The 115,343-nt window shown below is 57.8% G+C and carries 100 protein-coding genes, 1 tRNA gene and 1 pseudogene (2 of these 102 only partly in view); 56 read left to right on the top strand and 46 right to left on the bottom strand.

Annotation, left to right across the window (positions count from 1 at the left end):
- The 4 genes from fdhE to AC1RL4_RS11450 form a co-directional block, all read left to right on the top strand.
- Positions 1-552 carry the 3' portion of a formate dehydrogenase accessory protein FdhE gene (gene fdhE, locus AC1RL4_RS11435; RefSeq protein ID WP_028940575.1) on the top strand. The gene continues 375 nt to the left of window position 1, outside the view, so only the last 552 of its 927 coding nucleotides appear in the window; its start codon lies beyond the left edge, outside the window; the stop codon is at positions 550-552.
- Between the two features lie 60 nt (positions 553-612).
- Entirely contained in the window at positions 613-2,061 is a 1,449-nt protein-coding gene (gene selA, locus AC1RL4_RS11440; RefSeq protein WP_096480207.1) for an L-seryl-tRNA(Sec) selenium transferase, read from the top strand.
- Positions 2,058-3,977: a selenocysteine-specific translation elongation factor gene (gene selB, locus AC1RL4_RS11445; protein WP_230172680.1), complete on the top strand. Its 1,920-nt coding sequence runs from the start codon at positions 2,058-2,060 to the stop codon at positions 3,975-3,977. Before selA ends, selB begins: the two co-directional genes overlap by 4 nt.
- A gap of 6 nt (positions 3,978-3,983) precedes the next feature.
- Positions 3,984-4,079 (top strand) — tRNA-Sec (locus AC1RL4_RS11450).
- Positions 4,080-4,097: 18 nt separating this feature from the next.
- Here AC1RL4_RS11450 and AC1RL4_RS11455 read toward each other — a convergent pair.
- Both AC1RL4_RS11455 and AC1RL4_RS11460 read right to left on the bottom strand, forming a co-directional pair.
- Positions 4,098-5,450, bottom strand: coding sequence for an OprD family porin (locus AC1RL4_RS11455; RefSeq protein WP_026331657.1), 1,353 nt, complete (start codon positions 5,448-5,450; stop codon positions 4,098-4,100).
- 49 nt (positions 5,451-5,499) lie between these two features.
- Complete coding sequence (locus tag AC1RL4_RS11460; RefSeq protein ID WP_028940578.1) at positions 5,500-6,153, bottom strand: hydrolase; 654 nt, start codon at positions 6,151-6,153, stop codon at positions 5,500-5,502.
- Between the two features lie 223 nt (positions 6,154-6,376).
- On the opposite strand from AC1RL4_RS11460, the gene AC1RL4_RS11465 reads away from it, so the two are divergent.
- The 4 genes from AC1RL4_RS11465 to AC1RL4_RS11480 all read left to right on the top strand — a co-directional run bounded on the left by AC1RL4_RS11465 (position 6,377) and on the right by AC1RL4_RS11480 (position 9,997).
- Positions 6,377-7,342, top strand: coding sequence for a tripartite tricarboxylate transporter substrate binding protein (locus AC1RL4_RS11465; RefSeq protein WP_028940579.1), 966 nt, complete (start codon positions 6,377-6,379; stop codon positions 7,340-7,342).
- Position 7,343: 1 nt separating this feature from the next.
- The gene (locus tag AC1RL4_RS11470; protein ID WP_493119599.1) at positions 7,344-7,835 is read left to right on the top strand and encodes a tripartite tricarboxylate transporter TctB family protein; all 492 of its coding nucleotides are present in this window, start codon (positions 7,344-7,346) and stop codon (positions 7,833-7,835) included.
- A 24-nt stretch (positions 7,836-7,859) separates the two neighbouring features.
- Entirely contained in the window at positions 7,860-9,368 is a 1,509-nt protein-coding gene (locus AC1RL4_RS11475; RefSeq protein WP_018925959.1) for a tripartite tricarboxylate transporter permease, read from the top strand.
- Between the two features lie 326 nt (positions 9,369-9,694).
- Positions 9,695-9,997 (top strand): hypothetical protein, encoded by a 303-nt coding sequence (locus tag AC1RL4_RS11480; RefSeq protein ID WP_018925958.1) that lies wholly within the window; start codon positions 9,695-9,697, stop codon positions 9,995-9,997.
- A 153-nt stretch (positions 9,998-10,150) separates the two neighbouring features.
- Here the strand turns inward: AC1RL4_RS11480 and AC1RL4_RS11485 are convergent, their stop codons facing one another.
- The 3 genes from AC1RL4_RS11485 to AC1RL4_RS11495 form a co-directional block, all read right to left on the bottom strand.
- A complete protein-coding gene (locus tag AC1RL4_RS11485; protein ID WP_019578968.1) occupies positions 10,151-10,582 on the bottom strand; it encodes a nuclear transport factor 2 family protein in 432 nt (143 codons plus the stop codon).
- 116 nt (positions 10,583-10,698) lie between these two features.
- A complete protein-coding gene (locus AC1RL4_RS11490) occupies positions 10,699-11,538 on the bottom strand; it encodes a pirin family protein (RefSeq protein ID WP_230172684.1) in 840 nt (279 codons plus the stop codon).
- Between the two features lie 40 nt (positions 11,539-11,578).
- The gene (locus tag AC1RL4_RS11495; protein ID WP_019578966.1) at positions 11,579-11,962 is read right to left on the bottom strand and encodes a DoxX family protein; all 384 of its coding nucleotides are present in this window, start codon (positions 11,960-11,962) and stop codon (positions 11,579-11,581) included.
- A 141-nt stretch (positions 11,963-12,103) separates the two neighbouring features.
- Here AC1RL4_RS11495 and AC1RL4_RS11500 point away from each other — a divergent pair, with 141 nt between their 5' ends.
- The 4 genes from AC1RL4_RS11500 to AC1RL4_RS11515 all read left to right on the top strand — a co-directional run bounded on the left by AC1RL4_RS11500 (position 12,104) and on the right by AC1RL4_RS11515 (position 15,820).
- A complete protein-coding gene (locus tag AC1RL4_RS11500) occupies positions 12,104-13,015 on the top strand; it encodes a LysR family transcriptional regulator (RefSeq protein WP_019578965.1) in 912 nt (303 codons plus the stop codon).
- A gap of 88 nt (positions 13,016-13,103) precedes the next feature.
- Positions 13,104-14,606 carry a sensor domain-containing diguanylate cyclase gene (locus AC1RL4_RS11505; protein ID WP_230172687.1) on the top strand — a complete coding sequence of 501 codons (1,503 nt, stop codon included), beginning with the start codon at positions 13,104-13,106 and terminating at the stop codon, positions 14,604-14,606.
- 153 nt (positions 14,607-14,759) lie between these two features.
- Complete coding sequence (locus tag AC1RL4_RS11510; protein ID WP_019578963.1) at positions 14,760-15,404, top strand: hypothetical protein; 645 nt, start codon at positions 14,760-14,762, stop codon at positions 15,402-15,404.
- A gap of 74 nt (positions 15,405-15,478) precedes the next feature.
- Complete coding sequence (locus tag AC1RL4_RS11515; RefSeq protein ID WP_230172689.1) at positions 15,479-15,820, top strand: YajG family lipoprotein; 342 nt, start codon at positions 15,479-15,481, stop codon at positions 15,818-15,820.
- Positions 15,821-15,961: 141 nt separating this feature from the next.
- Here AC1RL4_RS11515 and AC1RL4_RS11520 read toward each other — a convergent pair whose 3' ends face one another.
- Both AC1RL4_RS11520 and AC1RL4_RS11525 read right to left on the bottom strand, forming a co-directional pair.
- Entirely contained in the window at positions 15,962-16,612 is a 651-nt protein-coding gene (locus AC1RL4_RS11520) for an MliC family protein (RefSeq protein ID WP_230172692.1), read from the bottom strand.
- A 400-nt stretch (positions 16,613-17,012) separates the two neighbouring features.
- Positions 17,013-21,827 (bottom strand): M10 family metallopeptidase C-terminal domain-containing protein, encoded by a 4,815-nt coding sequence (locus AC1RL4_RS11525; protein ID WP_230172700.1) that lies wholly within the window; start codon positions 21,825-21,827, stop codon positions 17,013-17,015.
- Positions 21,828-22,640: 813 nt separating this feature from the next.
- Here AC1RL4_RS11525 and AC1RL4_RS11530 point away from each other — a divergent pair.
- On the top strand, positions 22,641-23,324 hold the full coding sequence (locus AC1RL4_RS11530) for an ImmA/IrrE family metallo-endopeptidase (RefSeq protein WP_230172702.1): 684 nt from the start codon (positions 22,641-22,643) through the stop codon (positions 23,322-23,324).
- Between the two features lie 778 nt (positions 23,325-24,102).
- On the opposite strand, the gene wrbA is transcribed toward AC1RL4_RS11530, so the two are convergent.
- The gene (gene wrbA / locus AC1RL4_RS11535; RefSeq protein WP_007938311.1) at positions 24,103-24,705 is read right to left on the bottom strand and encodes an NAD(P)H:quinone oxidoreductase; all 603 of its coding nucleotides are present in this window, start codon (positions 24,703-24,705) and stop codon (positions 24,103-24,105) included.
- A 316-nt stretch (positions 24,706-25,021) separates the two neighbouring features.
- On the opposite strand from wrbA, the gene AC1RL4_RS11540 reads away from it, so the two are divergent.
- The 12 genes from AC1RL4_RS11540 (at position 25,022) to AC1RL4_RS11595 (ending at position 37,978) form a co-directional block, all read left to right on the top strand.
- Entirely contained in the window at positions 25,022-26,290 is a 1,269-nt protein-coding gene (locus tag AC1RL4_RS11540; RefSeq protein WP_033051333.1) for a cystathionine gamma-synthase family protein, read from the top strand.
- A gap of 136 nt (positions 26,291-26,426) precedes the next feature.
- Entirely contained in the window at positions 26,427-27,863 is a 1,437-nt protein-coding gene (locus tag AC1RL4_RS11545) for an amino acid permease (RefSeq protein ID WP_019578958.1), read from the top strand.
- A gap of 51 nt (positions 27,864-27,914) precedes the next feature.
- A complete protein-coding gene (locus AC1RL4_RS11550) occupies positions 27,915-28,805 on the top strand; it encodes a LysR substrate-binding domain-containing protein (RefSeq protein WP_096480217.1) in 891 nt (296 codons plus the stop codon).
- Between the two features lie 18 nt (positions 28,806-28,823).
- A complete protein-coding gene (gene thrC / locus AC1RL4_RS11555) occupies positions 28,824-30,212 on the top strand; it encodes a threonine synthase (protein ID WP_230173741.1) in 1,389 nt (462 codons plus the stop codon).
- Positions 30,209-30,646, top strand: a complete 438-nt coding sequence (locus tag AC1RL4_RS11560) for an Lrp/AsnC family transcriptional regulator (RefSeq protein ID WP_018925939.1) — start codon at positions 30,209-30,211, stop codon at positions 30,644-30,646. Before thrC ends, AC1RL4_RS11560 begins: the two co-directional genes overlap by 4 nt.
- Before the next feature lie 115 nt (positions 30,647-30,761).
- On the top strand, positions 30,762-31,802 hold the full coding sequence (locus tag AC1RL4_RS11565) for a homoserine dehydrogenase (RefSeq protein ID WP_230173739.1): 1,041 nt from the start codon (positions 30,762-30,764) through the stop codon (positions 31,800-31,802).
- A gap of 12 nt (positions 31,803-31,814) precedes the next feature.
- The gene (locus tag AC1RL4_RS11570; protein ID WP_230173737.1) at positions 31,815-33,233 is read left to right on the top strand and encodes an aldehyde dehydrogenase family protein; all 1,419 of its coding nucleotides are present in this window, start codon (positions 31,815-31,817) and stop codon (positions 33,231-33,233) included.
- 519 nt (positions 33,234-33,752) lie between these two features.
- Positions 33,753-34,712 carry a 3-oxoacyl-[acyl-carrier-protein] synthase III C-terminal domain-containing protein gene (locus tag AC1RL4_RS11575; protein ID WP_028940586.1) on the top strand — a complete coding sequence of 320 codons (960 nt, stop codon included), beginning with the start codon at positions 33,753-33,755 and terminating at the stop codon, positions 34,710-34,712.
- Positions 34,687-34,947, top strand: a complete 261-nt coding sequence (locus tag AC1RL4_RS11580) for an acyl carrier protein (RefSeq protein WP_026331654.1) — start codon at positions 34,687-34,689, stop codon at positions 34,945-34,947. Before AC1RL4_RS11575 ends, AC1RL4_RS11580 begins: the two co-directional genes overlap by 26 nt.
- Positions 34,940-35,584 (top strand): hypothetical protein, encoded by a 645-nt coding sequence (locus AC1RL4_RS11585; protein ID WP_028940587.1) that lies wholly within the window; start codon positions 34,940-34,942, stop codon positions 35,582-35,584. Before AC1RL4_RS11580 ends, AC1RL4_RS11585 begins: the two co-directional genes overlap by 8 nt.
- A complete protein-coding gene (locus tag AC1RL4_RS11590; protein WP_028940588.1) occupies positions 35,581-36,933 on the top strand; it encodes an MATE family efflux transporter in 1,353 nt (450 codons plus the stop codon). The genes AC1RL4_RS11585 and AC1RL4_RS11590 overlap by 4 nt, the downstream gene beginning before the upstream one ends.
- Entirely contained in the window at positions 36,923-37,978 is a 1,056-nt protein-coding gene (locus AC1RL4_RS11595) for an alpha/beta fold hydrolase (RefSeq protein WP_204123520.1), read from the top strand. Before AC1RL4_RS11590 ends, AC1RL4_RS11595 begins: the two co-directional genes overlap by 11 nt.
- A 243-nt stretch (positions 37,979-38,221) precedes the next feature.
- Here AC1RL4_RS11595 and AC1RL4_RS11600 read toward each other — a convergent pair whose 3' ends face one another.
- A complete protein-coding gene (locus AC1RL4_RS11600; protein ID WP_019578948.1) occupies positions 38,222-38,767 on the bottom strand; it encodes a helix-turn-helix transcriptional regulator in 546 nt (181 codons plus the stop codon).
- A 429-nt stretch (positions 38,768-39,196) separates the two neighbouring features.
- On the opposite strand from AC1RL4_RS11600, the gene AC1RL4_RS11605 reads away from it, so the two are divergent.
- The 4 genes from AC1RL4_RS11605 to AC1RL4_RS11620 are packed head-to-tail and all read left to right on the top strand — an operon-like array spanning position 39,197 to position 45,102.
- Positions 39,197-40,447 (top strand): efflux RND transporter periplasmic adaptor subunit, encoded by a 1,251-nt coding sequence (locus AC1RL4_RS11605; RefSeq protein WP_230173728.1) that lies wholly within the window; start codon positions 39,197-39,199, stop codon positions 40,445-40,447.
- Entirely contained in the window at positions 40,431-41,210 is a 780-nt protein-coding gene (locus tag AC1RL4_RS11610) for an ABC transporter ATP-binding protein (RefSeq protein ID WP_230173726.1), read from the top strand. Before AC1RL4_RS11605 ends, AC1RL4_RS11610 begins: the two co-directional genes overlap by 17 nt.
- A gap of 1 nt (position 41,211) precedes the next feature.
- The gene (locus AC1RL4_RS11615) at positions 41,212-43,641 is read left to right on the top strand and encodes an ABC transporter permease (protein WP_096480220.1); all 2,430 of its coding nucleotides are present in this window, start codon (positions 41,212-41,214) and stop codon (positions 43,639-43,641) included.
- Between the two features lie 48 nt (positions 43,642-43,689).
- Positions 43,690-45,102 carry a sigma-54-dependent transcriptional regulator gene (locus tag AC1RL4_RS11620; RefSeq protein WP_028940592.1) on the top strand — a complete coding sequence of 471 codons (1,413 nt, stop codon included), beginning with the start codon at positions 43,690-43,692 and terminating at the stop codon, positions 45,100-45,102.
- A gap of 58 nt (positions 45,103-45,160) precedes the next feature.
- Here the strand turns inward: AC1RL4_RS11620 and AC1RL4_RS11625 are convergent, their stop codons facing one another.
- Entirely contained in the window at positions 45,161-45,463 is a 303-nt protein-coding gene (locus AC1RL4_RS11625) for a hypothetical protein (RefSeq protein ID WP_230173724.1), read from the bottom strand.
- Between AC1RL4_RS11625 and AC1RL4_RS11630 the strand changes: the two genes are divergently transcribed.
- Together AC1RL4_RS11630 and AC1RL4_RS11635 are read left to right on the top strand one after the other, a co-directional pair.
- On the top strand, positions 45,446-46,420 hold the full coding sequence (locus AC1RL4_RS11630; RefSeq protein ID WP_230173722.1) for a sensor histidine kinase: 975 nt from the start codon (positions 45,446-45,448) through the stop codon (positions 46,418-46,420). The two genes, AC1RL4_RS11625 and AC1RL4_RS11630, sit on opposite strands and share 18 nt — an antisense overlap.
- On the top strand, positions 46,365-47,141 hold the full coding sequence (locus AC1RL4_RS11635; protein WP_096480221.1) for a 4'-phosphopantetheinyl transferase family protein: 777 nt from the start codon (positions 46,365-46,367) through the stop codon (positions 47,139-47,141). The genes AC1RL4_RS11630 and AC1RL4_RS11635 overlap by 56 nt, the downstream gene beginning before the upstream one ends.
- On the opposite strand, the gene AC1RL4_RS11640 is transcribed toward AC1RL4_RS11635, so the two are convergent.
- The 30 genes and pseudogenes from AC1RL4_RS11640 to AC1RL4_RS11785 all read right to left on the bottom strand — a co-directional run bounded on the left by AC1RL4_RS11640 (position 47,078) and on the right by AC1RL4_RS11785 (position 77,596).
- Positions 47,078-47,743, bottom strand: coding sequence for a GIN domain-containing protein (locus AC1RL4_RS11640; protein ID WP_096480222.1), 666 nt, complete (start codon positions 47,741-47,743; stop codon positions 47,078-47,080). The two genes, AC1RL4_RS11635 and AC1RL4_RS11640, sit on opposite strands and share 64 nt — an antisense overlap.
- Positions 47,744-47,758: 15 nt before the next feature.
- Complete coding sequence (locus AC1RL4_RS11645) at positions 47,759-48,829, bottom strand: MupA/Atu3671 family FMN-dependent luciferase-like monooxygenase (RefSeq protein WP_028940596.1); 1,071 nt, start codon at positions 48,827-48,829, stop codon at positions 47,759-47,761.
- Positions 48,813-50,120 (bottom strand): cytochrome P450, encoded by a 1,308-nt coding sequence (locus tag AC1RL4_RS11650; protein WP_019578939.1) that lies wholly within the window; start codon positions 50,118-50,120, stop codon positions 48,813-48,815. The genes AC1RL4_RS11645 and AC1RL4_RS11650 overlap by 17 nt, the downstream gene beginning before the upstream one ends.
- Positions 50,110-51,057 (bottom strand): beta-ketoacyl-[acyl-carrier-protein] synthase family protein, encoded by a 948-nt coding sequence (locus tag AC1RL4_RS11655; RefSeq protein WP_019578938.1) that lies wholly within the window; start codon positions 51,055-51,057, stop codon positions 50,110-50,112. Before AC1RL4_RS11655 ends, AC1RL4_RS11650 begins: the two co-directional genes overlap by 11 nt.
- On the bottom strand, positions 51,054-51,908 hold the full coding sequence (locus tag AC1RL4_RS11660; protein WP_019578937.1) for a hypothetical protein: 855 nt from the start codon (positions 51,906-51,908) through the stop codon (positions 51,054-51,056). Before AC1RL4_RS11660 ends, AC1RL4_RS11655 begins: the two co-directional genes overlap by 4 nt.
- Positions 51,905-53,023 (bottom strand): acyl-CoA dehydrogenase family protein, encoded by a 1,119-nt coding sequence (locus AC1RL4_RS11665; protein ID WP_028940598.1) that lies wholly within the window; start codon positions 53,021-53,023, stop codon positions 51,905-51,907. The genes AC1RL4_RS11660 and AC1RL4_RS11665 overlap by 4 nt, the downstream gene beginning before the upstream one ends.
- A gap of 40 nt (positions 53,024-53,063) precedes the next feature.
- Positions 53,064-54,050: a 3-oxoacyl-[acyl-carrier-protein] synthase III C-terminal domain-containing protein gene (locus AC1RL4_RS11670; RefSeq protein WP_028940599.1), complete on the bottom strand. Its 987-nt coding sequence runs from the start codon at positions 54,048-54,050 to the stop codon at positions 53,064-53,066.
- Positions 54,034-54,855, bottom strand: coding sequence for an alpha/beta fold hydrolase (locus tag AC1RL4_RS11675; protein ID WP_493119600.1), 822 nt, complete (start codon positions 54,853-54,855; stop codon positions 54,034-54,036). Before AC1RL4_RS11675 ends, AC1RL4_RS11670 begins: the two co-directional genes overlap by 17 nt.
- A gap of 9 nt (positions 54,856-54,864) precedes the next feature.
- Entirely contained in the window at positions 54,865-55,344 is a 480-nt protein-coding gene (locus AC1RL4_RS11680; protein WP_019578933.1) for a hypothetical protein, read from the bottom strand.
- On the bottom strand, positions 55,341-56,468 hold the full coding sequence (locus AC1RL4_RS11685) for an acyl-CoA dehydrogenase family protein (protein ID WP_019578932.1): 1,128 nt from the start codon (positions 56,466-56,468) through the stop codon (positions 55,341-55,343). Before AC1RL4_RS11685 ends, AC1RL4_RS11680 begins: the two co-directional genes overlap by 4 nt.
- Positions 56,465-56,869: a VOC family protein gene (locus AC1RL4_RS11690; RefSeq protein WP_028940602.1), complete on the bottom strand. Its 405-nt coding sequence runs from the start codon at positions 56,867-56,869 to the stop codon at positions 56,465-56,467. Before AC1RL4_RS11690 ends, AC1RL4_RS11685 begins: the two co-directional genes overlap by 4 nt.
- Positions 56,870-56,992: 123 nt before the next feature.
- Positions 56,993-58,510 carry an AMP-binding protein gene (locus AC1RL4_RS11695; RefSeq protein ID WP_019578930.1) on the bottom strand — a complete coding sequence of 506 codons (1,518 nt, stop codon included), beginning with the start codon at positions 58,508-58,510 and terminating at the stop codon, positions 56,993-56,995.
- Positions 58,479-60,032 (bottom strand): AMP-binding protein, encoded by a 1,554-nt coding sequence (locus AC1RL4_RS11700; RefSeq protein ID WP_019578929.1) that lies wholly within the window; start codon positions 60,030-60,032, stop codon positions 58,479-58,481. The genes AC1RL4_RS11695 and AC1RL4_RS11700 overlap by 32 nt, the downstream gene beginning before the upstream one ends.
- Positions 60,033-60,287 (bottom strand): phosphopantetheine-binding protein, encoded by a 255-nt coding sequence (locus AC1RL4_RS11705; RefSeq protein WP_008010488.1) that lies wholly within the window; start codon positions 60,285-60,287, stop codon positions 60,033-60,035. It lies immediately after the preceding gene.
- Entirely contained in the window at positions 60,265-61,860 is a 1,596-nt protein-coding gene (locus AC1RL4_RS11710) for a class I adenylate-forming enzyme family protein (protein ID WP_493119601.1), read from the bottom strand. Before AC1RL4_RS11710 ends, AC1RL4_RS11705 begins: the two co-directional genes overlap by 23 nt.
- A gap of 11 nt (positions 61,861-61,871) precedes the next feature.
- A complete protein-coding gene (locus AC1RL4_RS11715; RefSeq protein WP_096480223.1) occupies positions 61,872-62,849 on the bottom strand; it encodes a beta-ketoacyl-[acyl-carrier-protein] synthase family protein in 978 nt (325 codons plus the stop codon).
- A gap of 1 nt (position 62,850) precedes the next feature.
- Positions 62,851-63,759 (bottom strand): hypothetical protein, encoded by a 909-nt coding sequence (locus tag AC1RL4_RS11720; RefSeq protein ID WP_019578926.1) that lies wholly within the window; start codon positions 63,757-63,759, stop codon positions 62,851-62,853.
- Between the two features lie 10 nt (positions 63,760-63,769).
- Entirely contained in the window at positions 63,770-65,077 is a 1,308-nt protein-coding gene (locus AC1RL4_RS11725; RefSeq protein WP_026331650.1) for a type III PLP-dependent enzyme domain-containing protein, read from the bottom strand.
- A complete protein-coding gene (locus AC1RL4_RS11730) occupies positions 65,058-65,363 on the bottom strand; it encodes a hypothetical protein (RefSeq protein WP_019578924.1) in 306 nt (101 codons plus the stop codon). The genes AC1RL4_RS11725 and AC1RL4_RS11730 overlap by 20 nt, the downstream gene beginning before the upstream one ends.
- 518 nt (positions 65,364-65,881) lie before the next feature.
- A pseudogene (locus AC1RL4_RS11735) lies at positions 65,882-66,121 on the bottom strand (fumarylacetoacetate hydrolase family protein); the annotation flags it as partial.
- A gap of 36 nt (positions 66,122-66,157) precedes the next feature.
- A complete protein-coding gene (locus tag AC1RL4_RS11740; protein ID WP_026331643.1) occupies positions 66,158-66,901 on the bottom strand; it encodes a proteasome-type protease in 744 nt (247 codons plus the stop codon).
- Between the two features lie 80 nt (positions 66,902-66,981).
- The gene (locus AC1RL4_RS11745; RefSeq protein ID WP_019578893.1) at positions 66,982-67,779 is read right to left on the bottom strand and encodes a transglutaminase family protein; all 798 of its coding nucleotides are present in this window, start codon (positions 67,777-67,779) and stop codon (positions 66,982-66,984) included.
- Positions 67,776-68,726: an alpha-E domain-containing protein gene (locus AC1RL4_RS11750; protein WP_019578892.1), complete on the bottom strand. Its 951-nt coding sequence runs from the start codon at positions 68,724-68,726 to the stop codon at positions 67,776-67,778. The genes AC1RL4_RS11745 and AC1RL4_RS11750 overlap by 4 nt, the downstream gene beginning before the upstream one ends.
- A 3-nt stretch (positions 68,727-68,729) precedes the next feature.
- Complete coding sequence (locus AC1RL4_RS11755) at positions 68,730-70,139, bottom strand: circularly permuted type 2 ATP-grasp protein (RefSeq protein ID WP_007938225.1); 1,410 nt, start codon at positions 70,137-70,139, stop codon at positions 68,730-68,732.
- A 938-nt stretch (positions 70,140-71,077) separates the two neighbouring features.
- Positions 71,078-71,968, bottom strand: a complete 891-nt coding sequence (aepX, locus tag AC1RL4_RS11760; protein WP_493119602.1) for a phosphoenolpyruvate mutase — start codon at positions 71,966-71,968, stop codon at positions 71,078-71,080.
- An 88-nt stretch (positions 71,969-72,056) separates the two neighbouring features.
- Positions 72,057-72,902: a hypothetical protein gene (locus AC1RL4_RS11765; RefSeq protein WP_230173707.1), complete on the bottom strand. Its 846-nt coding sequence runs from the start codon at positions 72,900-72,902 to the stop codon at positions 72,057-72,059.
- 87 nt (positions 72,903-72,989) lie between these two features.
- Positions 72,990-74,219, bottom strand: a complete 1,230-nt coding sequence (locus tag AC1RL4_RS11770) for a pyridoxal phosphate-dependent aminotransferase (protein WP_356687705.1) — start codon at positions 74,217-74,219, stop codon at positions 72,990-72,992.
- A gap of 69 nt (positions 74,220-74,288) precedes the next feature.
- The gene (locus AC1RL4_RS11775) at positions 74,289-75,515 is read right to left on the bottom strand and encodes an MFS transporter (RefSeq protein ID WP_230173696.1); all 1,227 of its coding nucleotides are present in this window, start codon (positions 75,513-75,515) and stop codon (positions 74,289-74,291) included.
- A 10-nt stretch (positions 75,516-75,525) separates the two neighbouring features.
- Positions 75,526-76,350 carry a hypothetical protein gene (locus AC1RL4_RS11780; RefSeq protein ID WP_230173694.1) on the bottom strand — a complete coding sequence of 275 codons (825 nt, stop codon included), beginning with the start codon at positions 76,348-76,350 and terminating at the stop codon, positions 75,526-75,528.
- Positions 76,351-76,384: 34 nt separating this feature from the next.
- Complete coding sequence (locus AC1RL4_RS11785; RefSeq protein WP_230173692.1) at positions 76,385-77,596, bottom strand: MFS transporter; 1,212 nt, start codon at positions 77,594-77,596, stop codon at positions 76,385-76,387.
- Positions 77,597-77,691: 95 nt separating this feature from the next.
- On the opposite strand from AC1RL4_RS11785, the gene AC1RL4_RS11790 reads away from it, so the two are divergent.
- Positions 77,692-78,591: a LysR family transcriptional regulator gene (locus AC1RL4_RS11790; RefSeq protein WP_019578886.1), complete on the top strand. Its 900-nt coding sequence runs from the start codon at positions 77,692-77,694 to the stop codon at positions 78,589-78,591.
- Positions 78,592-78,720: 129 nt separating this feature from the next.
- Here AC1RL4_RS11790 and AC1RL4_RS11795 read toward each other — a convergent pair whose 3' ends face one another.
- On the bottom strand, positions 78,721-78,918 hold the full coding sequence (locus AC1RL4_RS11795; RefSeq protein ID WP_007938220.1) for a YbdD/YjiX family protein: 198 nt from the start codon (positions 78,916-78,918) through the stop codon (positions 78,721-78,723).
- Positions 78,919-78,932: 14 nt separating this feature from the next.
- On the bottom strand, positions 78,933-80,990 hold the full coding sequence (locus AC1RL4_RS11800) for a carbon starvation CstA family protein (protein ID WP_230173690.1): 2,058 nt from the start codon (positions 80,988-80,990) through the stop codon (positions 78,933-78,935).
- Between the two features lie 242 nt (positions 80,991-81,232).
- On the opposite strand from AC1RL4_RS11800, the gene AC1RL4_RS11805 reads away from it, so the two are divergent.
- Positions 81,233-82,594, top strand: coding sequence for a cache domain-containing protein (locus AC1RL4_RS11805; protein ID WP_018925860.1), 1,362 nt, complete (start codon positions 81,233-81,235; stop codon positions 82,592-82,594).
- Positions 82,595-82,627: 33 nt separating this feature from the next.
- Positions 82,628-83,260: a response regulator gene (locus AC1RL4_RS11810; protein ID WP_018925859.1), complete on the top strand. Its 633-nt coding sequence runs from the start codon at positions 82,628-82,630 to the stop codon at positions 83,258-83,260.
- A gap of 6 nt (positions 83,261-83,266) precedes the next feature.
- Here AC1RL4_RS11810 and AC1RL4_RS11815 read toward each other — a convergent pair whose 3' ends face one another.
- The gene (locus tag AC1RL4_RS11815) at positions 83,267-83,788 is read right to left on the bottom strand and encodes a transporter suffix domain-containing protein (RefSeq protein WP_230173688.1); all 522 of its coding nucleotides are present in this window, start codon (positions 83,786-83,788) and stop codon (positions 83,267-83,269) included.
- A gap of 206 nt (positions 83,789-83,994) precedes the next feature.
- On the opposite strand from AC1RL4_RS11815, the gene AC1RL4_RS11820 reads away from it, so the two are divergent.
- The 3 genes from AC1RL4_RS11820 to AC1RL4_RS11830 are packed head-to-tail and all read left to right on the top strand — an operon-like array spanning position 83,995 to position 87,686.
- On the top strand, positions 83,995-85,533 hold the full coding sequence (locus AC1RL4_RS11820) for an efflux transporter outer membrane subunit (protein ID WP_096480228.1): 1,539 nt from the start codon (positions 83,995-83,997) through the stop codon (positions 85,531-85,533).
- A complete protein-coding gene (locus AC1RL4_RS11825; RefSeq protein ID WP_019578882.1) occupies positions 85,526-86,665 on the top strand; it encodes an HlyD family secretion protein in 1,140 nt (379 codons plus the stop codon). Before AC1RL4_RS11820 ends, AC1RL4_RS11825 begins: the two co-directional genes overlap by 8 nt.
- The gene (locus AC1RL4_RS11830) at positions 86,655-87,686 is read left to right on the top strand and encodes a DUF2955 domain-containing protein (RefSeq protein WP_028940610.1); all 1,032 of its coding nucleotides are present in this window, start codon (positions 86,655-86,657) and stop codon (positions 87,684-87,686) included. Before AC1RL4_RS11825 ends, AC1RL4_RS11830 begins: the two co-directional genes overlap by 11 nt.
- Here the strand turns inward: AC1RL4_RS11830 and AC1RL4_RS11835 are convergent.
- On the bottom strand, positions 87,671-88,123 hold the full coding sequence (locus AC1RL4_RS11835) for a YMGG-like glycine zipper-containing protein (protein ID WP_026331641.1): 453 nt from the start codon (positions 88,121-88,123) through the stop codon (positions 87,671-87,673). The genes AC1RL4_RS11830 and AC1RL4_RS11835 overlap by 16 nt on opposite strands.
- Positions 88,120-89,046 (bottom strand): helix-turn-helix domain-containing protein, encoded by a 927-nt coding sequence (locus AC1RL4_RS11840; protein ID WP_019578879.1) that lies wholly within the window; start codon positions 89,044-89,046, stop codon positions 88,120-88,122. Before AC1RL4_RS11840 ends, AC1RL4_RS11835 begins: the two co-directional genes overlap by 4 nt.
- 162 nt (positions 89,047-89,208) lie before the next feature.
- Here AC1RL4_RS11840 and AC1RL4_RS11845 point away from each other — a divergent pair, with 162 nt between their 5' ends.
- The 10 genes from AC1RL4_RS11845 to AC1RL4_RS11890 all read left to right on the top strand — a co-directional run bounded on the left by AC1RL4_RS11845 (position 89,209) and on the right by AC1RL4_RS11890 (position 101,315).
- Positions 89,209-90,567 carry a glutamine synthetase family protein gene (locus AC1RL4_RS11845; RefSeq protein WP_230173678.1) on the top strand — a complete coding sequence of 453 codons (1,359 nt, stop codon included), beginning with the start codon at positions 89,209-89,211 and terminating at the stop codon, positions 90,565-90,567.
- Between the two features lie 225 nt (positions 90,568-90,792).
- The gene (locus AC1RL4_RS11850) at positions 90,793-91,881 is read left to right on the top strand and encodes a polyamine ABC transporter substrate-binding protein (RefSeq protein ID WP_230173676.1); all 1,089 of its coding nucleotides are present in this window, start codon (positions 90,793-90,795) and stop codon (positions 91,879-91,881) included.
- Positions 91,878-93,179, top strand: coding sequence for an NAD(P)/FAD-dependent oxidoreductase (locus AC1RL4_RS11855; protein WP_230173674.1), 1,302 nt, complete (start codon positions 91,878-91,880; stop codon positions 93,177-93,179). Before AC1RL4_RS11850 ends, AC1RL4_RS11855 begins: the two co-directional genes overlap by 4 nt.
- A gap of 233 nt (positions 93,180-93,412) precedes the next feature.
- A complete protein-coding gene (locus tag AC1RL4_RS11860; RefSeq protein WP_019578875.1) occupies positions 93,413-94,009 on the top strand; it encodes a paraquat-inducible protein A in 597 nt (198 codons plus the stop codon).
- A complete protein-coding gene (locus AC1RL4_RS11865) occupies positions 94,006-94,674 on the top strand; it encodes a paraquat-inducible protein A (RefSeq protein ID WP_026331640.1) in 669 nt (222 codons plus the stop codon). The genes AC1RL4_RS11860 and AC1RL4_RS11865 overlap by 4 nt, the downstream gene beginning before the upstream one ends.
- Positions 94,655-96,310: a PqiB family protein gene (locus tag AC1RL4_RS11870; RefSeq protein WP_019578873.1), complete on the top strand. Its 1,656-nt coding sequence runs from the start codon at positions 94,655-94,657 to the stop codon at positions 96,308-96,310. Before AC1RL4_RS11865 ends, AC1RL4_RS11870 begins: the two co-directional genes overlap by 20 nt.
- Before the next feature lie 16 nt (positions 96,311-96,326).
- Positions 96,327-96,881 carry a PqiC family protein gene (locus AC1RL4_RS11875; RefSeq protein WP_019578872.1) on the top strand — a complete coding sequence of 185 codons (555 nt, stop codon included), beginning with the start codon at positions 96,327-96,329 and terminating at the stop codon, positions 96,879-96,881.
- A 287-nt stretch (positions 96,882-97,168) separates the two neighbouring features.
- The gene (gene pmrG / locus AC1RL4_RS11880) at positions 97,169-97,849 is read left to right on the top strand and encodes a lipopolysaccharide core heptose(II)-phosphate phosphatase PmrG (RefSeq protein ID WP_028940612.1); all 681 of its coding nucleotides are present in this window, start codon (positions 97,169-97,171) and stop codon (positions 97,847-97,849) included.
- Positions 97,850-98,036: 187 nt separating this feature from the next.
- Positions 98,037-99,758 carry a lipid IV(A) 4-amino-4-deoxy-L-arabinosyltransferase gene (gene arnT, locus AC1RL4_RS11885; RefSeq protein ID WP_028940613.1) on the top strand — a complete coding sequence of 574 codons (1,722 nt, stop codon included), beginning with the start codon at positions 98,037-98,039 and terminating at the stop codon, positions 99,756-99,758.
- A gap of 27 nt (positions 99,759-99,785) precedes the next feature.
- Complete coding sequence (locus AC1RL4_RS11890; RefSeq protein ID WP_230173672.1) at positions 99,786-101,315, top strand: ArnT family glycosyltransferase; 1,530 nt, start codon at positions 99,786-99,788, stop codon at positions 101,313-101,315.
- 3 nt (positions 101,316-101,318) lie between these two features.
- Here AC1RL4_RS11890 and secF read toward each other — a convergent pair whose 3' ends face one another.
- Complete coding sequence (secF, locus tag AC1RL4_RS11895) at positions 101,319-103,892, bottom strand: protein translocase subunit SecF (RefSeq protein ID WP_230173669.1); 2,574 nt, start codon at positions 103,890-103,892, stop codon at positions 101,319-101,321.
- Between the two features lie 188 nt (positions 103,893-104,080).
- On the opposite strand from secF, the gene AC1RL4_RS11900 reads away from it, so the two are divergent.
- From AC1RL4_RS11900 to arnD, 9 genes are all read left to right on the top strand, one after another.
- Positions 104,081-104,746 (top strand): response regulator transcription factor, encoded by a 666-nt coding sequence (locus AC1RL4_RS11900; protein WP_064617807.1) that lies wholly within the window; start codon positions 104,081-104,083, stop codon positions 104,744-104,746.
- Positions 104,736-106,151 (top strand): sensor histidine kinase, encoded by a 1,416-nt coding sequence (locus tag AC1RL4_RS11905; protein WP_230173659.1) that lies wholly within the window; start codon positions 104,736-104,738, stop codon positions 106,149-106,151. Before AC1RL4_RS11900 ends, AC1RL4_RS11905 begins: the two co-directional genes overlap by 11 nt.
- 265 nt (positions 106,152-106,416) lie before the next feature.
- The gene (locus tag AC1RL4_RS11910) at positions 106,417-107,433 is read left to right on the top strand and encodes an iron ABC transporter substrate-binding protein (RefSeq protein ID WP_230173657.1); all 1,017 of its coding nucleotides are present in this window, start codon (positions 106,417-106,419) and stop codon (positions 107,431-107,433) included.
- Entirely contained in the window at positions 107,434-109,035 is a 1,602-nt protein-coding gene (locus tag AC1RL4_RS11915) for an ABC transporter permease (protein ID WP_026331639.1), read from the top strand.
- The gene (locus AC1RL4_RS11920; RefSeq protein WP_019578866.1) at positions 109,032-110,102 is read left to right on the top strand and encodes an ABC transporter ATP-binding protein; all 1,071 of its coding nucleotides are present in this window, start codon (positions 109,032-109,034) and stop codon (positions 110,100-110,102) included. The genes AC1RL4_RS11915 and AC1RL4_RS11920 overlap by 4 nt, the downstream gene beginning before the upstream one ends.
- Positions 110,103-110,515: 413 nt before the next feature.
- Entirely contained in the window at positions 110,516-111,664 is a 1,149-nt protein-coding gene (arnB, locus tag AC1RL4_RS11925) for a UDP-4-amino-4-deoxy-L-arabinose aminotransferase (protein ID WP_018925835.1), read from the top strand.
- Positions 111,661-112,680 (top strand): undecaprenyl-phosphate 4-deoxy-4-formamido-L-arabinose transferase, encoded by a 1,020-nt coding sequence (gene arnC / locus AC1RL4_RS11930; RefSeq protein ID WP_028940616.1) that lies wholly within the window; start codon positions 111,661-111,663, stop codon positions 112,678-112,680. Before arnB ends, arnC begins: the two co-directional genes overlap by 4 nt.
- A complete protein-coding gene (gene arnA / locus AC1RL4_RS11935) occupies positions 112,677-114,671 on the top strand; it encodes a bifunctional UDP-4-amino-4-deoxy-L-arabinose formyltransferase/UDP-glucuronic acid oxidase ArnA (RefSeq protein WP_028940617.1) in 1,995 nt (664 codons plus the stop codon). Before arnC ends, arnA begins: the two co-directional genes overlap by 4 nt.
- Positions 114,671-115,343: the 5' portion of a 4-deoxy-4-formamido-L-arabinose-phosphoundecaprenol deformylase gene (arnD, locus tag AC1RL4_RS11940; protein WP_019578863.1), read on the top strand. It continues 212 nt past the right edge of the window; the window shows 673 of its 885 coding nt (coding positions 1-673); the start codon lies at positions 114,671-114,673; its stop codon lies off the right edge, out of view. The genes arnA and arnD overlap by 1 nt, the downstream gene beginning before the upstream one ends.

Consider the following 115,343-nt stretch of genomic DNA (forward strand, 5'->3'; position numbering starts at 1 on the left):
AGCGCGAACCCTGGGTTGCTCAAGGCGTGGGCGATTGCCCTGGTCAGCGGCCAGTACTCGATGCTGCCGGCAGCGCTGGTGCCGTTTCTCGGCGCCGCGCTGCAAGTGGCCTGGAGTTATTGGCTGCTGAGCACGCCCAACCTTGAACTGACGCGCGGCGACAGCCTCAGCCAATGCCCATCCTGCGGTTCACCGGCGATGGCCGGGGTGATTCGTCATCGCGGCAAATACAACGGTTTGCGTTATCTGGTGTGCTCGCTGTGCGCCTGCGAATGGCATGTGGTGCGGGTCAAATGCGTGTATTGCGAACAGAGCAAGGGGCTTGAATACGTCAGCTTCGAGGATGATCGCCACGCCGCCAATCAGGCACCGCTGCGGGCGGAGGTCTGTCCCGGCTGCAACAGCTACCTGAAACTGATCTACCTGGAAAACGACGCCGAAGCCGAAGCCCTGTCGGCGGACCTGTCCAGCCTGATGCTGGACATGCGTCTGGAGCAGGAAGGTTACCAGCGGCCAGCGCCCAACTTGATGCTCGCACCCGGAGGCGACTGAGCTTATCGATCCCAGAGGCTACACTCAGACGCGACGGTCACTCGCTTCCGGGAGCCTCTGATGCCCGCAACCCTCGCCGGTCAAACCTTGCGGCTGCCTTCCATCGACAGCCTGCTACGCCATCCTGCCTGCCAACCGCTGGCCGAGCGTTACGGACACGACGCACTGCTGGCCGGCCTGCGGCAATTGCTCGATGACTTGCGCGAGCCGGTGCACAACGGTGAACTCGCCGCCATTGAAATCGCCCCCGACGTATTAGCGGGGAGGGCAGGTGAGCGTCTGGCGATTCAGCATCGCAGCCAGATCCGCCGGGTGTTCAACCTCACCGGTACGGTGCTGCATACCAACCTCGGGCGGGCATTGTTGCCGGAGGAGGCCATTGAAGCAGTGCAACTGGCCGCCCGTTATCCGCTCAATCTGGAATTCGACCTGCACAACGGCAAGCGCGGCGACCGGGACGATTTGATCGAAGGCTTGATCCGCGAACTGACCGGCGCCGAAGCAGTCACCGTGGTCAACAACAATGCCGCCGCTGTGTTGCTGACGCTCAACAGCCTGGGCGCACGCAAGGAAGGGATCATTTCCCGAGGTGAGCTGATCGAAATCGGCGGCGCGTTTCGCATTCCCGACATCATGGCCCGCGCCGGGGTGCGGTTGCATGAAGTGGGCACCACCAACCGCACCCATGCTCGCGATTACGAGGCCGCCATCGGCCCGCGCAGTGGTCTGCTGATGCGCGTACACGCGAGCAATTACAGCATCGAAGGCTTCACCGCGAGAGTGCCGACGGCGGAATTGGCGCAGCTGGCTCACCGCCACGGACTGCCCTTGCTCGAAGACCTCGGCAGCGGCAGCCTGCTGGACCTGACTCGCTGGGGTTTACCCGCCGAACCGACGGTGCGCCAGGCGTTGCTCGACGGCGCGGACATCGTCACCTTCAGCGGCGACAAACTGCTCGGCGGGCCTCAGGCCGGATTGATCGTCGGCCGCAAAGACCTGATCGCCAGGATCAAGAAAAATCCGCTCAAGCGTGCCCTGCGGGTCGACAAATTGACCCTGGCGGCCCTCGAAGCCGTCTTGGCGCTGTACCGCGATCCCGATCGTCTGGCCGAACGACTGCCGAGTCTGCGTCTATTGACCCGGCCCCAAGCCGACATCCTCGCCCAGGCCGAACGCCTGCAACCGTCATTGGCGCAGGTGCTGGGCGATGGCTGGAGCGTCAGCGCGATTCCGGCGTTAGGCATGATCGGCAGCGGCAGCCAACCCGTGGCCCGGTTGCCCAGCGCGGCGTTATGCCTGCGGCCAAACGTTTCGAAACGCCTGCGTGGGCGACGGTTGCTAGGGCTGGAGGCAGCATTGCGGCAACTGCCCATTCCGGTGCTCGGCCGCATTGACGATGACGCCTTGTGGCTCGACGTGCGTCAACTCGATGACGAAGCGGCATGGCTGGCGCAGCTCAATCAGCTGGCGCAATTCGATCAACTGCAGGAGGAGGGCCGGGACGGGTGATTGTCGGCACGGCGGGGCATATCGATCACGGCAAGACTTCCTTGCTGCAGGCACTGACCGGGCAGGCCGGTGATCGTCGCCGCGAAGAACGCGAACGCGGCATGACCATCGACCTGGGCTATGTCTATGCGGCGCTGGAGCCGGGCGCCGCCCTGACCGGTTTTATCGACGTGCCCGGCCATGAGCGCTTCACCCACAACATGTTGGCCGGCGCTCAAGGGATTGATCTGGTGTTGCTGGTGGTAGCGGCCGATGACGGCGTCATGCCGCAAACCCGTGAACACTTGGCGATTGTCGAGTTGCTGGGCATCCCTCGGGCTCTGATTGCAATCAGCAAGTGCGACCGGGTTGACTCGGCTCGGGTGCAGGCTGTTCGTGAGCAGATCGAAGCATTACTGGCGCCCGGACCGTATGCAGGCGCGCCGCAAATCGCGCTGTCGAGTGTGACCGGCGAGGGCATCGAGACTCTGCGTCAGGCTTTGCTGGAGGCACAGCATGAGGTTGTTCAACGCAGCGCCAGCGGCGGTTTTCGTCTGGCGATTGATCGGGCCTTCAGCGTGGCCGGCGCCGGCATCGTGGTGACCGGTACGGCGTTGTCCGGCCAGGTGGCGGTGGGCGATACGCTGATGTTGAGCCCGCAGGGCAAACTGGTGCGAGTACGTGGCCTGCATGCGCAAAACCAGGCCGCTGACAACGCAATGGCCGGGCAGCGCGTCGCGCTGAACCTGAGTGCCGAGCGTCTGGCCCTGGAGCAGATCCACCGTGGCCACTGGCTGGTGGCCGAATGGCTGCATGCGCCGACCCAGCGTCTGGATGTCCAGATGAGCGTGTTGGCCAGCGAAGCGCGAAGCTTCGAACACTTTCAACCGGTGCATGTGCATCTCGGCACTCAGGACGTGACGGGGCGGGTGGCCTTGCTGGAAGGTTCCAGCCTGGCACCGGGCGGGCAGATGTTCGCGCAACTGCTGGTCAATGCGCCGGTGTTGGCAGTGAAGGGCGACCGCTTGATCCTGCGCGACCAAAGCGCCCAACGCACCCTTGGCGGCGGACAGGTGCTGGACCCGTTCGCCCCGGCCCGACATCGTCGCAGCCCTGAGCGATTGGCGCAGCTACAAGCGCTGTCCGCCACCAATAGTCTGGAAGCGGCACTGCCGGCACTGCTGGCCAACAGCGACACCGGGCTCGATCCGCTGCGCCTGGAGCGTCAGTTCAACCGTTCGCGCGAGACTTGGGAATTGCCCGATGACGTGCGTCTCATCGATACGCGGCAGGGGCCATTGTTGTTCAGCGCGGTGCGTTGGGAAGCCCAGAAAACGCCGCTGCTGGAACACCTCGCACGCTTTCATCAACTCGAACCGGACCAGATGGGACCGGACCGGGATCGCCTGCGTCGCTTCGCCGGCAGCGTGCTGGAACGGTCGACCTTTATCAGCCTGCTCGACGAATTACTGGCCAGTGGTGCAATGGCGGCCAGCGGTCCGTGGCTGCATTTACCCGATCACCAGGTGCGCTTGAGCGAGGACGACGAAACCCTCTGGCAACAATTGCAGCCGTTGTTCGAACAGGCGGGTTTCGATCCGCCGTGGGTGCGTGATCTGGCCAAAGCCACTGGCCATGACGAGGCTGCCGTGCGCCTGCTGCTGCGCAAGATGGCCCGGTTGGGACTGCTGCATCAAATCGTCCGTGACCTGTTTTACACCGAAACACTGGTGCGCCGATTGGCGGCTATGCTGGTGCAACTGGCCAGCGATAACCCGGTGATTCAGGTCGCCGCATTTCGCGATGCCGTGGGCCTGGGGCGCAAGCGCAGTATTCAGATTCTTGAATACTTCGACCGGCTCGGCCTGACCCGCCGCTTTGGCGATCGACGCCATATCCGGCTCGACAATGCACTGGCCCAACAAACCGCAGTCTGACTTCAAGGAAGGCAATCGCGCCCGGTGGCGCGGCCGGGCTTCAAACCCGGTTGGGGACGGCATCCGTTCCCGGGCAGGTTCGACTCCGGCTGCCTTCCGCCATTTCCACGGTGACGTCGATCACAGGTGCCCGAAGGTCAGCGGGTACTGGATGACGACGTAAACCCTGTCGATGTCATCGCCCGCCTGAGCGGTGTTGGCCCGATGAGACACGTGGGACAGTTGCAGTGACAACCCTTTCGCGGAACCTGACTGCACGATGTAGCGCAGGTCGATGTCGCGCTCCCAATGCCGCCCGCCATCGCCCTGTTGAGGCACGTACTCGCCGATGGTCGGGTCGAACGGGTTGTAGGCCCCACCCTTGGGCGCACGGGTGCCGTCGATGTCGCTGCCCCGGACATAACGCGTCATGAAGCTCAGGCCGGGGATGCCATAAGCGCCGAGGTCGAGGTCGTAGCGTGCCTGCCAGGAGCGTTCATGGGCGCCGTTGAAGTCGGCGTACTTGATCGAGTTGGCCAGGTAAATCGAGTCGCCACCGACGAAGTCGAACGGTGTGTCGCCATTGATGCGTTGCCAGGCCAGGGTAAAGGCATGGGCATCAAGGGTGTATTTGCCCGAGAGGCTGTAGGCGGTGTTGTCGATGGCACCGGCCAGTGCCTTGCCGGTGTCCTGCGTGCGGTACAGGTTGGCGTCGAGGAACACGGCGGACTGTTTCAGGTGCAGGTTGGCGTAATACTGGCGCCAGGTGTCGCTCAGCTCGGAGGCGTACAACGCGCCGCCGACAGGACTGTTTGTGAACAGGTCGGTGCCCAGAAACGTGATGCCACCGGCTTCGGTGTTGGCACCGTAGCCATAAAAGTTGCCCTTGCTTGTTGTGTTGTCCTGATTCTTGAACGCCGTGAAATGACCAGCCACCAGTTTCATGTTGTCGATTTCGTTGCTGTTCAACAGAAAGCCCGTGGCGTATTCCGGTTGCAGGCGTTTGTCGGAGGTGTCGAACACCGGGGTTTCCACGGTCATTTCACCGAAGGCCAGGGTGGTTCGGGAGGCCCTGATTTTCAGCGCGCCACCGGCACTGGAGTAGTTGTCTTCGCTGCGACCGTCACTGTCCAGCGGCAGTAACCCGGTTCCCGAATGCCCTTTGCCGCCGTCGAGCTTCAGCCCCATAAAAGCGTGGCTGTCGACGCCGAAACCTAGCGTGCCGGGAGTGAATCCGGATTCAAATGAGCCGATAAAGCCTTGAGCCCACTCTTGTTTGTAGTTCTTGCCCGAAGGCTGGGGTGAGCGGTAGTCGCTGTTGAGGAAGAAATTTCGACTGAGCACCTCAAGCTTCCCGCCCTCGAGAAATCCTTGCGCGGAATCCGGTGCCTCATCCGCCAGGGCTGTTCCGGCAAAAAACACGCAGAGCCAGAAGGACGCCCTGGGTACGTCCTTCCGCCCGGAAATGCGCGGGAGGGTTTGTAAAGAAAACATGATTGATCTCCCGCTTGAAACAGCGACTCCGAAGAGTCGCTATTTATTCTCAATGGCCTTCAGAGGCATGGAACATGGTCTTGGCGTAGATCAGGCCCAGACCATAGGCACCACCGTTGGCGATGGAGGTTTTCACCGTCTCGTCGTAAGTCTCGGTGCGTGCCCAGTCGCGCTGCAGTTCAAGCAGGTATTGCAGCGAAGTCATTGGGCGGGCACCGAGCTGGATCATGCGTTGCACGGCCATTTCATGGGCTTCGATGGAGACATCGCCACAGGCATCGGCGATGAAGTACACCTCGAAGCCTTGGTCGAGGGCCGACAGTGCCGGGCCAACGATGCACACGGAGGTCCACAGGCCGGCCAGGACGATTTTTTGTTTGCCGATGGCGTTGACTTCAACGGCAATGCGCTCGTCTTCCCAGGTGTTCATGCTGGTACGGTCGATCACTTTGTGTTCCGGGAACACCGATTTGATTTCGTCGAAAATCGGGCCGGAGAAGCTTTTCTCGGCAACGGTGGTGAGGATGGTCGACACCTTGAAGCCCCGGGCTGCCTTGGCCACCAGTGCGGCGTTATTGCGCAGGGTGACGGCATCGATCGACTTGGTCGCAAAGGACATTTGCGACTGGTGATCGATCATGATCAGGGTGTGGTCGGTTGGGTTCAGCAGGGTTTTGCCAGGTGCTGCTTTTGCGATGGCCATGATGATGTCCTTGCAAGTGGATTGTGGGTGGTTCACAGGGCCTATGGTTGCGTAGATTTCGATGCGGATATTGAGTCGATGTGCTGTCTTTGATTAACGGCGCATCAGCACAAAGGCCGTCAACAAACACATCTATGACCTACGCTTGTTTCCAGACGCATGCTCACCGAACAGGGGCTCTCCCTGATCGAAAACAACAAGAACGGCTATCCGGAGACGTCTCATGTTTGCACTGGCCCGTCGATTCAGCAGCAACCTCGCCGCTTTCATTACCGCCGCCGCACTCGCATCACCCGTTTTTGCCCTGGACACCGTCAAGTTCATGGCCCCAGGTTCCGTGGGTGGCGGTTATGACCAGACCGCGCGAGTCCTGGGCAAAGCCATGGTCGAGGCCCAAACGGCCAAAGCCGCCACCTTCGAGAACAAGGGTGGCGCCGGCGGGACCCTGGGGTTGGCGCAATTTGCCAACGCCACCAAGGGCGACCCCGATGCGCTGATCGTGGTCGGCGCGATCATGGTCGCGTCCATCGAGCAGAACAAACCGCAAATCACCTTGAAGGACGTAACCCCGATCGCCCGGCTGTTTACCGAATACAACGTGATCGCCGTACGCGACGACTCGCCGTACAAAAACCTGGAGGACTTGCTCAAGGACTTCAAAGCCAACCCGTCCAGCATCAAATGGGGCGGTGGCTCCAAGGGGTCGATCGACCACATAGGCATCGCCGAACTGGCGAGCAAAATGGACATCCCCGTCAACAAGGTCAATTACGTTGCCTTCGCCGGTGGCGGCGAAGTCGTCGCCGCGGTGTTGGGAGGCCACATCACGGTGATCACCGGCGGCTACGCCGAACTGGCCAAATACGTGCAGTCCAAGCAGTTCCGCTTACTGGCCGTCGGCGCGCCCAACCGCGTTGAAGGCATCGACGCACCGACCCTCAAAGAGTCTGGCTACGACGTGACGATCGGCAACTGGCGGGGTGTTTACGGCGCGGCGGGCCTGACGCCTGAACAGCGCAAGGCACTGACGGAAGCCGTCCTGACCGCCACCAAAAGCGCCGTCTGGCAGGAAAACGTAAAAGCCAATGCGTGGTCGCCGAGCATTCTGACCGGGGATGATTTCGGCAAATTCGTCGATGAGGAGCACGGACGCCTGCGCGCGATGCTGGTCAAGGTCGGGCTGCTTTGAGATGGCCGGGCGCTGGAGCGTAAGGCCGGCTCAACTGGCGATTGGCGTCGGCATTGTCGTGATCAGTGCGGTATTGGCGGTCGGCGCCTCGCGGTTTCCCCCTGAGATGGGCTTCGTCATCATGCCGGCCTATGTCTACCCCTATGCCGTCGCGGCATTTCTGGGCGCCGTTGGTCTGTTGATGTGCTATCAGGCGCTCACCGGTGGTTTTCGCAACCTCGCCGATGATCATGAAGTTTCCGGGGCCGAGCCCGGCGGCAAGTCCGGGGCGACCTGGGTTACGGCAGGGCTGGTGGGCGTGGCGTTGCTCATTTCCTACATCGGCTTCGTATTGTCTGCTGCATTGCTGTTTGCCTGTTCGGCGCGGGGCTTTGGCAGTCGCAGCCCGGTGCGAGACCTGGCCATCGGCATTGCCCTGACGCTGCCGATCTACTGGCTTTTCACCGCCGGGCTAGGGGTTTCCCTTCCGCCCTTGATCAACGCCTGGATCTGATTCAGGCCGTAGGAGGTCGACAAGGTGGATATTCTCTCGAATCTGGCCGTCGGCTTCGCTGGCGCGCTGACGCCGATCAATCTGATGTGGGGTTTTATCGGTTGTCTGCTGGGCACTGCAATTGGCGTATTGCCGGGGATCGGCCCGGCGCTGACCGTCGCCTTGCTGCTGCCGATTACCGCCAAGGTCGATCCGACCGGGGCACTGATCATGTTCGCCGGCATCTATTACGGCGCTCAGTTTGGCGGCTCCACCACCTCGATCCTGCTCAACACGCCAGGGGAGTCATCCTCGATGGTCACGGCCCTGGAAGGCAACCTCATGGCCCGCAACGGACGGGCAGGCCCGGCGCTGGCAACGGCCGCCATCGGTTCATTCGTGGCTGGTACCATCGCAACGATCTTGCTGACGTTGTTCGCGCCCCTCGTAGCCACGCTGGCGCTGAAATTCGGGCCGGCGGAGTATTTCGCGATTCTGGTGCTGGCCTTCACCACCGTGTCGGCAGTGCTCGGCGCGTCGATGCTGCGCGGCTTTGCTTCATTGGGCATCGGGCTGACCATCGGTTTGATCGGCCTCGACTCGACGTCAGGCATTGCCCGCTACACCTTGGGAGTTCCCGAACTGGTCGATGGCATCGAAGTGGTGCTGGTCGCGGTGGGGTTGTTTGCCGTCGGTGAGGCCTTGTACGGCGTGCTTTACCAAAAGGAAGAAACGGCCGGCCGACACCGCTTGACCTCGTTATGGATGACTCGCGCCGACTGGAAACGCTCGGTCCCGGCGTGGTTACGGGGCACCTTGATCGGTTTTCCCTTCGGGTCGATTCCGGCCGGTGGCGCGGAAATCCCGACGTTCCTGTCCTATTCCACTGAACGCAAACTCAGCAAGTACCCGAAAGAATTCGCCGCCAGCAAGGGCGTAGGCGCCATCGAAGGCGTCGCAGGTCCCGAGGCGGCGAACAACGCGAGCGCCACCGGCTCACTGGTGCCGCTGCTGACCCTGGGCATACCGACCTCCGCCACGGCGGCGATTCTGTTGGCGGCGTTCCAGAACTACAACCTGCAACCGGGGCCGCTGCTGTTCCAGACCTCGGGCGAGTTGGTCTGGACCCTGGTGGCCTCTTTGTACATCGGCAACGTCATCCTGCTGGTGCTGAACCTGCCGCTGGTGGGGCTGTGGGTCAAACTCTTGCAAATCCCTCGGCCGTACCTGAACGCCGGGATCCTGGTATTCGCCACCATTGGCGTGTACGGCATGCGCCACTCATCCTTCGACTTGTTCCTGATGCTGGGTATCGGCTGGGCCGGGGTATTGATGCGCCGCTTCGACTTCCCCGTCGCCCCGGTGATCGTCGGCATGCTGCTGGGGCCGATGGCGGAAAAACAGCTGCGTAATGCTTTATCCATCAGCCAGGGCGACTGGATGATATTTGTGACGCAACCGATTGCGGCGTCGGTGCTGGCGTTGACGTTGTTGGTGTTGCTGGTGCCGTATCTGCTGCATAAGCGTGGGATCAAGTTGCATGAGGATGATTAAGCATTCTGGGCAAACACGCGTTTGGCGGGCAGTCCACAACGGTCCACGTTGTGGCGCACAACTTTCCAAGACGTTTCCTACAACGTACCCTGTTGCCGCGTTTTGGTATCGACCCCTATAGTTCGGGCTCGCGGAAAACACCGCGAACGACCTTGGCCGGTCGATACAGGAACGTTCAGCTACCGAACACCTTTGTGTTATGGCGGCTGTGCGTGGGACACCCTCGGGTGTGCCGGTCTCCTGTCCGGTCGGCCAACCCGCGTACGGCTGCCACCTTCTTCGTTTGGCCGCGAAGGGTGGTAGCTCTAATTACAGGAGTTACATCGATGTCCGACCAAGTCATGCCGCGTTACCTCCCCATCGACACCTACGACGCCGAATCCCCGGTGCTCTTCATCAACACCCACAAAGAACTCAGCGACCTGGCCGCCTGCGCCATGCATCGCTTCACCGTGGTTCGCGATCTGATGGACACCTTGTCCAGTCTCAACCTCAAAGGTATTTCCGACTGCGACCTGACCCGCGTCACCCGGGCGGTGCATCTGCTGACGCGTGAAGGCTGTGCCTTGCTGGATGTGATTCAGGCTCGGGCGTTGCAGCGGGAGGAGGGGTTCAAGGCTGCTGTTTAGTGGTAGCGACGGACGCCATCGCGAGCAGGCTCCCACATGTGATCGCTGGCGTGCACAAATACTGTGCTCACAGAAAATCCAGTGTGGGAGCGGGCTTGCTCGCGAAGAGACCGGCACATCCAGCATTGCAACTGCCTGACACCCCTCGCCAGGTCAGAGCCGGAACGCTTGTCGTCCTACCAGTAACCATTTTCCTTGCTGCTTTTGCCAGATCTGAAAGTTCTCGATTTCCGTGGGAACAATCTCGGTGCCCTTGATGGCTTGCGCCGAAAAATGATGGCGGACCAACGCCACATCACCCGAGACGGTGATTTTCTGGTTCTGCATCTCCAGCGTTTTGAAAGCGCTTTTTCCGGTTTCGATGTCGGCGATGAATTCTTTCTTGTCCTGGATTTTCCCGCTGGAATGCCCATAGGTCAGGTTTTCAGCGGTGAGCGCATTCAGTTGTGGGACGTTTTTGGTCAGCATCGCTTGAGTCAGATGGTCTACCGCAGCGGCAACATCCGTCTCGCTCGATGCGGGGGAGGCCGCCACGTAGCCACTGAACAGGCATAAAAAACCGATAATCAGTTTCACTTTTTTCATGGGTAATTCCTTGTTGTTATAGATGCGAGGATGACAGATGAATTACGCTAACTCATCTGTCATCGTCCAACATATCAGGTTTTTACCAAGTGATGCAGATATGGCATTAGCGAGTGCTAGGCCAGCCGTCCCTCGTGAAACAGACGCGCGCCAATCCGCTGAATTTCAGCCTCGCCCTGCGCCAGTGCCGCTCGGCTGGTGTGTACTGAATAACGACCCATCACCAAATCATGTGGGTGCTTCACCGCCGAGCCCAGCACGAAAGACGTGTCGCCGTGCGCCACGAAATCGATGGGTTGGTCTGACTCCTCGAACACCGCCAACTCGCCAGTATTGACCGGGCCACCAACGTCCAGCCGACCGGCATTGACCGCCAGCCACGCCACGTTGTGGCCGGTGGGAGGTGTGTAGCGCCAGCGTTCCCCGTCTTTCAAGCGCACGACGAGGTAGTTCATGTCCGAAGGTGCCGCAATCGCACTTTGCGCTGCGCCATAGCGTCCGAGCAGCACACGCGCCGGGCCTGCTTGCGGGATCTGCGAGGGCGCCAGGTAGAGACTTTCCGCCGGTGCGTTTTCGTGCGAAACGGGCAGGGCGACCCAGAGCTGGAAGCCCGATATTGAGCTGTCGCCGATTGGTTTAGCGTCGTGCCACACGCCATTACCGGCACGCATCCACTCCACACCTTCGGTGGGCAACACGCCCGTCTTGCCCGTGGTGTCTTCGTACTCCACGCCGCCCTCAATCATGTAGGTCAGTGTTGCGATCCCTGAATGCGGGTGCATGCCGAAACCTTTCTGCCCGCCTTGGGGCTTGAAGCCGAAGAGATCAAGAAACACAAAAGGCTTCAACAACTGGCCCAGGTCGCCAGGGCTCATGAGTCGCGTGATCGGCCCGTGAGTGCTGCCGGATGTGCGGTGAACGATGGCGCGCGTTGGTGTGGCGACGATGTTGTTCATAGGTTTTCCTCAAGTCTTGAGCCGATCGCCTTGGGATGGATCAGCGCGCTGCACCGAGCAAGGCCGCGGGCTTCTGCCGCCAGGCCACGAAGGCAGACATCGCCAACAGCACCAGGGCAGGGGCGGGATTGCCGCCAATCACGAACAGATGCGTGACCACTGCGCCGGTCATGGTCGCCGTCAGCAGCAGCCCGGCGAAAAAGCTCGTGACCGGGATGAGCAGCAACACAGCGCCAGCCACTTCAATGGCACCGGTGAGGTAGCGGAACCATTGCCCAAGGCCGACGGCATCGAACACCTGAACCATCTGCGGAGCGCTGGCCAGCTTGGCGATGCCGGCCGCAGCGAACGCCAAGGCCAGAAAGATGCGAACACCCCAAAGGATGCGGTTTTGAATAGGGGAGAGGGATGAAGTTTGAGTCATGGAAAACGATGTCCTTGCCTGTGGTTAACGCAGTTAGAGGGCTAACTGCCGCGATGCAAGAAGGATAAGCGTGCCCGGATTGGTTGATTAGATGGCACAATTGGATTGAGCCCGTCCATTTTTTGCTGGAATTATCGCCTTATGCTCGACTTGAATGACATTGCCTTGTTTGTCCAAGTGGTCCGCAGCGGCAGCTTTGCCGAAGCGGCGCGGCGACTGGGCATGCCGCCCAACACCGTCAGCCGGCGTGTCCAGCAGCTCGAGGCACAACTCGACACACGACTGCTGCAACGCTCCACGCGCAAGTTGACGCTGACCCATGCCGGGCAGGCTTTTCACGAGCGCTGCGTGGGCGCCGTGGACGGGCTGATCGAGGCGGGGCACGAGTTGATGACGGGCAGCCAGGAACCCAGCGGCTTGGTGCGCATTGCCGCGACGGCGGATTTCTTCGACTTCTTCCCCATGGAATGGGTGGCTGACTTTCTTGCCGCGCATCCGCGGGTGCGGCTTGACTTCGTGCTCAGTGACGCCCGCGCCGACTTGATTGCCGAGCGTATCGACATCGCGTTTCGCGGCGGTCCGCTGCAAGACTCAGGTTACGTCGGGCGCCAGCTCTTCAGTGCAGGCAGCGAGGGCTTGGTGGCGAGTCCGGCTTACATCGCTGCTCGCGGAATGCCCGGTACGCTGCAGGATCTGGTGAACCATGACTGCGTGAGTTTCGCCCATCCCAGCGGCTTCACCACCTGGCGTCTGACCGGACCAGAGGGCGTGGAGGAGGAGGTGCAAATCGCCAGCCGTTTTTCCGGTAACACGGCCCAGGCACTGCGCAAGGCTACGGTGGCCGGCCTGGGCATCGCACTGCTGCCGCCGACGCTCGCCATACTCGATCTTCAGGCGGGCCGACTTGTACGTGTGTTGCCGCACTTCCAGCGCGCGGGCTTTGGTCTGCACGTGCTTTACCCGAGCCGGCAGCATCTGCCGTTGGCGGTATCGGCCTTCATTGAACTGGTGATGGAGAAACTAAGAGTGGAAGCATTCCCGGCGCAGGGCTGAACTATCCAAATGCATCAGCAATGCTGGCCAAAAGCCTTCTATAATGCACAGCCTTTGACGCCAGTGTACTCAACAGCCCGGTACTTCCTTGAAACGCGATCTTCGACTTGCCACTTTTCTGATCTTTCTGGTGTGTGTCTCCGTGGTGCTGCTGACGGCCTGGCAGACATGGACAGCCCGACAGAACACCTTGAGCGACATCAATACCGATACATTGAACCTGACTCAGGCGCTCAACACTTACACCGAGGGCACCTTCAAGCAAAGTGAAGTGCTGTTGCTGGGCCTGACAGAAAGGATCGAGAAAGACGGCACCGGCCCGGAGCAACTCGAACGGCTGAGCAAGTTGGTTGCCCAGCAGATGGATGCGCTCCCCCAATTGAATAGCGTGGTGCTGTACGACGCCCAGGGGGACTGGTTATTTTCGACCGACACACTGATCTCATCCAATAGCAACAACGCAGATCGGGCGTTCTTCAAGCATCACCGAGACGTTGCGGATCGCGGTATCTATATCGGCCCGGCGATTCTCAGCCGTGTCACTTGCACCTGGGTGATTTCCGTCAGCCGACGCATCGATCACCCTGATGGAAGTTTTGCGGGGGTGATCGCTGCGACCATCAGCCTTGAACATTTCCTCAAACTTTATCGAAGCATCCACGTGGGGCAATTCGGCGCGATCAGCCTGACCTCATCCGAAGGGAGCCTGCTGGTGCGGTATCCCTTTCAAGTGGAAGACATCGGTCGTGATCTGTCGCGCGCGCCCATATTCTCCGAATACTTGCGCAATACCTCATCGGGCACCGTGGATTTTGCGTCGAATGTCGATGGCATCCATCGCCTCTACGCGTTCAAGAGAAGCGATCAATATCCTGTCGTCACGACGGTTGCGGTGGGGCAGGCCGAGGCAACGCAAGCGTGGCTCAGTCAGACAAAGCAATCTGTCGCTGTGGTGCTGCTGTTGTTGGGGCTCTTGGTCGCACTGGGGCGCAGGTTGATTTCCCACATCAGTCGGCGTATTCGGGCGGAGGAAAAATTGCTCGCCACCCAAACCGCACTGATCGAGCTTAACCAGACGCTGGAAGTTCTCGCCAGCGAGGACAAACTCACCGGCCTCGCCAACCGCCGGCATTTCGATCAGTTTCTGGATGTCGAATTCAAACGTGCCAAGCGACTTGCAAGCCCGTTGTCACTGATTCTGATCGATGTGGACTTTTTCAAACGCTACAACGATCACTACGGCCATCTCGCTGGAGACGAATGTCTGCGGATCATAGGTCAGGCGATCAAGCACTGTGTCCGTCGCCCAGGTGACATGACAGCTCGCTATGGCGGGGAAGAAATCGCCGTGGTGATGCCCAATACGGACGAATCAGGAGCGCGAACGGTTGCCGAGGCGATCCTGTCGTGTATTGCGGCCGAGCAACTTGCGCATTTGTCGAGCCCGTTAGGTATCGTGACCGTCAGCCTGGGGTTGGCGACATATGTCGCCGACGGCAGCGACCCTGATGAAAAGGCACTGATCGATCGTGCAGATCGCGCGCTTTACGCGGCGAAATCGCAGGGGAGAAATCAGCTGAGCGTCGCTTGACCGAAGAGGCACTTGAAGGAAAGAGCAAATAATCGGCACGCGGCGCAACTATCGGTTCAAGTGATAGTGACAATCAAGAAACGCAAGTTCTGCTGGGTCGGGTAAAGGCGGAAAATCGCCTCCATCGAAGACGCAGCTCAAGGAATTTGCGCGATGAAGACATTGACCCGACTGGCAATTGTCGCCCTGTTGATGGGCGGGGTTGCTACTGCTGCAACCGCCTACGCAGACGACGCCCAATCGTGCCATTTTCTGCCCATCGCCGGCGCCAGTACCGGCTTGCAGCATTCGCAAACCGTCGGTGTGCTGTACAGCGAAAACACCCTGGACAACCTGCAATACCTCGAGCGTTACCACGATGTGGCGGTGAACGGCGCGCGCGATGCGCTGGATGCGCGGATTCGCGACGCGTTCATCAACAGCTCCGACCCAGAGTTGGCAATCGACTGGCTGATGAGTTCGTTACAGCAGCAGTTCCTGTCGGTGACCGTCTACGACAACCTCGATGCGTTGTTGCAGGCCCATCCGGATGTGGTGGTGATGCTCGATACCCATAACCGTCTGCTGACCCAACGCAACAGTCAGGTCGAAGCGCGTTTCGCCGCACGGTTCTACGACGCCAACCTGCAATACATCGGCAAGGCCGAAGGCGCCGTCGAGAAACAAATGCCTTCGGTCTGGGTACACCGTAAAGCTGCAGCCGAGATTGCCGCCCAGATCGATCAGCAACGCGACCTGCAACTCAGCGCCTTGAAGCAGTTCGATGACTCGCTCAAAACCCTGGTGACTGCTGGCTGAACACCCGGACCATAACCGCAACGACAGTGACCCGTTGCGCAACGAAACAGATTTTTTACTTCAGGACTGCACCGATGCGCCCTTTATTTGTTCCTGCCATGGCTGTTGCCACCGTGCTGCTGGCCGGTTGTGCCTCTGCGCCGAACGACCCGACGCTGACCTTGCAGACGAAAAAAACGCCTGCCGAGTACGCCGATTGCGTGGTGCCAAAGTTGCAGGGCAACGCACTGCACCCGACGGTCTCGCAAACCCAGCGCAGCTACCGGATCGTGGTGCCGAGCAAAGTCGCCGCGGACAACGTTCTGGAAGCCTACAAAGCGCCAAACGGCGGCAAGGTGTTTTTGTATGAGCGCCACTTGCTGGCGTCGAACTTCATGCCTTCGAGTTTCGAACGTGCCGCGCAGGAATGCCTGTAACCCGTAACCGCTTTGAAAAATGCTCCTTTGGTTGGCCGCAACCAACCAATTTTTTGCCCCGTACCTTATGTGGTTTCGGGGCTTTTTTTTGCGTGCAGGTTTTGGGGTAGGGAGTAGGGCGCCGGACTTGCGCCAGAGACATCAACCGACCGGCTCGGCCTTGCAACTCATTGACCCTGAGCCTGGCTTCTGGAATAGCACCACGTCGCCGTCTTGCCAGAAACTGTAATTTCCCTGGGAGTCCTTGCCTGTGTATCGGGTTCCCGAATCACTCGGCTCCTGGTTCAGGACGATCGAGGTGTTCGCCCATTTCAGGTACACGACACCCGGCTGCGTGGTGAAGAAGGTGGCGGCAACCAGCGGGTCGAGCCCTGTACAACGAAAAGCCAGGGGGCCCTCGGTGAGTCTGTATGGGTCCTTGGTTCTCACAATGGCCGAGCCTTGGCGCAGCTGGTGCGCGCGCTCGGCATAACTGCGGACTGTGCACGTCTTGGGTACAGGTGTGGAGGCGCACTGATTACGGGCATCGATCCAGAACTGCTGGTCGATCATGATTTTGTCCGGACGCGGCACTGAATGTTCATCCGTGAGCGCCAGGCGATAAAGACGCGTCAGTTCGATATCCATCTGCGCCAGTTGCGGATCGCGACAGATAAGTTTTTCGACAGGCGCCTTTGCCTCGCCACAGTCGAAGCTGGTCTTGTAGGTTGGCGCAGCCATTACACAGGTGCTCGCCGCCGTGCATACGCTGGCAGCGAGTAGACAGGTGAAAAGGGTCGTGACCGTTTTCATGTTGGCTTCACCCAGATCATTACGTGATGCCCGGATTGCCGTGGGATGTATCGATGCATTGAACAGTGATTCGTTCGCATTGGTGTATCGCAGTGTAAGTCAGTGCTCAGAACTTGCCATACCGCTCGGCGGTGGTTGGGTTGTAGGAAGGGGCTCGCCGAGAAGCGCGATCTCTTGGTTTCAAGTAGCGCCCGTGGCGAGGGAACTTGCTCCCGTTGGGCAGTGAAGCAGCCCCAAAACCCGTTGGATGCGCCGCATCAGGCCGACCGAGTCCATCGGCTCACGGCTGCTTCGCAGCCGAACGGGAGCAAGCTCCCTCGCCACTAAATTCGTCTATACCCCGACATTGTCTGTGTTGTTTTCAATCTTTCGAGCACTGCAAATCCCCTCTCAGCTTGACTCAGGCTGTGAAGTCGCTGACGTGCAACTCCGTGACGCCCACCAGTGAGATTTCGAATTCGGGGGCGGCGTCGGCATCGACACTGCCGTAGAGAATGCCATCGGCAAAGCGCAGTTCGCCGGTAGCGTCGGCAGGGTCGAAGGCGTTGGCACCGATGAAGGTGAAGGCGTCGACAGCGGTGGTCATCGGGTTAGCGTCCAGGCCGGTGAAGTCCAGATGATCACCCTCGGTGCTCTTGAAGCCGTTGATCACATCGCGTAAAGCGCCGGCGCCCATGTCCGACAGCGCATCAAACACGTAGGTATCCGCGCCAGTGCCTCCGGTGAGGTTGTCGGTGCCGGCACCGCCGATCAACCGGTCATCGCCCGAACCGCCCACCAACGTATCGTTGCCCGCGCCACCGTTCAGAACGTTCGCGCCGCTGTTACCCGACAGCGTGTCGGCGTAGGCGCTTCCCGTGAGGTTTTCGAAGAGCTTCACGGTGTCGAGCCCGGAACCCACGGTGTTTTGCTGCGCTGACGTCGAGAGGTTGACGGTAACGCCAGACGCGGCGCGTTCAAAAGACACCGTGTCATTGCCCTCGCGTCCGTCCAGCACGTTGTTGCCGGCTCCGGCGAATAGCGTGTTGTCCAACGCGTTGCCCGTGCCATTGGCGGCGCCAGTGCTATCGATATACAGATGCTCGACGTTGTTGCCGAGGGTATAGGCCGCCAGGCTGCTGTGCACACTGTCGATCCCACCGGACAGCGCATTGCTGTTGATCTCGATCACGATGTCGTCGGCGTTGTCGACATAGTAAGTGTCGCTGCCATCGCCGCCGCTCATGCTGTCGCCCCCTGCGGCACCATCGAGCACATTATTGCCGGCATTGCCGGTGATGAAGTTGTGCTGCTCATTGCCGGTGCCGTTGATGCCCGACACGCCGGTGAGCACCAGGTTCTCGAGATTGGCGCCCAGGGTCCAACTGACCGAGGCCTGTACCGTATCGATCTGCGAGGTCGAGGTGTTGCTTTCCACCACGCGGTCGAGCACGTTATTGACCACATAGATGTCATTGCCATCGCCACCGGTCATGGTGTCGGCGCCCAGTCCGCCATCCAGCGTGTCGTTGCCCGAGCTGCCCACCAGGGTATCTGCCTGGTCGGTACCGGAAATCATCTTCCGGTTGTTGTCGAAAATGTCCTGCACGCTGTTGTTGTCGTTGGGGTTGCCCAGGAAGCCAAGGTCATTGGCGATGTAGTCGGCCAGGCGCTGGCCGACGATTTCCGCCGATTCCTCGTGCAGGTGCCAGACGTCGTCGGGATACGTCAGCGGATCGACTTCGTGTCGCAAGGGGAGGTCGTTGTAGTCCACCGCCAGCTTGACGTCGGCGCGCTCGGCGGCAATGGCTTCCTGGGCGGCGTGAACATAGCCAACCCCCTCGACGATGGAGGCGATCTTCTCTTCCGAATAGCCACGGGCGCGCGCCGCGTCCTGCTCGTAGTGACCGGTTTCCATCATGTACACGTCGAAGTTGCCGAACTGGGCATGCAGGTAGTCAAACACCTTTAGGGTCGCATCCTTGTAGGCCGCTGCTGCCGCTGCTTTGTCCGTGGCTTGGGCGATCTCCTGAGCGGCTTCCTCACCCTGGCCCCAAATGATGCCCATGGTGACGTTATTGATCGATTGCAGTTCGGAGCGCTGTTCGCTCAGCAGCGTCACGGCGCGCAACAGCGCAGCCCCGGGTTGGTTGGTGTCGGTCAGCCACCAGCACAGCTTGAGTTCCTCGGCGCTGAGCGTCGACAGGCCGGTGACCGTGCTGCCGCCCACCGCGATGTCGATGCCGTTGCCATCGGCATCGGTGAATTGGCTGCGCACGTCATAGGGGGTGTAGCGGTCCAGGTCGTTGACCAGCATCGAGGTGCCGGACTGATTGTCGTCCTCCGTCATGCGCAGCAGGCGCGCATTGGATTGGCCGAGGGTGGGCAGGTAGAGGATGTCCTGCTGGGCGTGCTGGCCAAACACGAAGTCACTGGCGGTCAGGGTGTTGAGGTAGTTGCCGCTGAGGGCGATTTCAAATCGATTACCATCGGCATCCGCTTCGGCGGACTTGATGTAGGTCTTGTCGCCGGCCGTGTTGAGGGTGATGTACAACGTGCCATTGTGGCCATCGCCAAGGCCGACAAAGCCCAGGCCCGACACATCGATCTTGTCGACGCCCGCGGTGAAGTCATAGATCGTATCGGTGGCCGTGACACCACCCGTGTCGTAGTCGCGGTAGCTGTCGAGCAGGTTGGTATAGCGGAAGGTGTCGGCACCGTCGCCACCATACAGCGAGTCGCGTCCGGCACCGCCGTCGACGGTGTCGGCGCCAGCGCCGGCCTTGATCGTGTCGTTGCCACCGAGGCCGAGGATTAGGTCGGCACCCGCCGTGCCGTTGAGGGTTTCGGCATTGTTGGTGCCGGTGACGGTGTTGGCCACTACCAGATCGAAGCTATCGCTGGCCGATGCACCGGCCGGGTCCATGGCCTTTATCAGCACGTTGTAATTGCCGGATGCGGTGCTGGTCGGCGTGCCGCTGAAGGTCAGGTTGGTGGAATTGAAGCTCAGCCACGCGGGCAGGGCGCTGCCATCGGACAGGGTGGCGGTGTAGTTGAGGTTGTCATTATCCGCATCGGTGAAGCTGGTGGCTGGCACCACGTAGCTAAACGGGGCGTTTTCGGTTGCGTTCTGATCCAGCAGCGGCGTGGCCAGAACCGGCGCGTGGTTGGTCGGTGACGACGTGGCGAAGACGAAGTTGGCGCTGGTCAGCTTGTCGAGGTAGTTACCGCTCAGTGCCACTTCGAAGCGGTTGCCATCGGCGTCGGCAGTCAGGGACTTGATGTAAGTCTTGGTGCCGGCACTGTTGAGCACCACGTACACGGTGTTGTTCTTGCCATCCCCCAGGCCGGTGAAACCCATGGCCGAGAGGTCGATCTTGTCGGCGGTGATATCAAAATCGGTGATCAGGTCGGCAAGGTTGGCACCGCCGGTGTTGTAATTGCGGTAACTGTCCAGGCGATTGGAGAACACAAAGGTGTCCGCTCCGGCGCCACCGGTGAGGGTGTCCATACCGGCGCCGCCGTCGAGTTTGTCGTCGCCCGCGCCGCCATTGAGGCTATCGTTACCCGCCAGGCCGAGCAGGGTGTCGGCCGAATCACTGCCCAGCAGCGAGTCGTTGCCGTTGGTGCCGGTGAGCACACGATTGAAGATGAAATTGCTCGCGGTCAGAGTGCTGGCGAGGTTGCCCGAGAGTATCAATTCGAAGCGATTGCCACTGGCGTCGGCATCGTAGTCCTTGATGTAGGTGCGGTTACTGCTGGCGCTGTAGCTGACTTGCAGGGTACCGCCATGGCCATTGCCCAGGCCGGTGAAACCGAGGCCGGCGAGGTCGATCTTGTCCTGGGTGACGTCGAAGTCGGTGATGGTGTCATCGAAGCTTGCGGTTGCGTTGCGATAACTGTCGGACTGAGTGGTGAAACGGAACGTATCGGCGCCGGTACCGCCGGTGAGTTTATCGATGCCTGCACCGCCTACCAGAATGTCGTCACCGGCCCCGCCATTGATGGTGTCGTTGCCGGCCACACCATAGAAAATCTCGCTGCCGGCGCTGCCCAGCAGGATGTCATTGCCAGCTGTGCCTTGCACGGTGATCATCGGCACCGTGTCGCTGACGTAGCTGCCGTCGCCATAGACCAGCGTCGCACCGTTGCTGGTGTGGCTGATGGTGTTGCCGATGATGGCGTTGCGATCGGTGCCGTCTTCATTGCGTTCCGCAACACCGTAGGTCGACAGGTTGCTGCCGGTGATGATGTTGCTCTGGATGGTGTTATCGCTGCCGTTGTAGTACTTGCCGGACACACCCAGGGTGTCGTTGTAGGACTGGATGATGATCTCCGGCACGGGGTTGCCCAGGGAATTGCTGTTGAGCGTGTTGTCGATAAGCTCGACGTGGTTGCTGCCGTAGATACGGACCCCGGCGCTGATGTTGTCGTGAATGTCGACGCCGCTGACTGTCACCTCGCTGGACATTTTGATCAGCACCCCTTCGGCGCCGTTGCCATACACCTCGCCACCGGTGATGGTGATGTTGCTGGGGGAGGGGATGTTCTCGCTGCCGCGCTGCACCACGATGCCATTGCCGCCGTTGTTGTAGGCAACGTTATTGGTGAGCGTGAAGTCGTGGGTGCTGGTCACGATATTGAAACCGTGCCGGTCGTTGTCGTAGGCGACGTTGTTTTCGAAGGTGCTGTTGCTCAGGAAGTCAGCGACGAAACCGTCCAGGCCGTTGCCGTGGGACACGCTGTTCTTGATGACCATGTTGACGGTCTGCTCGTGGGGGTCGAAACCGTACCCGGAGCAGTCCTTGATCTCGACGCTGTCGAGGGTGACGTTGGAGTCGTAGCCTGCTTGCCCGGGAATGTAGCCGTTGAACCAACCGTCGATCTTGCCCGTGGTGTTGTCACGGTTGCCGTCGATGGTGAGGTTGCTGACGCCGAAGTCGTGGGTTTCCTCGCCATAGGCGGAGCGGATGACGCCGGTGATCTTGGTGTCGGAGCCGTCAGCCACCTTGACGGTGGTAGCGCCCATGCCGTCGCCGTACAGGTAGACGTTGCTCTTGAGCATCAGGCAACCGTCGGAAGGTTCCACTCCTCCCGAAACGATATAGGTTCCGGTCGGCACGTAAACCTGCCCCCCGCCTGCGGCGGCCGCCGCATCAATTGCACGTTGTATCGCCGCTGTGTCGTCTGTGATGCCATCTCCTTTGGCGCCAAAATTTTGTACATTGAAAATCATGAGCTTATCTCCGTATCAGGCAGGAACCTCGGAAGATGCCAATATTCCATCGACAGCCAACGGTTATGACCGAGCGGAGAGCAAAAGTGTGTGACCACATATCGGGGATGTGTCAAAAAACCGGACTAACTGATTAGCGGTTGAGAAGGTGTTTCAAAAAAGTAACAGATTGTTGACGCTCACTACGTTGGCGAGCGATGGCACTGTGGGAGCGCAGGTTGGCAAATTGGGGGGACCTTGATTGACATCCCCCCAGGCACAACAGCCCACGCGATAACCTCGAATAAATCGTTGCCCGGGAAGAAGGGTGGTCGAGGCGGTTCTTGAGTTACCCGCTTTCTGACCTTGCACCTGTTCCCGCGTTGGATTTCATCGGTAAGGTGTTTTTTGAGGTGCTATTTCTCGAGAGCATTCACAAACAACTGCCAGCCAAAGTCAAAACGCTGCTGGAGCAGGGCATCAGTAGACGTGCCCGGCAGTTGATGCCCTGTGTATCGGAGGAGGGAAACATTGGGACGCTAGAGCTAGAACTGCCGATCCGCCCTGAATGCCGTGTTGGGATGAAATGTTTGGGGTAGGGATAAAACACTTTATAGAGATCGCAATAGGCGGCAGCGCCCTGATTCGAGCTGGATGTAGCGGTTTACAGGGTGCTCCGCGGCGGTGCTTCCGGTAGCAGTTCATGCCAGACGGTCATCGTGCTTGAGGATACGATTGTGTGTGACTGCATTCCGAGGAAATCTCCTGCAGGGTTGCAGCATCTACATATTGTGCCTATATTTATATTTAGACACACAATGTAGTGGTGGCGCTATGAATCGAGCAAGCATCCAAGACGAAGTCAGGCAGTTGCACCGAGAGATCTGGAAGCAGAAAGAGATCCTATGGCCAAGTGGGCAACCTACATCACTAGGGATGCTTGAGCCAGACGCTGCGGCCTATCTGTTTGACTATGACTACCTGAAGTTCCCCGATCTGGGATCAAGCAAATTCGCGCGCGGCCCAAGCATTGCTGGCTTGATTGACCGCCAGGCGAAGAAGATCGCTATTTCTACTGCATACCCTGAGCACGTCCAGCGGTTTACTGGCGCTCATGAGATCGGCCATCTCACGCTGCATGATGGATTGGTGATGCATCGGGATCGTCCACTCGATGGATCCTCCATTTCGGGGACCAAACCCCAAGTCGAACAGGAAGCTGACTATTTTGCTGCATGCTTTCTCATGCCACCCAACCTGCTTAAAGCGCAATTCGAGTTTCAATTCGGCTGCGTAGGACCCTTCAGATTCACGGATATCACGGCATACCACCTGAGTAAGGATGACCATGAGGAGTTGCTGTTTGCTTCCCAAGGATCGCTTGACCGCGAGTTCGCCTTGGCACGCTGCGAGAACTACGGGAACCGGCGATTGGTATCGCTCGCGAAGCAGTTTCGAGTCTCTGACAGCGCCATGGCATGGCGAATCAAAGAACTGGGCCTGGTGAGTTGGCCTTGATAGACGCCCTGAACGCCATTTGAAAATCACCGAGAATCTTAAAACACAACGCTGATGAAACGCCCTTCATTTAACAGAATAGGTCGATTCACTGGGTGTTGAGCTTTTTATAACTCATGCCTTAGGCACCCGGTTTTCCTAGGCTTGTGAATTTAATTCGTCGCCCACAATGAAAAAGCTATGTTGATGTTGCTCGTCTAAATCCGCGCTGTGTTGCAGATAATTTGTTGCATGTCTATCTATCCAATGTAGCATGGAGTGCATAGCAACGAAGCTAGAAGGTTCTGCAGATGATGTACTTGTCGACGTGGCAAGTTCTCTCAGTCGTGGATTCAGTCGCTTCCAAAAAGAGTTAGAACATGAAGACGGCGAAACAGTGGCGTCCGACTTGTCAGCGACCCTACGTGGGACGATGTCAGATCTGACGTATGAAATTTTAGGTATTCGTTTAGCGCTTATGGAACGTGCTGCATTTCGATTGGATAACATCAATGTTCAAAGCACTCATTAGGAGTGGCGGTGAGTGCAGATGGAGCTCTTGTAAAAGTACCGCTCTGACACATCATTTAACTTAAGGGCGAGAGGAGCGCCCCCCACTAGAACGTCGCTCCTCTGAATCCCAAAACGCTTACGTCGTCTTCAATGACTCCCGACGCGCAAGGCTTTCTCTAGAATCGCCAAGCCACCAGCGAGTATCAGCGGCGCGGTGGTGAAGTCCGCCCCGGCGTTACACAGGCTAGCTCCTGTCCTGCAACACGCGCCCATTCAGGTGCTTGCGTTAACCCGCGATCTTTATTGCAAGCTCAGCGACGTGTTTACCCTGGAAACGCGCAATATCCAGTTCATTCTGTGACGGTTGCCGTTTACCGTCAGCACCTGCCAGTGTGGTCGCGCCATAGGGCGTACCGCCGGTGATCTCGCTCATGTTGGTCAGCCCTGCGCAGGTGTAAGGCACACCCACGATGACCATTCCTTGATGCAGGAGTGTGCTGTGAAACGACGTAATCGTGGTTTCCTGGCCACCGTGCTGGGTGCCGGTCGATGCAAAGACACTGCCGATTTTCCCGACCAGCGCGCCGCTCATCCACAGTCCGCCGGTCTGGTCGAGAAACGTGCGCATCTGTCCCGCCATATTGCCGAAGCGCGTCGGTGTACCAAAGATGATTGCATCGTAATTGCCCAGCTCGTCAGGTGTCGCCACCGGTGCCTTCTGGTCAAGTTTGACGCCGATGGCTGCTGCCTGTTCGGCCGGGATGGTTTCAGCGACACGCTTGAGCGTCACGTCTGCGCCGGGTACGGATCGTGCGCCTTCGGCCACTGCGCCAGCCATCGTTTCGAGGTGACCGTACATTGAGTAATAGAGAACCAGTACCTTCGCCATGATTTTTCTCCTGGATTAAGCGCCATTCGATGGGTTAGGAAGATCTTGGGTTACACCACTGCCAACGAACTGCAGCGGCAGGCGTAGCACTCGGTCACGAACAAAACGGCGGCTCACACCCACCCGACTGCAGGGACTTTGACGGCATGCGGATTAACACTAGCAGCTCCGTATGCTGCCTGCCCGGTACCCAGCCATTAAAAAAAGCCCCCCTTACTCCCGGATATCATGATTTTTCACAAGCATGAGCTTTCCATATAGTCCTCCCAAGCCCACTTGGAACACGGTTGTGTTTCCCTTGATGCGAGACAACTTTATGGAAAATAAGAAACACGCCGTTCAAGCTTCAGAGGTTGGGATGGGGACTCGAGCCGTATGGGGAGGTGAGCAAGTTCAACATCCTTACAATGCGACCCAGACACCCATCGTGGTCAGTGCCGCCTATGGCTATGACGATATCGATAAGTGGTACGACGTGGCATTGGGAAAGGAGCCCGGCTTCATTTACAGCCGGATGAGCAATCCCACTGTCTGCGTCTTGGAAGATAAACTCTGTGAGCTAGAAAACGCAGAGTCGGCTGTAGCTTTCAGTACCGGAATGGCTGCAATTAGCGGTGTATTACACACCTTCCTGTCCTGTGGGCAGCGCGTGATATCTACGCGTGACAGCTACGGCGGTACGAACAAGATTTTCGAGGAGTTTCTTCCACGCATGGGTGTGGAGGTAACTCTTTGCGATACGCTCGACACTGTGGCACTTGAGCAGGAGATCGCTAAAGGCTGCAGCGTCCTGTATCTGGAAACACCCTCGAACCCAACGCTGAAAATCGTTGATATTCGGCGCCTTGTGGCAGCAGCGAAGCGAGTGGGCGCTTTGGTTGTTGCAGACAATACATTCGCGACACCTCTGAATCAGAATCCGCTCGCTTTAGGCGTTGATGTGGTTGTGCACAGCGCGACCAAATTCCTGTCCGGTCATGGTGATGTACTTGGCGGCGTGGTTTGCGGTGCCGAGCATTTGATGTCTCAAGTTCGCCACTACCGCGAAATCAATGGTGCCTCGCTGGATCCTTTTTCGGCGTATCTAATCATCCGAGGCATCAAGACACTGGCTCTGCGTCTTCGCCAGCAACAGGCGAGCGCGAAGCTTTTGGCCGAGTACCTCTGTACCGAACCGCTGGTTGAGTCGGTGAACTATCCGGGGTTGCCTCAACATCCAGGTCATGACATCGCTCGTTCGCAAATGAACGGATTCGGGGCCATCGTCAGCTTCGTACTGAAAGGAGGCATGGACACAGTGACTCGTTTGCTACCGCTGCTCAGATATGCGCATCGGGCGGGTAATTTGGGCGCTGTCGAGACCATCTATGGGCCGGCTCGGACGACCAGTCACGTGGAAAATACCTTGGAAGAACGTCAGGCACTTGGAATCTCCGAAGGTTTGGTTCGAATATCCGTAGGTATTGAAGATTCAGCAGATTTATTGGCTGACCTAAAACAAGCTTTCGCTTTAGTGCGAGGTAAACATGGTGATACGAGCTTTAACACTGATAGTGCCCAACGTTTCATTGAAGTAGAAACCTGAATACGGGCAGGACGCTCGAGATTCATCTTAAGCCCTTCATGAAGAATGAAAATAATAAAATCCAGCGACGACAAATTTGTACTGCCCAACAGCCAGTTATAAGGCGTTTGTCCGAACATTTCATGAGAATAAAACTATGTCCACGCATATTGAAGATCATCAGTCCGACCCAAACTCGCGTTTCAAAAAGGAAATGCAAACACGCCACATCGTTATGTTGGCACTGGGCGGTGTGATCGGTACGGGGTTATTCCTTACCTCCGGTTACACGGTTAATCAGGCAGGGCCGCTCGGTGCAGTGATTGCTTACATCATCGGGGCAGTGATGGTGTATTTAGTCATGGTCTGTCTCGGTGAATTGGCTGTACAGATGCCAGAAACCGGATCTTTCAGTAGTTATGCAACGCGATACCTGGGACCAGGCACAGGCTATACGGTGGCTTGGCTTTACTGGCTCACTTGGGCAGTAGCTATCGGTTCAGAGTTCACAGCTGCGGGCATACTGATGGTTCGGTGGTTTCCTGATACACCGGTCTGGATTTGGAGCGCGCTGTTTGCCATCGCCGTTTTCTTAAGCAATGTTGTTTCTGTTCGGTGGTTTGCGGAGACTGAATTTTGGCTTTCGCTGATTAAGGTGCTGACCGTTATCACATTCATTGCGATTGGCGGAGCGGCAATTTTCGGTCTTATTCAAGTACAGAGTTTGCAGGGGGCGGGACTTTCCAACTTCACACGTGAGGGGCTTTTTCCTACTGGGTTTTTACCCATTGCAATGACCCTCCTGGCTGTTTCATTCGCATTTTCCGGAACTGAGCTGATCGGGATTGCGGCAGGCGAAGCGCAAGATCCACAAACTAGCGTGCCCAAGGCAATCCGCACGACAGTGGTACGTTTGGCGCTGTTCTTCGTGGGGACCATTTTCGTCCTTGCGACGTTACTGCCACGAGAGCAAGCGGGGCTCGTAGAAAGCCCGTTCGTGATGGTGTTTGAGCTGATTGGCATCCCATACTCTGCCGACATTATGAACTTCGTCATTCTCACGGCACTGATTTCCGCCGCTAACTCGGGGCTGTATGCAGCGTCCCGAATGCTGTGGACATTGAGCGATCAAGGACATATGCCTAAGCGCTACGCCAGGCTCTCCAGTCGGGGTGCACCGGTGAACGCCATCGTTCTTAGTATGGCGGGTGCAGTGGCTTCTCTGCTCAGCAGTGTGTTTGCCCCTGATACGGTCTACTTGGCCTTGGTGTCCATTTCCGGTCTGGCGGTCGTGGTCGTGTGGATGAGCATTGCTGCAAGCCAGATCGCATTCCGTCGTCAATATGTCGCTAATGGCGGACGAGTTGAAGACCTGCATTTCCGTGTACGCGGCTATCCATGGGTGCCTATCGGTGCACTGTTGTGTTGTCTGCTGGCCTGTGTGGGTATCGCTTTTGATCCTGAGCAGCGAGTGGCGCTTTACTTCGGCCTTCCCTTTATCGCGTGGTGTTACTTCGTTTACTGGATCACTCGAAACAAGAGAGCAGAGCGGTTGGCTTTAGCCGCAGCAGTTCATTCCTCTGGCACCGCGTGAGTTTTTCAGGCAATGATCGAGCATAGTTAAAGCCCTGATGAGGTTGCGCCGATGAGTCAAAAGTCACTACCACCCTTGAACTGGTTGAGGGCATTCGAAGTATCGGCGCGTTGTTTAAATTTTACCCACGCGGCGGAAGAACTCCATTTGACTCAAGGGGCTGTGAGTCAGCAGATCCGTCAGTTAGAAAGTCACCTCGGTGTGGCGCTGTTCAAGCGCTTACCTCGAGGACTTGGCTTGACCGAGGAAGGGCAGTCGTACCTGCCTGTCGTACAAGACGCGATCAGTCGCCTTGCAGTCGGCACAAACGAGATTTTCGGCCAGCGCAATCGAAGACATTTGAAGGTGCGTGGCAGCCTTTCCTTTCTTCACTATTGGTTGGCCCCCCGACTCGCAGATTTTTGTCGGGAGTATCCCCAGATTGATATTCGATATATCAGCAATATTTGGGTGAAAGAACCGGACGGCGAAGATGACCTGGAGATTCGCTGGGGATGCGGTGAGTGGTCGGGCTTGCACGCTCAGCGATTGACTTGGGACATCCTTCAGCCTGTTTGCTCCCCAACGCTCATGGCCAGTTCACCCATACATGAGCCTCGCGATTTGATGAACCATTCACTGCTTCACGTGTTGGGGTACGAAGAAGGTTGGGGTTACTGGTTGAAGCGAGTTGGAGCAGACGACGTCGACTACTCCCGTGGTCTTCAGTTTGACACGCTGATTTCCACGATCCGCATGGCCGAATTGGGGCAGGGCGTTGCGCTGGCACGGTCTTCCGTGGTCGAGGATTTGCTTAAGAGTGGGCAATTGGTTGCGCCATTCAATCACCGTATCGAGGCAAGCGAATCCTTTTATCTGGTGCACGAACAGAACGAAGTGCTATCGCCTGATGCCGCACATTTTTCTACCTGGCTGGTGGCGCAAGCCCATCGCCTTTTGTAAAACTGATTTGGAGTTGCCATGGATTATGTAAGCACTCGCGGCGGCGACATGCGTGCTGATTTTCGCAGTGTGGTTCTGTCGGGGCTCGCCGAAAATGGTGGTCTCTATGTCCCAGCCAGTTTGCCTGTCTTTACCGAGAAACAGATTGCCGGCTGGTCGTGGCTGCCGTTTGATGAATTGGTTTGGCGAGTGATTTCGCCTTTTGTTGGTTCTTCCATAGATGAAAGCACCCTGCGTGCCTTGCTCAGTGACAGCTACCAACAATTCAAGCACCGCGCTATTACGCCGCTTGAGCAAATCGGGCACAACGAGTGGATACTCCAGCTGTTTCATGGCCCGACCGGTTCTTCCAAGGATTTCGCCGCGCAATTGCAGTCGCGCCTGGTTGAGCATTTTCTGGAAGAGGTCGGTAAAGAAGCGTTGGTAGTCGGTGCAACTAACGGTGATACCGGCGTCGCGGCGCTTGAAGCCTTTGCTAACTGCCCGGCCGCCCGCATGGCGATACTGTATCCGCGCGACGGGCTTGCACCTGAGCAACTCAGTGCCTTGCAGGCAGCCGACCCGCAGCGGGTTCAGCTGTTTCCGGTTGACGGTAATTTCGATGATTGCCAGACGCTGGTCTCCCGACTCTTGCGTGAGTGGCCGTTGGATGGAGTGTTGCCGGTCTGTTTCAACTCGACCAATTGGATCGGCGTCCTGGCCCAGATCGTTTTTTACTTCCACGCAGCCTTGCAACTGGGCGGTGGCTCGCGTCCCGTTGGCTTTAGCGTTCCAGCTGCCAGCTCGGCCGAAATCTACGCTGGTTACATTGCGCAGAAAATGGGATTACCGATCAATCAGGTGATCATTTCCACCAACAGCAATGATGCCCTGCACCAGTTTTTTCATTGCAATCGCTACTCCACCCGGATGACTAATCGAACCGTGTCGCCGGCGATGGACTTCTCGTTGTTTTCCAACCTGGAGCGGTTTATCTGGGAGATTTACGAGCACGATAGCTGCTCAACAAAGACACTGATGGAGCATTTTGAAAGTTGCGGAGAAATGAGCATCGGCAACCAGCAATGGCTACGTGCTCGAGTACTCTTCGATTCCTATGCCGTACACGAATCCCAAGTGCGCGATGAAGTAGTCGAACTGTTCCGAGAGACAGGCTCGGCCATCGATCCTCACACCGCTGTCGGTGTACTGGCCGGCAGGCTTCATCGACGCAGTCTTGGCGCGCCGATGGTCACCTTCGGGCAAATTGCGCCGGCCAAGTCAGCAGCGCTGTTGGCCGAACTGGGCGTCTGGCAAACAAGCGTTCCGAGCACTGTCGAGGTGCGCGCGCAACCACCGTACCTGGCCAAGGGCGATCTGGACGGTCTGTGCCAGGCTCTTCGTCTGGCGCAGCAGAGGTCTGCATGAAGCGCATTCTAGATCCGTTGGACGAACGCATACTGGCCGAACTTACCGCCAATGCGCGAATAGCCCATATCGAACTGGGTGCCAAGATCAACTTGTCACGCAATGCGGTGCGCCAGCGTATCGAGCGTCTTGAGCGCGACGGTGCGATCCAGGGCTATACGGTACTTCTCGGTGAGTCGCGGCGGCCTACGTCGCTTATCAGCGCGGTGATCTTTGTCTACCGCTACGACCGCATGCGTGGCGAAGAAGTACTGACTGCGCTGCGCTCCATTCCCGAAGTCGTGCAATGTGAAGTACTCAGTGGTGAGTTCGATTTAATGCTGCGTGTGAATGCCGCCACACCTGAACGAGTCCATCTCGTGTGGAAGGAAATCGCGGCCATGCCAGGGGTGGAAAACACCGTGACATCGTTCGTCCTTTCTGCGGTGTTTTGACAACTTCGTGCTTGGGCAAAACGCTCAACTAATACAGCACTCTGCCATATTCAACTGCCAAAGCCCGCCTCTTAGGATGTTCCTATCGAACAACATCAATATAGGAACAGCGGTTATGACTGAGTACAAAATTGCCTTGGTAGGGTTTGGTGGCGTGAACCGTGGCTTCGCCCAATTGGTCGCCGATCGTAATGCCGAGTGGAAAGAGACCCTGGGCTTCACCATTAAAATTGTCGGGGTCACCGATCTGTTCCTCGGCTCAATCGTTGCCAAAGACGGTCTGGATGCAAAGCAGTTGGTGGCACTGCCGGTTGAGAAGGGCGCATTCGCTCAACTGCCCGGCGGCAATGCCGAGGCCTTCAACGAAACCGTGATCAAGCATTCCGGTGCAGACATCATCGCTGAGGCCACTTTCACCAATCCGGTGGATGGCGAGCCCGCCACTACCTTTTGCCGCTGGGCCTTGGAAAGCGGCATTCATGTAGTGACCACCAATAAGGGGCCTATTGCGTTGCACGGTGCCGAGCTCAAGGCGTTGGCCCGTCGCAACCAGCTCGCTTTCGAATACGAGGGGGCGGTGATGAGTGGCACCCCCGTGATTCGTCTGGCCAAACAGGCCCTGGCGGGTGCCAACGTGCAAGGCTTCGAAGGCATCCTGAACGGCACTTCCAACTACGTGCTCACCCGGATGAAAGACGGCCTGGCGTTCAACGATGCCGTCGTCCAAGCGCAACAGCTCGGCTACGCCGAGGCAGATCCAACCGCCGATGTGGAAGGGTTTGACGTACGCCTCAAGGTGGTGATCCTGGCCAACGAACTGCTCAACGCACGACTGAATGTCAGCGATGTAACGTGCTCGGGTATCAGCAATATCAGCGCGCAAGATATTGCCCAGGCAAGTGCCAATGGCGCGAGCTGGAAACTGATCGGCTCAGCCGATCGTGCAGCAGATGGCTCGGTTCGAGCGAGTGTGGAAGCTCGGTTACTGTCGAACTCACATCCTCTTGCCGGAATCAGCGGTGCTACGAATGCAGTGTCATTCAAGACCGAACTGCTGGGAGCTGTCACGGTGTCCGGGCCTGGGGCAGGGCGCATCGAAACAGCCTTCGCATTGCTGTCGGACATCGTCGCCATCCACACCGCCCACGGCAAATAACAGGAGATAGTCATGAGCGTATCCAGCATGGCCAGTATCCAGCTTGTTGAAGCCAAACAGATTGATGTGTTCAGTCCATTCGATGGTCGCCTGGTGGGCAGTGTCCCTTGCCTCGATGCCGCCGCAGTTCCTGGCTTGCTGGAACGCGCGCGAATCGGCGTGCGCGAGAGTGCGGCAATGCCTCGTCACCTTCGTGCACGCATCCTTGAGGAGGCGGCCCGGCGTGTAGAGCTTGAGGCTGAAGCGTTTGCCAAACTCATTGTTGCAGAGGCGGGGAAGACGCTGCGACAAGCAGAGAAGGAGGTGAAGCGTTGTGTCAACACGCTGAAGCTATCGGCAGAAGAGGCTCGTCGTAACGCCGGGGAAGTGATTCCATTTGGGGCTTATGAAGGATCGGAGTCGCGTCAAGGTTGGTTCACGCGGGAACCGTTGGGGCTTATCGTCGCGATCACTCCCTACAACGATCCGCTGAACCTGGTCGCCCATAAACTTGGCCCCGCCATCGCCGGTGGTAATGCTGTGATCCTGAAGCCCTCAGAGCTCGCACCGCTGTCTGCTCTCAAGCTGGTTGAGTGCCTGGTGGAAGCGGGTCTGCCTCCGTCTGTGGTAACCCCGGCGACCGGTGGCGTCGATCTGGGTAAAGCATTGGTGGAGGTTCGTGAAGTTCGGATGATTTCCTTTACGGGCGGTTTTGCCACGGGGGAGGCCATTGCTCGTAGTGCAGGGTTGAAGAAGCTAGCGATGGATCTGGGAGGAAATGCCCCGGTTCTCGTGCTTGAAGATTGCGATATCGAACCGACTGTTGAGTCCTGCGTGTCTGGCGCCTTTTGGGCAGCAGGGCAGAATTGCATCGGCACTCAACGCATCCTTGTACATCGTTCAATTTATGAGGACTTCCGTGAGCGTTTTGTCAGCCAAACGCGTGCCTTGGTAGTGGGGGATCCTGACCAGCGAGCAACGGATGTAGGCCCGATGATTACGGAACAGGCGGCCCGTCGTACCGAGCAATTAGTGAATGAAGCACTGGCCGAGGGGGCCGTTCTTCTGTGTGGGCACCATCGCGAAGTGGGAAGCTATGCGCCGACCGTGCTGGAGCGTGTAAGCCATAACAGTCGGATCTGGCAGCAGGAAGTCTTCGCGCCGGTTGTCATCCTGGAGCCTTTTGACCACCTGGATGATGCTGTTGCTCTGGCCAATGCTCCGGAGTACAGCTTGCATGCGGGACTCTTCACACGTGATCTTTCCAAGGCCTTAAAATTGGCGCGGCAGATTGAAGCGGGTGGCGTGATGATCAATGATTCTTCCGATTATCGTTTCGATGCCATGCCTTTCGGTGGCTTCAAGTACGGAAGTTTGGGGCGCGAAGGTGTTCGATTTGCCTATGAGGACATGACGCAGCCTAAAGTGGTCTGCATCAGCGAGTTGGATTAAACCTACGACGTAAATTCGTCTTCGCAGACAGTCATTTACGAGGTTAACGATGTCCAGACTCGCTGAATTCCGGCAACCTTGAGAAACACTCTGATGCCGTGGAGTCCTGGCTGACCAGTTGATCTTGGTTTGAGTACAAAAGGGGCATTTAGCAGCCCATATGAAAACACTCGAGCGATGGCTCCAACAAGCGCCCCAATATGTTCGGGGCGTTTGTTTTGTGCTGAAAAAAGCCTTACAGCCCATCCATCCGGTGCCCCCCAAATGCCACGTCGCTCAAGGGCGTTTCACTGCATCGGCACCCAAAGGCTCCAGGTAGTACGGACTTATCGATCCAGCTACGGGTTTGGGCCTCCAGGCATTCGCAAGACCGCTGTTAACCGTTAGTAGTTCCATTTGTGGGACCTGCAAATGGGAAAATCATGCCTTTTAAGCAATTTGAGGCAAAAAGCACGATCCGTTTCTGGGACGATGTGGGTAATTTATAAATGCACTAAAATTACTCCATGCGGGAACGTTATGCTGCCACTTAATTATTTATGTTGGTTGCCGGATCGTATTTCATTAGAGCCCTTGAGCACGCTTGAGCAATCCCATGATTTAAAATCGGGTGCTTGCAAGGTATTACAGCGTTATTACTCTTTGCACACCATTGGGATGTCTTCCAGAACACACGCAGAGATGCTTGTGGATACGCTGTGCGCGCTGATTATTGCAAACCCTCATGTAAAAGAAGTCAAAGGGTGCCTGGTGTATGCCAAAACACAGACGCATAACACCTTCTTTGATAATCATTGGCTGGAGGATGTTGCCGAGGCGTGCGGGATAGGGCACTGGGAAGTACTCAGCGTCAGCTTGAACCATTGTTCGTCTGCCTTATCGGCGATTCACCTATTAAAAAACAGATTGATTAAGCGCAGAGAGCCAATGCTCCTTCTTACGGGGGAGAAGGCTTTTCATAGTGCTGTTAATCGACTGGATAATAGCGTGTTGGCCGAGATACCGGCGGCGATGCTGCTCAATGCGGGGCCTGCCCAATGGAATTTGAAGCATACAGCCGTAAGGCACCTGTCCTCTTTTTATGACAATCACCGGCATGAGTCTGCTGTGCGCCGGCGCGAGTTATATGCGTCGTTGGAGCGGGAGTATCATGATTTCTATCTGTACGCGCTGGATAGATTCAATGTTCCCGCTGAGAGCATCGACGCAATCGTTCCATGCAATCTGGATCTGCCGATGCTTAAAAGAGTCGCCGATAAATTAAATTTCAAAGGCATCATGTTTGCCGAGCATATTGCCGAGTATGGGCACGCTTATTGTTCGGACGTTTTATTTAACTTGTCTGCCCTGTTGAAAAATTTCACAGGCAAAAGAATCCTCTGCCTCACCATGGGCATGGGCGTTACGCTTTCATGCGTATTAATTGAAAAAATAGAAAATAGCGAGGTTGTACATGTCAAGTCTTCTGTCGGCGGTTAATGAAGCGCTCAACGATATTATGTCTTCGGCCGTGTCGGTCAGTCTGGAAACAGATTTCAACGAAGACCTAGATTTGGATTCGGTGTTGTTTGTGCAGTTTTTATTGACACTCGAAGAAAAAGTCCCTGGGTTAATGTTTGAGCCTGATCAAATCGATCAGGATGCATTCACCACGGTCGGTAAGTTGATCAGTTGGATTGAGCAGCACCTGCAGTTGGAGAACTCATATGCCTGATGGCCCGTTTAACAGAATTTATCGGCTGTTTTCGGGCAATGAGCCCGCAGAAGCCGTGCGGCTATTGCGTCTTGAATTGCCCGATCATACCAGGCGGGTGTTCAGCCAAGGTTATCAACTCGTGCCGGACGAGCGAGAGGTCACGGCCGGTCAATCACCGCAGGCGGATCGGGTACTTGCCTCTCTTGGCCTGGATCTCCAATACCTGGGAGGGGAGCAGGCGATAGCCGCCGATGACACCCCACTCATTGTCTCTGTCGCCGCCCGTTTGGGGCTGTTGATGCGCATGTTGGGCATGAGCTGGACGCATTTGTCCGCACGCTGGAGCTTTGGTGTGAAAACTACCCGGCATCAGTTGATTAAAGCCGAGTTTGCGGATGTGACCAGTCAGTGCAGCCAACTGGTGTTGCAATGGGAAATGCGCATCGCGGCGCAGGATTTTCAGGACGCTGAAGAAGACCATTGGCAGATCACCCTGCTGACCAACAGAGCGGAAAAATTGATGGGAGGCCATGGCTATCTGCTTGGCGCGACGCACACGCTGTCTTATCTCTCGATGATGATTTATAGCCTGCATGGCAAAACGACGGGGCATTACGCCATGCCACAGCGCGATAGTGTGGGGGAGGTTGTGTGAACACATCACCGGGCTTGGCTCTGTCGCAACGCCAGGGGGCAGGCCGGGATATTGCGGACCTACTGAAGCTTGCCTGGCCAATGATTGTCGTTGCCGTCGCGGTGTCTTTTTCACAAAACACCCAGACCGCTATTTTGGGACATGGTGCTGAGACAACGTCGATTTACTGGTTGTCGATGATCCAGCCGTTCAGTTTTTTGTTCCTGGCGATTCTCGAATGCCTGGCTATCAGTAACCAGGTATTCAGCGCCAGGTCTTTGAACCTTTGGTCAAAGCAGAAAGTGCTGACGGCAACGACCATTTTATCTGTGCTGGGCGTGATGGTTGTGGCCTCGCTCAGTGGGACGATCGCACTCTCTTCGCCTTGGCTGGAGAAGCTGCTTCCCGTGTCTGGTGAGCGCTTTTATCAAGAGGCACTTCCGCTCTACTTCCTTTCGATGCTGCCGTTCATTCACCTGGAAATGTGTAACAGCGCCCTGCGAGGGCAGGGCAAGAGCGCGTTGAGCATGTTTCTTGTGATTGCCTATATCGTCCTGAACGCAGGTATTTGCTACACCAGCTACCACGTCTACGGTTTGGGCTTCTATTCCATTATCGTGGCAAATGCCTTGGCGTCCGGCCTGCTGATCCCGGTTGCGACATGGCTGGTATGGCGTGTCGGTCGCCAGCAGCAGGACGACCGTCCGCAAGCGTTCATTGCGCGATTAAAAGGCCTTCTCCAGCAGGTTGGCTTACCGATCTTTGCATCTTTTATCGTGGTGTTTTTCAGCTCGCTGCTGGTGTTTCCCTTGATTGGAACGCTGGGTGAACAATATGTCGCCGCGTTCCTGATCATTACCAAGATCAGGATGTTTATCGTTATTCCCGCCGTGGCCTGCGGCTCTGCACTGGCGATATTGATAAACCAACGTTTGACGATCAGTCGCGGTGAGGAATTGAAGCGGCTCCTGCATCGTGGGCTGATGTTTATTGGTGGGCTTTATCTTGCGCTCACCGTTGGGGTCTACTTTAGTGAAGAAGCGCTGATCGGCATTCTTTCAGGTGACGGGACGATCAGGGAAGCCAGTAGACAGATGATGCTGATTTTACTACCGACGTTCTTCCTCACGGCGTTTGTAGCGTCTCTGCAAGCTTTACTTGAACAACTTGATCAGGCGCGCCGTGTATTGATTTTGACGGTGATCATCGAGTTGCTCATGGTGATCGTTTTATTGGTCGGCTGGGATCGGTTCTCTAGCGTGAACGCGATCATGAGTATCATCATTATGTTCAGTGCGATTAACTTCTTGGCCTTTGCCAACGAGTACTGGCGGCTCGCGAATAAAATTGGGAGTGAGCATGTTCTTTAGTGTTATCTATCCCCTGTTGCTGATCGTTTCGCTGATCCACCAAAATTACCTTCGCGTGCTGGTGGTGATGCGGCTCCGGCCTACATTGTTAATGAAGGCCAGAGTCAGGCCAACGACTCACTATGTCCGCGCGTGCCGTTTAATAAGGATGTTCGACCTCTATTCGCTGGACATGCTGTCCTCCTATCTTTCAGCGCTGTATGCATTGCACCTGTTTGAAAAAACCCGACCATTACCCTATAAGCCGGCTGAGATGATGCTACTCAGCCAATGCCTGCAGGAAAATTTCACCTGGAGGCACACCTTCGTGAAGATGTTTATTTACTCTCAATCAGCGCAGCAAACAGAGAAAGTATTGCTGCTGCATGGCTGGGATGGGCGAAGCATCATGCTCAGGCACCTTGCCCAGCGTTTGCAGGCAAAGGGCTACACCGTTTTTGCACCTGACCTGCCGGCACATGGTGTGTCCCCGGGTAAGGGCGTGTCTTTTTACGATCTTTCCAGGGCCGTCATCGATATCGAGCGACAATACGGTCCCTTCTCAGTGGTTATCGGGCACTCGTCCGGCGGGTTGGTAGGCTGTATGGCCGCATTACAAGGGCTGTTGTTCAAGAGAATGATCCTGATCAGCAGTCCTTGCAGCTTCGGCGAAGTACTGGATAATTATGTGCTCAGCAATAAACTACCCCGACATATTGCAACGACGATGAAAAAGCTCTATCAGCTACGTTATGGCGTGCACCCTGATAAAATCGGACCTGAATTAATCTCAAAAATAAAACAGCCAGTACTGATATTGCATGACAAGGGAGACGTGAGTATCGATATGGAAGAGGCCATGGTACTTAACCATGTTCTGGGTAAAAGCAAACTGATTGTAACTGAAGGTAAGGGGCACAATGGTGCATTGCGCGATGCCACTGTGTTCAACCGTATTTCTACTTTTCTGGCCCCTACAGCGCAGGAAGATTATGTCGCTATTGTTGATCCCGCATTGCGCTGGCGCGCCACCATTAACATAGGTGTCAAGCGTTCAAAGTGTTAGCTTTATGTTCGCTGATCGCGAGTGTTAACTAAGATAACTGAGTGTCACCTCTGCACTTTCCTGCCTTCCCCTCAAGCGCTCGTCACTCTTTTTTAGCCGAGTTTGACTGTCGCTTCAACTGTTGTCCCTCTGCTTTTTCCCGGTAATAGGGAGCAGCCGTTGCACAGTGACGCTGATTCTTTCGTGCCTTATCGATTGTACGAGCGACCTGAGGTTCGTGCGTGTTCAGCTGGATTTTATTAATTATAATGAGTTGATGTTGTTGAGCAGCATGTTGCGTGAGAAACCATTTCTTTGCACGCCAAAGATAAAATCATACTCAGAAGATTCTTTCTTTGCTTTCTGCCTGGTCGACTTCATTACATATTGTTTGAGTTTTAGTGGTGTTTCATTATAGGTTTTACTGAAGCTTCGAGAGAAATGCGGCAGGGAGGAAAAACCGCAGGCGTAACTGATATCAGTTAATGACCATTCCGGTGCCAGATGAATAAATTCCTTTGCCAGCGCCAGTCGGACTCTCCACATCCACTTGATCGGTGTTACGTCGTAAAACAGGTTGAACATTCGACAAATATCAAACCGGGTTTTACCACAGATTTTTTCCAGGTCGTCCAAGGTAATCTCCTCTGAAATATTCTCTATGATGTAGTTTATCACTGTGGCAATGCACAGCGCTTTTTCTGTATGTGCATGTTTTCCATAGATCTCAAAATGACGTTTATACAGGTCGTCCATTATTTTTTGTGTAAAGAGGGTCTTTTCAGCATTCGAGATTTTAAGATCCCACATACAGACTCCGTTCTGCAGCGCTCAATGGCGAAGATTTTTTATTGTTGAGGTAGGCTTTTGACTCACTCATGAATAGGCAATTGCTATGCCAGATTTTTAGCGGCTTCAAGTGGCTGTTTGTTAAGTGTTTTTTTAGCGTTTCTCGATTTAGGGAAAATGGAATCCCATTTTCGAAAAGTTTTTTCGCAGACTGTTATCTTGCGTCCCATTATTGGGATTGCTAATTTCGTGCAGTTTGCCCATGGACATCAGCTAATAAGAAATGCACGTTTTCTGTCGTTCCGAAAATGAGATGCCCCGTCACTGACATCAAATAATTCACGTGTTGTCTTTATTTTTATTGCTTAAATATCATGCAGTTATATGTATGTTTTTGTTTTGGCATGGAATGTGCTTTGGATTATTCAAATTGTTAGCGTTGGTACTATCATGGATATCTCGATCTCGCAGCCGGGAAATAAGCTCCTACTGAAAAAGCACAGTAAAGCGATTGCTGGCGGCGTCTTTCTGCTGGTGCTGTTGCTGATTATTTATAACTATCGGTTCTCGCCTTACCAGGTTGCCCGTAGCAGCGTGACGCTTGCGGAAGTCAAGTATGGTGACTTCGCCGTTGAGGTACGTGGCAATGGAGTGCTTTTACCGTGGAACATCAACTGGGTGGCGGCAAACGTTGACGCTCGGGTGGAGGAAGTCATTTATAAGGCCGGGATGAAAGTCAGCAAAGGAGAGTTGCTGGTTGTCATGAGTAATCCGACGCTCGAACAGCGGCTTCAGGAGAGCCAACTGGAACTTAATGCTCGCCGAGCAGAAACCGAGGCCAAAAATGCCGAACTGCAAAATAAAATTCTCAATCAAGAGGCGTTAATGATGGATGCGAAGAGTCGATTACTTGCATCTACACTGCGTCTTGCTGCTCAGAAAAAATACATTTTGGCCGTGCCAAGGCTGGAATATGAAACCACACGCATTCTGACTGAACAGTATACTCAGCAGGTCGGTTTTGAAGAGCGACGGTTAAGGACGCTTAAGCTCAGCGTCCAGGCGGATATAAAGGCGAACTTTATGCGCCTTAATAAATTGGAGTCTCTGGTTGCTTTGAATCAGCAGGAGGTTGATTCGCTCAAGGTTAAATCACCGATAGATGGCATTTTGCAGGATGTGAAGGTCCAGGTCGGACAGCGGGTAACAGTAGGCAGTGATATCGCGCGACTTGCCAAAGAGAAGGAGCTGTATGCCGAGCTCAAAGTGCCCGAATTGCAGTCACGCGATCTCGCGGTCGGGCAGGCCGTCACGATCAACACAGGGCGCAGCCGGTTTGCCGGGGTGTTATCCAGGGTCGATCCCGCGGTGACTAACGGAACGGTCAAGGTGGATGTGACGTTCAATCAGCCTCTGCCACAGGAAGCACGTCCTGATCTGAGTGTCGATGGATTGATCGCGGTGACGAAAATCAATAATTCGTTGTATGTCGAGCGCCCGCCGTTCGCGCAGAATAACTTGCCCTCTATGCTCTACCGGCTGGATGACAAAGACCGTTCAGCGACCAAGATGAAAGTGGAGTTCGGGCAGGGTTCTGCTGACTACATTCAGATCACCCGCGGGCTCAAGGCTGGCGACAAAATAATTCTCAGTGACAGCACCGCTTGGCAGGGGGCCGATCAGATTGAAATTGCCAACTGATGCAGCTCGCGCCGGCTACCGGAACAATGCCCTGGAGACAGTAAAGATGGAACCTTTGGTAGAACTGACTGACGTAAACAAAATTTTTCTGACTGATGAAATCGAAACCCATGCGCTCAGCAAGATCACACTGACCATTTCCAAGGGCGAGTACGTGGCTATATCGGGGCCTTCAGGCTGTGGGAAATCGACTCTGCTCTCAGTTCTGGGGTTGCTGGATACGGCGTCGAGCGGCACTTATCAGTTGGCGGGTCGCAATGTCGACAATATTTCCAAGAAGCAGCGTGCGCAGGTGCGTAATCGGGACATCGGCTTCATCTTTCAGTCGTTCAACCTCATCAGTGATCTAACGATCGAAGAAAATGTCGCGCTGCCACTGACCTACCGCAGCGACATTTCCAAGTCTGAACGGCACAAGAGAGTCGCCGAGGCCTTGGCCAAGGTCAATATGTCCCACCGTAGCCGTCACTATCCTTCACAACTCTCCGGCGGGCAGCAGCAGCGCGTCGCGGTGGCTCGGGCCATCGTGGGTAATCCGTCCATCCTTCTGGCGGACGAACCCACCGGTAACCTGGATTCGCACAACGCAGAAGCGGTATTGAATATCCTCGATAAGTTGCATCAGGAAGGTGCCACGATCTGCATCGTGACCCACGATCCTCGTTCGGCTGAGCGTGCACAGCGCAGTATTGTCCTGTCTGACGGAAAGGTCGTCGGCGATGGGGAACACGCGCGACAACTGACCCTGGTGAAGGAAGCATAAGATGCTTTTTGATATTCGCTATGCCTTGCGTTTACTCCTGAAAAGCCCCGGCTTCACTTTTGTTACCGTGCTGATCATGTCCTGTGGACTAGCACTGACCCTGTATATGTTTTCGGTGATCAATACCATCATGTTCGCTCCGCTTCCTTATCCGGACGGAAAAAGCATGGTGCTGGTCAATCCGACCGTGAATGGTGTCAGCCTGAGTGATTCCGGGCTGAACTTCATGGACTACAGCGATATCAAGGCGCGCTCTACCCAGTTTGAGGATATGGGCTATTTCTACGCCGAGCGCGCGGATATCAGTGATGGCAACAAAGCTGTTTCCTATATGGCCATCAGAAACACCTCGGAGCTGTTCTCTTATGCAGCTGTTCAGCCATTTCGAGGGCGTGTGCTGAATCAAGAGGACGTTCAGTCGGGGGCTGAGCCTGTCGCGGTGATCAGCTATGCAATGTGGCAAAACTACTTCGCTTCCGATGCGCAACTCATTGGCCGCGATATCAGGATCAACGGCATACATACCCGCATCGTCGGCATCATGCCGCAAAATTTTGCCTTCCCCTTCTTCCATGACCTGTGGCTGCCTTCTCAGCTTGAACCCTCGCAGTACCTGGAGCGTAAAGGCGCTCCGGAAGTGTCGGTGTATGCGCGTTTGAAGCCCGGTGTGACCCTTGCGGATGCCAACCGCGATCTCAATAGAGTGATGCAGTCACTGGCGCTGGAGTACCCGGAAAGTAATAAAGGGCTTTCCGCTCAGGTATTGACGTTCCAGGAAAACTTTATGGGTGAGGAGACCACGCCGATCTTTATCGTCATGCTGTTTGCCGTCAGTTTTGTGCTGCTACTGGCTTGCTGCAATGTCGGAAATTTATTGCTGGCAAGAACAACTGAGCGTTCCAAAGAGATCGCGATCCGGGTCGCGCTGGGATCTCCCGCAGGCCGCCTGGTACTGCAAATGATGCTGGAAAGCTTATTTATCTGTTTTCTGTCCGGTGTCGTGGCGATCCTGCTGGCTGCATGGGGGCTGGAGATAACCAATACGATACTGCCTGGTTTCGTACCCAATAAAATCCCTTTCTGGTGGCAGCTGTCACTCGATAATGTGTTGGTCCTCAACGCCCTTGTCCTGGTGATCATCACGGCTGTGCTCACCAGTGCATTGCCGGCCTGGAAAATCGTCCATGGCAATTTCAATGATGTGCTGCGTGATGGCACCCGTGGTGCGCAGAGCCGTGGTGCAAGTCGGGTTTCACGGATCCTGGTTATCTTTGAAGTGGGGCTCTCCTGCTCAATTCTGTGTATCAGTGCGCTGTTCGCATTATTGGTCTACCAGGCGACCCGCGCTGATTATGGTGTCGACACCAGTAACTACCTGACCGCGCAAATCCACCTCAACGCTAACAATTATCCTGATGATGCAAGCCGTATCCTGTTTTACCAGCGCCTGCAGGACGCTGCCGCTGCGATTCCCGGGGTTGAAAGCGCAGCGTTGACCACCAGTGCCGTGGGACAGTTCACCGTGCCGCACCAGGTGGATGTAGACTCGTCGGCCAACAACAGGAACGAGCGCTGGTCTTACCCGATGGTCAATGATGTGCAGGTCATGCCGGGCAGCCTGTCGGCAATGGGTATTACCCCCATGGCGGGCAGGGAGTTCGTCCACGGCGATACTCAGGACTCACAACAGGTGGTCGTCGTCAGCCAGTCCTTTGCTGAACAGTTCTGGCCGGGAGAGCGGGATGTGATTGGCAAGCGCCTGCGTTTTCGCGATACCGATGACCAACGCTGGTACAACGTAGTAGGCGTGGTGCCCAGCGTTATTCATGGACGGCCTTTCAGCGCATTCCGCCACCGCGCCACGGTGTACCGCTCTCTGGAGCAGCAACCCGCGCCCTCATTGATGCTGGTGCTGCGAGCCTCGCATCCTGAAACGGTCGGCCCCGCCCTGATCAACGCGGTCCGTCAGGTGGACAGCAATCTTTCCGTCAATCAGATCCAGACGTTGAATGAACGCTTGGCCCGTAATACGGCCGGCTTGCATTTTATTGCCAATCTTTTCATGTTGTTCGGCCTGGTGGCGATGATACTGGCTGCGACGGGGATTTATGCGGTGATGTGCAACTTGATTAATCAGCGTACCCAGGAAATTGGCTTACGGATGGCCATGGGAGCCACTGAAAGTAATTTGTTACGTATGCTTATGATCCAGGGCGGCAAGCAGTTATTGATCGGCCTTATCATCGGCTTGCCGTTGGCATTCTTTGTTGCTCCCAAACTGACGCGCGTTCTGGGTAACGGAAACACTCCTTTTGTGCTTCTGTTCTGGATGGTGGCGCTGATGATTACGCTGGTTGTGGCGCTGGCGGTCTGGCTTCCTTCCCGACGGGCAACCAATATGTCGCCCGCCGACGCGATTCGTTATGAATAAACGACCGCCGTGCTCCCCGGGCACGGCGCTCCAAGCTGGATGCTTGAAATGAACGATAAGAAACACATCCTTGTGATAGACGATGACACGGGAATCCTGACCAGCCTCGATATCTTATTGCGCATGCAAGGGTACGACGTGACCCTGGAAACCCAGGCCGATCGCCTGCTTGCACATTTGTCCGCCAAGCCTGTTGATCTGGTATTGATGGACATGAACTTTCAGAAAGACACCACGTCAGGCATGGAAGGGTTGCAGTTGCTGGCCGAGATGAAGAAGTTCGATGATTGCTTGCCGGCTGTCGCGATGACGGGGTGGGGAAGTGTCGACATCATTGTCAACGCCATGCGGGGTGGGGCGGCCGATTTTATTCAAAAGCCTTGGGATAACGAGCGTTTGCTGAGCATCGTTCAGCAGCAGATTGCCATGAGCCAGGCGCGTCGTTCAGGCAATTGCCTGCGCGAAGAAAACAAGCTGCTCAAACTGGCGCTCGAAGATGATATGGACAGCGAATGGGTTGTCCGCTCACCGGCGATGAAACGGCTGATCAGCCTGGTGGAAAAGGTAGCGGTGACCGATACCAGCGTTCTGATCCTGGGAGAAAATGGCACCGGTAAAAGCCTGCTCGCGCGTTATATCCACCAGATTTCCTCGCGCTCCGAACACAGTATCGTCGAAGTGAATATGGGGTGTATTAACGAGCAGTTATTTGAAAGCGAGATGTTTGGCCACGTAAAAGGCGCCTTTACCGATGCGCGGGAGAACCGTATCGGCCGCTTTGAATTGGCGGACAAGGGGACGCTGTTCCTCGATGAAATCGGTAACTTGCCCCTGACGCAGCAAGTGAAACTGTTACGGGTGCTGGAAGAGCGGCAGTTTGAGCGCGTCGGATCTTCGCGTACCCAGACCACTCAATGCAGGATCATCGCAGCCACCAATTCCGACTTGGACAAGGCCGTGGCAGAGGGGCGGTTCCGTCAGGACCTGCTGTACCGCATGAACCTGATTCAAATCCAGCTGCCGCCGCTTCGCGAACGGCTGGAAGATATCGAGCCGCTGACTGAGCGCTTCCTGAAACGTTTTGCGCGTAAATACAACAAACCCCGGCCGGTATTATTGCCGCAGGCACGCCAGGTACTGCTGGATTATTCATGGCCTGGGAATATCCGGGAGCTTAGCCACCTGTTGGAGCGCGCCGTGTTGCTGTGTCGCGCCAATGTGATTGATCCGGAAGACCTCTGCCTGCCGTTTTCGGTGTTATCCCAGAGCGAAGTGCGTCCGGTCAACGAATTGTCTTTAGGATTGACGGACGCGTGCACCCTGGCCGAAGCCGAAGAAACCTTACTGTTACAGCGCCTGCGTCAGTATGACGGCAATGCGGTCAAGGCTGCGGAATCGCTGGGGCTCAGCCGCAGCGCTTTTTATCGCCGGCTCGAAAAACTAAAAATCTGCCATGAGTAAATTTTTTCATTCATTTGAAATCCGTCACTTGCTGCTGTGCAGTCTGGCGCCGATAGGCTCAATTATTGCCTACCTGCTGCTTTGGGTTTTTCCGCACCAGTCCATTTACCTTAAGTTTTTCACCCTGTTTGTTCTGTGTGTAACGATGGTTTATTTCTGCTATCACTTTTTTCAGCAGTTGATTTACAAAATCAACGTCATATCCAATTTGCTGGAAGCGGTGGAGCAGGAAGATTTCAGCCTGCGTGGGGTGACCAACGGGGCGGGGGCTTTTGAGGGCGTCATTGAGCAAATCAATGACATTTCCAGCCAATTGTCGCGCCACCGCCAACAGCAGCGGGAGATGGATTTCCTGCTGCAAAAAGTGATCTCCAATATCACGGTTGCCATCTATGCCCTGGACGGCAGTCATCGGCTGATCTGGTGCAATAGCGCAGCCTCGCGCATGTTGGGCACCTCATTGGATAAGTTGATTGGCGATACAGCCAGCGCCTGGCAACTGGATAAACTTTTGCACAATGCCAACACGGAGCACCCTGTGGTGTCCGATCATGAAGGGCGACCGGGCCGGTATAAAGTGACCAGCGACACCTACATGGTGGATGGTGTCCAGAATGTGCTGTTGTTCGTCAGTGATGTTGACGACATGTTGCGTCAGGAAGAGCAGAAAGCCTGGCAAGATTTGTTGCGTGTGATAAGCCACGAAATCAACAACTCCCTCAGCCCCATCGCCTCCATCAGTCAAATGCTGCAACAACACTACCGGCATCATTCTGACAACCTGCCCCCCGGTTTTACCGAGGGCATCGATCTGATTAACCGGCGGGTACGCGAGCTGATCGCGTTTATCAGCAGCTACCAGCAGTTGAGCAAACTGGCGCCGGCGCTGAAGGAACGCGTGGATTTGACTGCCCTGGTGGCTGAGCTGCCGCTGCTGTTCTCTCACCGTGTGATTACCCTGAACGGGCCGCGTCCGCTGATGGCCAGCCTCGATCGGGTACAGATCCATCAGTTGCTGATCAACCTGATCAAGAATGCCGATGAGTCGATGGGCAGCAGCGCTGACAGTATCGATATCGAGTGGGCCGAGGAGAAGGGGCGCTTATTGATCACCATCCTTGATCGGGGAGTGGGGCTGACTAATCCGAAGAATCTGTTCGTGCCTTTCTATACCACCAAACCCAATGGCACCGGCATCGGCCTGATCCTGTGCCGGCAAATTGCTGAAAGCCACGGCGGCTACTTGTCTCTGGAAAATCGCTATGAGCAGACCGGTTGCAAAGTCACCATCAACTTACCGCTGCAATCCCCTGCCTGAGTTGATCGAAGGCAGAGGTGTCTGCCTGCTACAGCACTTTAACGATGCGCTGCCGGAAATGACGGTTCGCCAACGTGCGCAACGTTGGTTGCATCAGGTGCTGGCGGCCTACTTGGCGATCCCGGTTGATCAAGTGCGTATCGCCAGGACCGCTACCGGTAAACCTTGGCTGCCGGAGCATACCTGGCTGCGCTTTAACTTGACCCACAGCGGTCATTCGGCCGCCATTACCCTGTGCCGGGAATACGATGTCGGGGTTGATCTGGAAAAAGTCAGTGGGAAAGTTGCGGTAAAAAAAGCCATTGCCCAACGCTTTTTCCACCCGGATGAGCAACGCTGGCTGGCGCTTGACGAAGCCAACTACCTCACTCGCTTTACGCAGCTCTGGAGTATGAAGGAAGCCTGGCTGAAGGCCCGGGGTACGGGGCTGACTCAACCGCTTCGCAGTTTTTGTGTCATCCCACAGGCAGGCGCGAGCGGGGTGGCGCAGGTCATGGTCGCGCCCCCCATCAGTATTGGGCAGATTCATTATTGCCAGGTGCAAGGGGAGGGGCGTTTTTGTCTGGCTTATGGTGCGATCCTTGGCGCGCAGCAACCGTCAGTTCAATGGCAGCTAGGCTACCATCAAACTGAGAGTCGCCTGTTCACCCCTGCCGTTTACGAACAATCAGAGGTTGAAATTTCGCTGGCGAAAGAGCCCGTGGTGCCGGTATCGACCTGAGCCGATGGGCTGACAGACATCCGTGCGCCGGCAGACAGGCTGCCGTTGATCCGGGGAATGTGGCACAGGGATGACTCCGCTCCCATGCTCATGCGCACATTCGCCACATCCGCTGTGAAGGGCAGCGGTTTTTTGTTAAAGGTGCCGCCCATTGACAGGTCAAGCGCCAGCTCACCTGTCTTGCCCTCGATCTGGATGTCTGTGCCCATGCTGCCGGCGACCGCCAGTCTGGATTGATCGACGGCACATGCAGGTGCCACGATTTTTACCCCTGCTTTTCCCGTCAGCCCCGTCAGTGGCGCGCTGGTATACAGCGTGATATCCAGCGAACGGGAGACGAAGCGATCATTTTCCGCTGCGTCATTCACGAGCAATAATGCCTTATTGTTTGTCGTCACCTGGAGCTTGCTCAGCGTATCGGCAGAGCCTGAGACCACCATTGATGACGTTGCAGCGCATTTGATCGACAGGTTGATGCCCTGTCGGACTTCAACGCTGCTGAAGGCGGTCAGCGGAAAGGCTTTTTCTGCGGCCAGTGCGGTGTAACTGGTCGTGCTGGCCAGCAGCGCAAGCATCAGCTTCATCGTGTTCATGTTGTTCATACAACCTCCTTTTTTTTACAGTAATGTCGCGAGTGTACGTAGCGTTGTTTCAACACTGTCCTGCGGCATGCCAAAGTCCACCAGTCCCGCCACTTCGTCGATGCCCTCACGCTTGAGCTGTTTCAGCTGCTCCAGGCATTCTGCGGCGGAGCCAAACAAACCGTAGTGGTTGAGGTACTTTTCCACTCCCCATTTGAGTGCGTAGGCCTGCTTTTTGTCAGTGGCCTCCTGATCAAGCGCAGAAGGTTCATTGAGGTTGTCAGACAGCTGCATAAACGCGCGCAAATAGCCCGTGAGGGCCGGTCGCAGACGTGGCAACAGCGCTTCCCGATCCTCTCCGGCCTGGGTATGCATCATCAGCGTGACCTTGCCGGCCGCTGGGTCCAGCCCGGCGTCTTGGCGTGCAAGGCGATAGCTGGCGCAGTTTTCCTGCAGCTGTTCACGGGTTTGTGCAATCAGGTGCGTCAGCACATTCAGGCCGCGTTTTCCGGCCTCGCTGAATAACAAGGGATTGCTCCCCGTCGTGACCCAAACCGGAATGGCGGCTTGATAGGCGGGCGGCCAGGTTTGCAAGGTGACCGGTTCCGGATGTCCCGGCAGGGACAGTTCGTGGCGCGTCACGGATTCGCCGCGCCACAGCGACTGAATCTGCGCCAGAGAGGAGAAGAGGACCTCATGACGCTGACGGTAATTTTGCGCCTTGAGCACAAAATCATTACGTTGCCAGCCCGCAGAAAACGCTACGCCGACCCGGCCGCGAGAGAGGTTATCCACCAGCGCCCACTCTTCAGCAACGCGCAGCGGATCATGCAGGGGGAGCACCACGCTACCAGCGCGTATCGCGATACGCTGTGTACTGGCGGCCAGCGCGGCGCTGACGACGGAGGGATTAGGAAACATCCCTCCGAAAGTGTGGAAGTGTCGTTCAGGCGTCCAGATAGCATGGAAGTTGAGCTCATCCGCCAGCCTGGCGGTGCTCAGCAACTGCTCATACTTTTCCGCAAAGCTGTCCCGGGCCACGTCCGAAAAACAGAATACGCTGAGTTGCGGGATGGCATCTCCCGCCAGGTTAGGCGATGCATTCATGCTGAGTGACCCTGTCCACGGATTCGATGGTGAAACAGATAGCGCCTCTGGGCATCACATTCAGCCCATAAAACGGCGTGAGCGCGGCGGGCGGGGTCGATGGTGCCAGGGCGAAGTGGCAATGGCTGCACAGTGTTTCAATGGCCGTGGTGAGTTGGTCCAGTGCGAGCGCCATGCCTACGCAGTTGCGTTTACCCACGCTGAAGGGCACAAAGTGCTCCCGCGCAATTTTCCGGCCTTCAAGAAAACGTTCTGGCCTGAAACTCAGGGGGTCGGACCAATAAGCCGCATTGCGATGGACCAGCCAGGGTGAAAACAGCACTTTGGTTCCGGCCGGCACGCTGACGCCGTCGATCTCCAGCGGGGCCAGGGTGCCGCGCTCGAAAAAAGCCGTAACCGGGGTCATGCGCAGCGATTCCTTGACGATGGCGCTGGCCATGTCGCGCGTCCCGTGGCGGGCCTCTTCACGCACCTGGTTCTGGTAATGCGGGTGTTGCGACAGGTGGGTCAGGCACCACAGCAGCGCGATACCGGTGTTATCCACGCTAGCGACCAAATTGCCCAGCAACATGCTGATCGCCCGTTCCCGTTCCTGCGGATTGGCCTTGATATCGAGCGCTTGGCAAAAGCGTTGCAGCATGTCGACGTTGCCGCCGCCGTCGCCAGTAATCAACGGCCCGATCATTGTCTCAAGTTCCTCGCGGAACGCGGTCAGGGCCGGGTGCTGGCATAACGCGGCATAATCCTCGGTCGGCTCATCGACAATCAGTTGCAGGTAGATCCTGCGAAAGTGATTGATCAGGCTATCGAGCTGCAGAGGACTGAGCGTGGAGCCGACGAACCCTTGCGCGACGCACATCAGCGCCCATTGCAGGCAGATCTCCTGCATGGAGTCTTTCTCAGGGTCCTGGAGAGTGTCCACCAGCCACTGAGCGGAGTGTTGGGTGCCTTGTTTGAGCAACGCTGATTTGGGATTGACCAGCGGAGCGGTCAGCTTTCTGGCCAGGTGCCATTCTTCACCTTCCCTTGCCGTGATCAGCGACTGGCCCAGCAGTACCCGCCTGACTGAATGGCCATTGCCGAGCTCCTTGTGAAAGCTGCTTTCGTTCTCAAGGAAAAAACGGATATGTCGAGCGCCCGCCAGCAGCAGCACTTCATCCTTTTCCTCACCGATCCAGACCTTGTCCCCGTGCTGGCGAACGGCACTTTCAGCAATTTTCAGAAAGCCCAGCTGCGCAAACTTGGCCGCGGACGGCTTGACGATCGCAATAGCATTGGAGTTATTGAGCATGGACTGCCTCCGGCAAGGCGTCTGAGGTAATGGCGGCGCAACCTACCCAGCCGCCCAGGCCCACCGACAGCAGCAGGGCGGGGCGGCCAGTATCCTGAGGGGCGTAGCGGTCGAGCAGTAACAGAGGGTCTGCGGTATAACAGTGCCCGCATTGGCTGAGCAGGTCGGTGGCGACCAATCGGTCGCGGTTTTCTGTATGGCGCAGCCAGGTTTGCCAACTGAGGCGGTTGATATTGTGTGGCAGCAGCCAGGCACGCTTGCGCACGTCTTCGGGGTAGGACGACAGGGCATGCTCCACCAGATGGTTGTGGGACTGATAGAAGCGTTTGGTGTCCTCGCGAGTACCGTCCAAGCCTTGCCAGAATCCGGGGTGATAAAAGCACTGGATGCCCGACACCCTGCGTTGACCGCCACCTGGTTTGAGCAAGGCGGCCACGAAGCCATCGGCAATCATTGTGCAGCCCGGGATATAGCGTTCAGCCAGGTCAAAGTCGGCGAGCGTGTCGCCTGCCAGTAGCGCCACGCCGCGGTGCTTGCCGCTTGCCAACAACCGTTCGGCCAGCCGCAACCCCCAGAACAAGGTGGCGCAGTTTTGCTGGTTGAGGGTCAGCAGCGGTGCATCCGCGGCGATAAAGTTTGACCGCCGCCGCAGGGATGGCAGGTTGACGCTTTGGCGCAAGGAGGGAGAGGGCAAGCCCTGGATCAGGATGACCGCATCAATCTTCTCACCTTCGTCCAGGCTGTCACCCAGTTGCTGCAGCAAGGCATGAAAACAGCCTTCGGCGCTTTCTTCATTCGCCAGGGTTGATGCCTCCCGCATGCCGAACAGTTGGCCAAATGTTCGGGCTTCTGACGGACTGCCGCCGCGATGCGCGACGACCTCGTCGAGGGACACGCGGGCAGATGGAATATATGTGGCCAGGGAAGCAATGTTCATCGTGGACCCTCTTCGGCTGCGAGCCCGCACAGGCTGATCCCGTTATCATTTTCGCTGATCAGCAGATAGTCACGTTGCGGCTCCCAGAAGGTGCGCAGCGCAACGAAAGGGGCCGCGCACAGCAACTTCGGGTTGACGGCAAACGAGCGAGCGCCGGCATGCGCAGCCTCCAGTAGCCGGGCAGGGCCGATCAGAGTCAGGCGTTCCTTGGTCAACCCCAACTGCTCAACAGCATGCGAAAGGTACCCGCTGGACCATTGCGCAAGGCGCGCGCGCCTGAACCCCCGGTAGCGCAATCCGCGTTGCTGCTTGTTGAACAGGCAAACGCAGGCATTGTTTTCCGGTTGCAAGGCCTCCATCAGCGGCGAGAAATACATCAGGTTTTTCTGCTCGGCAATCAGCAAAAGTCCATCTTCGTCCTTGCCAGCCAGGCAGTCATTGAGGCCGTCCAGCGCATACAGACCCGCGTCCGGTCCGCGATCGCTGATCGCCAACGCAAGGCAGGCGGAAAGTCCCAATTGATGGATGGCGGCATTCACCACCGAACTGCCCATGTGCAGGTCTGGTGTCCAATGCGCCATCAGCACGGTTTTCACCCGCGCAGGCTGGATGACGGTGGCCAGTTGGGGCAGCAGCACGGCGATCATATCGCTGAAGGAGGCGCGCTCCGTGCTGGTGACCCACGCCAGCGCCCGATCGTCCTGCGGGCTGAGCGTCTCACCGTTGGCCCGAAAGAAATGCTGCGTATAAGAACGCCAGTGCGGGATATGGGGGTCCGACTCGGGCATGGCCGGATCAGTATGGTGAAACGACTGGAACACGATATCGGCAGGATCGAGGCAGAGTGTCACAGGCTGGTCCCTTGGGTTGCGGGCGGACGGAAGCTATTGAGCAGGTGGATGTTGCTGGTGCCCTCCATGTACTCGAACGCAAAGCTGTCGCGATAGCGCTTGCGCAGCAAGCGATCTTCCAGCCAGTCGTCGTGGCTGAGCCAGTGGGGCAGGTGGCACGCGGCTTCCTCGACCAGGCGGGTGGCATTACGTTTGAGCTGACTGGTGAGGGCATGCTGATGCTGGCCGTTGCTATAGCCTTCTGCCACGGTCAGCATTTGTTGGTAGATCGCATGATATTTTCGCCACAGCCGCGCGACCGAGCGCCGTGCCATGGTTGGCAAGGGACGGGTGTCGAGGGCGGTAAGCAGGCCAAATGTGGTGCCCAGCGCCATGGCTGCCACCATTGGCCGATGACGCTCGAATACCAGGCTCAGGGAGTTGAGCCCCTGCAGGAGTTCGCGGCGCTCGTGCCCCAGGATGTCGTCTTCCTGGACGCGATAATCCTTGAACGTCAGGCGCGTTAAACCGGCGCCCGCCAAACCGACGGTGCCCAGTGGCTCACGCAACAAGGCAGGCTCGGCTTCATCGGGGAAGACCATGACCAATCGCTGGCTATGTTGATAGCGCGCAAACACAAGGCCGGCGCTTGCCAGCATGGCGCCCCCGATCAGCTTTTTGGTGCCGTTGAGCCGCCAGCCCTGTTCACTATGCGTGAGCTCAGTGGCGATAGCCCCGGCATCTGAACCTATTTCGGGTTCCGTGACGGCAAAAAATGTCCAGGCCGGGCGTTCGGCAAAGCAGGCAAAAAAACGCGTCTGCTGCTGTTCATTGCCCAGGGTCAGGATGGCCCGGGTACTGAGTGACGCACCCGGCAACAGCATCATGGCGCTGGCGTCCGTTCGGCTCAGGTACTCAATGATTTGCAAGTGCCGGGGATAGCTGACATTGGAAAATGCCGGCGTTTCCCAGGGATTGAACCGTGAAGGTATGCCGATACAGGCGAGGCTTCTGAGCTCCGGGTCATCCAGATAGGCGATCGCCAGTTGAAGGTTGTTTTCCTCGAGCTGTCCGACGGCAAGAAGTCGCTCTGACAGCGCGTAAAGTTGTGGATAGTGGCGGGTGATATCGCTCATAGATGGTTGCGTTCGCGTAGAGGAAGAACTAGGCAATAACTTAATTCGGCCTCATATCCGGGTATTGCTTGAGGTTGCAAAAGACAGGGATTTCATTGCCTGCTGGTAACTCAAGTAACAGCGAGGAAAAGGTGGCACCCATTCCGACGCTGACCAGCATCACTTTGGCGCCGGGAGCGAGCTGTTGCCCACGAACGAGTGCGGCCAGATTGAGGTAGGGGTCCGCACCGAAACAATGGCCATAGCGGGGAACATTCTGCAAAAAAACCTTTGTGCGGGGGATGGTGAGTGCGTCGGCGATTTTCTGCCAGGACGACAGGTTGACATTGTGCGGGGCTATCCAGTCCAGAGCGTCCAGGGCGCAGTCGAAATGCCGCGCTGCACGGCGCATGGCATTGCTGAGGAACGCGAAATAGGCATCGGCGAATTCCGGGTTGGTTCTTGGTTCATTTCCCTTGTGTTGACTGAACTGGCCGGCCTGCTCGCTGTGCCGGGCAATGACCCTGGCGCGGTCTCCCGACCGGCCGAGCAGCACGGCGCAGCCGGCTTCGCCCATGATGGTGGTGTCATCCAGCAACTCTACCTTCGGGTGGAAGGCTTTTTCGCCGATCAGCAGCAGGGCGTATTCCCCGTCATTGAGGCGGCTGCACAGATACTCCACGCCCGACAACGAGGTTGCACAGTGGCCCATCGTCAGGCTGCCGTACTCGGTGTCATGGGCAAACCCGCATGCGTCGAGCACGGCCCTGCCGGTCTTGTGAAACGGGCGCAGGGTCGGCACGGTGTGCGCATGCACCACATGCCGAACGCGCGCGACGACGTCAGGATGAGTGACGACGAATTGTTCCAGGAGCTGGCGTATCAGGTCATCCACCGTGCCGGGATGACGCGGGAAGCTGTCCAGGCCGTAGAAGCGTGAAAACATCCTGACATCCAGCGCGGTCAACCCAAGAGTGAGGCCAACCTCGGCCAGTGACTTGCGCTGCTCGGGAATGTGAATGGTGATGGATTCAATATGCCCCAACATGGGTGTTCCCTTTTTCATGGTCGGCGTTTTTTGCGCGGAGAAACCCGGCCAGCACCTGCTGGGTACGGTGATGCGAGAGAATCCCCAGGTGGCCTGTATTTTCGATGATATGCAGCTGGCTACCCGGCAATTGAGCATGGATTTGCCTGGCGTCGGCAGGGTTGATTCTTTGGTCTTGCGTGCCGTGCAAGATGAGTGCGCGCACCCCGCGAAAGGTGTATGGCTGTGCGGTCTGCAAATCGGCGGATATGGGGTACCGGCTTTGGTAATAGCTACCGAGCAGTGGCAGGTAATGTTCGTCTGCCTTGAGCAACGCCAGGTAATGCTGCAACAGGCTGGACAGTGACGCCGGGGCTGAAAGCAGCGCCACGCGGTTGAGGGTAAAACCCAGCCAGTGGGCCATCGCCGTGATGATCCCGCCGGCCGAATGGGCAACCACGGTATCGAACGGGCCGTATTTGGTCTGCATTGCCAACAGTAACGAGCACTGACCGGGCAAATCGCAGTTGGCCGGCGCGTGGGGGTCATGGCCCAGCAGGAAGGGTGTGTAGACCCTGTATCCCTGGGCCTGCAGCACTGCTTGCAGGTCAGACATCATCATCGGATGACCACCCCAGCCGTGCAGCAACAGCGCGCTTTTGGCCTGTGGGTCGTGGTTTTCCTCTATCAGCACCCGGCTGCGGTATTCGCCGCAGGTGACCACCTCGGTCTTCATGGTCGCCAGCTGTCGCGACTCAGCCGGACGCATCGGCAGCGGGGTGGGTTTGGCCAGGCGCTCGATCAGTGAGGCAAACTGGGTATTCATTGTTTCCCCCTATGCTTGTGCAGAAAAGATCAGATAGTGCAGCGTTGCCAGCTGGGGCGCGGAATCACCACTCAGGCGCTGCAGCGGGTCATACAGATACAGCAGGCGTTGCCCGGGTTGAAGCAGGGTGCTTGCCAGCGAACCGGCGTATTGCGGATCAAATTGCCCACTGCATATGCCCCAGATTTCGATGAAGCCCGGGCATTGGGAAATCAGGCTTTGCAGCAGGGGAGTCGCACCGCGCGCCGCCGGGTGAAGGCTGTCGTAAACCAACTGTGTCGGATACGGCTCACTGATGACGCTGCGGCACAGGTCCACAGCGGCCTTTGAGTGCAGGCGTTCGCCGCAATCGATGTGTGGCCAGTGTTGATACCAGCGCGCCCGGGTCGGTAGCTCCCGGGTGGCAATAAAGTGCCGGCTGTCCGGCGTGATGGCTTCACAGGTACTGACGATATTCAGTTGACCCTGCACGAGAGGGGCGATAGTCATCGGCACTCCTGGCTGGCTTGTCGGGGTGAAAAACTCTGGTTCAGTCGGTGGATCTGTCGTGTGCCTTCGGTGTACTCAAAGGCTTTTACATCACGAAATGCCTGCCACAGGGTTGCCGGTACAGGCTGAGTGTCTGCGGGGAAAGCATGGATCAGTTGGCTGACAATTTCATCGGCTAGGATCACACAGGCGGTTTTCACCATGCCGGGGCTTTTCCCCGGGCTTTGTTGTGCATCTGCTTGCTGACAGACCATCGACGCTTCACGGTAAGCGGCATACCAGCGACGCTTCATTTGCGACAGCCGTTGTGACTGTGCCGGGGTCGGAGTGACGCAGGCTTGCCACTCGTGCAATGCGCGTCGCGCCACACCCAGCGCCAGGGCACCGACACAGGGGCGTAGCGCATCGAACGTAGCCATCGCCGACTGCGCAAAACGCTGGGTCGGTTTCAAGTGCTGCCCGAGCAAATCCTCTGCCGGGATAAACAGATTGTCGAACTGCATCAACGCCAGGTTTGCACCGTCAAGCCCGGTCAACGCAAGGCGATGGCGGGTGATGGCCGGGTCTTGTGGCGAAAACAGAAAAGCATTGATCCCCAATTGCCCCGGTGCGGTACGCGCAAACAACACACCGGTTTCAGCGATGACTCCATTACCGATAAACATCTTGCGCCCGGAGATAAGGTACCCGCCGTCAACCGGTGTCGCCGTGGTCTGCATGGCCCCGGCATCGCTTCCCTGCGTGGGTTCGGTCATCGCAAAGCAGGACCAGCACAATGCCTGTTGGAACTGGCCGAAAAAGGCATCCTGCTGCTGTTCGTTGCCCAGCCCGGCAACGACATAGGCCGCCATGCTCGGCCCGGGCGCGCTGAATATCAGTGCTGGGGAGACGAAGCCGATCTGTTCGTAGAGTTCATAGCGTTCGGCCAGGCTGATCACCTGACGGCTTGGCGGTACCTGATACCGTTGAGGCAGGCCGAGAGAGTTCAGCGTCGGGGCGAACGACCACTGCCCCATGATCTGCCGTGTGTCGCCGAAGTTGCGCAGTTGGTCAGCAATCTGCTGGGCGTCTGCGCCCAACGGGCAGGATTGCCCGGCGAACGTGTCATCGTAGAGTCGACTCATAGCGGGCCTGACATGATTTCAATAACCCCGGCATCTGGGTGATAGAGGTGGCTGGAGCGGTGGTTGCTGTCAAAGGCGTTGAACGGGCGTGTCAGTACGATCCAGCCGGCGCTCTTCATGACTTTGAATTGCTCGTCAAAGTCATCGACCTCAAAGCAGATGTGGTAGGGCAGCGACGACTTGCCGGATTTGGCCAACAACTCGCGCAAGGGGAGATTGTTTTCCAGCGGTTCGACCAACTCTATCTGGCTGCGCCCTTCAACAGTTTCCAGCAGGGTGATGAGCACTTTTTGTGCGGCAACATATTCTTTGTATCGGACGATAACCGGGAAAAACGGTTTAACCGCGACAGCCGTTGCGTCGCTGTCGCCAACCACATAACCGATATGACTAAAACGCATCGCGACGCCCTTATCCTTGGGGAAAACGATTTACGCCGGCGCCTGTCCGGCGCCGGTGCATGGAGTGATGTGCATTTTCGCCGTGGTGGCGGGAAGTTTTTTATATGTGCTTGCAGGTGGCCATCAGCTTACGGCCAGCGGCTCTTTGTGCTGATCCACCAATTGTTGGCGGTCGATCTTTCCATGCAGTGTCACGGGGAAGGTCTGACAAAAGAACATGGATTTGGGGATCATGTAAGCCGGTAGCTGTTCTGCCAGGAACTGACGCAGTGCGGCGCGGTGGGTTGCACTGTCCTCGCGTAATTGAATAAAAACTTGCAGGTCGATGACCTTGCCTTCTTCCTTGATCGGCACTGCGCAACACTGGGTGACCCCCACATAGCGGCACACACTGCTTTCAATTTCGGCCAGCTCGATACGGTTGCCGTTCAGTTTAAGTTGGCCGTCATCCCGGCCGTGGATAAACAGGGATTGTTCTTGATCCACAAACCCCCGGTCACCGGTGGCGTAGTAACGTCCGAACTCGTCATGGCTGAATGCACTGTTACGCGGGTCATCCTCAGGCAGGTAGCCCAGTGCGACTTGCGGGCCGTACAAACGCACCTCGCCCATTTCGCCTGGGGGCAAACTTTGACCCTCGGCATCCACGATCCTGATCTCGGTCAACCCGCAGGCTGTGCCAAGGGATAGCAGGCCTGAGTTGTGCTCGGGCGGCTGGCCAAGCTCGAAGGTATGGGTCATGCCGGTGGTCTCGGTCGGGCCATAACCGTGCATCACCTCCAGGCCCGGGAAGCGCGCCTGCAACTGGGTCACCAACCCCAGCGAGGCGCGCTCGCCGGCCATAAAGAACCGCTTCAGATCCGGAAACTGCTCCCCGTTGAACAAGGGGTCCTTCAACATCAAATCGACAAAGCTCGGCGTGGAAAACCAACTGGTGACCGGGCTCTGCGGGTAGCGCGACATCAGGCGGATATTTTGCCGCGGCAACATGTTGTGGCGGTGATCCAGCATCAGCAAGGCTCTGCCCTCGCACAGCACCGGGAAAAGATCCAGCAAGCCCATGTCGAAGGAGAAGCAGGCATGGCTCACATGGCATCCGTGTGCGATACCGTCGCGGATCATCGGACTGTACCAAGTCGAGAATGCGGCGAAGTTCTCATAGCTGACGACGACGCCCTTCGGTTCACCGGTACTGCCCGAGGTGGGGAGAATATAAAGGGCTGGCTGGGTCAATTCAGGTTCGAGTGGCAGTGATCCCGGGTCGCCATTTTCCAGGGTCGATGTCACCCATTGTGGCCAGCGATCCAGACCCTCCAGCCTCTGTGGCGTCGCAGTGAGGATCAGCTCGGCTCGGGTCAGCCTGGCAATCTTTTCAATCCGCGGGACGGGGTTGGACTGGTCGGTAAAGCTAAAGCAGCAACCCTGGCTGATACACGCCAGCATGGCTGCCACGGCATCCAGTTGTTTATGGCCGTGAACCAGCACGTTACGGCCAGCCCACGGTGCGAGCACCTGGGCAATCGCGGCGGTGCGCACACCAAGTTCGGCAAAGCTGTAGGTGCCCTGCTCGTTGATCAAAGCGGTCGCGGTGCTCTGATCTTTCAGCCGCTCAAACAGCGGTTTGATTTGCGATGAAAACATATTTTTCTCCGTTTTCCAAAGCCAGTTGGCGGGCAGCTGAACGATCCAGTTTGCCGTTGTGATTGAGTACGGTGCGGGGGGTGCTGTACCAGTAACGCGGGATTGCCCACGGGGGGAAATGGGCTTGCATGGCGTGGCCAAGTTGTGACAGTTCGCAGGTTGCATTGAGGATCACGCAGGCCTGGATTGCCTCTGCGTTGCCCTTGCGCCAATGCGGCTCTACCACCACATCGGCGACCAGGTTGCGGTCGCGCAGGAAGCGTTCGATTTCATGCAGGTCAATACGGTGTCCCTGTATTTTGACCTCGCCATCTTTACGCCCCAGGAAGTAATACCAAGTGCCATCAAACAGGCCGATATCACCGGTGGCGTAAGTGGCTTGCCCATCCTGCCGGCTGAAACTGGCCTGACGCGCAGGTGCAGCATTGAGATAGCCTGGGCCGACACACTCGCCACTGATCAACAGTTGCCCCCGGCCCGAAGCGTCAAGAGGTTGGGTAAGGTGCAGCGCCGCGCCCGGTCTGGCGCGGCCGATCGGCAGGGGCAATGACGAAGCCACCATGTCCGGGGTAATCAACACTTGCGAAGCCGCCACGGTACATTCGGTGGGACCGTACGTATTGAACACCTCACAGCCTGGAAAACGCGCCCACAACTGGGTGACAATCTCTTTGGGCAACGTCTCGCCGCAGAAGATAAACCGGCGTAACTGCGCCAGTGTTTGCGTATTGAAGGTTGGGTCCAACAAGTACAGACGCGTCATCGACGGCGTCGATACCCAGCAGCTCAGCGCCATGTGTGCATGCTGGGCAATCATCTTGCGGGTGTTGATCAAGTCTCGATGGTCGAGCACGGACAGTGGTTGCAGAAACTGCCAGGCGAGCCAGATTTCAAACAGGGAGACATCGAAGCAATACCGCACATTTCCTGTGATAGCCCCATCAAGTGGAAAGTCGCTGCGTATCCAGGCCACGAAATCGACCAGATTGGACAGGCTGATCCGAATGCCCTTGGGTTCCCCGGTTGTCCCCGAGGAAAACATGATGTAGGCCAGCGGGGTGTCGGTCGCGCTGTCGAACTGCCTGCGGGTGTCGTCCAGTAAATGCAGCAGCGCTGCATGGTCATGGTGCTGCCAGGGCAAGGCGGCGAGGGCAATCACCTTGGCATTGGCGGCGCACAGGGGGAGGGCGTCGGTGTTCAGGATCAAGCTTGCCCCGACCGTACGGGCAATCCGTTCCAGTCGCTCGGGAGTGTTGTCTGACTCCACCGGCACAATCGGACAACCACACAGCAGGCAGGCCCACCAAGCCGCCAGAAAATCGAAGGACTTGTGGCCATAAACCAATACCGGCGCCAGAGGTGTCTCGCTTCGAGGCTGCTGGCGGACTATTTCAATGGCGATATCCTGCGCGCGCTGAGCAAGCGCCGCATAGCTGTACGTCAGTGAGTGGTGGCGCCAGGCAGTATGCGGTTGATCCTCAAAGCGCATAAACACCGTTATGAGCTCAGACCAGGCGTCCATTTATGCTGCCCGGCTGGCGAGTTGGAGTTCAATGAAGTTCGACAGGCTGCCCACGGTTTCGAAGTGCTGGAATTCCAGTGTGGCAGGGTCGAGCACCAAGTCCTCGATGCGCTCCTCAAGGTACATGATGAGTTCGATATATAAACCGCTCTCAAACCCCAAGTCGCGCTCCAGGTGAGTCCGGGCACTCAGCTCCGAGAGGTTTGACGTTTCCAGAACCAGCCCGATGGCTTCAATGATGGTTGGCGTATACATGTTGGCTCCCTGTTTGTTGTGTGCTCCCGACGTTCAGGTTGTTTTCCCGGCGCGGCAGAAGGGTGGATAGCTGGCCGCGGTCAACTTTCCCGTTGTTGTTTTTGGGCAAAGCTTCACTGAAGTAATAGCGGTGGGGCCGTTTATAGGCTTCGAGATGGGTCTGGCAAAAGGCTTTGAGCAGCGCAGTGTCCAGGGGAGCAACGCATTCGATACAGGCCACGATTTCATCGCCGTAAACAGGGTGGGCGACACCGATCACTGCGACCTGCAGCACCCCCGGCATGCGCTTGAGTACGCCCTCGACTTCCCTGGGGGCGACTTTTTCGCCATTGGTTTTCAGAATGTCATCGTTGCGCGACAGGAAATAAAGCAAACCATGCTCATCCAGCCGGCACACATCACCGGTATAAAGGACCGATTCGCCGGGCAAGGGGCCTGGCCGCAACTTCTTCGCGGTCTGCTCAGGGTTGCGCCAGTAGCCGCGCATCACGGTTGCCCCACGGATCACCAGTTCACCGGTGGCATTGCTGCGGTGTGCAACGCCTTCATTATCCACGACCCAGAGTTCAGTGTTCGGGATGGCATAGCCCACGCTGTCTTTGTGCTGAGACAACAAGGCAGGGGGAAGCCAAGTACAGCGATGGCACTCGGTCAGCCCGTACATGGAAAAAATCTCGGTTTGCGGGAAGAGCGAGGTCAGCAGATCGATATCACTGGGGTGCAGGGCCGCCGCGGTGTTGGTAATTTTGCGCAGGGAGGAGAAGTCATAGCGTTTGGCCAATGGTGCAATGATCGCCAGCAGCGTGGGAACAATCGGCAGGACGGTGGCTTTGTGCTTGACCAGCTGTTTAAGGGCAAAGAGCGGACGGCTGAAATCCTTTTCGACAATCAGCGTTGCGCCCACCTTGGCCGCCATAATCGCTTGATACAGCCCGTAGTCGAAGCTCATGGGGATCGTGCAGAATATCCGGTCGCTGGCCGCCAATTGCAGATAGCTAGCGACAGAGTCCGCCGCGCTCAGCATATTGCGCTGGGTCAACATCACCCCTTTGGGATCGCCCGTAGAACCCGAGGTGTAGATCAGGCAGGCCAGGTCAATATCCAGCGCACCTTGCACGGGCAACGGCATTGCCGGTGAGAGTTCCGCCATTTGTTGCAGGGACAGCAGTGACGAACCGCTCTCTTGCACGCCGGGCGCTTGATCAAACAGCACTTGCAGATCAGGGTTGCCGGGTGCCGATGCCAGCGCAGTAGCCTGCTCGGCCTGGGCGATCAATAGGTGTGACGCTGCGTTGTCGAGTAACCAGCGGACCCGTGCCAGCGGTGTATCCGGATTCACCGGAACAAACACGGCCTGCAAATATTGCACAGCCCAGAAGCAGACGACGAAATCCACCCCATTGGGCAGCCATACCAATACCCTGTCGCCGCGTTCAACCTGCTGCTGACGCAAGTAGGCGGCGGTATTGATCACGCGTTGATGGAGTGCGGCCCAGGTTACTGCATGCTCACCCTCGATCAGCGCCGTTTTCTCAGGGAACTGGTGTGCAGCCAGCACCAGCCATTGGGTCAAATGGGTTGTGCTCATGTCTCATCCTCATTATTCAATTCAAGAACCATGGCTGCAAAAGTGCCGGCGATGCCGGACGCCACGGCCAGAATGGGGTGAACGGCGATAGCGTTATCGCGGTGCGCCAGCAGGCTTTTCAGGTTGAGGAACGCATCACTGCAAAAGCAATGTCCCAGTTCGTAGAGATGACGACGGTAGATGATGCCCCGGGCAAAACCTGCGCCGTCGGCAATCCTGTCGAAGGTGGGCGGGCTGATGTGGTAAGGGATCAGCGTACGCAGCTCTTGAGGGCGCCGTCCTGCGTACTGCAGTGCGGTGTGTACAGTCTCAAGCATGGTGGGGATAAAGGCGTGATCGTAGGCGTTTTCACTTTCACGATCCGTCGAACGCGTACGTGTGCCGTAGGCAGCCAATTGCTGGACGTGCACGGCGCCCACGCGCAAGGTGCCGGGCGAGGGATTTACGCTGAGCAAGGTCGCGCAAAATGCTTCGCCGAAATAGCCATTTTGATCGACGTATTGCACGGTTTCGTGGAAGCATTTTTCCCCGGTGATCAATAAGCCACAGACGTCATCCTGCCTGGCATGAGCCGCAGTGAGTTTAGCGTTGAGAAATTTCAGCCCGACCAGCGCCGATGCACACGACGCCTGAGAAACAGAGAAAAACTCAAGCTCCGGGCGACCCAAGAATGTACGCAAGTCGCTGGCCAGGACGGGGACCAAGTCAAAAGGACTGGGACAATTCAGAGAGTGCGCCCAGGCCACATAGCCAATGCGCCCAAACAGTACCGGGTCACACTCGGCCTTGAACTGTTGCAACAGCCGCATGATCAGGTCAGGCAACGCCTCCCGCTCAAACAGGCTGGCCGACTCCATCCGATGAAAGCGGCCAAAGATCTTGGTGTTGCGCTCACCCCAGGCATATTTCTCCGCCAGGGCGGGCAGGGCGGTGAGATTCGCAGCGACCAGGCTGGTTATCGTGTGGATGTACATATCAGGCCTCCGCCACGAAGCCCGCGCAGACTAGAGACTTACCCTCCGGCAGCACCCATAAAATACGGTAGTTGTCCGTCGCAAGTTCTTTTAACCGGACCCAGGGGGCTGAAGAGAGTAGCGTCTCATCCCAGCTCTCGATGCGGTTAGTTGCCAACTGTGCATGCTGGCGCAACTGTCCGGCAAAACACGGCGTGGTCAGGATCAGCAGGGGCAGAAGGTTTTCCCTGGACGTGAACATATCCAACGTGACGAGCAGGGCATCCAGTGCCTGGTGCGTGGCCGGAAAAGGGACTTTTCGATAGTGTTTAAACGCGATGCTTCCGGGTTGGTCGTCGGTCTGTTCGCCTGGCAGGCCGCTCAACATCACGACGCAGGCGCTGGCCACAGGATTGAAACGGGCCAGGCTTGGGCTGTCATACATGATGGCATCCTGGTCGGCGATCATCAGCAGAGCCTTTTTCCCATGGCCGCCACGGTCCATATCGTCGAGGTAATCCTCAATGACTTGCAACGCCAGAAACGTACTGCTCAGGCCATGATCGCTGATGGCAATGCCAAAGGCGTCGTGGGAACCCGTTTCATGAATAATGGCGTTGGTCACCGAGCATCCGACCTCAACGTCCGGCGTCCAGTGGGCCAGCACCACCAGATCCAGGTCATTGAGCAGGGCCTGGTTCTCCAGCTCCCCGACCAACTGCTTCAGCATCGTCCTGAACGTCAAGTTTTGTGCGGCGCACCAACGCAAGGCATGAAAGTCCTGGGCCTGACCCGTATGGCCATGTGAATGAAAAAAGCCATTGACGAAGCCCTTCACTATGTTCAATTGCCCGTCGTCTACGGGGGGCGCATCGTTTTGCCTTTCAAATTGGCGCCACAGGATATGAGAAGCCGCAAACTTCAGAGACATGGCGATTCCTTCAGGCGTTGGCCAAAGACAAGCGCTGGCACACCTGGGGGGCCAACATGGTGTCTACGCTATCCGCCGTGCGGATCAAAAAAGCCTGGTCATTTTCGACAAGCACTTCTGCCGGGTGACCGAAGCTTAAAAAGCCCACTGGCGATGCACTGGCACCATAGGCACCGGAATGCCCGATACCGATCAGATCCCCCGAACGAAGCTCGGCGAGCATGATGTTTTCGCCCAGCAAGTCAGTGGGCGTACATAGGGGGCCGGTCACTTGATAGCGATGCTGATCGCTGTGCCGGGATGGGCCAAGACGCGCCATCGGGAAATTTCGACGGATCAACGAGTTGATGCCAGCGGCACTGCCGTGGCAGTTGGCGCCGCCGTCACACACGGCAAACCACTCATCACGGGAAGGTTTGAGGTAGTTGACCCGCGTGACAAAGATGCCTGCGCGCGCAATCAGGAAACGGCCCAGCTCAATAACGATCTTGCAGCGTGGAAAACACTGACGGTAGTTGTTCACCACAGGTAGAAGTGCCTCTCCCAGGGCGGGCAGGTCGAGTGCTTTTTCTTTGTCGAAATAGCGCACGCCAAAGCCACCACCGACATCCACAAAGTCGAGGTCTATTTCATAGGTCTGCTGAAGCGCTGCGGCCAGTGTCAGAATGTTTTGCGTGTTGTTGGCAAGGGCCTGCCAGTCAAGAATACGGGTGCCAAGATAAATATGGATCCCTGCCAGACGCAGTTGCGCAAGCTGCCCGAGAGCAGTAAATGCCTGCGGCAGCAGTTGTTCATCGATACCAAATTGCCGGGGCTTGCCGCTCATCACCAACTTGGCTTTTTCGCCGGAGAAGTCGGGGTTGATACGCAGGGCAATGCTCTGGATTACCCCCAGGCCAGCGGCAATATCATTGAGTAGAACCATTTCTTCGATGGATTCGACCACCACGGCTTTAATGCCGGCAAGGCAACACTGCGTCAACTCATTAATATGCTTACCGGGCCCGACGAAAATAATATCGCCCGGCGCCACGCCTTGGCGTAAAGCAATTTCCAACTCCACCAGAGAACAGACTTCGCAGCCCGTCCCGGCCTGATGCAATAGCGCAACCAGCGTTTTATTCGGGTTGGCCTTAAGGGAGTAGAAATAATCTATGCCTTGGGGAAGGGTGCGTTTAAGTTCTGCAAAGTCTGTTTTTATCTGTGTGGCACTGTACGCATAAAAAGGCGTGGGTACTTTATCGGCCAGCAACTGATAGGGGATGTCTTCAATTCTGTCGGTGTTGATACATTGACTATCAGGAGCAAAAGCTGACATGGCTGAATTTTCCGTTTAATAACGATTCGATTCGTTTGATATCTTTAAAGTTATCGAACAAATCGTCGTCGAGAATATCGAAGAAACTCTCGGAATTACCTGCAGTGTCGTCGACCCGCTCACCAATTGCTGTGATAAGGCCGACCAGATGTATGGAGTCCAACAACCCCTGCGGGCCGTAGATTTCGGCACCGTGGTCGATGGCCTGTAACTTATCGTGGGCAACGCCCAAGTTCTCCAGCGATGAGAGAATGAATGTCCGTGCCGTTTTTGATGAAAAGCTCATGAATGTGACACCCCTTTAAACGTCGTAAGAGTGATCATATCCGTGGCGGACACTGAGATTTGCTTGAGATTGCAGCAGGAATTGCCGCAGAATTTATTGGTCCCCCCCATTTTTTCAATACTGATTAACGAGCGATGTGATTGAACTTGCTCAAATCTATTCGGCGTTTATTTGGAGCACGACCCAGCGCCACGATGAGAGTCACGCCAGGTAATCCTTTTGTGTTCTGGGGGCGAGTGAGTGGTACCCAATAGGTCGATAACGTCGGCTTTGAAATGAGCCGGGCTTTCCTGAATCGGCTAGTCCATACCGGCTTCAGGTTGCCAGAGAGTACAGGCAGAGCATCTGTAAAAAGTTCCGCTCTGACACATCATTTAACATAATATACATTACACGTAACATTATGTTTCAGGATTGGCCCCGTTTCATACGGCTTTGCACACAGCGTTTTGAACGCTCGGAAGTAAATCATTGAAACGATGGCTCCGTCCCCGCTTCAATAAATTACTTCCGCCGGATCAGTCTGCTTGCACCGTGAACTGATGCTGTTCACCCAGCCCCTCGATACCCAAACGCATGGTCTGACCCGGACGCAGAAAGATCAGAGTCCGTGTATTACCTTTCTGTTAGCGGTGTCCGTCGACTTCCAGCCACAGGTCCAGCGTGTGCGGATCAACGATTTCATCTTGAGTGACCAACCATGGGCCGATAGGACCGAACGTATCGAAGCCTTTGCCTTTGTCCCAAACGCTGGCCCGGCCGCTTTACTTCAGCGCTGACGCAGAGTCAGCGCTTTATTGGCAGCCCCCCGACATGTAAGCGTCAGGCGGCGCCGGCAATGCGGCAAGCATGTCCTGCAGTCCGGCGGCCCATTGCATGCGGATACGCATGAAATACGGGTCGTCGGCCGTGATGCGATAACTTTTTGCACCACCAAAACTGTCTTTTCTGAACACCAGCAGGTCCAGCGGCATACCCACCGACAGGTTGCTGCGCATGGTCGAGTCGAACGAGATCAGCCCACAGCGCAGGCCCTCTTCGAGTGATGTGCGGTACGTGAGGTTGCGATCGAGTATCGGCCTGCCGTACTTGCTTTCACCCAATTGCAGGAAAGGCGTGTCCTCCGTCGCCTGAATGAAGTTGCCTTGCGGGTAAATGCTGTACACATCCATCGCCCCCTCCGCGATCTGCCCACCCACCAGGAAAGAGCAACTCAAGTCGGTCTTGCCGGCCAACTTGGTACGGTCCCGGGCGACGACTTCGCGAACGGTTTCGGCCACCAGCACAGTGGCGTCATAGAGTGTGCGGACATTCAACAGGTGCGGGCCAGGCCCGCTGCAACGCTGCTTGAGCAAGTTCACCACCGATTGCGAGGTGGCCAGATTGCCCGCCGTTTGCAACACGATCAGCCGCTCGCCCGGCGTGCTGAAAATAAACAACTTACGAAACGTTGAAATCTGGTCGATACCGGCATTGGTCCGTGAGTCGGAGATGAACACCATCCCGTCGGCCAGGTGCATAGCGACGCAATAAGTCATTTGCGCTTACTCGTGAATTCTGGATGAAAGGCCATACCGTCTCCCCGACGGCATGGCCAATTACGGTGAACGTTTCAGGCTTATTGGTGCTGAACCTGAAACAGCGACGTTACTTGTACCCGCGCCAGCATCGACTCGGCCCCGCCACCACGACGCATGCCACGTACCGGGCAGGCGTCGAGGTAGTCCAGGCCTACCGCCAGTTTCAGATGGCGTTCGGGCCGGGCCAGCCGGTTGGTGACATCGAAGCTGTACCAACCATCGTCGAGCCAGGCTTCGGCCCAGGCATGGCTGGCCAAGTGGTTTTCATCTTCGGTGCACAAGTAACCGGAGACATAACGCGCAGGAATCCCCAGGCTACGGGCGCAGGCCAGGAAGGCGTGAGTGTGGTCCTGACAGACCCCGCCTCCACCCGCAAACGCCTCGGCGGCCGTGGTGTCCACGGTGGTTGCGCCCGGGTTGTAGACCATATGGTCGGCCAGGCCGTGCATCAGGTCGATCAACGCCGTTCGATCACGCCGTATGCCGCAGTGCTGCACGGCGAAGGCATTCAGGGCATCGTCCGCAATCGTCAGCTTACTGGTGCGCAAAAACGGCAAAGGCGATTGGCTGTCGCGCTCCAGTTCACGGTCCGAGTCGATATCCACCTGACCATAAGCTGTCAGTACCAAGGCCCCATGGGGTTCGTCCATCGTCAACACATGCAGGATGTTGCCGTACGGATCGAACTGGCTTCGCACCAGGCGCGGCAGTTCCAGGTGCCATTCCAGGATGCGCTGGCGTTCACTGTTCTGCGGCGTCAGACGCAGGAACTGAATGCTGGTGCAGACTTCATCGGCGTAGCTGTAGGTAGTGTCGTGACGTATGGACAGTTTCATACGGCCTCCAGATAGGACTCGTGAACGGTCTGGCCGAGATGGCGAACCTGGGAGATGAAGTCAGTCAGCCAGAGGTGCAGACCGAAGCCGAGAATCTCGTCGATACCGGTGTAGCGCAGCCGCGCATTCAACTCGGCGGCCAACCGCTGGGCGGCCCGCCCGTTGCTGCCCGGCAGGCTGGCGAGGATATGGTCCAGTTCCTCGATACAGGCGTGCAACGAACGCGGGACGTCGCTGCGCAACAACAGCATCTCGGAGACCTGCTCGGCGCCCGGCGCATTGCGGTAGATCTCGTTGAACGCCTCGAAGGACGACAAGGCCCGCAGCAAGGCACTCCACTGGTAGTAGCCGCGCGCGGAGTTGTCACTCACCTCCTCCGACTCCTCGCCGAACATTTCGTAGCGTGCATCCAGCAGGCGCAGCGTGTTGTCCGCCCGCTCAAGGAAAGTCCCCAGACGAATGAAGCAATAGGCATCGTTGCGCATGATGGTGCCCGAGGTCGCACCGCGGAACAGGTGCGAACGCTCCTTGACCCACTCGCAGAAATGGCTGATGCCATAACGCGCCAGACCATTGCTGGCGATGTTGCGCATCTCCAGCCACGTGGCGTTGATGTTCTCCCACATGTCGGCGGTGATACGTCCGCGCACGGCATGAGCATTGGCCCGTGCGGCTTGCAAACAGCAATAGATACTCCCGGGGTTGGTTTCATCCAGCGCGAAGAAGTGCAACATGCGTTCGGTGTTGAGCTCACCATAACGCTCGTTGTAATCGTCCAGCGTACCGGCGGCGAGCAGCGACATTGCCAGTTCGGCGCGGCCATCGGTACGCCCCGCCTGAGGCATCAACGACAACGAGTAACTGACTTCGAGCATGCGCGCCAGGTTTTCGGCGCGCTCCAGGTAACGGGACATCCAGTAGAGGTCCGAAGCGGTTCTTGAAAGCATGTCTTAGTCCTCCACTACCCAAGTGTCTTTGGTGCCGCCGCCCTGAGACGAGTTCACCACCAGCGAGCCCTCGCGCAATGCCACGCGGGTCAGGCCACCGGGCACCAGACGGGTTTCTCTACCCGACAGCACAAACGGGCGCAGGTCAATGTGGCGTGGGGCGATGCCGTTTTCGACAAAGGTCGGGCACGTCGACAGGCACAGGGTTGGTTGGGCGATATAGGCTTCAGGCCGGGCCTTGAGGCGCGCGCGGAAGTCTTCGATTTCCGCCGCCGTGGCCGCCGGGCCGACCAGCATGCCGTAGCCACCGGAACCCTGGGTTTCCTTGACCACCAGCTCAGGCAGATTCGCCAACACATGGGACAACTCTTCCGGTTTGCGGCATTGCCAGGTAGGCACGTTTTTGAGGATCGGTTCCTCGGCAAGGTAGAAGCGGATCATGTCGCCGACGTAGGGATAGATCGACTTGTCATCGGCCACGCCGGTGCCGACGGCGTTCGCCAGCACCACGTTGCCTGAGCGGTAAGCGGCAATCAGGCCGGGCACGCCAAGCATGGAGTCCGGGTTGAACGACAGAGGATCGAGATACGCATCGTCGAGACGGCGGTAAATGACGTCCACCTGTCTGGGGCCTGCGGTGGTGCGCATATAGACGTGATCGTCGCGGACAAACAGATCGGCGCCTTCAACCAGCTCCACGCCCATTTCACGGGCCAGGAACGCATGCTCGAAGTAAGCGCTGTTGAAGCGGCCCGGGGTCAGCACCACGGTTGTGGGATTGTCCAGCGGGCTGGAGCTCCTCAGAGTGTCGAGCAGCAGGTTCGGGTAGTGATCGATGGGCGCCACACGCTGGGCGGCGAAGAGCTCGGGGAACAAACGCATCATCATCTTGCGGTCTTCAAGCATGTAGCTGACGCCGCTGGGAGTGCGCAGATTGTCTTCCAGTACGTAGTAGCTGCCATCGCCGTCGCGGACCAGATCGACCCCGGCGATGTGGGCGTAGATGCCCCGGTGCAGATTCAGGCCCTGCATGGCGACCTGATAACCCTCGTTGGCCAACACCTGTTCGGCCGGAATGATGCCCTCCTTGAGAATACGTTGCCCGTGGTAGATGTCGTCCAGGAACATGTTCAATGCCTGGACCCGCTGAATGCAGCCCCGCTCGACCATTTGCCATTCGCTGGCCTTGATGCTGCGCGGAATGATGTCGAACGGAATCAACCGCTCGGTGCCCTGCTCGTCCCCGTATAAGGTGAAGGTGATGCCGGCTCGGTGGAACAACAGGTCGGCTTCGCGACGACGTTGATCCAGCAACTCCAGAGGTGTGTCCGCCAACCAACGCGCGAACTCCTGGTAATGTGGGCGGCAGCCACCACTCGCATCATACATTTCGTTAAAAAAAGCTCGGGACATACCCTACTCCTTGCCGCGATACAGACGGCATTTTCTTATAACTTCGCTATTTCAATAAAATCAGGCCTTACGTTGTTTTAGTGAGTACTGTTTCTGTTGAGCACCTCAGTGTGCGTCGTTAACTTCCTGTCTCATTTGGAAACAAATTCCTCGTGAATTCGGCAATCTCTTGACGCGTCCCGACGCCAGAGACTTGGCCTTTGCGGTTTGATTTCTGGCGCCCCATTTATAACGTTCCCCCATTATTTTTTTCGTTGAAAAACCACACTAGCGGTGGTTTGAAAGTACTTTTGCAAGGGCTGTGCCCAACTATTGTTACGATCGATAAAAACCGGAAAAACCATCCATCAAGCCTGAATTGCGACACATCATTTCATTTTTGAGACGAAAATCGATAAGACTACTGAAACGGTTTTTCCACTTGTAACTTGCACAACTCTGGATCGGACGAAAATGGTGCATTTGGCAACTGATTTGAGTTTTATGCCCTACAAGCGGGAAATTCCTACTCACTGTTTTTATTCTGCTTGTAATACAAGGCGTCCAGCGCGGCGCGTCGATTAATACCGATGCACTATTAATTCTCATGAAAATGCACCAAGAGATGACACCGGCAGCGAAAGTGCCAAGTAGTGATGCAAAAAATTAATGCTGGAGAGGACGGCCTGACCCCGAGCCACGAGTCCACAATCAGGTGGGCATATCGGCAGAACAAAGCCAAGGATGCTGCGGTGGCAGGAGCGGTCGTCGGCGGATCACGGCAACGTCAGGAACGCCGCGAGGACCGCCGAAGTGCGGAGTAGAATACGGCCGCCGCTTCTTCCGCCTACAGCCGTTGCATGCAGCAGCGTGGTTATCAGAGCGTCCGATAATATCGAGTGTCCTGGAGAGACCGGTAATCAACCGAAGCGAGCCGTTGCCTCGGTGAAGCCCCTGAACTATCGGGTGCCAGGCACCAGATCGAGTATTTCATTGATCCCGAGACAACGAGGCTCCATCTCCAGCGTTCGACCATTGGCCAGTATTCCATTGGCAACCTCTCTCATCGCCAGGTACGCACTGCGCAACATGTGATTGGCATAAATCACCGCGTTGAATCCCGCTTTCTCCAGCTCGTCAAATCGCAGGTGAGCGTAACTGGTCGGCACGCAAATCAGCGGCACCTTTGCGCAGTACAAGCGAAACAGCCGGGCAAAGTCGAGGATTTCCAGACCGTCCTTTTTCCGGCTGTGAATCATGATTCCATCAGCGCCCGCCTCCACATACGCCAAACAACGCTCGATGGCGTCCTCCATGCCCCGATCCAGAATCAGGCTTTCACATCGCGCAATGATCATCAGGTCCCGATGGCTTCGACTGGCGCAACCCACGCGGATCTTCTCGCAGAACTCTTCGATAGAGTCTTGCTCCTGGCTGACGGCATTACCAAACAACGAGTTCTTCTTCAGTCCGCATTTGTCTTCGATGACCACCGCCGAGACGCCGGCACGCTCGAGCATTTTGATGTGAATCGCAAAGTGCTCCGGTTTGCCGCCGGTATCACCGTCGAATATCAACGGCAACGAGCAGACATCAAAAATCTCGCGAATACCGTGTAGACGGTTACTGGGAGAGAGAATTTCGATGTCAGGTAAACCTCGCTGTGTCGAGTCCGTCAACGAACTCGACCAAATGGCGTCGTATGAAACATGTTGCCCGGACGCCAGTTCGAGTCTGGCTCGTTGTGCCAGCAAGGCTGAAATCGGACTATGAGCTTCAAGTACGCGAAGGCAACGCTTACTCTCGAGCAGATTTGCCAGGCTGGTTGGGCGGATGTCAGTGTCGATCATGCGAATTTACGCTCCATTTTTATAATTGAATGAGCGGCTCCCGGACGGTAACTGTCACTACAAATCACTGATAAGCGGTCAAATCACATTAATCCCAGGCAGGCACTTCGCTTTTCAACACAGACGCCATCTTTCCAAGGTGTTCGCAGGCCTTGGCCACATACTCCCGGGACAGACTTTCGATACGCCGATAGTTGATCTCTTGATGGGTAGCGCTGGCATAGAGTCTCAAAGCCTCTGCCGCATGCCTGAAATGCCGGGCTTCTACACTTCCGCAATGAACGCTGAGAAAGGCAGCGACCCGATTAGCTTCACCCGATGGATAGCCGCGAACCTCCCGAAGCCACTGCTTCCACATCGGAGTCATCAAGTTGTATTCGCCGGTGTTGAACAATTCGGTCATGGCCATCATTTCCAGCGCTTCGGTGAGGTCCGGCGCCAGCGGTCTTTTTTGCCCGACCCAGGTGGAAAACTCTTTGGTGACAGGATCCAGAAACTTGTCCTGCAGGCGCCAGTCGTCAGAGCCACAAATGGCGGATGCCATGCGGTAATACAACTTCGAATGGTGTGGGTGCCCATGCATTTCGCCAAGCCCTACATCTTCGATGATGATCTCCCCGCAATGCCGCGCCGCCTCCAGCATCTTCAACCTGGCGTCGTCGTTCAACGATTCGGATTCCTGAAGTATCCGCACGATAATGCTCGATACCGCATGGGCTGCCCCGTCCGGGCTCCTCCAGCCACAAAAGAACGTACACAGTGAAGACACTGTCCAGTTGCTGGATGTCATGTCCTCATAGGTCTCGCAATAGGCATTCAACTTGTCAGGGTTGTTGTGAAAACCACTCAGCAGCGCCTCAACAAGATTTCCGTCCTCGACATCGACCAGTGCCTGATTGACGTAGTCGATAAACTTCTGGCTCGACTTCTCCATGGTGTTGCTCTCCTTGTTATTGATGGGGCTTCTCTACGACAAGATGAATAACGATGACCATTAACACGCTTGATCGGTACGTCAGGGTCAATCCGTGACGACTTGCGACATGAATTGCCCAAAGCGCGTCAAACCTTCGATCAACTCTTCACGCTCAACGGCGTACGAAATTCGAATGCTATGGGGATCGCCGCAGCCAGAGCCGGGAACCACCGCGATGTGTGCCTCGGTCAATAGCAAATCGGCGAGATGATCGACGTCGCGAATTGTCGTTCCGAGGTAACGGCAACCCAACTTTCGGGAGACATCGATAAACAGATAAAACGCCCCTTCCGGTGGCGCGCACCGGATGCCGTCCACATGACCGAGGCAGGTACATGCCACCAGCAGTTGTTCGTCGAGAAACCTGTTCACCTCGTCACCAAAGTGCGCAGAATCGGCGATCAATGTGTTCAGCGCCGCATACTGGGCGAGACTGCTGGGGTTTGAAGTCGTGTGCCCCTGCAGGTTATGCATGGCGCCGATCACCTCTGTCGGTGCGCAGGCATAACCTACTCTCCAGCCTGTTACGGCCTGGCTCTTGGAGAACGAATCAACCAGAATCGTCTGTCTTTTCAGCAATGGAAATAGCGACAGAATGTTGTGATGCACATGGGGATGACGTACCAGCTTGCGATAGCACTCGTCGAAAACCACCCAAAGCTGATGATCAAACGCGAGTTGGGCGATCCCCAATAACTGCTCTCTTTGATAGACCGTTCCGGTCGGATTGTTTGGCGTGTTGATCACGATCATTTTAGTGCGGCTGGTGAGCGCTCTTTCGACCGCCTTGCAGGTCAATCGGTAGTCATCGGGCAGGGTATCGACAAACACGGGAATGGCGCCGGCAAGAAGAACTTGCGTCGGAAAAGTTTCCCAGTAAGGCACAGGAATAATCACCTCATCACCAGGATTGAGCAGCACCATTGACGCGTTGAAGAGCGCTTGCTTGGCCCCGGCGGTCACCGCCACTTCATTGGCGGCAAACTCGACCCCGCAACGTTGACTGACATGCTCTGCGAGCTTTTCACGCAACCGAGGCAGCCCGATGGGCGGCGTATAACGATTTCGCGCCCCTTCTATTGCTGCGACGGCACCCGCCTTCATCTCCTGGCAGGCGTCGAACGATAACTCGCCGGCTGCAAAGTTAATCACTTTGATACCGCTTTCTTTCAAGGCATTCGCTTTACTGCGCATGCTCGATGTTCCTGGCGCGCTGAGATCAAGAGCGCGACGGGATAACGAAAACCGGATTGCAGAGGTCTCGCTGTTATTCATTTTTTTACCTGCGAAAACGATTAAAGAACGGCGACTCGGGGCTTCTTGATCGAACCTGCAAACGGTCGATCAACCCGCGTTCTGATAAAGGTGGGCATCAGCGTCCAGGCCTCGTTGCACATACCAGGACAAGGGCAGTGTCAACAACAGTGTGGCGGCCAACATGATCACAGCAGCAGGAATACCTGTGATGTCGCCCAGGCTGCCAAACAATACCGGTGCCAGCGCCCCGCCACCGATGGTGCCGGTGTAGAACACAGCGAAGGCGTGCTCTCGTTTGCCTGGGCCAGCCAGGTCCGGCACGGCGCCATACAGCACCGACGATGTTCCGTTCAATGCCAGCCCCAGCAGCGGCAACACCGCCATCAGGCCGAACAGCGGCAGGTACACCGACAGGATGATCAACACCGCGGTGGTGAACTCGGTTAGCCATACGGTTTTCATCATGCCAATGCGCGCGCCCAGATAGCCGCACAGCAACTTGCCGAATGCCCCACCCACAAACAACATTGTCAGCGCCAGACCTATGCCTGCCGTCCCGGCCCCCTTCTCTTTCAGCAGGAACGGCAAGAAGGTGAGAAACCCCATCCGTACCGCACTGTCCAGTGTGCCGGTCACGATGAGCGCCCGCAGCCCGCTGGCGGAGCCGTTTCCCATGATTGCCCTGGAGGCCTTGCCCTGCCCGGATGAAGTCACCGCGCGCGCCGGAATCAGCCACCACAGCAGACCGGCGGCGGCCAGACCGAGCAGGCCTATCAGCGTGACACTCGCGCGCCAGCTGATGACCGTCAGTAACAGGCCGACCAACCCCGGTATCAACGTTTTGCCGATGTCTCCGGAAAAGTTGTACTGCGACAATGCTTGTTTGACACCCCCCCCGCCCTCCTCGTGCGTATCGGTGATCAACGAAGATGCCAGTGGGTGTTGGGTGCTAGCGCCCAATCCGCCCAACACCAGCGCCAACAACAACACCGTCAGGCCGCCAGCCTGACCTGCCAGCAAGTAAGCCAACCCCGCGAGCGCGGTCCCCCCCACCAGCAAACGCTCTCGCCCCCATCGCCTAGCGGCCCGGCTTGCCAACAGCTGGAAACCGGCCATCATCCCGGAGTAAGCGCCACGCATCAGGCCAATTTGGGCGTAGCTCAAGGCAAACTGCGCCTGCCATATCGGCAACAGCACATAGATGACGTCGGTCAGGCCGTCATGCACGGCGTGTGCGCCGCAGCCAGCCAGCAGAGAGCGGCGCCGTACGCAAGCATCAGCCGAGGAAGAGACTCCGTCTTTCATATCGTTCATCGTTCCACCATTACTGCAACAGTTGCGCGCAATCCTTCATCACGCTGGATTTGCGGTGCAGGTATTCGGCGAAAATTTCCCGGGTAGTTTCCTGATCGACCGCGATCTGCATCGCATCGACAAATTGGTCGACAGCCGCCACGGCATGGGCGAAATGATTGCTCTCGGTGCCACCGGTATGCACGGTGACCCAGGCGACTGTCGCGCGAGCCTTTTCCGCGGGTACGCCCATGTCGCGGACAAACCACTGTTTGTACAGCGGATGGATGAACTCCACCTCGCCATGGGTGTACACCTCATGGATCAACGTGGTCAGCAGTCCCTGTAGTAAATCGCGATCGCGCAGACGGCGAGCGTCAGTCCAGTCTTTGAAGGCCTGGGCCGAAGGTAGGCAGTTTTCCTTCAGCAGCCACTGATCATCACCGCACAAAGGCGTGGCCATGTTGTAGAACAGGTCCGAGTGCAAGGTATTGCCCAGTGCGCCCAGATCCTCGTCGGTAATCCGTTGCAGACTGCCGCAGGCCCGATAGAGCTTCTCGGCAGCCTCGGAACCCTGCTCGGAACGGGCCAGCAAGGTGATGCGGTTGGCCAGGCCAGAGACACTGGCGGCCGAGTTGTTGGTCTTGGACCAACTGGCGAAAAACTTACGCAAGGCTGCTGGCGGATGGCGGCGCGAAGTCAGTGTCTCAAAGGCATTTTCGATGTCCACAAGCGCACCCTCTTCATTCCAGAACGCTTCGAACAGCGCATGCTTCAAGACACTGGCAGGCATGTCGTTCAACACTGGTTCGACGATCTTCAACAACTGGCTCTGGCGGGTCAGTACGTTACTCATGGTCACCTCTTATATTCCTTTATTGGATGATGATTCAGGCAGGTTCACCGGTTCGTTCGGAACCGTTACGGTCGTGCGCGACCGGCGTATCGGGTTCAAGGGGTTTCCAGCCGGTCAAGGCGATCAGCAGCGACAACAACTGGACGCCGATGATCAGCGCCACACACCCCTGCCAACCCCAGCGATTCCAGATCATCGCGGGGCCGACGGCGCCGAAACTGCCTCCCAGGTAATAACCCGTCAGGTACAGCCCCACCGCCCCGGCTTTGTTATGTCGGGCCGTGGCTGTAATAAAGGCATTGGCGCAGGCCTGGGCCAGAAACACGCCGGTTGAGCTCAGGGCCAGGCCCAGCACGATCAGCCACAGCGAGGGCAGCAGCGTCAGGAGCGAGCCACAGACGCCCAGTAACACCGCGGCCACCAGCAACTCGGATTGCGGTCGCGATTTGCTCAAGCGTCCGACGATGGGGATCACCACCAGTGCCAGCAGGAACACCGCATAGATCGTCCCGAGGGCCGCAGCGCCGAGATTGAAAGGCGTCTGGCTGAGGTACAGTCCGGCGTAAGTGAAGGTCGCGACTTGCGAAAACAACACACAAAAGCCCACGCCATACGCCGCCAGCAAGGGTTTGCGGCACAGATCGCGAAGGGCTTGCAGACGCAATGGCGAATTCTTGGTAGCCAACACCGGATTGGCCGGCAGCAGAAAGTGGATGGTCACGCCGACGAACACGCTCATTGCTGCCAGCAGTTCAAAGGCCTCACGCCAGCCCACATATTCGGTCATGAGCCCGGTCACGAAGCGCCCGGCAAACCCACCCAGTACGGTACCGGCCACGTAGAGGCTGGTGACCACCGTGACAGTGCCACCACTCCAGCGGTCGCCGATGTAGGCTACGCTGGTGGCGAACACCACCGGAATCAACATGCCTTCGACAAAGCGCCAGACCAACAGCTCGCTAAAGCTGTCGGCATGGGCTGTCAGCAGTGCCGGCACCGCCAATAGCGTTGCCGCGCCGACAATCACCGAGCGTTGTTCAAAGCGACGGGTAAGACGGCTGACAAAGGGGGCGGTGATGGCGACCGCCAGGGTGGTCACCGTGATGCTCCATCCCGCCTGCCGGGCGCTCACCTGAAAACTCAGGGCAAATTCCTGAAGGATACTCTGGGTTGAATACAGGTTGAGGAAGGCCGCGCAACCACACAGAAACAAGGCGATGCGAGCACTCTGCAGACGCGAATTCATGAGGCCTCTCGTTTTATGACAGGAGGCCTTTATAGAATACGCGGGCTGCCGAAGACCAATACCGAATTCGGACCGATCAATACCCAAGGAACAGGATGCTGGATCTACGCAAGTTACGTTACTTTTTGACGGTCGCCGAAGAGCTGCACTTTGGTCGCGCGGCACTGCGTCTGCACCTCGCCCAGCCGCCGTTGACCCGGCAGATTTCCGCTCTGGAAGCCGAGCTGGGTTTTCGTCTGTTTGACCGCACCAGCCGCACGGTGTCGCTCACGGCCCAAGGCCGGCATTTTCTGCCTTATGCGCGCGCCATGCTGGAGCAAGCCGACCTGACCGAAATCATCGCCGGCAAGCTGGCCGCTGGCTCGACCGGGCAACTCGTGTTGGGCTACGCCAGCTCGATTGCCCTGTCAGACCTATTCAGCCAGGCCATTCAAGCTTTTGCCCAACGCTTTCCAGAGGTTCAACTGACTCTGGTGGAAGGTGCGTCCAGCAGTCTATGGTCACAGGTCGCCGATGGTCGTATCGATATTGGTATGAGCCGGTTGCTGCCTCAAAACGGGCAAGCCGAGGTCCGGGTACTATCCCTGGGTGAAGAACCCCTAGTGGCAGCCCTTTCCAGTGACAACCCGTTGGCCGGCCAGGCCGAGGTCAACCTCGCCCAGCTCAGCGCGTACCCCTTGATTTTATTTCCGGTCGATTACGGCTCGGGGCTCAACGAATCCATTCAACAACTGTACCGACGCAACGGGTTGCCCCTGCGCCCAGGTCCATCCGGACGGCAAATTACCTCGATCATCGCGCTGGTGGCCGCCGGGCAAGGCGTTGCGCTGGTTCCCCAGTGCACCCAGACGTTGGTAAAAAAGGGGGTGACCTACCGCCCGCTGGCTGACTCCGAAGCTCGCGCGCAACTGCTGATACTGACGCGAGCCCAAGGGCGCAGCCTGCTGGTCGAGGCCTTCATGGGGGTGATCGACGAACTGATGCCAGTCAGTTAAAGCACAATCCATGTGGAAGCGAGCCTGCTCGCGATGACGGCATAACATTCAACGTTGCAGTTGACTGTCAGACCGCTATCGCGAGCAGGCTCGCTCCCACGAAAACCACTTCAACATTACATCAGCGGGTCAACAGCACTTCGGCCCTGCCTTACCGCCGTAACGAGCCTCCTGACGTTCGCGGAAGAACATCTCATAGCTCATCACCGGCTTGTCCGGGTGTTCGGTTTGCATATGCTCGACGTAGTTGTCGTAGTCGGGCATGCCGACCATCAGGCGCGCGGCCTGACCGAGGTATTTGCCCAGGCGACTCAGGTCATTGAACATGCTGCCCTCCTCGATCAAGCATCTGGCAGCGCATGGAATGGCGCTTCTTTATCCGTACGTTCTTTGGTGCCCCAGGCGGCAATGCCGACTTTAAGCGCAAAGAACAGGATGCTGAACACCACGAGCAGGAACAACACTGTCAGCGTCGCGTTGGTGTAGGCGTTGTAGATCACGTGCTGCATCTGCTCGATGCTCTTGGCCGGAGCCAACACCTGACCGTTGGCCAGGGCATCGCTGTATTTCTTCGCCAGCGCGAGGAAACCGATCGCCGGGTTGGCGTCGAACAGCTTGATGAAGCCTGCAGTGGTGGTGCAGATCAGCAGCCATACCGCTGGCAGCATGGTCACCCACACATAGCGTTGGCGTTTCATTTTGATCAGCACAACGGTTGCCAGCATCAGCGCGATACCGGCCAGCATCTGGTTGGAGATACCGAACAGCGGCCACAAGGTGTTGATCCCGCCCAATGGGTCGATCACGCCTTGGTACAGCAGGTAACCCCACATCGCCACGCAACCGGCCGTGGCGATCAGGTTGGCGGTCCAGGATTCGGTGCGTTTCAGCGCCGGCACAAAGGAACCAAGCAAGTCCTGCAGCATGAAACGTCCGGCACGGGTACCGGCATCGACCGCAGTGAGGATGAACAGCGCTTCAAACAGGATCGCGAAGTGGTACCAGAACGCCATGGTGTTTTCACCCGGCAGCACGTGGTGCAGGATCTGCGCGATACCGACCGCCAGGGTTGGCGCACCGCCGGCACGGGCCAGGATGGTGGTTTCACCGATGTCCTTGGCCACCGCTTGCAGGGCTTCCGGGGTAATCGCGAAACCCCAGCTGCTGACTGTCTGCGCAACCGAAACAGCATCCGCGCCGACCAGAGCTGCCGGGCTGTTCATGGCGAAGTACACGCCCGGCTCGATCACCGAAGCGGCCACCATCGCCATGATCGCCACGAAGGATTCCATCAACATGCCGCCGTAACCGATGTAACGGGCATGGCCTTCACTGGCGAGCAACTTCGGCGTGGTGCCGGAAGCGATCAGTGCGTGGAAACCGGACACTGCGCCACAGGCAATGGTGATGAACAGGAACGGGAACAGCCCACCCTTCCACACCGGCCCGGTGCCGTCGATGAACTGGGTCAATGCCGGCATTTTCAGCTCGGGCATGGTGATCAGAATGCCGATCGCCAGCGCAACGATGGTGCCGATCTTCAGGAAGGTGGACAGGTAATCACGGGGCGCCAGGATCAGCCATACCGGCAATACGGCCGCGACAAAACCGTAGCCGATCAGCATCCAGGTAATCTGCAGTCCAGTGAAGGTAAAGGCTTTGGCCCAGACCGGGTCAGCAGCAATCTGCCCGCCCAGCCAGATCGAACCCAGCAGCAACGCCACGCCGATCACCGAGATTTCACCGATACGGCCAGGACGGATGTAGCGCATGTAGACGCCCATGAACATCGCGATCGGGATGGTCGCCATCACGGTAAAGATGCCCCACGGGCTTTCGGCCAGGGCCTTGACCACGATCAGCGCCAGCACCGCGAGGATGATGATCATGATCAGGAAGCAGCCAAACAGCGCGATGGTCCCGGGGATGCGGCCCATTTCTTCACGAACCATGTCGCCCAGGGAGCGACCGTTGCGGCGGGTGGACATGAACAGGACCATAAAGTCCTGAACCGCACCGGCCAGCACCACGCCGGCAATCAGCCACAGCGTACCGGGCAGGTAGCCCATCTGCGCCGCCAACACCGGACCGACCAGCGGCCCCGCGCCGGCAATGGCCGCGAAGTGGTGACCGAAGAGTACGTGTTTATTGGTCGGCACATAGTCCAGACCATCGTTGTTGAGTACGGCGGGAGTGGCTCGATTGGGGTCGAGTTGCATCACCTTGGTGGCGATGAACAGGCTGTAGTAGCGGTATGCGACAAGATAGATAGCGACGGCTGCGACTACGATCCAGAGGGCGTTGATGGCTTCGCCGCGGCGCAGGGCCACGACACTTAGCGCAAACGCTCCCAAGACAGCCACGGCAAACCAGGCGAGGTGTTTAGCCAGACGGGGCATAGCGTGTCTCCTGCCGACAGTCAGTGACTGCGGCGGTAATTATTATAATTGTGTCCGCTTTGCGGAGCGGGCCCAATATCCACCCATGCTGTCGACAAATAAATCCGCGTTACTACGTACGTGGCGTCTACGTAGTTCTACGTAGACGGTTTGTCATTCTGTCCAGCACCGCTACTGGAGGCGCGTATCTTTGGCATATGATGCCGGGCCTTCGCCCTCCCTCGGTCTGGCCAGGAGTAGAGATGCAGCTCAAACACAAAATCGTCGCGCTCGGCATTCTGCCGCTGGTGTTGGCGATCGCGGTCATCTGCGCGCTGGTGATTTCCCTGAACCGCCAATTGGGTGATCAACAGGCGCAACTGATCGAAGACAGCATTCTGGCCAGCAAGCGCGCAGAGCTGAAAAACTACGTTGAAATGGCACAAAGCCTGATCGCGCCGCTGTACGACAACGGCCGTGGTGACGAACACGCACAGCAACAAGTGCTGGAAGAACTGCGCAAGCTCAGTTTTGGCATCAATGGCTACTTCTTCGTCTACGACCGCGAAGGCCGCAGCCTGATGCACGCACGCCAGTCAGAGCTGGTGGGCCAATACCTGTGGGACATGAAAGACCCTCACGGCCTGCCGGTAATCCAGGCGTTGCTCAAAAGCGCGGCATCCGGCGAAGGCTTTCAACGTTACGCCTGGAACAAACCCTCTTCCGGCCAAGTGACCGACAAGCTCGCCTACGTAGTGATGCTCGATCGTTGGGGCTGGATGCTCGGCACCGGCATCTACCTTGAAGACGTTGAACGCGCCACCCAACAAGCGCGTGCCGAGGTGGCTCAGGGCATCCGCACAACCATGCTGGCGATTGCCGCAGTGGCGCTTGTAGCGGTGCTATTTGTGTTCGCCAGCGGCATGACGCTGAACGTCAGCGAACATCGCCTGGCCGACAAAAAACTGCAACGCCTGACCCAACGTATCGTCAGCCTGCAGGAGGAAGAGCGTTCGCGGGTTTCCCGAGAGCTGCACGACGGTATCAGCCAGTTGCTGGTCTCTATCAAGTTTCAGTTCGAACTGGCCAGCCATGTACTGGAGAATGGCCAAGACAAAGGCTTGAGCATTTTAAGAGACGCCACCGAGCGCCTGGGGGAAGCGATCGGCGAGGTTCGCAGCCTCTCCCACGACCTGCGCTCATCATTGCTCGACACCCTCGGCCTGCCGGCTGCGATCGGTCAACTCGCCGCCGAGTTCGAGCAACGCAGCGGTCTTGTTGTAACCTTCAACGATAACGAATTCGACTGTCACCTGGCCGATGGCGCCGCCGCCTCGCTGTTTCGCATTGTGCAAGAAGGCCTGACCAACATCGAACGCCACGCCCAGGCAAAACACGTCATCATTACCCTGCACGGTTGCGAAAAGTCCGTACGGTTGACGGTGATCGATGACGGCATAGGTTTCAATGTCGCCCAGGTCGAACGTCGCCAGGCCGGCATTGGTCTGCGTAATATCCGCGAGCGAGTCGAGCATTTTGGCGGTCGATTCGACCTGACCTCGATGCCGGGAAGAAGTGAGCTGGACGTGCTGCTGCCGATGAAGCCACCCGGTACAGAACGCTGACTCACCCCATAACAATTAGAGTGAATGCCTGCGATGAACCTGCCCTACCCGATCCGCGTCGCCCTGGTCGACGATCACTCCCTGGTCCGCGATGGCATCAAATCGCTGCTGGCGGTCATGGCGCCGCTGGAAGTGGTGGGCGAAGCCGAGAATGGCGCCGATGCCATTGAGATGGTCGGGCGCTGTCAGCCGGATCTGTTGCTGGTCGACATCAGCCTGAAGGATATCAACGGGCTCGAGCTGACCCGGCTGTTGCGCAGCCAGTACCCGTCGCTCAAGGTGCTGGTGCTGAGCATGTACGACAACTACGAATACGTCAGTGAATCGGTTCGCTCGGGGGCTAGCGGCTATGTACTGAAGAACGCGCCTTCACGGGAAATCATTGCGGCCATCGAAGCCATTGTCAGTGGTGGGACGTTCTACAGTGCCGAAATCGCCCAACGGCTCATCGCCGATAAAAGTACCGACAACGAACTGACACCACGCGAGAGCCAGGTGCTGTACAAAATGGCTCAGGGGTTGAACAACAAGGAAATGGCTCGCGAGCTGGACATCAGCGTCCGCACAGTGGAAACCCATCGCCTGAGCATCCGCCGCAAACTCAACATCGACAAACCCGCCGCCCTCGTAAAATACGCGATCGATCACGGGATCATCTCTCGTTAGAAGCACTCACACCGTACTCACGTTGACAACACGCGCCGTGCGGATAAACAAAGCACGCACCTTGTCCCAGAAATTTCCCCCCAGTACGAAAAAGCTGCCGACCAACATGGCATCGCCCAGCGCCTGGACCTGCCAGAGGTTCGGTCTCAGCCCCGGCCACAGTGTGTCCACGTAAGGCTCGAGAAAGGATGAAATCAGTGGCAGGCAAAACATCACCAGGCCAATTCGATGGCGAGCCGGGCCTACTTCCAGTTCAGTCGGTGCGAGCGTGGAAACATAGCCAAACACGCTGCGCTTGAGTTGCTGAAAACCAGACTTGCCCATGACGGCGATGGCGAGGATCAGCAGAATCTTGTTGCTGATAAACAGGATGCCTGTCAGTGCCGCGATTTTTGGGCCGGGCACATCCGCAGCGGCGGCGAGCGGCACCAACAGCCAGGCGAGCACTGTCAAACTGAGAATCCCGATACCTGCTTTGAAGCGCCAACCGGTGGAGCTGGGGGCAATCTCGTCCTGGGGACTGATCATGGTCTTCGTACCCTTCTTTTTCACCCGAATGAATAACTTTCAAAAGCGTAGCAGTTGCTCGATGCCCTGTTTGTCAAACATGACTTTGTGTTTGCCTTGGCTGTACTAACCTAATCAAAACCGGTTCAAGTCCGCCCAACAGCCAGGGCATTCAACATTGGGGACGCTCGGATGAGGTTTTCCCGTGACCAACTTACAGTGCTGCGATGCTGACGCGCCCAGGTACGCTGCTTCTACTGGGAGCCCTCGCTCTTGGCGGCTGCGTGCGTCTAGGACCGGATTTCCAGGCCCCGGGCGAGGCCTGGACAAAACTCTGGAGCAGCCCTGCGCTTGAACAGGCCAGCCAAAGACGCGCCTATCCCGATGTGCGCCAGTGGTGGCAAGTGTTCGCCGACCCGGTCCTCGACGGGCTGATTGCCGAAGCGGATGCGCACAATTCCAACCTGAAAATTGCCGGCCTTCGCGTCATGGAAGCCCGTGCCCGGTTGGGGATTGCCCAAAGCGGACGCTATCCGCAACTGCAACAGGCCAGTGCCGAGAGCCTGTACTTCAACCGCCGGCAATCCGGCGGCAGCAACCCGCAAGACAGCCATTTCTGGCAACACAGCGTGGGCTTTGATGTCGGTTGGGAGCTGGACTTCTGGGGACGATTCAGTCGAGCCATCGAATCATCCGATGCCAGTTACTTCGCGGCTCAAGCCAATTATGAAGACGTACTGGTACTGCTGCGTGCTCAAGTGGCCGACACTTACTTCTCGTTGCGCACCACCGAAGCGCGTTTACGCGTCGCCCGGGAAAACGCCGAACAGCAAAAGCGCAACTTTGAAATCACCGAGAAACTGTTCAACAGCGGCCAGAGCGCCGAGCTCGATTTGCAACAAGCCAAGACCCAGTACCTCGGCACCTTGAGCAGCATTCCCGAGCTTGAAGGGCAAGTGCTGCGCACACGCAACGCATTGGCCGTGCTGATCGGACAACCGCCCAGCGCCCTGCCCCAACTGCTGGAAAACCAGGGGCTGATTCCGCTGGTAGACCGTGCCGTGCTGCAAGACGTACCCGCCAGCCTGCTGTTGCGTCGACCGGACGTACGCGCCGCCGAACTCAACGTCGCCGCCCAATCGGCACTGATCGGTGTGGCAGAAACCGACTTCTATCCATCGCTGACCTTGCTCGGCAGCATTGTCTGGTCGACCGACACACTGAAGGGCACCTCCAACAGCCTGGACCTGATCGGTGGCCCCAGTTTGCGCTGGAACCTGTTTGATCACGGCCAGATCAGCAACAACGTGCGGGTACAGGATGCGCGGTTGCAGCAACTGATCGAGGTTTATCGCGACAAAGTCCGCCAGGCCGCGCGCGAAGCCGATGATGCCGCCAGCGGCTTGAGCAAATCGCTGGAACGCGAGCGCATCCTGCTTGAAGCGCAGGCCGCCGCCAAGCGCTCGCTGAGCCTGGCCAACAGCCAATACCGCGAGGGTTACTCGGACTTCCAGCGCGTGCTCGATGCCCAGCGCGCATTGCTCGAACAACAGGACAATTACCTGATCAGCCGCAGCAATGCCGTGAGCAACCTGATTGCCCTGTACAAAGCCCTTGGCGGTGGCTGGTACAGCGCCCTGCCAACCGTCGACCCAGGCACTCGCCAACAAATGGAACACCGCACCGACTGGGGCAACCTGCTGAATGAACCGGCCCCTTCGCCAGCCCCCTCTTCCACGTCAGACAAGGTCAAAGCCGATGAGTGAACCCTCACCGCCCGCCACTGAAGCGCCCTCTTCCAAGGCGCCCGAACCGGCTGCCGATCCGGCAAAAAAAGGCATCAAATGGGTGCTGCTGCTGATCGTCCTGAGCCTGGCCTGGTATCTGTTGGCTGACCGTTTCACGCCATATACGCAACAGGCTCGGGTCGGTGCCTTTGTGATTCCGGTGGCGGCTGAAGTGGCCGGTCAGGTTATCCGCGTGAATGTGCGCAACAACCAGGACGTCAAGGCAGGCGATGTGCTGTTCGAGGTCGATCAGCAGCCCTATCAAATAGCCGCCGACCGTGCACGCGCGGATCTTGAGTCTACCCGCCGGCAGATCGGTGCCAGCACTGCCGGCATCGCCTCCGCGCAAGCCTCGTTGCGGGCGGCCCAGGCCAATGAACTCAAGGCCCGGCAGGATAACGAACGCCTTGAAAGCCTGTACCGCCAAGACCGCGGAACCATTTCCGTGCGCCTGCTGGAAGCCTCTCGGGCCAGCCGTGAACAGGCCGTCAGCCAGGTCGCCGCGGCCCGTGCCGAAGTCCAGCGAGCACGGGAACAGGAAGGCGGCAGCGAGGAAGACAACGCGCTGTTACGCAGCGCCGCCACGGCATTGTCAAAAGCCGAACTCGACATGGCCAACACCCAAGTCCGCGCTCGCTCGGCGGGTTTGATAACTGACCTGCGCACCGACGTCGGCCAATTCGCCGCGGTCGGCACGCCGGTCATGACCTTGATTGCCATCCACGATGTGTGGATCAGTGCGGACATGACCGAGAACAACCTGGGGCGGGTCAAGCCTGGAACTCCGGTGGCGATCGTGCTGGACGCGCTGCCGGGCGAGGTCTTCGAGGGGCGGGTGCGCAGCGTCGGCTACGGCGTCAGCGTGGGGCAGACGCCGGCGCCGGGCACCTTGCCCAGTGTGCAAAACAGTCGCGACTGGTTGCGTCCGGCCCAACGCTTCCCGGTGATCATCGAATTTTCTGACGAGGCGATGCAGGTGCTACGTGACAGTCGCGCCATTCGTGCCGGCGGCCAGGCCGAAGTCATGGCCTTTCCTGCGCAGAATAATCCGCTGAATCCCTTGGGACGCCTGTTTTTCTGGCTGATGAGTTGGTTGTCTTATGCCTACTGATCGCCCGCCCAGATTCCAACGGGCGCCGCGTCTGGCCGTAGGCACGGCGCTGTGCCTGGCCATCAGCTTCGGCCTGGCACTGCCGATTCCGTTTATTGCGCCGGTGCTTTGCGTGTTGCTGTTGGCCACGCTTAACAAACCCCTGCCATTCAAGGCCGGCGTGATGCTGGCAGTGGTTGCGATGCTGACCACCGGCATCGGGCTGTTACTGATCCCGGTCCTGCGTTATTACCCCCTCAGCGGTGTGCTGCTGATCGGTGTCAGTCTGTTCCTGGCCTTTGGTTTCGGGCTGCGCGGTGGCAACGCCCTGGTCGTGACCTTTCTGATCATTGGCCTGACGATGATTTCCTCGGCCGGCGTTGCCGAGTTCGATCTGGCGATGATGGTCATCGGTGCCCTGGTCAAGGCCTTGCTCCTCGCCGTCATCGTCGTCGCGATCAGTCACTGGCTGTTTCCCGACCCGGCCAATGCGCCCTCCCCACCCGCCGCCAGCACTCTGCCGGCGCAGGAAGTGGCGAGGATTGCGCTGCGTGCCACCCTGATCGTGATGCCGGCGTTCCTGTTGGCGCTGATCGACCCGGCCAGTTATCTGCCGATCATTTTGAAAGCGGTCAGTCTGGGCCAGCAGAGTTCAACGGTAACGACGCGCAACGCCAGTCGCGAACTGCTCGGCTCGACCTTGATGGGCGGGCTGTTGGCCATTGTGTTCTGGTGCGCGCTAAGCCTGTTCGTGCACTTGTGGATGTTCTTTCTGTGGATGCTGCTGTTCGGCTTGCTGTTGGCGCGCAAGCTCTATGCCCTGAGTCCGACTCGACAAACCCCGGGGTTCTGGCTCAACAGCCTGGTCACGTTGATCATCCTGCTGGGCCAGTCGGTGCAGGACAGTCTTGCCGGCAAGGACGTCTATACCGCCTTCGCCGTGCGCATGGCGCTGTTTATCGCCCTCACGCTCTATGCCGACCTGATGGTTCACCTGATCGAACAGCGGCAGCGAACGCCTGGTGCTCAGGGCGTTACCTGATAACCGCGCCCTTGCAGGCAGCTGGTATAGGCGGTTGAACTGGTCGCCGCGCTGGTTTTTTGCTGCGCCCGGCGCTCCTGACGCTGGCGCGCGCCACCGACTACCGCGCCCGCCGCTGCGGTTTGCCCGGCGCGGTTCTGGCGATATTCCTGTTTCACATCGTCGTCGACCCGCTCGTAAAACTCGTCATGTTGACGCCCACGCACCTCAGCGCCCACCGCCCCGGCAGCGGCACCCACCGCAGCACCGCGCAGTCGCCCGCCCGAGGGTGGCGGCGTTGAGGCGCTCTGACTCGCCGCGACATTGCGGCAATCATTGATGTCCAGCTGGATTTGTTGCGAACTCTGCCCTTTCAACGGCACGACCGTTTCGGCCTGAACCTGCGTACAGGCCATCGACACTACGACACACAGACTGAAAGACGATAACCGACTCATGATGACCTCCGACAAGGTCCACTGTGTTGGCGGGCGAGCGTCTGACTGGGAAGTTCCTGGAACAGCGCTCGATAACTGCTGGAAAACCGCCCCAAATGCCAGAACGACCAGTGCATCGCCACTTGCGCGACTGTCGTGTCGCTGGCCGTTCGGCTGAGCAACTCACGGCGCGCACTGTTGAGCCGGCGCAAGCGCAACCAATGCGAGGGCGTCATCCCGGTGTACGCCTTGAACGCGTGCTGCAACTGACGCAACGAAACCCCAGCCACCTGGGACAGTTCCAGCAAGTTGAGGGTTTCTTCCGGGGTATCGGCGGCCCATTCGGCGACGCGCTTCATGATCGTTCGCTCTTCGGCCCGACGCTGCAAGCCTGCGCGATCCAGGCACACACAGGCGTTATCGAGGATGAACAAACAGTCCTCCAGCAACTGCTGGGTCAATGCCTCTTTGCTCGGCGGATCCAGCGTCTGCTCCAGTCGCGTCAAGGTGCCGCTCAACCAGCGGCTGAACAGCGCGTTCTGCCCGCAATTGAGCGGCGACATGAACAAGCCTTCGAGCCGCGCCACGTCCAGTCCATGCCGTTGAACGAATTGCGGCCCGAACACCACGGCGATTTCCTGGTAGTTCTCCGGGGTGATCCAGATGTTGCGGCTCTCGCCGTTCAACATGTACAGCGAGTTGTCGTTGCGATCGAAACAGAACGCCAGTGAGCCTTCGGGGGCGCTGAAATTCTGCTCGACCCGGGTGTTCATCTGCTCTTCGTAAATCTCCACGCCTTGCAAGTCCAGATAGCGCACCCGCCCGGCGAAATGCCCCGGCGACATCTGCTGATAGTGCTGCACCCAACCCGGTGTGGCGCGGATCTGCTCGGCCACGTCGGCGGTGTTGAAGGCTTGAACCTGTAACGGATTGCACGCTGTCATGGGGTGACCTTACGCACTCGTTTGGTGCGTTTTGGTGCTGCTTAAAGTGGATAGATGGAACGCCACGGCTCACCCAAGATAGTCGTCAACGCGCCACAGGGGAAGTGTCCGGTGGATGAAGGCGCCTTCCCCGGCGTAATTCAAACCAACAATGAGGTCTTTATGAATGTCCCTTTCGATCAGCTGTTCACGTGGCTGAAAGATCACAAGATTACCGAGGTCGAGTGTGTGGTCAGCGACTTGACCGGCATTGCTCGCGGCAAGATTGCACCCACCAACAAGTTCCTGCATGAGCGAGGCATGCGCCTGCCGGAAAGTGTGCTGTTGCAAACGGTAACCGGGGACTTTGTCGACGACGACATCTACTACGACCTGCTCGACCCGGCCGACATCGACATGGTCTGCAAACCTGTCGCCGACGCGGTTTACGTGGTGCCGTGGGCCATCGAACCCACCGCCATCGTGATCCACGACACCTTCGACAAGTTCGGCAACCCCATCGAACTGTCGCCGCGCAACGTGCTGAAGAAAGTGCTGCAGCTTTACACCGACAAAGGCTGGCAGCCGATTGTCGCGCCGGAAATGGAGTTCTACCTGACCCAGCGCTGCGAAGACCCGGACTTGCCACTCAAGGCGCCGCTGGGGCGTTCTGGCCGTGCGGAAAGCGGTCGACAGTCGTTTTCCATCGACGCCGCCAACGAGTTCGATCCACTGTTTGAAGACGTCTACGACTGGTGCGAACTGCAGGGCCTGGACCTCGACACGCTGATCCACGAAGACGGCCCGGCACAGATGGAAATCAACTTCCGTCATGGCGATGCGCTGGACCTGGCGGACCAGATCACCGTGTTCAAACGCACCCTGCGCGAGGCGGCACTCAAGCACAACGTGACTGCGACTTTCATGGCCAAACCCATTGGTGACGAACCTGGCAGCGCCATGCACATCCATCAAAGTGTGGTCGACATCGCCAGCGGCCAGCCGATCTTCGCCAATGCCGACGGGCAGATGAGCGAGCTGTTCCGGCACCACATCGGCGGCCTGCAAAAGTACATTCCCAAAGTGCTGCCGATGTTCGCGCCCAACGTCAATTCGTTCCGCCGCTTCCTGCCCGACACCTCGGCACCGGTCAACGTCGAATGGGGCGAAGAAAACCGCACGGTCGGCCTGCGCGTGCCGACCTCGAGCCCCGACGCCATGCGTGTGGAAAACCGTTTGCCGGGTGCCGACGCCAACCCTTACCTGGCGATCGCCGCGAGCCTGTTGTGCGGCTATCTGGGCATGGTCGAACAGATCGAACCGAGCGCCGCAGTGCAGGGTCGTGCCTACGAGCGACGCAACCTGCGCCTGCCGATCACCATCGAGGACGCACTCACGCGCATGGAAGAGTGCGAAACCATCAAGCGCTACCTGGGTAGCAAATTCGTCCGGGGGTATGTCGCGGTCAAGCGCGCCGAACACGAGAACTTCAAGCGCGTGATCAGCTCCTGGGAGCGCGAGTTCCTGCTGCTCAGCGTCTAAAAAACACACGCCCACATGAGATCACAATCCTCTGTGGGAGCGGGCTTGTGTGGCGAGGGGGCTTGCCCCCGTTGGGGTGCGAAGCACCCCTAACAACGGTCACCACGATCTTGAATTTAGAAAGTGATGACTGGTTTTACGACTGCTTCGCAGTCGAACGGGGGCAAGCCCCCTCGCCACATAAGCCCGATCCCACAAAGACGAATAATTCAAAGAGGTGTCGATATGCGTCTATTGAAATCCGTGGTTCCGGTCGCGCTGGCGGTATTGTTCAGCGCCGGGGCGCAAGCTCAGCCGAGCGTCAGCGTCTACAACTGGACCGATTACATCGGCGAGACCACCCTCGCCGACTTCCAGGCAAAAACCGGGATCAAGGTGATCTACGACGTATTCGATTCCAACGAAACCCTGGAAGGCAAACTGCTCGCCGGCCGCACCGGGTATGACGTGGTGGTGCCGTCCAACCACTTTCTCGCGCGGCAGGTGAAGGCCGGTGCGTTCCTCAAACTGGATCGCTCGCAGCTGCCCAACTTCAAAAACCTCGACCCGAAACTGCTGACGCTGCTGGAGAAAAACGATCCGCAGAACGCGCATTCCGTACCGTATCTGTGGGGCACCAACGGCATCGGCTACAACGTCGACAAGGTCAAGCAAGTGCTGGGCATTGATCACATCGATTCCTGGGCCGTGTTTTTCGAACCCGAGAACCTGAAGAAACTCAGCCAGTGTGGTGTGTCGATGATGGACTCGGCTGATGAAGTATTCCCGGCAGTCCTCAACTACATGGGCATGGACCCACGCAGCGAAAACCCTGAGGACTTTAAAAAAGCCGAAGCCAAACTCTTGAGCATCCGGCCTTACATCACCTACTTCCATTCCTCCAAGTACGTCTCGGACCTGGCCAACGGCGACATCTGCGTGGCCTTCGGTTACTCCGGCGACGTGTTCCAGGCGGCCAATCGCGCCAAGGAAGCGAAGAACGGCGTGAACATCGCCTACTCGATCCCCAAGGAAGGCAGCAACCTGTGGTTCGACCTTCTGGCAATTCCCGCCGACGCCAGCAACCCGAAAGAAGCCCACGCCTTCATCAATAGCCTGCTGGACCCGCAAGTGATCGCCAAGGTCAGTGCCTCGGTGGGTTATGCCAATCCGAACCCGGCGGCCAAGGCCTACATGGATGCTGAGTTGGTCAATAATCCTGAGGTCTACCCACCCCAGGACGTCCTCGACAAACTCTACATTTCCACCACCCCGCCCCAGGCGATCATGCGTCTGATGACCCGTTCCTGGAGCAAAGTGAAGTCCAACCAATGAATCAGCACGACAACCAACATACCCACTCCTATTACGCGGCGTCGGCCAATGGAATGGCGCCCTACCCCACGCTGGACTCGGATCTTGAGGCCGATGTCTGTGTGATCGGCGGCGGATTCACCGGGGTCAACACCGCGATCGAACTGGCGCAGCGCGGGCTCTCGGTGATTCTGCTGGAGGGCCGGCGAATCGGCTGGGGAGCCAGCGGGCGTAACGGCGGCCAGTTGATCCGTGGCATCGGGCATGACGTCAGCGGTTTTGCCCGTTATGTCGGCGAGGAAGGCGTGCGTTATCTGGAGCGTGCGGGCATCGAGTCCGTGGAACTGGTGGGCAATCGCATCCGTGAACATGGCATCGATTGCGACTTGCGCTGGGGTTTCTGCGAACTGGCCAATACCCCGGCGCAGTTCGCTGCGTTCAAGGCTGAGCTGCAAAGCCTCGCCGAGTTGGGGTACGCCCATGAAACCCGCCTCGTCGGCCCCGAGCATATCCGCCGGGATGTGGTGGGCTCGGACGTTTATGCCGGCGGTCTGATCGACATGGGTTCGGGGCACCTGCATCCACTCAATCTGGTGCTCGGCGAAGCGCGGCTGGCGCAATCCCTCGGGGTACGGATTTTCGAGCAGAGCCCGGTGCTGGAATTGGTCCACGGCAGCACCGTGCAGGTGCGCTGCGCCAGCGGTACGGTACGCGTCGGCAGTCTGGTGCTGGCCTGTAACGCGCATCTGGAAGAAATCGAGCCGCGCCTGAGCGGCAAGGTACTGCCGGCGGGCAGTTACATCGTCGCCACCGAACCATTGGCGCCCGAAGTGGCCGCTCAGCTGATCCCGCAGAACCTGGCGCTGTGCGACCAGAAAGTCGGCCTTGATTACTACCGGCTCTCGGCGGATCGACGTTTGTTATTCGGCGGTGCCTGCCATTATTCCGGGCGCGACCCCGTGGACATCGGCGCCTATATGCGGCCGAAATTGCTCAAGGTCTTCCCGCAATTGGCGGATGTGCGCATCGACTACCAATGGGGCGGCAAGATCGGCATCACCGCCAACCGTTTCCCCCAGGCCGGCCGCCTGAGCCAGTACCCGAACGTGTTCTACGCCCAGGGTTATTCCGGCCATGGCCTGAACGTGACCCACTGGTGCGCCCGGCTGCTGGCCGAAGCGATTCATGCCGGGCACAGCCAGGGGCTGGACGTGTTCAGCGCGGTGCCGCACATGACCTTTCCCGGCGGACGAGCCCTGCGCTCACCGCTGCTGGCGCTTGGCATGTTCTGGTATCGCCTGCGTGAATTACTTGGCTGAACTGTGGCGAGGGGGCTTGCCCCCGTTGGGTCGCGAAGCGACCCCAAAATCTGCCGTCGCATTCTTGCAGGCATACCGGTTGACGACTGCTGCGCAGCCGAACGGGGGCAAGCCCCCTCGCCACAAGCCGCATCCAGGACATCCCTGGAATCGCCTTTAGATTTGCTCAATCGCAAGTCACTTCTATATTGAGGGAGTGCTCTGACTTTTCTGCCTCCCGGCGAGTGCTGCCCATGGCGACGACTGCTCCATTGATCATCTGCGAGCACTGCGACTGCGTGTATGAAAAAGTCACGCTCGCCAAACATCAAAAGGCCCTGTGCACCCGTTGCGGTGGTGTGCTTGCGCGTTACAACGGCTTGTCGGTGCAGCAGCGTCTGGCGCTGAGCTTCACAGCGGCCGTGCTGTGGACTTTCTCGAACTTCTATCCGGTCATGACCATCAGCCTCAAGGGCATGAAGAACAGCGCGACGCTGTGGGATTCGGTGGTGGCGCTGAGCCAGGGGCCGATCACTTTCATTGCGCTGGTGGCAGCGATTTCCATCATCATCGCGCCGATGTTCCAGTTGCTCCTGTTGATCTGGGTATTGAGCTTCGCCCTCACCTCCCGACGTTCACCAGGCTTCAAGCTGTGCATGCGCTGGCTGGAAACCCTCAGGCCCTGGAGCATGCTGGAAGTCTGCTTGCTGGGGGCCATGGTCGCGGTGTTCAAGCTCGCCGGGTTGCTGGATGTGCTGCCGGGTATCGGCATGTTTGCCCTGGCGGTCCTCAGCCTGTTGCTGATCCGCATCGCCGGGCGCGATGTACGTGATCTGTGGGACACCCTATGAACAGGCCACCGCTCGCCAGCGAACTCAACCTGTGCCTGTGCCACAGTTGTGGCATGGCCTGCGACATGACCGAGCAACCTCACGAATGCGAACGCTGCGGCGCGCCGTTGCATGCCCGCAAACCTGACTCTCTGACCCGGACATGGGCCTACCTGCTGGCCTCACTGGTGTTTTATATCCCGGCCAATTTGCTGCCGGTAATGAACACCAGCCTGTTCGGCAACGGCTCCGACAGCACGATCATGAGCGGTGTGCTGGAGTTCTGGGCACACGGTGCGTGGGACATTGCGCTGATCATTTTCATTGCCAGCATCGCGGTGCCGGGCATCAAGTTCGTTGCTCTCTCCCTGCTGCTGATCACGGTGCAACGCGGTAGCTTCTGGGCGCGCAAGGAACGTTCGAGGCTTTACCGTTTCGTCGAGCTGATCGGCTACTGGTCGATGCTTGATGTAATTGTCGTCGCGCTGGTGGCCGCATTGGTGAAATTCCAGGCCCTGGGCGATATCGAACCGCGCCCGGGCATTCTGTTCTTTGGTCTGGTGGTGGTGTTCACCATGCTGTCGGCGATGAGTTTCGACCCGCGGCTGATCTGGGATAAAGAACGGGATCAAGAGCCGGAAAACCCACAAGATGAGGAGCGCATGGATGAAGTCCCAAGCCACTGACGGTCCGCACGCCCCTGGCCAGGCCGCGATCAAGACTCGTCGCTTCAGCATTTCGCTGGTATGGATCGTGCCGATCGTAGCGGTGTTGGTGGGGATTTCCCTGGTGGTGCACAGCTGGCTGCAGGAAGGCCCGACCATCACCATCACGTTCAAGACCGGTAGCGGCCTGGTGGCCAACAAGACCGAGGTCAAATACCGCAATGTGGTCATCGGCCGCGTCTCGGAGGTGAAACTGAGCGGCGACCAGAAACGCGTCGACGCCACGATCCAGCTCGACAAACAGGCTGAAAGCTTTACTCGTGCAGACTCGCAATTCTGGGTTGTGCGGCCGCGCATCGGTGCCGGTGGCGTTTCGGGCATCGATACCTTGCTGTCAGGCGACTACATTGGTGCCGACATCGGCCAGGCCGATGCCCGTTCCAAACACTTCACCGGGCTGGAAAACCCGCCGCCCATTACCTATGGCGAGCCGGGCAAACGCTTCATGTTGCACACTCAGGACCTCGGCTCGCTGGACATCGGCTCCCCCGTCTACTACCGCAAGATCCCCGTCGGGCAAGTGGTGGCGTATGCACTGGATGCCGACGGCAAAGGGGTGAACATCGAAATCTTCGTGCATGCGCCCAACGATGCCTATGTCACCGAAAATACGCGGTTCTGGAACGCCAGCGGTATTGATGTAAATGTCGGCGCCAACGGTTTTGCAGTGAAGACCGAGTCCCTGTCGGCCCTGTTGGTGGGCGGCATCGCGTTTCGCGCGCCGGAATACAGCCCCAACGATCAAGTGGCAGCCGAGGATAACGCCTTCGATCTGTTCGAGGATGAGCATACCGCCCTCGCCCCGCCCAACGGCAAGGCGCAATACCTGAGCTTGCGATTCGATCAGGCATTGCGCGGGCTCAAGGTCGATGCACCGGTAGAGTTCCTCGGCATAGAGATCGGCCGTGTGGTGGCGGTCAATCTGGATTTCGACGTGAAGAACCGCAGCTTCCCGGTCAATGTCGGCATCGTGATCTACCCGCAACGCCTCGGTAAGGCTCATCTCAAATTGCTCGAAGCCTTGAAGCATGACCCCAACGACGAAGCCGCCAGCGTGCGCCTGATCGGCTCCTTCATCGAAAACGGCCTGCGAGCCCAGGCCCGTAACGGCAATCTGTTGACTGGCCAGCTGTACATCGCGCTCGACTTCTACCCCAAAGCAGAGAAAGTCGCGTTCGATCCGACTGCCCGTCCCGTCGTTATTCCCACCATTCCCGGGAGCCTTGAGCAGTTGCAGGAAAAACTCGAGAACATGGTCAACAAGATCAACCAGCTGCCCATCGAACGCATAGCCGGCAACCTCGACAGCAACCTCGTCGAACTGCGCAAAGGCCTCGCACAATTCAACGCCAAGACCCTGCCCGGCGTGCAAACCACCCTGTCGGACGTCAGCAAGACCTTGCAATCAGCCAGTTCGACCCTCGCCGAAGATTCGCCGCAACGGGAACAACTGAGCCAGACCCTGGACGAACTTGGACGCATGTCGCGCTCGTTGCGTGAGCTTTCGGACTACATGGGACGGCATCCGGAATCGCTGATTCGCGGCCGCCCCGACAATGCCCCGCCGATGGATCTGCAAGGGCCACCGCGCAACTGACCACAGGAGCTACCCCATGGCATTTTCGCTGAAGATCACGCTGGTCACTGCGTTGTTACTACTCGCCGCTTGCCGCAGTGAGCCGATTCAATTCCACACCCTGACCCCGGCTCAACCGAGCGGTGCAAGCGGCGGCGCGGACATCCAGATCGAAAGCATCACCGTGCCGCCCCAGGTCGACCGTCCGCAGATCGTCATTCGTCAAGGCAACGCCGGCCTGGCAATCCTCGAAACACAATGGTGGGGCGCAAGCCTGTCGGAAGAACTGCGCAGTGCCCTGGTCGATCAACTGGTCAACAGTAACCCGCAGCGCAAAGTATCGTTGCGCCTGGAAGTTCAGCGTTTTGATTCGATACCCGGCCAGTACGCATTGATCGACGTCAAATGGCGCCTGCGCAAACTCGGCGAAGGCGATGCTGCATTGGTCACCTGCCGCAGCACTTTGCAGACGCCTTCCGGCACGAGTATCGATGAGTTGGTGGTGGCTCATCAGAACAATGTGAAGCGCTTGGCCGCCACCATCAGCCAGGCTACCGCCGGCACATCGAAAAGCTGCCCGGCAACTAAATAACAGTCGTCAGGTGCCTTCCAGCTCAATGGTAAAACAACTGCCGTTGGGCTGAAGGCTGCTGAGTTCCACTCACCAATTCTGATGGGGCACTGTACGTGGTGTTCAAGACAAGCGTCGCAACAACCAACTAAAAAAATACTGAAATTTTTATACGCAAATTTTTCACATCCCTTTCACCACTCCGACACCTGCCTTGAACTAGTGTCTTTCCATGGCCCTTCAAGCGTTGTTACGCAGGGTCGTATTTGAAAGTTGTTCTCTATTGCGTACCGACGGGTAAACAAAACATGGTTGATCATGTATCGCGCAAACAGCCAGCGGCACGAATCGTTACATCGCGGCTCGGCAAACTGGCCGCGGTAACGGCCGCTCTGGTTATCGCGGCTCTCGTCACGGGGTTTGTCTGGTGGCCCAGATCGCCGATCAACCTGGCGACCGCCGGGTCCGAAGCGACCAACAGCCTGGTCGATCGCTGGCAAGCCGGTGAAGTGGCGGTACTGGTTCGCCATGCGGAACGCTGCGACCAGTCCAGCAATCCGTGCCTTGGCCCCGCCGACGGCATTACCCGAGTCGGCAGCGAAGCCGCCACAGCCGTGGGCCAAGGCTTTATGCAGCTGGGCATGACCCAGACCGATGTGCTGAGCAGCCCAGCCACCCGCACTGCGCAAACCTCGCGTTACATGTTCGGGAAAGACGCGATGACCCAGGAATGGCTGGTCAGCTGCGGTAAAACCCTGCGTAACGATGTGGTGGCGCACAAGCAAGCCCATCGAAATCTGGTGCTGGTCACGCACAGCGGTTGCATCAGCGACTTCGAAGCCCAGACCGGCTTCGAGCGCGCGACGACCAGTAAGTATGGCAGTGCCTTGTTCGTGCAAATTGCCGCCGACGGGCAACCTCAGGTACTCGGCATTGTGAATGCCACTGACTGGCAGACGCTGTTGCACGGCAAAGCCTTGAAACAATAATCGCGGCAAAAAAAATCGAAGCCGAGAAAGCATTTTTGCTCGGGCAGACTATAACTAGTCCGTAACCCTTAGATGGCTGACGCAACTTCTGTAGTTCATATCGCTATTGTGTTGCTTTATGTAAGAAGTTCCGCTAGTGCACGCGTGCACCTAGCGGAACAACATCCTTCTGCGCCAAGGTCGAGTCATGACGTCCAATAACTTGTTGCCCCACCCCGACGGCTCTTTATTGCGTGGCACCGCGCGTGCGCTGCCCATCACCGAACGCTGGATCGTGCCCGGCTTGCTGCTGGCCTACGTGGTTTTCTACCTGCTGCCGCTAGTCACCCATGGTCTATGGATTCCCGATGAAACCCGTTATGGCCAGATCAGTCAGGAAATGCTGCTGAGCGGTAACTGGGTGTCCCCGCACTTCATGGGTATCCGCTACTTCGAGAAACCCATCGCCGGTTACTGGATGATCGCCATCGGTCAAGCGGTGTTTGGCGACAACCTGTTTGGTGTGCGTATCGCTTCGGCACTGAGCACCGGGCTGAGCGTCTGGCTGACTTACCTGATTGCTCGCCGATTCTGGAATGACCCGGGCAAGAGTTTTATCTGCGCCTTGCTCTACATGAGCTTCGGTCTGATCGCCGGACAAGCCGGATACGCCAACCTCGATCCGCAATTCACGCTCTGGGTCAACTTGAGCCTGGTCGCGTTGTGGTTTGCCATCGATAGCCATTCCTCCCGCGGCAAACTCGGCGCTTGGGCGCTGTTGGGTTTTGCCTGTGGCATGGGCTTCATGACCAAGGGCTTTCTCGCCTGGTTGTTGCCGGTATTGATCGCTCTGCCCTACATGATTTGGCAGCGACGCCTGGGCGAGCTGTTGCGCTACGGACCACTGGCGGTGGTCGTGGCGGCGGTGGTCTGCCTGCCGTGGGTGCTCGCCATTCACCATCAGGAACCGGATTTCTGGCGGTTCTTCTTCTGGCACGAACACATTCGCCGTTTCGCTGCCGATAACGCGCAACATGCTCGCCCGTGGTGGTTCTATCTGCCGCTGCTGGTCGCTTCGAGCCTGCCGTGGGCCGCCTTGTTGCCGACGACGTTGGTTCAGGCCTGGCAGCAAAAGCGCCAGCCCGTGATCGGTTTTCTGTTGCTCTGGATGCTGTTGCCCCTGGCGTTCTTCAGCTCGAGTAGCGGCAAACTGCCGACCTACATCATGCCGTGTCTGTTGCCTCTGGCGTTGCTGATGGGACACGCAGTGATGGAGCTGTTGAATCAAGGACGAGGCCGGATCATTCGCATCAACGGCGTGATCAACGTCGTCATCGCCACCAGCGCCCTGATCGCCCTGCTGTATCTGCAAGCCACCAAGGAAGTCTACGAAAACACCGAGATGTTCACCCTGTCCCTGGCGTTCATCGTGTTGCTCGGCTGGATCATCACCAACGCCTTGCAGGTGTTGCGTCCATTGATGTTCTGGGCCATGCCGGCACTCGGCATCTGGCTGCTGGTAGCGTTGTTGCCGGCTGCGATGCCGGCACAGATCGTCAATAGCCAAATGCCTGACCAGTTCATCGCCGAGCATCTGGATGCCTTGAGTCAGACGACATCGTTGCTCAGCAACGATCTGGGTGCGGCGTCAGCTTTGTCGTGGCGACTGAAGCGGCCACAGGTCGATCTTTACAACACTATCGGCGAGCTGAAATATGGCCTCGATGATCCCGCCATGGCGTCACGTAAAGTCACCATGGACAACGTCGGGCAATGGATGACCGAGGCCCGCAAAAAAGGTGCGGTCGGTGTGGTGATGCGGGTTAACAGCGTCGTGGAAATGCAGGAAGTCGAGATGTTGCCCATCGATGGCAAGCGTTATCAGCGCGGCCAACTGGAGATTCTGATATTCCCGCAGAGCCAACCCTGACGCCGTCCGCTCTACAGGAAACCCGTCATGAAGTTTTGGGCAAGTGACAGGGGCGCGTTGGCGCTCCTGCTGGGTGTGTCTGCGCTGATTTTGTTGTTGGGTCTGGGCACGCGGGAGTTATGGGGGCCGGAAACCCGCTGGGCCAACATCGCGCTGCAAATGCTGCAGAGCGGTGACTATTTCGATCCTTATCTCAAGGGCGAAGCGTATTACGACAAACCGCTGCCCTCCTATTGGCTGATCACAGCCACGGCCTGGCTGACCGGTGGTTTGGGACACTGGTCATTACGCTTGTCTTCGGTGATTGCTGCCTGGTTGAGCATCTGGCTGGTGTACTTGATCGGCGAGCAGCTGATGCGCAAAGGCACCGGGTTGATTGCCGGCTGGATGCTGGCGACCACCTTCTATTTCGCGTTCTGGGCACGGGTCGCCACCGCCGACATCCTCACCGTCTGCGGTGTGCTGGCGGCGGTCTGGTGGTATTGGCGCGGGCCGCAAGACACACGCTTCAGCCGTTACCTGGTGTTCTTCCTGCTGTTGTCCCTGACCTCATTGTTCAAAGGCTTGATCGGCTTCATTCTACCGGGCTTGCTGCTGTTACCGCATGTGGTGCAGGACGGTCGCTGGAAAAGCCACCTCAACCTGCGGCTGTGCGCGGCCCTGGTCATCGCCGGGGCGTTTTACATGACGCCGTTCATATTGTCGCATCTCTACGGCGCGCCGACTTATGGCGAAAGTGGCCTAGGCCTGGTGCTGCGGGAAAACGTCGTGCGGTTTTTCCAGCCCTTCGACAACATCGGACCGATCTACACCTATCTGATTTACCTCCCGGTCTACACCCTGCCATGGGCGCCTTGCTGGATGCTGGGGTTGTGGTTTGCGCTGCGCCACTGGCGCAGCGTCGAACCCAATACGCGCTGGCTGGTTTGGGGGTTGGGTCTGTTGATGCTGTTTTTTACGGCTAGCGGCAGTCGACGCAGTTACTACGTGTTGCCCCTGGTGCCCTTCGCCCAGTTGCTGGGCGCCTGGTGGATCACCCGGCGAATGGCCGAACGCAACGCCACAGACAGGTTCGGTAGTCGCCGATTGAAAATCGGTTTCGGCCTGACCGCTGTGTTGTTGATGGCGATACTCGGTGTGTTCTATCCCTGGACCAACGGCGGTGGCGGCGTGGTTCAGTTCGGTGAGACGGTCAGGCTTGAGGCCAGCAAACGCGCACCGCTCAATACATGGCGCATGGTGATGATCGAGGTGGACAACAAAGTGCCGATGTACCTGCAAACCGGCGGCGCCCCCTTCTATTACGTGCAGCAAACCCAGGACTTTCCTCGCACCGGCGATACCGCCGCGCTGATGACCTGGCTGGACAACACCAGCGGCCAGCACTGGGACCCGCAACGCACCATCGTTATCACCCAGTACCGCAACGGTGATGCGGTACCGCTGGACTACCTGAGTGCCGACCATCAGGTCATCACGACCGCGCCCACCAACGGCGAGCGCCTATTCCACGGCCGTGAAGACCAGAGCGTGGCGTTTATACCCCGGGGCGAATGAATGTCAGTGCACGCTTTTGCTGTCGATCTTTGTCGCCAGGGTGCTCAGTGCCTCGGAACACGCCGCCAGATCCGGCGACCCGGTTCTAACTTGCTTCAACGCCCGGTCCAGGGACTTGTCGATGGAGGTCCAGCCTTCAGGATCAATCGGTCGCAGTTGTTCCTCGTTTTGGTCCCAGGCGCTTTCCAGGTCTGTGATCCTGGCCCTTGCGCCTTTCATGTCGCCACTGCCGAGCAGCTTTTCGGTGTCGGTAATGATGGCCATCAGGTAGGACAGATCGCCCATTGACCCGGCGCGAGTTTCTGCTACGGGGATGGCGACACTGATCTGCTTGCTATCAAACTTGGCCAGCAGGGTCTTCAAGGCTTCGGCACAGGCTTGAGGATCCGGGTTGCCGGAGCGCAGTTGGGACAGTGCACGGTCAATCGATTTATCGACCGAAGTCCAGTCAACCGGCGACTTCGGCTGCAAGGTTTCTTCGGCCTGATCCCACGCTGTTTCCAGATCGGTGATGCGAGCCTTGGCTGCTTTCAGGTCGCCGGCGTCCACTAAACGGGCAGTGTCTACGGTAATCGTCCGGAAACTCGACAAATCGCCAAGGGAACCGGTCACCGTCGAGGCGCTCACCGTCGTTTTACCGGCCGTTGCCTGAGCCGGCACCCAGAACCACCCACCGACGCCGACCGTGCAGACAAACAGCAGTGCCCCCAGGAACGGCGTGGACGCCAGATGCGGGACACGCTTGGGGCTGAGTTTCAATGTTGAACCAACCTTCGCCACCCGAAAGGTTCGCCGAGAAAGCGTCAGCCAGATAGCGCTGGACATGAAAATCGACGACACCGCGCCGGATATCAGACCCAGCACCAGAGCCAGCGAGAACATCTGCAACGGTTCGCAGGCAAACAGATACAGGCAGGTCGACGCCATCACCACTGTCAGCACGGTATACAGCGAACGCCTCAGGGTCTGGCTGATGCTCAGGTTGATCAGGCTCCACAAGGCCAACGCATCCACCGGCGGGGACTTTTTCACGTTTTCGACAATGCGTCCGAAGATCACGATCTTGTCGTTCAGTGAATAGCCGATGATCGTCAGCAATGCAGCGATGTAAGTGACGTCGATCTCGAACTTGAACAGCGAGAAGATCGCCGAAACGATGAGGATGTCCTGAACGATCGGCAGCAAGGTTGCCAAGGCGATGGCCCAGGAGAAACGCAGGCCGATATAGATCGCAATGCTGGCGAATGCCGCAATCACCGCATAAATGGCCCGAGTGGCAAAATCCCGTGCAACGCCCGGGTCTGCGGTGTTTTCCTCGTACTCTACGGTCTGATACTTACCCTTGAACGCAGTAATGATCTGCTTCAGATCAGCAGGCTTGAGCACTTCATCGAAGCGTACGGCGATGTGCTGATTCTGTGCACCGCCCACGGCCACGGTGGCCGGGATGGTGCCTGCCCCGGTCATGATTTGCGTGGCGGTTTCCTGGGTGATCGCACGGTCGACGTCGATGTCCAGCGCAGTGCCAGCGGTAAAATCGATGTCCAGGTTCAGGCCGTGAGCGCGGTAATACAGCGAGCCGGAAACGATCGTCAGCAACGAGACCACAATCGCCGTTTTACCCAGGCCCACGAAGTTGAAACGGCGAGCCTTGGTGGCGCGCGGCTTGCCCTTGCCAATCAACCAGCGCTGGTTGACCCACTGGGTATCGACCAGCCACAGCATCAGCTGGCGAATCAGCAAGAAGTTAGTGGCGACACTGATCACGATGCTCACCAGCATGGTCAGCGCAAATCCTTGAATCGGCCCGATGCCGGCCGCGAACAAGGCAATCATCGCCAGCGCGGTCACCAGGTTTGCATCACGTATCGTCGGCAGCGAGCCTTTGAAACCGTTATCCACGGCTTCGCGCAGAGACCGGCCAAGGTCGATTTCCTCGCGAATACGTTCCAGGCAAATGATGCTCGCATCCGCCGCCATGCCAATGCCCAGCACAAACGCCACCACCGCCGACAGCGACAAGGTGGCGCCCGAGGCGGTGAACACAATCAGCAATAGCCACAGGTAGACCAGCGTACAAAACGCGGCGATCAAACCGGCGGTGCGGTACAGCCCCACCAGCAACAGGAAAATACAGGCGATGCCGATCAAACCAGCCTGAACGGTTTCCGCCAGCGCGGTTTTGCCGAGTACGCTGCCGACGGTCTGGGTGTATTTCTCGGTCAGCTGCGTGGGCAACCCCTGCGAACTTCCGAGCAGCGAGCGTGATTCTTCGGCGGACGTCAGGCCTGCCAGTTTCACCCGAATATGGTTGGCGCCCTCGACCCGGATGTCCGGCTCGGTAATACCGATGCTGTCGGCGCGTTTACTCAGGATCGCGACCGTCTGCAACAGGTCATCCTTGGCGAGCAGGGTTTTGCCCGGTGCCGGGTTCACAACGTAATAAATCTCGTAACCACCGCGAAACTCCAGCCCGAAGCGCACATGAGTGGCCAGGCTGGAAAATGTCGCAGCCACCAGACAGGCGAGAAGCCCCGTCAGGAGGATGAACGACAGGCGTCGGCTGGAAAGGCTCATGGAAGAAATCCAGATAAGGGACTGAAAAGCGAATCGAAGCCGAAGGGCTCGCTCACCACTGGCGGGCAGTCTAAAGAAGCGAAAATGAACCGCTTGTTAACGAAGTCACATGGCTGTGCGACGGCTTGCCAGTGCGTGCCGGACATGCAATGAATGCACGCCTGCGATGCCTGATCAGGAAGCGAGCGATGAAGGTTCTGGTGGCCGAAGACAATGCCCTGCTGGGTAACAGCATCAAGCGCGGGCTTGAGGAAGAAGGCTGGGTGGTGGATCTGGCCAGGGACGGTAAAGAGGCCTTGTACTATGCCGATGCCAGTGAATACGACGTGTTGGTGCTGGACTGGATGCTGCCGCAGATATCGGGTCTGGAAGTACTCAGCGTGGTGCGCGGCAAGGGCAACGACGTGCCGGTGATCATGGTCACGGCCAGAAGCGAAGTAGTGGATCGGGTGCAGGGCCTGGATCGTGGCGCCGACGATTATCTGAGCAAACCTTTCGAAATGATCGAGTTGGTGTCGCGGCTCAATGCCCTCTATCGACGCTCGATCGCCCGTGGCTCGAAATCGCTGACACTGGGCAATCTGAACATCGAACTCGACACCTTGCGGGTCAGCATCGGCGACCGTCCGCTGGATCTCACGGGCATGGAATACAATCTACTGGTGGCGCTGGCCGGCAAGGCGAATCAGCTGCAGACACGCACGGTATTGCTGGGGTTGCTCTACCCTTTCGACAGCGAGCCGGACAGCAACAGCCTGGACGTGCTGCTCAATCGCCTGCGACGCAAGTTGGCTGGGGCCGACGTCGAGATTGAAACCGTTCGCGGCAAAGGGTTGATCCTTCGTGTGGCGTAACCTGGCACTGAACATCAAAATCGCGCTCACGCTGTTCGTGGTTCAGGCGTGTGTGTTGCTCGTCGGCTATGTGTGGCTGAGTCATTGGGTGCAAACCACCCGGCTCGATGAACTGCGGCACCATCTCGATACCCAGTCGGACGTCATCGAGTCGCTGATCAGCGTCGAAAACGCACAGTTGGTCTATCAGCGCCAGGGTGAATTCGCCTCGGAACTGGATCACGATCACGACCTGTATTTTGACTTGTCATCGATATCGGGTGAGATGCTGCAAGAGTCCTGGGGGCCAACGCCGTCAATGCGCAATGCTCTTCGCGAGGCCATGAGTCAGGTTCGCGCGGGCGACGAAGAGACGTTCCTGTTCGATGTCGGTCACGAGAAATGGATCGCACAGATGGGCGACCTTGAGCGCGCCAGCCCCGAAGGCCCGCTGAAAGCCAGACTGCTGGTGGCCACCAATGCGCAACCGGTGCTCAATGCCGTCGACGCCTTCAAACGTGTGGTGGCGCTGGCTGCGATAGGGATACTGCTGCTGACGACGCTTGGCAGTTTTATCGTGGTATCGCTCTCTACCCGCAACCTTCGCCATTTCGCTCGACAACTGCGCACATTGAAACCGCCGGAATTCACCCGCCGGGTGGTGTTCGAGGCGCACTCGGCGGAAGAAAAACTGCTGTTCGACAGCTACGCGCAAATGGAAGCGGCGGTTCAGGAGGTGCTGGAACATCAACGGCTGTTTATCGCCAACGCCTCCCATGAACTGAAGACGCCGATTGCTGCCGTGACCTCTGCGCTGGAGGTCATTCTGGCGCGGCCACGGCACGCCGAAGATTACGCCCAGACCTGTCGTGATGTGCTGGCCGAAATGCAGGTACTCAAGCGCCTGTCTCTCGGCCTGTTGGACCTTGCGCAACTGGAGGGCACCACCGAGATTGCCGGGCAGGCAAGCGGGTTGAATGACAATGCGCTCAATGCCGTTGAGCGTTGGCGCAAGGCCGCCGAACTCAAAGGTCTCAGTCTCTCCCTGCATCTGCTGGAGGATTATCAGGCCCAAGTCGCCGGAGGTCCGGAACAGTGGGAAGTGGTGTTTGGCAACTTGCTGGACAACGCCATCAAGTACACCCCGGCCGGCGGTGCTGTCGACGTCACGCTGGACGAACAACCGGGCAGCGGTTTGATCATCCGGATCACCGATAACGGTGCAGGCATGTCCGCGCAAGAAGTCCGGCAGTTGGGGCAAGTGTTTTTTCGTGCCGACGCCGCACGATCGCAACCGTCGTCGTTCGGGCTTGGGTTTGCCCACTGCAAGCGGATCGTCGAAAGGCTGGGTGGACATCTGACGGTTCAAAGTACGCCGCAGACAGGGACTCGCGTGACCATTGCCATGATGCGTTATAAGTCTTGAGCCCGGCGTCACCTCAGACCTGGCCAAAGTTCAGCCAAGGGGCCCAAAGCCACACTCTGATCGAAGATATCATTTGAAAGTTGCCCACCACCGTGTCGGCTCAAGTTTTCCGCCGACAGTGAAATGACATCTATTTACGATTTTTTTGACGTTTTTTTCTCATTTGGCGCTCTACATTCGCGGCGACTCAAACATGCAAATGATTCGCATTGTTCCAATAATGAATCTGCGCGTGTTGACTAAAAAAACAGGAGCCGTCGACAGAATGATTTCCCGTATCCCCTCGTTCCTTAAAAACGCATTGTTGACCACTGCTTTCCTCAGCGCCGGTCACGTGTATGCCGCTGCGCAGACGGAGGGTATCGTGGTCTACAACGCTCAACACGAAAGCCTGACCAAAGCCTGGATCGAAGGCTTCACCAAGGAAACCGGCATCAAAGTGACCGTACGCAATGGCGACGACACCGAGATGGGCAATCAGCTTGTGCAAGAAGGTGCAGCCTCCCCGGCCGACGTGTTCCTGACCGAAAACTCCCCGGCGATGGTGCTGGTCGACAACGCGGGGCTGTTTGCACCGGTTGCGCCGAGCACGCTGGAACAAGTGGGCGCAGCCTATCGTCCGGCGCATGGCAAATGGGTAGGGATTGCCGCACGCTCCACGGTGTTCGTCTACAACCCGAGCAAGCTGGCTGAAGCAGACTTGCCCAAATCGCTGATGGACCTCGCAGCACCGAACTGGAAAGGCCGCTGGGCCGCTTCGCCGGCCGGTGCCGACTTCCAGGCCATCGTCGCTGCCGTGCTGGAACTCAAGGGTGAAGCCGCGACCCTCGACTGGCTGAAAGCGATGAAAACCAACTTCACCGCCTACCGGGGCAACAGCGCCGTGCTCAAGGCAGTCAATGCCGGTCAGATCGACAGCGGCGTGATCTATCACTATTACAGCTTCGTCGATCAGTCCAAGACCGGCGAGAACAGCAAGAACACCTCGCTGAACTACTTCAAACACAAGGATCCAGGTGCCTTTGTCAGCCTGTCCGGCGGCGGCGTCCTGGCCTCCAGTCAACACAAGGAACAGGCCCAGGCATTCCTGAAATGGATTACCGGCAAAGACGGCCAGGCGATCCTCAAGAACGGCAACTCGTTTGAATACGCCGTGGGCAAGAATGCAGAGTCCAATCCGAAACTGGTGCCGCTGCAGCAACTCGACGCTCCGACTGTCGACGTCTCGAAACTCGACAGCAAAAAGGCGGTTGAGCTGATGACCCAGGCCGGGTTGCTCTAATTGCTTCCTGAAACGCTACCGGCAGAGGTCGCTGCGGCGTCCTCTGCACACTTGCGCGCACGCTCTCGCGGCCTCTTCGCAGGCCGCGGCGGCGCCTGGGTGATTAGTCTGTCGGTGCTGATGTCGTTGCTGGCGTTACTGCCGATTGCTTTCGTCATCGGCGTATCGGTGCAGACTGGCTGGGCGACGCTTGTGACGCTGGTATGGCGCCCACGCGTCGGCGAGTTGCTGATCAACACCGTGCTGCTGGTGGTGCTCACCATTCCCTTGTGCATCGCACTGGGTCTGGCGCTGGCCTGGTTGACGGAACGCACCAACTTGCCGGGGCGGCGCTGGTGGTCGCTGTTGGCGACGGCGCCGCTGGCGGTGCCGGCATTCGTGCACAGCTATGCGTGGGTCAGTCTGGTGCCACCGATTCATGGGCTGTTTGCCGGCGTTCTGGTGTCGGTCATCGCCTATTTCCCGTTTCTTTACCTGCCGATAGCAGCGACTTTGCGCCGGCTCGATCCGGCCATCGAAGATGTCTCCGAGTCGTTGGGGCTCAAGCCCTGGGCAGTGTTCTTTCGCGTAGTGCTGCCGCAGTTGCGCCTGGCCATCTGCGGCGGTGCCTTGCTGGTGGGGCTGCACCTGCTGGCCGAGTACGGTCTGTACGCGATGATTCGCTTCGACACCTTCACCACGGCCATCTTTGACCAGTTCAAGTCCACCTTCAACGGGCCTGCCGCCAATATGCTGGCCGGCGTCCTCGCGCTCTGCTGCCTGGCCATGCTGACGGCCGAGTCGGCTGCTCGCGGTACGGCGCGCTACGCCCGGGTCGGGTCGGGAAGCGCGCGCGAACAAAGGATCGTGCGCTTGAATGGGCGCACCACCCTGCTCGCGCTGACGCTGCAAGCCGTGACCTGCGTGCTGGCACTCGGTGTGCCGTTGATCACCCTTGGCAAGTGGCTGATCGCCGGTGGTGCGCAAGTCTGGAGCCTGAGCGAACTGTTGCCGGCGCTGGAGCAGACGCTGATGCTCGGGGCCGCCGGCGCGCTCATTACCACCTGCGCGGCCATCCCGATCGCCTGGCTGTCGATTCGCTCACCCGGCCCGTTGCAACGCGTGCTGGAAAGCTGCAACTACATTACCAGCGCGTTGCCGGGGATTGTCGTGGCGCTGGCATTGGTGACCCTGACGATTCATTTTGCCCGGCCGATTTACCAGACCACCATCACGGTGCTGCTGGCGTATTTACTGATGTTTTTGCCCCGCGCCCTGGTGAGTTTGCGCGCGGGCATCGCCCAGGCGCCGGTGGAACTGGAGAACATGGCGCGCAGCCTCGGCCGGTCGCCCGGTCGGGCATTGTGGCTGATTACTCTGCGTCTGGCCGCACCCGGTGCGGCCGCTGGCGCTGCGCTGGTGTTTCTGGCTGTCACCAATGAGTTGACCGCTACCCTGCTGCTCGCCCCCAATGGCACGCGCACCCTGGCCACCGGTTTCTGGGCAATGACCAGTGAAATCGACTATGCCGCCGCTGCGCCCTATGCCTTGCTCATGATTCTGCTGTCGCTTCCGTTAACCGGACTTCTTTACCACCAATCCAAACGCACGGCTGGCCGATGAACGCTCTTGAACTCCACTCGATCTGCAAGTCCTACGGTTCTCAGCGAGCCCTGGAGAACATCAGCCTGTCGGTGCCGACGGGAAGCCGTACGGTGATCGTCGGCCCGTCCGGTTCGGGCAAGACCACCTTGCTGCGAATGATCGCCGGTTTCGAATTTCCGGACTCTGGCAGCCTTGCGCTCAATGGTCAGATGCTGGTCGACGGCACCCGCGAGGTTCCCGCGCATCAACGCTTGATCGGCTATGTTCCGCAGGATGGTGCACTGTTCCCGCACATGACCGTAGCCGCCAACATCGGTTTCGGGCTTGCGGCCAAAGGCGTGGCCAGGCAGGAACGCATCGCCGAGTTGATGGACAGCGTGGCACTGGATTCAAGCATGGCCAATCGTTGGCCGCATGAACTCTCCGGCGGCCAGCAACAGCGTGTCGCGCTGGCCCGGGCCCTGGCGCAACAACCACGGCTGATGTTGCTGGACGAGCCGTTCTCGGCGCTCGATACCGGTTTGCGCGCTGCTATGCGCAAATTGGTCGCACGGCTTCTGGCTGACGCCGGCGTCACGACCATTCTGGTGACACACGATCAAAGTGAAGCGTTGTCATTCGCCGATCAGTTGGCGGTGATGCGTCAGGGCCGGCTAGTGCAATCCGGACATCCGCTGGACCTTTACCGTTATCCCGCCGATGAACAAACCGCGCTGTTTCTCGGGGATGCCGTGGTCATGCCGGCCAGAATTGAAGCCGGTTGGGCTCATTGCGATCTGGGTCGCATACCGGTCAACAACCACAGAAACAACCGATCAGCGCAAATCATGCTGCGCCCCGAGCAACTTCAGCTGATCAGCGCGCCCAACGGCCTGGCGCAACAGGACGGCTGTCGCGGCGTGGTCACCGAATGCGACTTCGGCGGTAATACCTGCACATTGACCGTGGAATTACAGACGTTGAGCGCTGATGAGCGTCCGGGGCGTTCATTGCTGGTGCGCAGTTCCGGCATGCACGCGCCACCCGCTGGCAGCGAGGTTCATGTGTCGATCATCGGCCATGCTCATGTACTGAGCGAACCTTAAGCTTTTGAATCGGTAACGGGTGAGAAACGAAATCGCCCTGAATATAACAATTCAAATAAACAACTAAGCAATGCAGCGCAAGTCCATCAAGGCGGACACTTCTGTACGCCTTTCCCCACAAAAAGTGCGTGAGCCGGTAGAAGCCTGAACAGTGCCTGTATGGGCTTGAAATAAAACGAATCACCTACCGGTTTTTCATGTTCCTTTCACAAAATCGCGCTTACCCTCAACGGACCGGAGATGGCGTCTTGATGGCGTCCAATCCGCTGGGCATGACAAGCAAAGTCAACCGATGTAATTTGTCACAAATTACTGGCAACTGCTTGATGCGGCTTTTGTTTTAGCGTCTACGCTGATGTTGGATCCAACGTTCAAGCCTGATAGTCTAATTTTTTTTCAGTTCCGAGGTGCCCATGAGTCAGGCGTTTCTCCCCTTCTCTCGCCCGAGTATCGGCGACGAAGAAATTGCTGCGGTAGAGCAAGTACTGCGCTCTGGCTGGATCACTACCGGGCCGAAAAACCAGCAACTGGAAGAACACTTCGCCAACTATGTTGGCTGTCGGCATGCCGTCGCATTGTCCTCGGCCACCGGTGGCATGCACATTACTTTATTGGCCTTGGGTATCGGTCCCGGCGACGAAGTCATCACTCCGTCCCAGACCTGGGTGTCCACCGCCAACATGATCTGCCTGCTCGGTGCGACGCCGGTTTTCGTCGACGTTGACCGCGACACGTTGATGAGCGACCTCGAGAGCATCGAAGCGGCGATCACGCCTCGCACCAAGGCAATCATTCCGGTGCATTACGCCGGCGCGGCATTCGACCTCGATCCGCTCTACGCTCTGGCCGACAAACATGGCATCACCGTCATCGAAGACGCGGCTCACGCGGCGGGCACTTTCTATAAAGGTCGGCATGTCGGCGCCCAAGGCACGGCGATCTTCTCGTTCCACGCGATCAAGAACATGACCTGCGCCGAGGGCGCGATGTTCGTCAGCGACGATGAAGCCTTGGCCAATCGGGTCCGCATGCTCAAGTTCCATGGCCTGGGCGTCGACGCCTACGACCGCCTCACCCACGGCCGCAAACCCCAGGCCCAGGTGATCGAACCCGGCTTCAAGTACAACCTGGCCGACATCAATGCCGCCATCGCCCTGGTGCAGCTGGAACGCCTGGACGCGATCAACGCCAAGCGCACAGAGCTGGCCCAGACCTACCTGCAACGCCTTGAAGGCCTGCCGGTGCAACCACTGGCCATTCCGGCCCATGCGCAACAGCACGCCTGGCATCTGTTCATCCTGCGCATTGACGCCGAACGTTGCGGGCTGGATCGCGAGGCGTTCATGAAGGCGTTGCAGGAACAGAACATCGGCACCGGTATTCACTTCATCGCCACCCACCTGCACACTTACTACCGGCAGCGTTTCCCCAACATCTACCTGCCCAACACCGAATGGAACTCGGCGCGGCTGTGTTCGATCCCGTTGTTCCCCGACATGACCACCGATGATGTCGATCGTGTCGTCGGCGCCATTGAAAAAACACTGGACAGAAGCCTGTGAAACCTTATCCGATCCGTTGCGTATCAATCGTCATCCCGGTCTATAACGAGGAAGACAGTCTGCCCGAGTTGCTCCGGCGCACCGAAGCGGCGTGCCAGCAACTGCACCATGACTACGAAATAGTGCTGGTCGACGACGGCAGCCGCGACAACTCGGCGCAAATCCTCGAGGACGCGGCCAGTCTCGACGGCAGCCCGGTGGTGGCGGTCATTCTCAACCGCAACTACGGCCAGCATGCGGCGATCATGGCAGGGTTCGAACAATGCAAGGGCGACGTGGTGATCACCCTCGACGCCGACCTGCAAAACCCGCCTGAAGAAATCCCGCGGCTGGTGGCTCAAGCCGAACTTGGCTATGACGTAGTCGCCACGGTGCGCAACAACCGTCAGGACTCGGCCTTGCGTCGCTGGCCGTCGAAGCTGATCAACCTTGCCGTGCAGCGCTCCACCGGTGTTGCCATGAGCGACTACGGCTGCATGCTGCGCGCCTACCGCCGCACCATCGTCGACGCCATGCTCGCCTGCCGCGAACGCAGCACGTTCATCCCGATCCTGGCCAATAGCTTCGCCCGGCACACCACGGAAATTCTGGTGACCCACGCCGAGCGTGAACACGGCGAATCCAAATACAGCCCGATGCGCCTGATCAACCTGATGTTCGATCTGGTCACCTGCATGACAACCACACCGCTGCGATTGCTGAGCATCGTCGGCTTCGGCATGGCCGGCCTCGGCGTGCTGTTCGCCATCGCGCTGATTGTGCTGCGCATGGCTTTCGGCGCCGGTTGGGCGGGCGGCGGTACGTTCGTCCTGTTCGCCGTATTGTTCGTTTTCACCGGTGGGCAATTCATTGGCATGGGCCTGCTGGGCGAGTACCTGGGCCGCATGTACAGTGACGTCCGGGCACGTCCACGGTTCTTTATCGAAAAAGTTTTACGTAGCACCCCTTCTGCTCCTGCCCCCGTTGTCACCGTTGACGGTCTCACTTCCACTTCTTCAGATCAGGTTCTCTCATGAGTGCAAAAGCTGTTGTCTTCGCTTATCACGATATTGGCTGTGCCGGCATCGAATCCCTGCTTGCCAGCGGTTTCGAGATTGCAGCCGTGTTCACCCATCCCGATGACCCGAAGGAAAATGCGTTCTATGGCTCGGTTGCGCAACTGTGCGCCCGTAAAGGCATCCCGGTGCACGCCCCGGAAGACGCCAACCACCCGCTGTGGATCGAGCGCATCAGCAAACTCAACCCCGAGTACCTGTTTTCGTTCTACTACCGCAACCTGCTGAGCGAGCCACTGTTGGCCACGGCCAGCAAAGGCGCCTTCAACCTGCACGGTTCGTTGCTGCCTCGCTACCGAGGCCGCGCACCGGCCAACTGGGTACTGGTCAACGGTGAAACCGAGACCGGCGTGACCCTGCACCGCATGGTCAAACGTGCCGATGCCGGCGCCATCATTGCCCAGGAGCGGGTAGCGATCGAGCGCGCCGACACCGCGCTGACCCTGCACGGCAAATTGCGCCAGGCCGCCAGCGATCTGCTGCGCGACACCTTGCCTGCATTGCTTCAGGGCAAAATCAGCGAAACCCCACAGGACGAATCCAAAGCCACAGTGTTTGGCCGTCGCACCCCGGCGGACGGCAAACTGGTCTGGAGCAAACCGGCCGAAGAACTGTTCAATCTGGTCCGCGCCGTGACCCAACCTTACCCGGGCGCGTTCTGTGCCGTGGGCGAGCACAAGTTGATTGTCTGGAGCGCGGATGTCGTCAAGGGCAACGAAGGCCAGGCACCGGGCCGGGTTATCAGCGTCGATCCGCTGCGAATCGCCTGCGGCAAAGACTCGCTGGTGATCAATGCCGGCCAACGCAACGACAACGGCCTGTACCTCAGCGGCCCACAACTGGCCAATGAACTGGGGCTGGTCGACGGTTCTGTGCTGCGTGGCGCCGAATCGGGCCGTGCACCGCGCCGCACCCGCGTGCTGATCCTTGGCGTCAACGGCTTCATCGGCAATCACCTGTCCGAGCGTCTGCTGCGTGACGACCGCTATGAAGTGTACGGCCTGGACATCGGCTCGGACGCCATCGAGCGCCTGCGCAGCCATCCGAACTTCCACTTCGTCGAAGGCGATATCAGCATCCACTCGGAGTGGATCGAGTACCACATCAAGAAATGCGACGTGGTCCTGCCGCTGGTGGCGATCGCCACGCCGATCGAATACACCCGCAATCCGCTGCGTGTATTCGAACTGGACTTCGAAGAGAACCTGAAACTGGTTCGCTACTGCGTCAAATACAACAAGCGCGTGATCTTCCCGTCGACCTCCGAAGTCTATGGCATGTGCCAGGACGCCAACTTCGACGAAGACAGCTCCAACCTGGTGGTTGGGCCGATCAACAAGCAACGCTGGATCTACTCGATCTCCAAGCAGCTGCTTGACCGAGTGATCTGGGCTTACGGCCAGAAAGGCCTGAACTTCACCCTGTTCCGCCCTTTCAACTGGATGGGCCCACGCCTGGACCGTCTGGACTCGGCGCGTATCGGCAGCTCCCGGGCCATCACCCAGTTGATCCTGAACCTGGTGGAAGGCACGCCAATTCGCCTGTTCGACGGCGGCGAACAAAAACGCTGCTTCACCGACATCGCCGATGGCGTCGAAGCCCTGGCGCGGATCATCGACAACGACAACGATGTCTGCAACGGCCAGATCATCAACATCGGCAACCCGGACAACGAAGCCAGCATTCGTCAGTTGGGCGAAGAACTGCTGCGTCAGTTCGAAGCTCACCCGTTGCGCGACAACTTCCCGCCATTCGCCGGTTTCCGCGATATCGAAAGCAAGGCCTTCTACGGCACTGGCTATCAGGACGTGTCTCACCGCAAACCGAGCATCGCCAACGCCAAGCGTCTGCTTGACTGGGCACCGACCGTGGAGATGAAGGAAACCATCGGCAACACGCTGGACTTCTTCCTGCGCGAGGCCATGCTCGAAATCGCGGACAAAAAACGTTGATGCAGGCAGGCCTTCGAATCGATGTCGACACCTACCGAGGCACCCGTGAAGGGGTGCCGCGGTTACTCGAAATGCTCGATGAAGCACAGGTCAAGGCGACGTTTTTCTTCAGCGTCGGGCCAGACAACATGGGGCGCCACTTGTGGCGCCTTATCCGTCCGCAGTTTCTCTGGAAGATGCTTCGTTCCAACGCTGCCGGCCTGTATGGCTGGGATATTTTGTTGGCCGGCACTGCGTGGCCGGGCAAACCGATCGGTCGCGACCTCGGGCACCTGATGCGTCAGGCCCAGGCGGCCGGGCATGAAGTCGGCCTGCACGCCTGGGATCACCACGGCTGGCAGGCCAATGCCGGACGCTGGAGCCAGGCGCAACTGATCGAGCAAATTCGCCGTGGCGTCGATAGCCTCAGTGACATCCTCGGTCAAAAAGTCGAATGCTCGGCGTCCGCCGGTTGGCGGGCGGACGAGCGTGTGATCGAAGCCAAGCAAGGTTTCGGCTTTCGCTACAACAGCGATTGTCGAGGCCAGCACCTGTTCCAGCCAATCCTGACCAATGGTAGTCTGGGCGCACCGCAGATTCCGGTGGACCTGCCGACCTTCGACGAAGTGGTTGGCCCGACCGTTGCGGCCAAAGACTTCAACACCTTCATTCTTGAGCGGTTCTCCCCGCAAA

This window comes from Pseudomonas sp. GW822-FHT07A10, assembly GCF_058798795.1.

Excerpts from the sequence above, each read along its gene's own strand:
- selA (WP_096480207.1), top strand. The coding sequence starts at position 613 with ATGCCCGCAACCCTCGCCGGTCAAACCTTGCGGCTGCCTTCCATCGAC.
- AC1RL4_RS11455 (WP_026331657.1), bottom strand. The coding sequence starts at position 5,450 with ATGTTTTCTTTACAAACCCTCCCGCGCATTTCCGGGCGGAAGGACGTA.
- AC1RL4_RS11460 (WP_028940578.1), bottom strand. The coding sequence starts at position 6,153 with ATGGCCATCGCAAAAGCAGCACCTGGCAAAACCCTGCTGAACCCAACC.
- AC1RL4_RS11465 (WP_028940579.1), top strand. The coding sequence starts at position 6,377 with ATGTTTGCACTGGCCCGTCGATTCAGCAGCAACCTCGCCGCTTTCATT.
- AC1RL4_RS11470 (WP_493119599.1), top strand. The coding sequence starts at position 7,344 with ATGGCCGGGCGCTGGAGCGTAAGGCCGGCTCAACTGGCGATTGGCGTC.
- AC1RL4_RS11480 (WP_018925958.1), top strand. The coding sequence starts at position 9,695 with ATGTCCGACCAAGTCATGCCGCGTTACCTCCCCATCGACACCTACGAC.
- AC1RL4_RS11485 (WP_019578968.1), bottom strand. The coding sequence starts at position 10,582 with ATGAAAAAAGTGAAACTGATTATCGGTTTTTTATGCCTGTTCAGTGGC.
- AC1RL4_RS11490 (WP_230172684.1), bottom strand. The coding sequence starts at position 11,538 with ATGAACAACATCGTCGCCACACCAACGCGCGCCATCGTTCACCGCACA.
- AC1RL4_RS11495 (WP_019578966.1), bottom strand. The coding sequence starts at position 11,962 with ATGACTCAAACTTCATCCCTCTCCCCTATTCAAAACCGCATCCTTTGG.
- AC1RL4_RS11500 (WP_019578965.1), top strand. The coding sequence starts at position 12,104 with ATGCTCGACTTGAATGACATTGCCTTGTTTGTCCAAGTGGTCCGCAGC.
- AC1RL4_RS11510 (WP_019578963.1), top strand. The coding sequence starts at position 14,760 with ATGAAGACATTGACCCGACTGGCAATTGTCGCCCTGTTGATGGGCGGG.
- AC1RL4_RS11515 (WP_230172689.1), top strand. The coding sequence starts at position 15,479 with ATGCGCCCTTTATTTGTTCCTGCCATGGCTGTTGCCACCGTGCTGCTG.
- AC1RL4_RS11520 (WP_230172692.1), bottom strand. The coding sequence starts at position 16,612 with ATGAAAACGGTCACGACCCTTTTCACCTGTCTACTCGCTGCCAGCGTA.
- AC1RL4_RS11525 (WP_230172700.1), bottom strand. The coding sequence starts at position 21,827 with ATGATTTTCAATGTACAAAATTTTGGCGCCAAAGGAGATGGCATCACA.
- AC1RL4_RS11530 (WP_230172702.1), top strand. The coding sequence starts at position 22,641 with ATGAATCGAGCAAGCATCCAAGACGAAGTCAGGCAGTTGCACCGAGAG.
- wrbA (WP_007938311.1), bottom strand. The coding sequence starts at position 24,705 with ATGGCGAAGGTACTGGTTCTCTATTACTCAATGTACGGTCACCTCGAA.
- AC1RL4_RS11540 (WP_033051333.1), top strand. The coding sequence starts at position 25,022 with ATGGAAAATAAGAAACACGCCGTTCAAGCTTCAGAGGTTGGGATGGGG.
- AC1RL4_RS11545 (WP_019578958.1), top strand. The coding sequence starts at position 26,427 with ATGTCCACGCATATTGAAGATCATCAGTCCGACCCAAACTCGCGTTTC.
- AC1RL4_RS11550 (WP_096480217.1), top strand. The coding sequence starts at position 27,915 with ATGAGTCAAAAGTCACTACCACCCTTGAACTGGTTGAGGGCATTCGAA.
- thrC (WP_230173741.1), top strand. The coding sequence starts at position 28,824 with ATGGATTATGTAAGCACTCGCGGCGGCGACATGCGTGCTGATTTTCGC.
- AC1RL4_RS11560 (WP_018925939.1), top strand. The coding sequence starts at position 30,209 with ATGAAGCGCATTCTAGATCCGTTGGACGAACGCATACTGGCCGAACTT.
- AC1RL4_RS11565 (WP_230173739.1), top strand. The coding sequence starts at position 30,762 with ATGACTGAGTACAAAATTGCCTTGGTAGGGTTTGGTGGCGTGAACCGT.
- AC1RL4_RS11570 (WP_230173737.1), top strand. The coding sequence starts at position 31,815 with ATGAGCGTATCCAGCATGGCCAGTATCCAGCTTGTTGAAGCCAAACAG.
- AC1RL4_RS11575 (WP_028940586.1), top strand. The coding sequence starts at position 33,753 with ATGCTGCCACTTAATTATTTATGTTGGTTGCCGGATCGTATTTCATTA.
- AC1RL4_RS11580 (WP_026331654.1), top strand. The coding sequence starts at position 34,687 with ATGTCAAGTCTTCTGTCGGCGGTTAATGAAGCGCTCAACGATATTATG.
- AC1RL4_RS11585 (WP_028940587.1), top strand. The coding sequence starts at position 34,940 with ATGCCTGATGGCCCGTTTAACAGAATTTATCGGCTGTTTTCGGGCAAT.
- AC1RL4_RS11595 (WP_204123520.1), top strand. The coding sequence starts at position 36,923 with ATGTTCTTTAGTGTTATCTATCCCCTGTTGCTGATCGTTTCGCTGATC.
- AC1RL4_RS11600 (WP_019578948.1), bottom strand. The coding sequence starts at position 38,767 with ATGTGGGATCTTAAAATCTCGAATGCTGAAAAGACCCTCTTTACACAA.
- AC1RL4_RS11605 (WP_230173728.1), top strand. The coding sequence starts at position 39,197 with ATGGATATCTCGATCTCGCAGCCGGGAAATAAGCTCCTACTGAAAAAG.
- AC1RL4_RS11615 (WP_096480220.1), top strand. The coding sequence starts at position 41,212 with ATGCTTTTTGATATTCGCTATGCCTTGCGTTTACTCCTGAAAAGCCCC.
- AC1RL4_RS11620 (WP_028940592.1), top strand. The coding sequence starts at position 43,690 with ATGAACGATAAGAAACACATCCTTGTGATAGACGATGACACGGGAATC.
- AC1RL4_RS11630 (WP_230173722.1), top strand. The coding sequence starts at position 45,446 with ATGGATTTCCTGCTGCAAAAAGTGATCTCCAATATCACGGTTGCCATC.
- AC1RL4_RS11635 (WP_096480221.1), top strand. The coding sequence starts at position 46,365 with ATGAGCAGACCGGTTGCAAAGTCACCATCAACTTACCGCTGCAATCCC.
- AC1RL4_RS11640 (WP_096480222.1), bottom strand. The coding sequence starts at position 47,743 with ATGAACAACATGAACACGATGAAGCTGATGCTTGCGCTGCTGGCCAGC.
- AC1RL4_RS11645 (WP_028940596.1), bottom strand. The coding sequence starts at position 48,829 with ATGAATGCATCGCCTAACCTGGCGGGAGATGCCATCCCGCAACTCAGC.
- AC1RL4_RS11650 (WP_019578939.1), bottom strand. The coding sequence starts at position 50,120 with ATGCTCAATAACTCCAATGCTATTGCGATCGTCAAGCCGTCCGCGGCC.
- AC1RL4_RS11655 (WP_019578938.1), bottom strand. The coding sequence starts at position 51,057 with ATGAACATTGCTTCCCTGGCCACATATATTCCATCTGCCCGCGTGTCC.
- AC1RL4_RS11665 (WP_028940598.1), bottom strand. The coding sequence starts at position 53,023 with ATGAGCGATATCACCCGCCACTATCCACAACTTTACGCGCTGTCAGAG.
- AC1RL4_RS11670 (WP_028940599.1), bottom strand. The coding sequence starts at position 54,050 with ATGTTGGGGCATATTGAATCCATCACCATTCACATTCCCGAGCAGCGC.
- AC1RL4_RS11675 (WP_493119600.1), bottom strand. The coding sequence starts at position 54,855 with ATGAATACCCAGTTTGCCTCACTGATCGAGCGCCTGGCCAAACCCACC.
- AC1RL4_RS11680 (WP_019578933.1), bottom strand. The coding sequence starts at position 55,344 with ATGACTATCGCCCCTCTCGTGCAGGGTCAACTGAATATCGTCAGTACC.
- AC1RL4_RS11685 (WP_019578932.1), bottom strand. The coding sequence starts at position 56,468 with ATGAGTCGACTCTACGATGACACGTTCGCCGGGCAATCCTGCCCGTTG.
- AC1RL4_RS11690 (WP_028940602.1), bottom strand. The coding sequence starts at position 56,869 with ATGCGTTTTAGTCATATCGGTTATGTGGTTGGCGACAGCGACGCAACG.
- AC1RL4_RS11695 (WP_019578930.1), bottom strand. The coding sequence starts at position 58,510 with ATGTTTTCATCGCAAATCAAACCGCTGTTTGAGCGGCTGAAAGATCAG.
- AC1RL4_RS11700 (WP_019578929.1), bottom strand. The coding sequence starts at position 60,032 with ATGGACGCCTGGTCTGAGCTCATAACGGTGTTTATGCGCTTTGAGGAT.
- AC1RL4_RS11705 (WP_008010488.1), bottom strand. The coding sequence starts at position 60,287 with ATGTATACGCCAACCATCATTGAAGCCATCGGGCTGGTTCTGGAAACG.
- AC1RL4_RS11715 (WP_096480223.1), bottom strand. The coding sequence starts at position 62,849 with ATGTACATCCACACGATAACCAGCCTGGTCGCTGCGAATCTCACCGCC.
- AC1RL4_RS11720 (WP_019578926.1), bottom strand. The coding sequence starts at position 63,759 with ATGTCTCTGAAGTTTGCGGCTTCTCATATCCTGTGGCGCCAATTTGAA.
- AC1RL4_RS11725 (WP_026331650.1), bottom strand. The coding sequence starts at position 65,077 with ATGTCAGCTTTTGCTCCTGATAGTCAATGTATCAACACCGACAGAATT.
- AC1RL4_RS11730 (WP_019578924.1), bottom strand. The coding sequence starts at position 65,363 with ATGAGCTTTTCATCAAAAACGGCACGGACATTCATTCTCTCATCGCTG.
- AC1RL4_RS11740 (WP_026331643.1), bottom strand. The coding sequence starts at position 66,901 with ATGACTTATTGCGTCGCTATGCACCTGGCCGACGGGATGGTGTTCATC.
- AC1RL4_RS11745 (WP_019578893.1), bottom strand. The coding sequence starts at position 67,779 with ATGAAACTGTCCATACGTCACGACACTACCTACAGCTACGCCGATGAA.
- AC1RL4_RS11750 (WP_019578892.1), bottom strand. The coding sequence starts at position 68,726 with ATGCTTTCAAGAACCGCTTCGGACCTCTACTGGATGTCCCGTTACCTG.
- AC1RL4_RS11755 (WP_007938225.1), bottom strand. The coding sequence starts at position 70,139 with ATGTCCCGAGCTTTTTTTAACGAAATGTATGATGCGAGTGGTGGCTGC.
- aepX (WP_493119602.1), bottom strand. The coding sequence starts at position 71,968 with ATGATCGACACTGACATCCGCCCAACCAGCCTGGCAAATCTGCTCGAG.
- AC1RL4_RS11765 (WP_230173707.1), bottom strand. The coding sequence starts at position 72,902 with ATGGAGAAGTCGAGCCAGAAGTTTATCGACTACGTCAATCAGGCACTG.
- AC1RL4_RS11770 (WP_356687705.1), bottom strand. The coding sequence starts at position 74,219 with ATGAATAACAGCGAGACCTCTGCAATCCGGTTTTCGTTATCCCGTCGC.
- AC1RL4_RS11775 (WP_230173696.1), bottom strand. The coding sequence starts at position 75,515 with ATGAACGATATGAAAGACGGAGTCTCTTCCTCGGCTGATGCTTGCGTA.
- AC1RL4_RS11780 (WP_230173694.1), bottom strand. The coding sequence starts at position 76,350 with ATGAGTAACGTACTGACCCGCCAGAGCCAGTTGTTGAAGATCGTCGAA.
- AC1RL4_RS11785 (WP_230173692.1), bottom strand. The coding sequence starts at position 77,596 with ATGAATTCGCGTCTGCAGAGTGCTCGCATCGCCTTGTTTCTGTGTGGT.
- AC1RL4_RS11790 (WP_019578886.1), top strand. The coding sequence starts at position 77,692 with ATGCTGGATCTACGCAAGTTACGTTACTTTTTGACGGTCGCCGAAGAG.
- AC1RL4_RS11795 (WP_007938220.1), bottom strand. The coding sequence starts at position 78,918 with ATGTTCAATGACCTGAGTCGCCTGGGCAAATACCTCGGTCAGGCCGCG.
- AC1RL4_RS11800 (WP_230173690.1), bottom strand. The coding sequence starts at position 80,990 with ATGCCCCGTCTGGCTAAACACCTCGCCTGGTTTGCCGTGGCTGTCTTG.
- AC1RL4_RS11805 (WP_018925860.1), top strand. The coding sequence starts at position 81,233 with ATGCAGCTCAAACACAAAATCGTCGCGCTCGGCATTCTGCCGCTGGTG.
- AC1RL4_RS11810 (WP_018925859.1), top strand. The coding sequence starts at position 82,628 with ATGAACCTGCCCTACCCGATCCGCGTCGCCCTGGTCGACGATCACTCC.
- AC1RL4_RS11815 (WP_230173688.1), bottom strand. The coding sequence starts at position 83,788 with ATGATCAGTCCCCAGGACGAGATTGCCCCCAGCTCCACCGGTTGGCGC.
- AC1RL4_RS11820 (WP_096480228.1), top strand. The coding sequence starts at position 83,995 with ATGCTGACGCGCCCAGGTACGCTGCTTCTACTGGGAGCCCTCGCTCTT.
- AC1RL4_RS11825 (WP_019578882.1), top strand. The coding sequence starts at position 85,526 with ATGAGTGAACCCTCACCGCCCGCCACTGAAGCGCCCTCTTCCAAGGCG.
- AC1RL4_RS11830 (WP_028940610.1), top strand. The coding sequence starts at position 86,655 with ATGCCTACTGATCGCCCGCCCAGATTCCAACGGGCGCCGCGTCTGGCC.
- AC1RL4_RS11835 (WP_026331641.1), bottom strand. The coding sequence starts at position 88,123 with ATGAGTCGGTTATCGTCTTTCAGTCTGTGTGTCGTAGTGTCGATGGCC.
- AC1RL4_RS11840 (WP_019578879.1), bottom strand. The coding sequence starts at position 89,046 with ATGACAGCGTGCAATCCGTTACAGGTTCAAGCCTTCAACACCGCCGAC.
- AC1RL4_RS11845 (WP_230173678.1), top strand. The coding sequence starts at position 89,209 with ATGAATGTCCCTTTCGATCAGCTGTTCACGTGGCTGAAAGATCACAAG.
- AC1RL4_RS11850 (WP_230173676.1), top strand. The coding sequence starts at position 90,793 with ATGCGTCTATTGAAATCCGTGGTTCCGGTCGCGCTGGCGGTATTGTTC.
- AC1RL4_RS11855 (WP_230173674.1), top strand. The coding sequence starts at position 91,878 with ATGAATCAGCACGACAACCAACATACCCACTCCTATTACGCGGCGTCG.
- AC1RL4_RS11860 (WP_019578875.1), top strand. The coding sequence starts at position 93,413 with ATGGCGACGACTGCTCCATTGATCATCTGCGAGCACTGCGACTGCGTG.
- AC1RL4_RS11865 (WP_026331640.1), top strand. The coding sequence starts at position 94,006 with ATGAACAGGCCACCGCTCGCCAGCGAACTCAACCTGTGCCTGTGCCAC.
- AC1RL4_RS11870 (WP_019578873.1), top strand. The coding sequence starts at position 94,655 with ATGAAGTCCCAAGCCACTGACGGTCCGCACGCCCCTGGCCAGGCCGCG.
- AC1RL4_RS11875 (WP_019578872.1), top strand. The coding sequence starts at position 96,327 with ATGGCATTTTCGCTGAAGATCACGCTGGTCACTGCGTTGTTACTACTC.
- pmrG (WP_028940612.1), top strand. The coding sequence starts at position 97,169 with ATGGTTGATCATGTATCGCGCAAACAGCCAGCGGCACGAATCGTTACA.
- arnT (WP_028940613.1), top strand. The coding sequence starts at position 98,037 with ATGACGTCCAATAACTTGTTGCCCCACCCCGACGGCTCTTTATTGCGT.
- AC1RL4_RS11890 (WP_230173672.1), top strand. The coding sequence starts at position 99,786 with ATGAAGTTTTGGGCAAGTGACAGGGGCGCGTTGGCGCTCCTGCTGGGT.
- secF (WP_230173669.1), bottom strand. The coding sequence starts at position 103,892 with ATGAGCCTTTCCAGCCGACGCCTGTCGTTCATCCTCCTGACGGGGCTT.
- AC1RL4_RS11900 (WP_064617807.1), top strand. The coding sequence starts at position 104,081 with ATGAAGGTTCTGGTGGCCGAAGACAATGCCCTGCTGGGTAACAGCATC.
- AC1RL4_RS11910 (WP_230173657.1), top strand. The coding sequence starts at position 106,417 with ATGATTTCCCGTATCCCCTCGTTCCTTAAAAACGCATTGTTGACCACT.
- AC1RL4_RS11920 (WP_019578866.1), top strand. The coding sequence starts at position 109,032 with ATGAACGCTCTTGAACTCCACTCGATCTGCAAGTCCTACGGTTCTCAG.
- arnB (WP_018925835.1), top strand. The coding sequence starts at position 110,516 with ATGAGTCAGGCGTTTCTCCCCTTCTCTCGCCCGAGTATCGGCGACGAA.
- arnA (WP_028940617.1), top strand. The coding sequence starts at position 112,677 with ATGAGTGCAAAAGCTGTTGTCTTCGCTTATCACGATATTGGCTGTGCC.